This window comes from Modicisalibacter coralii (assembly GCF_004117855.1).
Taxonomy (GTDB): Bacteria; Pseudomonadota; Gammaproteobacteria; order Pseudomonadales; family Halomonadaceae; genus Modicisalibacter; species Modicisalibacter coralii.
In genome coordinates, this window is the sequence record NZ_QWBW01000024.1 from 1 (window position 1) to 87,099 (window position 87,099).

General features: G+C 66.2%; 78 protein-coding genes, 1 tRNA gene, 1 rRNA gene, 1 other RNA gene and 1 pseudogene. 51 read left to right on the forward strand and 31 right to left on the reverse strand.

Features of this window, described 5'->3' with window-relative positions; translation table 11 throughout:
* Positions 1 to 261 precede the first annotated feature (261 nt).
* The gene (locus tag D0901_RS13655) at positions 262 to 1,020 is read left to right on the forward strand and encodes an SDR family oxidoreductase (protein WP_129140859.1); all 759 of its coding nucleotides are present in this window, start codon (positions 262 to 264) and stop codon (positions 1,018 to 1,020) included.
* Positions 1,021 to 1,086: 66 nt separating this feature from the next.
* On the opposite strand, the gene fur is transcribed toward D0901_RS13655, so the two are convergent.
* A complete protein-coding gene (gene fur / locus D0901_RS13660; protein WP_129140860.1) occupies positions 1,087 to 1,536 on the reverse strand; it encodes a ferric iron uptake transcriptional regulator in 450 nt (149 codons plus the stop codon).
* A 72-nt stretch (positions 1,537 to 1,608) separates the two neighbouring features.
* Here fur and D0901_RS13665 point away from each other — a divergent pair, with 72 nt between their 5' ends.
* The gene (locus tag D0901_RS13665; RefSeq protein WP_129140861.1) at positions 1,609 to 2,082 is read left to right on the forward strand and encodes an outer membrane protein assembly factor BamE; all 474 of its coding nucleotides are present in this window, start codon (positions 1,609 to 1,611) and stop codon (positions 2,080 to 2,082) included.
* Positions 2,083 to 2,089: 7 nt separating this feature from the next.
* On the opposite strand, the gene D0901_RS13670 is transcribed toward D0901_RS13665, so the two are convergent.
* A complete protein-coding gene (locus tag D0901_RS13670) occupies positions 2,090 to 2,410 on the reverse strand; it encodes an RnfH family protein (RefSeq protein ID WP_129140862.1) in 321 nt (106 codons plus the stop codon).
* Positions 2,397 to 2,834, reverse strand: a complete 438-nt coding sequence (locus D0901_RS13675) for a type II toxin-antitoxin system RatA family toxin (RefSeq protein WP_129140863.1) — start codon at positions 2,832 to 2,834, stop codon at positions 2,397 to 2,399. Before D0901_RS13675 ends, D0901_RS13670 begins: the two co-directional genes overlap by 14 nt.
* A 130-nt stretch (positions 2,835 to 2,964) precedes the next feature.
* Between D0901_RS13675 and smpB the strand changes: the two genes are divergently transcribed.
* Positions 2,965 to 3,444 carry an SsrA-binding protein SmpB gene (smpB, locus tag D0901_RS13680; RefSeq protein ID WP_129140864.1) on the forward strand — a complete coding sequence of 160 codons (480 nt, stop codon included), beginning with the start codon at positions 2,965 to 2,967 and terminating at the stop codon, positions 3,442 to 3,444.
* 58 nt (positions 3,445 to 3,502) lie between these two features.
* Positions 3,503 to 3,883, forward strand: a transfer-messenger RNA (tmRNA) gene (gene ssrA / locus D0901_RS13685).
* A 258-nt stretch (positions 3,884 to 4,141) separates the two neighbouring features.
* On the opposite strand, the gene D0901_RS13690 is transcribed toward ssrA, so the two are convergent.
* Positions 4,142 to 4,609, reverse strand: coding sequence for a hypothetical protein (locus tag D0901_RS13690; RefSeq protein ID WP_129140865.1), 468 nt, complete (start codon positions 4,607 to 4,609; stop codon positions 4,142 to 4,144).
* Positions 4,610 to 4,925: 316 nt separating this feature from the next.
* On the reverse strand, positions 4,926 to 5,810 hold the full coding sequence (locus D0901_RS13695; protein ID WP_129140866.1) for an SMP-30/gluconolactonase/LRE family protein: 885 nt from the start codon (positions 5,808 to 5,810) through the stop codon (positions 4,926 to 4,928).
* A gap of 160 nt (positions 5,811 to 5,970) precedes the next feature.
* On the opposite strand from D0901_RS13695, the gene D0901_RS13700 reads away from it, so the two are divergent.
* Both D0901_RS13700 and D0901_RS13705 read left to right on the forward strand, forming a co-directional pair.
* Positions 5,971 to 6,843: a sugar nucleotide-binding protein gene (locus D0901_RS13700; protein ID WP_129140867.1), complete on the forward strand. Its 873-nt coding sequence runs from the start codon at positions 5,971 to 5,973 to the stop codon at positions 6,841 to 6,843.
* Positions 6,840 to 7,595: a lysophospholipid acyltransferase family protein gene (locus D0901_RS13705; RefSeq protein ID WP_129140868.1), complete on the forward strand. Its 756-nt coding sequence runs from the start codon at positions 6,840 to 6,842 to the stop codon at positions 7,593 to 7,595. Before D0901_RS13700 ends, D0901_RS13705 begins: the two co-directional genes overlap by 4 nt.
* Positions 7,596 to 7,701: 106 nt before the next feature.
* Here the strand turns inward: D0901_RS13705 and fabB are convergent, their stop codons facing one another.
* Positions 7,702 to 8,919 carry a beta-ketoacyl-ACP synthase I gene (gene fabB / locus D0901_RS13710; protein ID WP_129140869.1) on the reverse strand — a complete coding sequence of 406 codons (1,218 nt, stop codon included), beginning with the start codon at positions 8,917 to 8,919 and terminating at the stop codon, positions 7,702 to 7,704.
* 13 nt (positions 8,920 to 8,932) lie between these two features.
* Positions 8,933 to 9,448: a 3-hydroxyacyl-[acyl-carrier-protein] dehydratase FabA gene (fabA, locus tag D0901_RS13715; RefSeq protein WP_129140870.1), complete on the reverse strand. Its 516-nt coding sequence runs from the start codon at positions 9,446 to 9,448 to the stop codon at positions 8,933 to 8,935.
* A 223-nt stretch (positions 9,449 to 9,671) separates the two neighbouring features.
* Between fabA and D0901_RS13720 the strand changes: the two genes are divergently transcribed.
* Positions 9,672 to 11,501, forward strand: a complete 1,830-nt coding sequence (locus tag D0901_RS13720; protein ID WP_129140871.1) for a putative bifunctional diguanylate cyclase/phosphodiesterase — start codon at positions 9,672 to 9,674, stop codon at positions 11,499 to 11,501.
* Here the strand turns inward: D0901_RS13720 and D0901_RS13725 are convergent.
* The 9 genes from D0901_RS13725 to D0901_RS13765 form a co-directional block, all read right to left on the reverse strand.
* A complete protein-coding gene (locus D0901_RS13725) occupies positions 11,479 to 11,973 on the reverse strand; it encodes a DUF2878 domain-containing protein (protein ID WP_129140872.1) in 495 nt (164 codons plus the stop codon). The two genes, D0901_RS13720 and D0901_RS13725, sit on opposite strands and share 23 nt — an antisense overlap.
* Complete coding sequence (locus D0901_RS13730; protein WP_425256179.1) at positions 11,970 to 13,235, reverse strand: class I SAM-dependent methyltransferase; 1,266 nt, start codon at positions 13,233 to 13,235, stop codon at positions 11,970 to 11,972. The genes D0901_RS13725 and D0901_RS13730 overlap by 4 nt, the downstream gene beginning before the upstream one ends.
* Entirely contained in the window at positions 13,232 to 14,032 is an 801-nt protein-coding gene (locus tag D0901_RS13735) for a DUF1365 domain-containing protein (RefSeq protein WP_129140873.1), read from the reverse strand. Before D0901_RS13735 ends, D0901_RS13730 begins: the two co-directional genes overlap by 4 nt.
* Complete coding sequence (locus tag D0901_RS13740) at positions 14,029 to 15,339, reverse strand: NAD(P)/FAD-dependent oxidoreductase (RefSeq protein ID WP_129140874.1); 1,311 nt, start codon at positions 15,337 to 15,339, stop codon at positions 14,029 to 14,031. Before D0901_RS13740 ends, D0901_RS13735 begins: the two co-directional genes overlap by 4 nt.
* Entirely contained in the window at positions 15,336 to 16,136 is an 801-nt protein-coding gene (locus tag D0901_RS13745; RefSeq protein WP_129140875.1) for an SDR family NAD(P)-dependent oxidoreductase, read from the reverse strand. The genes D0901_RS13740 and D0901_RS13745 overlap by 4 nt, the downstream gene beginning before the upstream one ends.
* 34 nt (positions 16,137 to 16,170) lie before the next feature.
* The gene (locus tag D0901_RS13750; RefSeq protein ID WP_129140876.1) at positions 16,171 to 16,611 is read right to left on the reverse strand and encodes a nuclear transport factor 2 family protein; all 441 of its coding nucleotides are present in this window, start codon (positions 16,609 to 16,611) and stop codon (positions 16,171 to 16,173) included.
* Between the two features lie 26 nt (positions 16,612 to 16,637).
* Positions 16,638 to 18,053: a deoxyribodipyrimidine photo-lyase gene (gene phrB / locus D0901_RS13755; RefSeq protein ID WP_129140877.1), complete on the reverse strand. Its 1,416-nt coding sequence runs from the start codon at positions 18,051 to 18,053 to the stop codon at positions 16,638 to 16,640.
* Positions 18,054 to 18,085: 32 nt separating this feature from the next.
* The gene (locus tag D0901_RS13760; protein ID WP_129140878.1) at positions 18,086 to 18,994 is read right to left on the reverse strand and encodes a MerR family transcriptional regulator; all 909 of its coding nucleotides are present in this window, start codon (positions 18,992 to 18,994) and stop codon (positions 18,086 to 18,088) included.
* 145 nt (positions 18,995 to 19,139) lie between these two features.
* Entirely contained in the window at positions 19,140 to 19,670 is a 531-nt protein-coding gene (locus D0901_RS13765; protein ID WP_325051844.1) for a sirohydrochlorin chelatase, read from the reverse strand.
* On the opposite strand from D0901_RS13765, the gene D0901_RS13770 reads away from it, so the two are divergent.
* Complete coding sequence (locus tag D0901_RS13770; protein WP_129140880.1) at positions 19,663 to 20,574, forward strand: TIGR01777 family oxidoreductase; 912 nt, start codon at positions 19,663 to 19,665, stop codon at positions 20,572 to 20,574. The genes D0901_RS13765 and D0901_RS13770 overlap by 8 nt on opposite strands.
* Before the next feature lie 257 nt (positions 20,575 to 20,831).
* Here D0901_RS13770 and rapA read toward each other — a convergent pair whose 3' ends face one another.
* Complete coding sequence (gene rapA / locus D0901_RS13775; RefSeq protein WP_129140881.1) at positions 20,832 to 23,768, reverse strand: RNA polymerase-associated protein RapA; 2,937 nt, start codon at positions 23,766 to 23,768, stop codon at positions 20,832 to 20,834.
* A gap of 357 nt (positions 23,769 to 24,125) precedes the next feature.
* Complete coding sequence (locus tag D0901_RS13780; RefSeq protein WP_129140882.1) at positions 24,126 to 24,923, reverse strand: TlpA family protein disulfide reductase; 798 nt, start codon at positions 24,921 to 24,923, stop codon at positions 24,126 to 24,128.
* A 125-nt stretch (positions 24,924 to 25,048) separates the two neighbouring features.
* Here D0901_RS13780 and D0901_RS13785 point away from each other — a divergent pair, with 125 nt between their 5' ends.
* Entirely contained in the window at positions 25,049 to 25,276 is a 228-nt protein-coding gene (locus D0901_RS13785) for a hypothetical protein (RefSeq protein ID WP_129140883.1), read from the forward strand.
* Positions 25,277 to 25,337: 61 nt separating this feature from the next.
* Here D0901_RS13785 and D0901_RS13790 read toward each other — a convergent pair whose 3' ends face one another.
* Positions 25,338 to 26,195, reverse strand: coding sequence for a RibD family protein (locus tag D0901_RS13790; RefSeq protein WP_129140884.1), 858 nt, complete (start codon positions 26,193 to 26,195; stop codon positions 25,338 to 25,340).
* 251 nt (positions 26,196 to 26,446) lie between these two features.
* Between D0901_RS13790 and D0901_RS13795 the strand changes: the two genes are divergently transcribed.
* On the forward strand, positions 26,447 to 27,748 hold the full coding sequence (locus D0901_RS13795; protein WP_129140885.1) for an ATP-grasp domain-containing protein: 1,302 nt from the start codon (positions 26,447 to 26,449) through the stop codon (positions 27,746 to 27,748).
* A 47-nt stretch (positions 27,749 to 27,795) separates the two neighbouring features.
* Positions 27,796 to 29,838, forward strand: coding sequence for a CocE/NonD family hydrolase (locus D0901_RS13800; RefSeq protein ID WP_129140886.1), 2,043 nt, complete (start codon positions 27,796 to 27,798; stop codon positions 29,836 to 29,838).
* A 3-nt stretch (positions 29,839 to 29,841) separates the two neighbouring features.
* Here the strand turns inward: D0901_RS13800 and D0901_RS13805 are convergent, their stop codons facing one another.
* The 3 genes from D0901_RS13805 to D0901_RS13815 all read right to left on the reverse strand — a co-directional run bounded on the left by D0901_RS13805 (position 29,842) and on the right by D0901_RS13815 (position 32,003).
* Positions 29,842 to 31,200: a PepSY-associated TM helix domain-containing protein gene (locus tag D0901_RS13805; RefSeq protein WP_129140887.1), complete on the reverse strand. Its 1,359-nt coding sequence runs from the start codon at positions 31,198 to 31,200 to the stop codon at positions 29,842 to 29,844.
* Positions 31,201 to 31,308: 108 nt separating this feature from the next.
* On the reverse strand, positions 31,309 to 31,692 hold the full coding sequence (locus D0901_RS13810; protein WP_129140888.1) for a DUF2946 family protein: 384 nt from the start codon (positions 31,690 to 31,692) through the stop codon (positions 31,309 to 31,311).
* A gap of 131 nt (positions 31,693 to 31,823) precedes the next feature.
* A complete protein-coding gene (locus D0901_RS13815; protein ID WP_129140889.1) occupies positions 31,824 to 32,003 on the reverse strand; it encodes a hypothetical protein in 180 nt (59 codons plus the stop codon).
* 286 nt (positions 32,004 to 32,289) lie between these two features.
* On the opposite strand from D0901_RS13815, the gene D0901_RS13820 reads away from it, so the two are divergent.
* The 11 genes from D0901_RS13820 to D0901_RS13870 all read left to right on the forward strand — a co-directional run bounded on the left by D0901_RS13820 (position 32,290) and on the right by D0901_RS13870 (position 46,754).
* Positions 32,290 to 32,481 carry a hypothetical protein gene (locus tag D0901_RS13820; protein WP_129140890.1) on the forward strand — a complete coding sequence of 64 codons (192 nt, stop codon included), beginning with the start codon at positions 32,290 to 32,292 and terminating at the stop codon, positions 32,479 to 32,481.
* A complete protein-coding gene (locus D0901_RS13825) occupies positions 32,478 to 32,756 on the forward strand; it encodes a YqhA family protein (RefSeq protein ID WP_129140891.1) in 279 nt (92 codons plus the stop codon). Before D0901_RS13820 ends, D0901_RS13825 begins: the two co-directional genes overlap by 4 nt.
* 131 nt (positions 32,757 to 32,887) lie before the next feature.
* Complete coding sequence (locus D0901_RS13830; RefSeq protein WP_224424417.1) at positions 32,888 to 33,208, forward strand: hypothetical protein; 321 nt, start codon at positions 32,888 to 32,890, stop codon at positions 33,206 to 33,208.
* Positions 33,209 to 33,295: 87 nt separating this feature from the next.
* On the forward strand, positions 33,296 to 33,763 hold the full coding sequence (locus D0901_RS13835; protein WP_129140893.1) for a copper chaperone PCu(A)C: 468 nt from the start codon (positions 33,296 to 33,298) through the stop codon (positions 33,761 to 33,763).
* Between the two features lie 22 nt (positions 33,764 to 33,785).
* On the forward strand, positions 33,786 to 34,364 hold the full coding sequence (locus D0901_RS13840) for an SCO family protein (protein WP_129140894.1): 579 nt from the start codon (positions 33,786 to 33,788) through the stop codon (positions 34,362 to 34,364).
* Between the two features lie 83 nt (positions 34,365 to 34,447).
* Positions 34,448 to 35,140 carry a transporter substrate-binding domain-containing protein gene (locus tag D0901_RS13845; RefSeq protein WP_129140895.1) on the forward strand — a complete coding sequence of 231 codons (693 nt, stop codon included), beginning with the start codon at positions 34,448 to 34,450 and terminating at the stop codon, positions 35,138 to 35,140.
* 455 nt (positions 35,141 to 35,595) lie between these two features.
* On the forward strand, positions 35,596 to 39,540 hold the full coding sequence (locus D0901_RS13850) for a DUF4132 domain-containing protein (RefSeq protein ID WP_129140896.1): 3,945 nt from the start codon (positions 35,596 to 35,598) through the stop codon (positions 39,538 to 39,540).
* Positions 39,541 to 39,542: 2 nt separating this feature from the next.
* Positions 39,543 to 40,658: an AAA family ATPase gene (locus tag D0901_RS13855; RefSeq protein WP_129140897.1), complete on the forward strand. Its 1,116-nt coding sequence runs from the start codon at positions 39,543 to 39,545 to the stop codon at positions 40,656 to 40,658.
* Positions 40,655 to 43,234, forward strand: coding sequence for a DUF5682 family protein (locus tag D0901_RS13860; RefSeq protein WP_129140898.1), 2,580 nt, complete (start codon positions 40,655 to 40,657; stop codon positions 43,232 to 43,234). Before D0901_RS13855 ends, D0901_RS13860 begins: the two co-directional genes overlap by 4 nt.
* On the forward strand, positions 43,231 to 44,418 hold the full coding sequence (locus tag D0901_RS13865) for a VWA domain-containing protein (RefSeq protein WP_129140899.1): 1,188 nt from the start codon (positions 43,231 to 43,233) through the stop codon (positions 44,416 to 44,418). The genes D0901_RS13860 and D0901_RS13865 overlap by 4 nt, the downstream gene beginning before the upstream one ends.
* On the forward strand, positions 44,415 to 46,754 hold the full coding sequence (locus D0901_RS13870) for a hypothetical protein (RefSeq protein WP_129140900.1): 2,340 nt from the start codon (positions 44,415 to 44,417) through the stop codon (positions 46,752 to 46,754). Before D0901_RS13865 ends, D0901_RS13870 begins: the two co-directional genes overlap by 4 nt.
* A 34-nt stretch (positions 46,755 to 46,788) precedes the next feature.
* Here the strand turns inward: D0901_RS13870 and D0901_RS13875 are convergent, their stop codons facing one another.
* Positions 46,789 to 48,024 carry an MFS transporter gene (locus tag D0901_RS13875; protein WP_129140901.1) on the reverse strand — a complete coding sequence of 412 codons (1,236 nt, stop codon included), beginning with the start codon at positions 48,022 to 48,024 and terminating at the stop codon, positions 46,789 to 46,791.
* 102 nt (positions 48,025 to 48,126) lie between these two features.
* On the opposite strand from D0901_RS13875, the gene D0901_RS13880 reads away from it, so the two are divergent.
* The gene (locus D0901_RS13880) at positions 48,127 to 49,044 is read left to right on the forward strand and encodes a LysR substrate-binding domain-containing protein (protein ID WP_129140902.1); all 918 of its coding nucleotides are present in this window, start codon (positions 48,127 to 48,129) and stop codon (positions 49,042 to 49,044) included.
* 324 nt (positions 49,045 to 49,368) lie between these two features.
* On the forward strand, positions 49,369 to 49,845 hold the full coding sequence (locus D0901_RS13885; RefSeq protein ID WP_162500875.1) for a YegJ family protein: 477 nt from the start codon (positions 49,369 to 49,371) through the stop codon (positions 49,843 to 49,845).
* Between the two features lie 179 nt (positions 49,846 to 50,024).
* Here D0901_RS13885 and D0901_RS13890 read toward each other — a convergent pair.
* A tRNA-Pro gene (locus D0901_RS13890) sits at positions 50,025 to 50,101 on the reverse strand.
* 68 nt (positions 50,102 to 50,169) lie between these two features.
* Positions 50,170 to 51,162 carry an octaprenyl diphosphate synthase gene (gene ispB / locus D0901_RS13895; protein ID WP_203234876.1) on the reverse strand — a complete coding sequence of 331 codons (993 nt, stop codon included), beginning with the start codon at positions 51,160 to 51,162 and terminating at the stop codon, positions 50,170 to 50,172.
* A 424-nt stretch (positions 51,163 to 51,586) separates the two neighbouring features.
* Between ispB and rplU the strand changes: the two genes are divergently transcribed.
* The 17 genes from rplU (at position 51,587) to D0901_RS21290 (ending at position 69,236) form a co-directional block, all read left to right on the forward strand.
* On the forward strand, positions 51,587 to 51,898 hold the full coding sequence (rplU, locus tag D0901_RS13900; RefSeq protein ID WP_092849665.1) for a 50S ribosomal protein L21: 312 nt from the start codon (positions 51,587 to 51,589) through the stop codon (positions 51,896 to 51,898).
* Positions 51,899 to 51,932: 34 nt separating this feature from the next.
* A complete protein-coding gene (gene rpmA, locus D0901_RS13905; RefSeq protein ID WP_129140904.1) occupies positions 51,933 to 52,190 on the forward strand; it encodes a 50S ribosomal protein L27 in 258 nt (85 codons plus the stop codon).
* A gap of 84 nt (positions 52,191 to 52,274) precedes the next feature.
* Positions 52,275 to 53,468 carry an Obg family GTPase CgtA gene (gene cgtA / locus D0901_RS13910; RefSeq protein ID WP_129140905.1) on the forward strand — a complete coding sequence of 398 codons (1,194 nt, stop codon included), beginning with the start codon at positions 52,275 to 52,277 and terminating at the stop codon, positions 53,466 to 53,468.
* A gap of 32 nt (positions 53,469 to 53,500) precedes the next feature.
* Entirely contained in the window at positions 53,501 to 54,640 is a 1,140-nt protein-coding gene (gene proB, locus D0901_RS13915; protein WP_129140906.1) for a glutamate 5-kinase, read from the forward strand.
* A gap of 175 nt (positions 54,641 to 54,815) precedes the next feature.
* Complete coding sequence (gene rpsT, locus D0901_RS13920) at positions 54,816 to 55,082, forward strand: 30S ribosomal protein S20 (RefSeq protein ID WP_129140907.1); 267 nt, start codon at positions 54,816 to 54,818, stop codon at positions 55,080 to 55,082.
* Positions 55,083 to 55,384: 302 nt separating this feature from the next.
* Positions 55,385 to 56,896: a murein biosynthesis integral membrane protein MurJ gene (gene murJ / locus D0901_RS13925; protein ID WP_129140933.1), complete on the forward strand. Its 1,512-nt coding sequence runs from the start codon at positions 55,385 to 55,387 to the stop codon at positions 56,894 to 56,896.
* A 72-nt stretch (positions 56,897 to 56,968) separates the two neighbouring features.
* Entirely contained in the window at positions 56,969 to 58,012 is a 1,044-nt protein-coding gene (gene ribF / locus D0901_RS13930) for a bifunctional riboflavin kinase/FAD synthetase (RefSeq protein ID WP_129140908.1), read from the forward strand.
* A 10-nt stretch (positions 58,013 to 58,022) separates the two neighbouring features.
* Positions 58,023 to 60,857: an isoleucine--tRNA ligase gene (ileS, locus tag D0901_RS13935; protein ID WP_203234877.1), complete on the forward strand. Its 2,835-nt coding sequence runs from the start codon at positions 58,023 to 58,025 to the stop codon at positions 60,855 to 60,857.
* 34 nt (positions 60,858 to 60,891) lie between these two features.
* Positions 60,892 to 61,413: a signal peptidase II gene (gene lspA, locus D0901_RS13940; protein WP_224419850.1), complete on the forward strand. Its 522-nt coding sequence runs from the start codon at positions 60,892 to 60,894 to the stop codon at positions 61,411 to 61,413.
* A gap of 26 nt (positions 61,414 to 61,439) precedes the next feature.
* A complete protein-coding gene (fkpB, locus tag D0901_RS13945) occupies positions 61,440 to 61,889 on the forward strand; it encodes an FKBP-type peptidyl-prolyl cis-trans isomerase (protein ID WP_129140911.1) in 450 nt (149 codons plus the stop codon).
* Between the two features lie 56 nt (positions 61,890 to 61,945).
* A complete protein-coding gene (ispH, locus tag D0901_RS13950) occupies positions 61,946 to 62,899 on the forward strand; it encodes a 4-hydroxy-3-methylbut-2-enyl diphosphate reductase (RefSeq protein WP_129140912.1) in 954 nt (317 codons plus the stop codon).
* Between the two features lie 98 nt (positions 62,900 to 62,997).
* A complete protein-coding gene (locus D0901_RS13955; protein WP_129140913.1) occupies positions 62,998 to 63,492 on the forward strand; it encodes a GspH/FimT family pseudopilin in 495 nt (164 codons plus the stop codon).
* Positions 63,489 to 63,905: a type IV pilus modification protein PilV gene (pilV, locus tag D0901_RS13960; RefSeq protein ID WP_129140914.1), complete on the forward strand. Its 417-nt coding sequence runs from the start codon at positions 63,489 to 63,491 to the stop codon at positions 63,903 to 63,905. Before D0901_RS13955 ends, pilV begins: the two co-directional genes overlap by 4 nt.
* The gene (locus D0901_RS13965) at positions 63,902 to 64,894 is read left to right on the forward strand and encodes a PilW family protein (RefSeq protein ID WP_129140934.1); all 993 of its coding nucleotides are present in this window, start codon (positions 63,902 to 63,904) and stop codon (positions 64,892 to 64,894) included. Before pilV ends, D0901_RS13965 begins: the two co-directional genes overlap by 4 nt.
* Positions 64,894 to 65,358, forward strand: a complete 465-nt coding sequence (locus D0901_RS13970) for a pilus assembly PilX family protein (protein ID WP_129140915.1) — start codon at positions 64,894 to 64,896, stop codon at positions 65,356 to 65,358. Before D0901_RS13965 ends, D0901_RS13970 begins: the two co-directional genes overlap by 1 nt.
* Positions 65,359 to 65,389: 31 nt before the next feature.
* Complete coding sequence (locus tag D0901_RS13975; RefSeq protein ID WP_129140916.1) at positions 65,390 to 68,776, forward strand: pilus assembly protein; 3,387 nt, start codon at positions 65,390 to 65,392, stop codon at positions 68,774 to 68,776.
* A gap of 22 nt (positions 68,777 to 68,798) precedes the next feature.
* Entirely contained in the window at positions 68,799 to 69,236 is a 438-nt protein-coding gene (locus D0901_RS21290) for a type IV pilin protein (protein ID WP_129140935.1), read from the forward strand.
* On the opposite strand, the gene D0901_RS13985 is transcribed toward D0901_RS21290, so the two are convergent.
* Positions 69,233 to 69,742 (reverse strand): GspH/FimT family pseudopilin, encoded by a 510-nt coding sequence (locus D0901_RS13985; protein WP_129140917.1) that lies wholly within the window; start codon positions 69,740 to 69,742, stop codon positions 69,233 to 69,235. The genes D0901_RS21290 and D0901_RS13985 overlap by 4 nt on opposite strands.
* 90 nt (positions 69,743 to 69,832) lie before the next feature.
* Here D0901_RS13985 and thiO point away from each other — a divergent pair, with 90 nt between their 5' ends.
* Positions 69,833 to 70,933 (forward strand): glycine oxidase ThiO, encoded by a 1,101-nt coding sequence (gene thiO / locus D0901_RS13990; RefSeq protein WP_129140918.1) that lies wholly within the window; start codon positions 69,833 to 69,835, stop codon positions 70,931 to 70,933.
* 38 nt (positions 70,934 to 70,971) lie between these two features.
* Here thiO and D0901_RS13995 read toward each other — a convergent pair whose 3' ends face one another.
* The gene (locus D0901_RS13995) at positions 70,972 to 71,232 is read right to left on the reverse strand and encodes a PP0621 family protein (protein ID WP_129140919.1); all 261 of its coding nucleotides are present in this window, start codon (positions 71,230 to 71,232) and stop codon (positions 70,972 to 70,974) included.
* 196 nt (positions 71,233 to 71,428) lie between these two features.
* Here D0901_RS13995 and D0901_RS14000 point away from each other — a divergent pair, with 196 nt between their 5' ends.
* Positions 71,429 to 73,060, forward strand: coding sequence for an NAD+ synthase (locus tag D0901_RS14000; RefSeq protein WP_129140920.1), 1,632 nt, complete (start codon positions 71,429 to 71,431; stop codon positions 73,058 to 73,060).
* A 141-nt stretch (positions 73,061 to 73,201) separates the two neighbouring features.
* Here the strand turns inward: D0901_RS14000 and D0901_RS14005 are convergent, their stop codons facing one another.
* The gene (locus D0901_RS14005) at positions 73,202 to 73,993 is read right to left on the reverse strand and encodes an outer membrane protein assembly factor BamD (RefSeq protein ID WP_129140921.1); all 792 of its coding nucleotides are present in this window, start codon (positions 73,991 to 73,993) and stop codon (positions 73,202 to 73,204) included.
* Between the two features lie 155 nt (positions 73,994 to 74,148).
* Between D0901_RS14005 and rluD the strand changes: the two genes are divergently transcribed.
* Entirely contained in the window at positions 74,149 to 75,108 is a 960-nt protein-coding gene (gene rluD / locus D0901_RS14010) for a 23S rRNA pseudouridine(1911/1915/1917) synthase RluD (RefSeq protein ID WP_129140922.1), read from the forward strand.
* Positions 75,105 to 75,860, forward strand: coding sequence for a peptidoglycan editing factor PgeF (pgeF, locus tag D0901_RS14015; protein ID WP_129140923.1), 756 nt, complete (start codon positions 75,105 to 75,107; stop codon positions 75,858 to 75,860). Before rluD ends, pgeF begins: the two co-directional genes overlap by 4 nt.
* A 33-nt stretch (positions 75,861 to 75,893) precedes the next feature.
* On the opposite strand, the gene D0901_RS14020 is transcribed toward pgeF, so the two are convergent.
* The gene (locus D0901_RS14020; protein WP_129140924.1) at positions 75,894 to 76,253 is read right to left on the reverse strand and encodes a hypothetical protein; all 360 of its coding nucleotides are present in this window, start codon (positions 76,251 to 76,253) and stop codon (positions 75,894 to 75,896) included.
* Positions 76,254 to 76,483: 230 nt separating this feature from the next.
* Between D0901_RS14020 and D0901_RS14025 the strand changes: the two are divergent.
* A pseudogene (locus D0901_RS14025) lies at positions 76,484 to 78,929 on the forward strand (AAA family ATPase).
* An 87-nt stretch (positions 78,930 to 79,016) separates the two neighbouring features.
* On the opposite strand, the gene D0901_RS14030 reads toward D0901_RS14025, so the two are convergent.
* Positions 79,017 to 80,396, reverse strand: coding sequence for a sugar porter family MFS transporter (locus D0901_RS14030; protein WP_129140925.1), 1,380 nt, complete (start codon positions 80,394 to 80,396; stop codon positions 79,017 to 79,019).
* Between the two features lie 600 nt (positions 80,397 to 80,996).
* Between D0901_RS14030 and D0901_RS14035 the strand changes: the two genes are divergently transcribed.
* Both D0901_RS14035 and ilvN read left to right on the forward strand, forming a co-directional pair.
* Entirely contained in the window at positions 80,997 to 82,721 is a 1,725-nt protein-coding gene (locus D0901_RS14035; protein ID WP_129140926.1) for an acetolactate synthase 3 large subunit, read from the forward strand.
* On the forward strand, positions 82,721 to 83,212 hold the full coding sequence (gene ilvN, locus D0901_RS14040; protein ID WP_129140927.1) for an acetolactate synthase small subunit: 492 nt from the start codon (positions 82,721 to 82,723) through the stop codon (positions 83,210 to 83,212). The genes D0901_RS14035 and ilvN overlap by 1 nt, the downstream gene beginning before the upstream one ends.
* Before the next feature lie 3 nt (positions 83,213 to 83,215).
* On the opposite strand, the gene ilvY is transcribed toward ilvN, so the two are convergent.
* Positions 83,216 to 84,151 (reverse strand): HTH-type transcriptional activator IlvY, encoded by a 936-nt coding sequence (gene ilvY / locus D0901_RS14045; RefSeq protein WP_129140928.1) that lies wholly within the window; start codon positions 84,149 to 84,151, stop codon positions 83,216 to 83,218.
* Between the two features lie 213 nt (positions 84,152 to 84,364).
* On the opposite strand from ilvY, the gene ilvC reads away from it, so the two are divergent.
* The 3 genes from ilvC to D0901_RS14060 all read left to right on the forward strand — a co-directional run.
* The gene (gene ilvC, locus D0901_RS14050) at positions 84,365 to 85,381 is read left to right on the forward strand and encodes a ketol-acid reductoisomerase (RefSeq protein WP_129140929.1); all 1,017 of its coding nucleotides are present in this window, start codon (positions 84,365 to 84,367) and stop codon (positions 85,379 to 85,381) included.
* Between the two features lie 156 nt (positions 85,382 to 85,537).
* Complete coding sequence (pssA, locus tag D0901_RS14055) at positions 85,538 to 86,410, forward strand: CDP-diacylglycerol--serine O-phosphatidyltransferase (RefSeq protein WP_129140930.1); 873 nt, start codon at positions 85,538 to 85,540, stop codon at positions 86,408 to 86,410.
* A 619-nt stretch (positions 86,411 to 87,029) separates the two neighbouring features.
* A 16S ribosomal RNA gene (locus tag D0901_RS14060) occupies positions 87,030 to 87,099 on the forward strand; the annotation flags it as partial.

The following is an 87,099-nucleotide window of genomic DNA, read 5'->3' on the forward strand; positions in this document are numbered from 1 at the left end:
CGAGGCCGTTACCTCGCCGCCGTGTCCGCGTTGCCACTCCATCGATTTCGAGGGCGTCGTGGTGCCGCCGTTGATGCCCAGCCCCCTGGCCCTGGGGCAGATGCTGGCGCAGGGCTTGCCACGTTGAAACCGGCTTTGGCTTTGTACGAAAATTGCCTGCGCTCGCCGACTTTTCGTAGAAAACCTAGTATGTTGAATCCTGAATGAAACCGGGCTCGCCGCCCCGGCGGGCCTTTTGTGTCCTTCGCTCAGGAGCCCTTCATGACCGCTCGTCCGGCCGCTCTGGTCACCGGCGGCGCCACTCGCGTCGGTCGCTTCTTCGCCAGTCATCTCGCCGCTCGCGGCTACGCTATCGCCCTGCACTACAACCGTTCCCGTGACGAGGCGGAGCGCGCCGCCGAGGCCATCCGCCAGGCCGGGGGCGCGTGCGAGTGCTTTACCTGCGACTTTCACGGCGATGATGTCGAGGCGCTGATTCCGCGTGTCGTCGAACGCTTCCCGGGCCTGGCATTGCTGGTCAACAGTGCCTCGGCCTATGCGCCCGGCGAGCTGCGCGAAACGAGCCGCGAAACGCTCGAGGAACAGTTCTCGGTCAACCTGTTCGCGCCGTTTCTGCTCGGCAAGCGCTTTTCACTCGCCGTGGAGGCGGGGGCGATCGTCAACATCGTCGACAACAAGATCGCCTTCGCTCAGTACCCCTACGCCGCCTATCTGCTGGCCAAGAAGTCGCTCGACGAATTGACGCGGATGATGGCGCTCGAGCTGGCGCCGGCCATCCGCGTCAATGCGATCGCCCCCGGAGTGATTCTGCCGGCCCAAACGCGGACCGACGATTACCTGGCGTGGCGCCATGCCGGCATCCCGCTGGCCCGGCAGGGGGCGGTGGAAGAGCTGGGCCAGGCGCTCGATTATCTGCTCGACAACCGCTTCGTGACCGGGCAGACGCTGTTCGTCGATGGTGGCGAATCGGTCAATCAGGTGGGCCGCCATTCGGAGAACTACCCCGGCGAAAAGCGCTGAGCCCGCCAACGAAACGGCCCGGCAGGCGTGGTGCCTGCCGGGCCGAAGCGCTGTCGGGAAAGACGCTCAGGGGCGTTTGACGCCTTCCTGTCGGGTCGCCTTGGAGCCCTTGGGGCGCACGTAGAGAACCAGGGCGTGATCGACGAGTTCGTAGCCGTGTTCCTCGGCGATCTCCTGTTGGCGCTGCTCGATGGCGTCGTCGAAGAATTCGACGATCTTGCCGCTTTCCAGGCAGACCATGTGGTCGTGGTGCTCGTCCTGAGAGACCTCGAACAGGGCATGCCCGCCGTCGAAGTGATGGCGGATCACCAAGCCGGCGGCCTCGAACTGGGTCAGTACGCGATAGACGGTAGCCAGACCAACGTCTTCTCCGGCGTCGAGCAGTGCCTTGTAGACGTCTTCGGCACTGAGGTGGGTCTCCATGTCCTTCGATTTTTCGAGAATCTGCAGGATCTTGACACGTGGCAAGGTGACCTTGAGCCCCGCCCGGCGCAATTCATGGTTCTGGTCGGCCATGGTTACTCTTCGCAGTATCGTGGTGGGTCGGTTATGATCGACCAAAGCAACGATAGTGAAGAACGGGCCCAAATGCAAAACCTGATCAAAACAGTCATCTTTTCACTCGCTCTCGGCCTGGTCGGCGGTTGCAGCTACTTCGGTGTCTACAAGCGCGACCTGCCCCAGGGCAACCTGATCACCCAGGACATGCTGGCCCAGCTTGAGCCGGGAATGACCCGCAAGCAGGTACAATATGTCATGGGGAGCCCGCTGCTCGAGGCCCCCTTCGAGGCCGACCAGTGGGACTACGTCTTCATGCTCGACAAGGCCTATGGCGGGACGGTCTACAAGCGCCTGACCCTGACCTTCGCCAATGATCGGCTGGTCGACATGGAAACCGCCGGCGACATCGACAAGGATGTCGACCTGAAAGCCGAGAGCGGCCCGGGCCCGGCCGTCGAGAGCAACACCATGACCGGCAACCTGCTCGATACCACGCCGAACCGGGGGCCCCAGGGCGGTGAGCCGGCGACCCGCACCATCGAAGGCGATACCGCTCCGTAAGGCAGGGTCAGCGGTGTTCGTCGCCCCTGGCGGCCCGCTGACGGCGGGCCTGCTTGGGGTCGATGAGCAGTGGGCGGTAGACCTCGACGCGATCCCCGGCATGCAGCACGTGCCGCTCCGGATCGCGCAACATCTTGCCGAAGATGCCCAGGTCGGCTTCCAGGAAGGTCGTGGGCGGCAGATCGGGGAAGTGACGTTCCAGGCGTGCCTGACGCACCGCGTCGCGCGCCGTGGTGCCGGGCGGCACCGATAGCGACACGACGGCCTGCTGCTGGGGAAGGGCGAAGGCGACCTCGACGCTCAGCGCCGAGGTGTCAGTGGCGTCCATAGATATCGTCGGCGCGTCGGGTGAAGGCATCCACCAACTGGCCGGCGACTTGGCTGAACAGCTTGCCGAAGGCGACGCCCAGCAGGCGGTTGGAAAACTCGAAGTTCATCTCCAGCGACACCTTGCAGGCATCCTCGCCCATGGGGGTGAACAGCCACTGGCCCTGCAGACGCTTGAAAGGCCCGCTGACCAGCGACAGTTCGATGCGTTCCGGCGCGTAGAGGTCATTGCGTGTGGTGAAGCTCTGCTCCACGCCGGCCTTGGCCAGGGTCAGTTCGCCGATCAAGTGGTCGCTGTCGCTTTCCAGCAGACGAGCGCGCCGACAACCCGGCAGGAACTCGGGGTAGCTCTCGAAATCGTTGACCAGATCGAACATGGTCTGGGCGGAATGCCGCACCAGTGCGGACCGATTGACCGTGGGCATGCACCTCTCCGCTGACTTGACTGGGGCTTGGGCGTATCATGGTCGTTCTTTGCGCCAAGCCCTTGAATGGTAACACGCCTGTCCCCATCTTGGAGGGGTCAGCGACACCCGACATCGATACAGAGGTTCCATGGCCAAGAAGAAAGCCAACAAGGCGGGCAGCAATGTCATCGCCCTCAACAAGAAGGCACGCTTCGAGTATCACATCGAAGAGACCTTCGAGGCTGGCCTGTCGCTGGCGGGCTGGGAGGTCAAGAGCATGCGTGCCGGCAAGGCTCAGCTGACCGACACCTACATCCTGATCAAGGATGGCGAGGCGTGGCTGCTGGGTAGCCACATCACGCCGCTCAACACGGCCAGTACCCACGTGCTCGCCGACCCCACGCGGACTCGCAAGCTGTTGCTGCATCGCAAGGAGATCGCCAGGATCTTCTCGCGGACTCAGGACAAGGGCCATACCTGTGTGCCGCTCAAGCTGTACTGGAAGAAGAACCTGATCAAGTGCGAGCTGGCCCTGGTGCAGGGCAAGAAGATGCACGACAAGCGTGCCACCGAGAAGCAGCGCGACTGGGACCGCCAGAAGGCGCGGATCATGCGCGAAAATAATTGATTTCGCTCCTTGATCTGGCCTCGCGGGATCCCCACCTGTTAGAATGAAAGCGTTCCACGGGGGCGACATGGCTTCGACGCCGGTGACAACCCCTAAGGTGCATGCCGAGAGCGTAGCGTATCTCGTAAATCCAACGCTGCGAAAAAATAGTCGCAAACGACGACAACTACGCTCAGGGCGCTCTGGCAGCTTAAAACCTGCCGGTAGTTAGCCTGGCCCCAACGCGATGTGCCTGTTCATCGCCGAGGGGATACGAGCTAAAGCTAACAGGATCGCGGTTGGTGGCGTCTTCACGCCAACCGTTAAACTCTCTGAGGAATCGCGGTGATGGATCCTGTTCGTCGGAGCCATCATCGTTAAATCAAACGACGAAACTAAGCATGTAGAGCCGAAGGGCGAGTGCCGGCGGACGCGGGTTCGATTCCCGCCGCCTCCACCAACACCCATGAAAAAAGCGCCTCAGGGCGCTTTTTTCGTGTCTGACGCATTCCCGGCCACCACGCCTTGTTCGCCGACGAGACCCTGCAGCCCTGTGGTGAAGACGTCAGGTAGTGACGTTTTCCGGAGCGGGCGAGAATTCCGGTCCGGATTCACTCACGGTGGGGACCCCGGCGCGTGCCGGGGCAAGAGGCGTTGACGGGCAAGGCGCCCGCCCTGGCGGCGGGCGTTCGAGTGCTGACTTGCCGGATGCGATTCGTCAGGCGCTGGGATGGTGGCAGGCGGCCTGCGGCTCTTCGGCGGTGTCATCATCGGTCGTGGAGGACTGGCTGGCACCTTCGAGGCTTTCCACCGGATCTTCCCAGTCGTCCGGGGTGGGCTGGGAAACCATGGTGGATGCCAGCGTCTCGCCGAGTTCGTTGTCGCCGCACAGGGTGAAGCGCGACAGGTGCTTGCGCGCCGCCTTCTGCACCTGGTGTTCGACGCGACCGTACAGCGGGGCGCTCTCGTCGACGTCGATGTGGCACACGCCACTGTCGGAATCGAACAGCACCTGCTTGAGGTGGGCGGCTGCACCCTGGGTGGCGACGTCCTGCACGAAGCGCAGCATCTCGCAGAGCTCATTGGCGCGGGCATGACGGCTGCAGATCGGCACGCCGAAAGCCCGCATTTCGCCGGGTTCAACCTGGTGCGCCTGGGGTTCGAAATAGCCGTTTTCTTCGCTCATCCTGATCTCCTTATCACTGGCGGAAAGCTCCTCGGCGCGCCATCCCCGGCCCGCCATTCCGGGAGCATCGCGGGCAGAATACGCCTCCCCGGTCAGCGGGTTCCTGAACCTGTGTTATGTGAGCCCGTCGGAAAATGCCTGTTTTCGGTAAGTGAATGCTGACACCGGGTGAGTCCGAGTGTCGGCTTGGTATCATCGGCGTTTCAGTAGCCGCCCCCGCGCCGAGGGCATCATGCCCGATATCCCGTTCGATGTGTCGATAGAGACACTTGTCGCGCACGGTGAGGTGCACGGTGTCGCCTCGTGCCCTGTCGGCTCAGGGCCGATAGGCGCACGGCGCCAGCCCCTGTACCCCGGGGCGGACGGCGAACAGCGCGCCGGCGAGTTGCTGATCGTCGCAGCCCACGGCGGCGGTGGTAATATACAGCGTGGCGAGGTCGTCGCCGCCAAAGGTACAGCAAGTGACCCGGGAGACGGGCAGGACGATCTCCCGGTCGCGGCGGCCGTCGGGCAGAAAGCGCGTGACGCGGCCGCCGTCCCAGTGCGCGACCCACAGTCCGCCTTCGGCATCGAGCGTCATGCCGTCGGGAAAGCCGTCCGCCTCGCCGAAGCGCAGGTGAACGCGCTTGTCGACGAGACCGCCTTCGGCATCGATGTCGAAGGCGTAGAGCGTGCGGGCCGGGCTGTCGGTGTGATAGAGCGTGGTGCCGTCGGCGCTGATCGCCGGGCCGTTGGTCACGGTGTAGGGCGTGTCGACACTGGCCAGGCCGCGTGCGTCGTAGCGCAGCAGGCAGCCGCTGGCCTCCTGCTCGCGCACGTCCATGATGCCGAACCACAGTCGCCCCCGTGGGTCGGCCTTGCCGTCGTTGAGCCGGTGACCCGGTGTCGCGGCGACCGGGGTGGCGAGCGTTTCCAGGATCCGCGGGCCCTGCGGCTCGAGTGTCAGGTGAACCAGTCGCGAGCGCAGGCCGGCGACGAAGCCGCCGTCGGCGTGGGGCACGAGCCAGCAGCAGGCCTCGTCGAGGTCCCAGGCCCGGGTCTCGCCCGTGTCCGGATCGTGGCTCATCAGGCGGCTGCCGAGGATGTCGACGAACAGCAGGCGACGGAGCTCGGTGGACCACAGTGGGCCTTCGCCGAGCCGGGCGCGATCTTGCCAGAGACATTGAGCGGGCTGTTGCGGGGAGCGATCCGGGGCAGACATGGCATCTCCTGGGAATGTCGAGAGGGTGGCGGTTGTGCGTAGCCTGCCGCAATGCGCCGTCGATGAAAACGCCGCCAAATATGGCAGCATGAGGCCAACATCACGCACGAGCCCGCCGTCCATGAACGGTGGAAGCCGAGTTAAACGAAAAGGAAGCGCCGTGAAGTTGTTGATTCTGGATGCCGGCCATTGCCTGAGTCTGGCGCTGGCCCGCGAGGCCAACCGGCGCGGGGATACCGAGCTGGTCATCGAGGAGGGGGTCGCGCTGGACCCCGAGCGGCTGGCCGACGTGGCGCCGGACGCCGTGTTGATTCCGCCGCTGGTGCGGCCGAGTCAGGTCGCGCCGGCCTCGGTGACGTCACATGCCGAGGCCGTCGAGGCGTGTCTGGAGTTCTGCCAGCAGGCCCGGGTGCCGCTGGTCTGGTGTGTCGCCGACGAGCTCTACGAGGATGGCGCCGACGCGCCCATCGACGAGCCTGTGATCCCCGAGCCCCGCGATGAAAGCCTGCGTCGGCTGGTCAAGACCGGCGACCGGATTCGTGCCGGCCTGCCCCATTATCTGATCGTGCGTCTGGGGCCGTTGTTCGCCCTCGACGGGCGTGGCGCCTGGCTGACGGAGCTGATCGACACCCTGATGGCCGGCCAGGAGGTGCGGGCCGCCGAGGACGTCATCTTCTGTCCCACCTCGGCGGACGCCGCCGCGCTGGCGCTGATCGGCATGCTCCAGCAGCTCGACTGCGGCGCCGATGCCTGGGGCGCCTACCACCTGGCGGGGACCGAGCCGGTGAGCGCCTACACTTTCACCTCGGTGGTGCGCACCCAACTGGCGACGCGACTCGAGGGGCTGGGCCGCCCCGCCGAGCTCGGCACGCTCAAGGCGCTCAACCATCACCACGACCAGCCGCTGCGCCGGGTGCTCAACTGTCGGCGGGTGCTGGACGCCTTCGGCGTGCATCAGAAGCCCTGGCGGCTGGAGCTGGGACGCATGCTGGATTCCTGGTGTCAGGCCTACCAGGCCCAGGAGGCGTCATGAACGCCCTGCGCAGTGTCGTCTTCTATATCGGTTACTTCCTGGCGATTCTGGTCTTCGGCGTGATCGCGCTGCCCATCGCCCCGCTGCTGCCACTGGCGGGGCGCTATCGCTTTCTCAATCTCTACAATCATTTCATCGTCGTCTGGTTCGCCTGGACCTGCGGGGTGCGCTACACGGTGGAAGGGCGCGAGAACGTCCCGGAGGGGCCGGTGGTGGTCCTCGCCAACCATCAGTGCGAATGGGAGACCCTGTTCCTGCAGATTCTCAAGCCGCCGGTATGCACCGTGCTCAAGCAGGAGCTGCTGCGCCTGCCGCTGTTCGGCTGGGCGCTGCGCCTGCTGCATCCCATCGCCCTGGACCGTTCGCGGCCGGCACGCGCCATGAAGCAGGTGCTGACGCAGGGGACGCAGCGCCTGCGCGACGGCTTGTCGGTGCTGATCTTCCCCGAGGGCACACGGGTCGACCCCGGCCAGCGGCGGCGCTACAACAAGAGCGGGGCAGTGATCGCCTGCCGTGCCGGAGTGCCGGTGCTGCCGGTGGCGCACAATGCCGGCGAGCGCTGGCCGGGGCGCCACTGGGTCAAGAACCCGGGGCGGCTGTCGGTGATCGTGGGGCCGCCGATCGCCACCGAGGGCCGCACGCCCGAGGCGGTGCTCGTCGACGTCGAGCAGTGGATCGAGGCGCGGCTGGCCGAGATCTCCGAGGTGCCGCGACCGGCCTCCGCCGCCGAGCAGAAGGCGGTGTCGGTGTGATCGACCGATGAGATTTTGGCGGATGCGTCGCTAATGACGCCGTCATCACAATGCAAAACACCCGGCCCTGCGGCCGGGTGTTTCAGTCTGGCGGGTGTGTCGTCGCTCAGTCGCGATACTTCTGCAGCACCAGGCAGGCGTTGGTGCCGCCGAAGCCGAAGCTGTTGGACAGCACCCGCTCCAGGTTCACGCCGTCGCGACGCTGGGTGACGATGTCGAAGCCTTCCGCCTGATCGTCCAGCGCCTCGATATTGGCGGAGGCGGTGACGAAGCCGTTCTCCATCATCAGCAGCGAGTAGATCGCCTCCTGCACGCCGGTGGCGCCCAGCGAGTGGCCGGTGAGCGACTTGGTCGAGCTCATCGCCGGCGTGGCATCGCCGAACACCTCACGGATCGCCTTGAGCTCGGCGACGTCGCCGACCGGCGTCGAGGTGCCGTGGGTGTTGATGTAGTCGATGTCGCCATCGACGGTGGCCATGGCCTGACGCATGCAGCGCGCCGCGCCCTCGCCGGACGGGGCGACCATGTCGTATCCGTCCGAGGTCGCCCCGTAACCGACCACCTCGGCATAGATCCTCGCGCCACGCGCCTTGGCGTGCTCGAGTTCCTCGAGCACCACCATGCCGCCGCCGCCGGCGATGACGAAGCCGTCGCGGCCCTTGTCGTAGGGGCGCGAGGCCTTGTCGGGGGCCTCGTTGTAGCCGGTGGACAGCGCGCCCATGGCATCGAACAGGCACGACAGGGTCCAGTGCTCCTCTTCGCCGCCACCGGCGAACACCACGTCCTGCTTGCCGAGCTGGATCTGCTCGACGGCGTTGCCGATGCAGTGCGCCGAGGTCGCGCAGGCCGAGGAGATCGAGTAGTTGACGCCCTTGATCTTGAACGGCGTGGCCAAGCAGGCGGAGACGGTGCTGCCCATGGTGCGGGTGACGCGGTAGGGGCCGACGCGGCGCAGGCCCTTCTCGCGCAGGATGTCGGCGGCTTCCACCTGGTTGGCGCTGGAGGCGCCGCCGGAACCGGCGATCAGCCCGGTCCGTTCGTTGGAGACCTGGGCCGCTTCCAGGCCGGCATCGGCGATCGCCTGATCCATGGCCACGTAGGCGTAGGCCGCGGCGTCACCCATGAAACGGCGTTGCTTGCGATCGACCAGGGCGTCGAGGTCGATGTCGACCACGCCGGCCACGTGGCTGCGGAAACCGCGTTCGGCGTAGTCGTCCTTGAAGCGAATGCCGGAGCGTCCGGCCTTGAGCGCGTCCAGAACCTGGTGCTGGTCATTGCCCAGGCAGGAAACGATGCCCAGGCCGGTGACTACCACTCGTCTCATGGAAGCCTCCTGATCAGAAATTCGCGGTGGAGGTGAACAGACCGACACGCAGGTCGTTGGCCTGATAGATGTCGCGGCCATCGACCGACACGGTTCCGTCAGCGATACCCAGAATCAGCCGCCGGGTGATCACCCGCTTGATGTTGATGCGGTAGGTGACCTGGCCGGCGTCCGGCAGGATCTGGCCGGAGAACTTGACCTCGCCGCAGCCCAGTGCGCGTCCCCGCCCGGGATGGCCCAGCCAGCCCAGGTAGAAGCCGACCAGCTGCCACATGGCGTCGAGTCCCAGACAGCCGGGCATGACCGGGTCGCCGGGGAAGTGGCAGGCGAAGAACCACAGGTCCGGATGGATGTCGAGCTCGGCGATCAGCTCGCCCTTGCCGTGTTCGCCGCCGGTCTCCTGGATGTTGGCGATGCGATCGAGCATCAGCATGTTGGGAGCCGGTAGCTGGGCGTTGCCCGGACCGAAGAGTTCACCGCGGCTGCACGCCAGCAGTTCTTCGTAGCTAAAGGAGTGTTGCTTGGTCACTGAGTCGTTCCGAGAGTCAGAATTGTTGTGTCCCGCAGCCTGCGCGACGCGCCTAGTCTACTGGCAGCGTGAAGTGAATGCACGCCGGGCCCCTAGGCTAGTGGGCGCGAAACCACGGCGCAACGCGCCTTTGGACGCGTCCGGCTTGCGCAGCGCTTCCCGGGCGGGGCATGATGCCTTTGGTTTTTCGCACGCGACTGTGAATCGAACATGACGAGACGACATGTGGCCCCCCTTTTCGCTTAACCGGCCGACGACGTGGATGGGACTGGCGGCGCTGGCGGCCATGCTCTGGCTGCCGCTGGCGTCGTTGCGCCTGGCGGCGCTGGCCGTCATCGTGGTCGCGCTGGTCGACGGCTGGCGCCAGATCAAGCGCGAGCATCGTCGCCGCCTGCTCAGCGAGGAGGCGCTCAAGCTCTCCGGCGACGGCGTGGTGATCTCCGATCGTCGCAACCGCATCGTCAGCGTCAACCCCGCCTTCACCCAGATCACCGGCTACACCCGCGAGGAGGTCCTCGGCCTCGATGCCTCGACGCTGTCCTCCGGGCGTCACGACAAGGCCTTCTACGAGCGTTACTGGCAGACCCTGCAGGCCACCGGGCGCTGGGAAGGCGAGATCTGGAACCAGCGCAAGCACGGCGATCAATATCCCGAATGGCTGCGCGTCCAGGCCTGCCCCGACAGGAAGGGGCGCGTGGGTCACTACGTCGGTCTGTTCACCGACATCTCGCGCCACAAGGCCCGCGAGCAGGATCTGCGCCGGGTCGGTTTCGAGGACCCGCTGACCGGGCTGCCCAACCGCCGCCGGCTGCACGACCTGTTGACCTCGCGATTGAACCGCCTGCGTGCCGGCGAGGGGCTCGATCTGGCACTGGTCGACATCGACGGCTTCAAGTCGATCAACGATGCCCTCGGGGTCGACTGCGGCGATCGGCTGCTGGCGCGTTTCGGCCAGCGGCTGGCGGCGTTCGTCGCCGGTGGCGTGGTCGGCCGGCTGGGCGGCGACGAGTTCATGGTCATCCGCACCACCACCTTCGACGATCACGAGGCGTGGATCGCCGGGTTGCGCGACCATCTCAGCGAGCCCTTCGAGATCAGCGACAATTCGCTGCGCCTGGGGCTGACCATCGGCAGTTGCCGGGCCCCCGACGACGGCAACGACTCGGGCGTGCTGTTCCAGCGCCTCGAGTCGGCGCTGTACTCCGCCAAGCGTCACGGCCGCAACCACGACCGGCGCTTTCGGCCGTCGCTGGAAGTCGAGGGCGACCGACAACTGGCGCTGGTCAACGAACTGCGCCGCGCGCTGGCCCAGGGCGATCAACTCGAGTTGCACTACCAGACCCAGCACCGCTTGAACGACGGCACGCTGGTCGGCATGGAAGCGCTGCTGCGCTGGCGCCACCCCGAACAGGGCATGATCTCGCCCGGCGATTTCATCCCGCTCGCCGAGCGTCACGGGCTGATGTCGGCGCTGGGCAACTGGGTCATCGAGCGCGCCGTGGCCCAGCTCGCCAGTTGGCGGGCCAACGGCATGCCCAGGGTCCCGGTGTGGGTCAACATCTCGGCACTGCAGTTGATCCAGGGGGATCTCGAATCGCGCCTGGCCGCGTCGCTGGCGCGCCATCGGGTGCCGGCACAGCAACTGGGCCTCGAGCTCACCGAATCGGTGCTGCTCGACGAACGCGCCGGCGACGTCTCGCCGCGTCTCGAGGCGCTGCGCCGCCAGGGCCACGAGATCGCCATCGACGACTTCGGTACCGGCTATTCGTCGCTGGCCTATCTCAAGCGGCTGCCGGTGGACAAGCTCAAGCTCGACCGCGCCTTCATCCGCGCGCTGCCCGACGACGTCGCCGATGCGGCTATCGTCTCGGCGGTGCTGGCGATGGCGCGCGGCCTCAACCTCGATGTCGTCGCCGAGGGCGTCGAGACCATCGCACAGCGTGACTTCCTGCTCGAATACGGCTGCCCCTACACGCAAGGCTTCCTGTTCGCCCGACCCGAGCCGGTGGAGGCGATCGAAGCCCGTTACCTCAACGCTTCGCAGACCGTCTGACCCCCCGCTTGCCGGCGCAACCCCGGCAGATCAGCCCCCAGACGATCGCCTCCGCGGGCAGCAGCCACGGCGCCAGCTCGACCCCCGCCAGGCGTGCGCCGCCCCAGTACGACAGGGCGCCGCCGCTCGCCCCGCAGGCCGTCGCCAGCCAGGGGTGCCGCCACAGCCAGGCCAGCGAATGGTTCACCAGGGTCGCGAACAGCGGCCACAGCAGCCATAGCCACAGCGGAATCGGCCACGCGGGGCCGGCGAAGACGAACCCGCCGGCCAGCGTCAGGCCGCCGTCGACGACCAGCCCCACAAGGGCGAAGCCGGCCAGCAGCCGCCACTCGCCGGGGCGTGCCAGCCAGCGCAGATGCCCGGCCAGCACGGCCGCCGTCACCGCCGCTCCCGCCAGGCTGCCGCCGAGCACACAGGTCAACCAGCCGAGCTGGAAGGCGGCGACGTTGCAGAGCGTTGCGGCGGGGGTCACGGGGCGCCGGTCAGTGGCGCGCGGCGCGCCCCAGGCTTGGCGAGCAGCATCTGGCAGGTACCGATGGTGCGCTCGCGAAAGCCGCCCTCGCAGTAGCTCAGGTAGTAGCGCCACATGCGGATGAAGCGCTCGTCGTAGCCGAGCCGGCGGACGGTGTCGAGATTCGCCTCGAAGCGGTCGCGCCATTCGCGCAGGGTCCGGGCGTAGTGCGGCCCGATCTCCTCGAAGGCGAGCACGTTGAGCGAGGTGCGCCGGGTCAGGCCGGCGAGAATCGCCGTCGGCGATGGCAGGAAACCGCCGGGAAAGATATAGCGCTTGATGAAGTCGCGCTCGCGCTTGGCGGCCTCGAAGCGCTGGTCGCGGATGGTGATCGCCTGCAGCGCCGCCAGGCCGTCGTCGGTGAGCAGGCGGTCGAGGGTCGTCAGGTAGGCATCCAGGTACTGGTGTCCCACCGCCTCGATCATCTCCACCGAGACCAGGCGATCGAAGCGCCCGGCGAGTTCGCGATAGTCCTGCTTGAGCAGGGTGACGCGGTCCTCGAGACCGGCCTCGGCGATACGCGCGGCGACGAAGGTGTACTGTTCGGCGGAGATCGTCGTGGTGGTCACCCGGCAGCCGCGGGTGCGGGCGGCGTGCAACGCCAGCCCGCCCCAGCCGGTGCCGATCTCCAGCAGGTGATTGTCGGGCCCCACGTCGAGCAGGTCGAGCAGACGCTCGATCTTGTGGGTCGAGGCGGTCTCCAGGCTGGCTTCGGGGTCGGGGAAGAGCGCGCTGGAATACATGCGATGCTCGCGATCGAGAAAGGTCGCGAACAGCGCGTTGCCGATGTCGTAGTGGGCGCTGACGTTGCGCCGCGCCCCGCCCAGGGTATTGCGCTGCAGGGCGTAGACGGCGCTCGCCAGCCAGAGGGCGAAACGCGCGCTGCCGCGCTCCACCTCGCCGTTGACCCGTTCGAGGTTGAGCGCGAACAGCCGGGTCAGCGTCACCAGGTCGTCGCTGTCCCAGTCGCCGTCCATGTAGGCCTCGGCGGCGCCCACGGTGCCGCCCAGGGCCAGCCGCCGCCAGGCCCGTTCGCGGTGCAGCGTCACGCTGACCTCGAGGGTCCCGCCACTGCCCAGTCGGCGATACTCGCCGTTGTCGACGAGATGGATGAAGCCGCCCTCGAGGCGGTCGAGCTGGGCGATCAGGCGCGGCTTGAGCCAGCGCATCAGCCGGCCGCCGGTACACGGGCACCGCTGGGGTGCAAAACGAAGCGATGTCACGACGAGCTCTCCTCGGGGCGTTTCCCGGGCGGTTGGCGGCCCCCGGGATGGTCATGGATCGGCACGCGCTTGAGCCACAGGCGCAGCGCCTGCCAGTGGATGGCGGCGAGCGTGGCCAGGCTCTGCCAGGGCTGGCGGGCCAGGGCGGCGAGCAGCGCGCCGCGGGTCGCCGGCCGGGCGTCCAGCGTCAAGGTGGCGTCGAAGTGACGCCGCTCGTCGCGCCAGGCCTCCATGTGCATCATCAGCCGCGCGTCCGGGGTGTTGAAGCGCCAGCGGTAGCGCATGTCCATGGGATTGAACGGCGAGACGTGCAGCGTCTTGTCGAAGCACGCCGCGTGCAGGTGGCGTTCGGGGGTCACGTCGCAGGCGTAGCTCTCGCGCTCGCCCCAGGGCGTGTTGGTGACCTCGCCGAGCAGGGCGCGCAGCCGGCCGGCGCGGTCGTAGGCGTAGTAGAGGGTGATCGGGTTGAAGCTCACGCCGCCGATCCTCAACTGGGTGAGCATGCAGATCCGGCCGTCGGCGCGGCTGGCCACCGTCTCGCCGAGCCGTTCGGCCAGTCGCCGGCGCACGGCCGTGGCCAGCGGCAGGTCGTGGGGCGCCAGGTAGTCCGCGCGGCGAAAGCGCGCCAGGGCGGGGCGTCGGGCGCTGTAACCGGGCACGCCGTCGAACAGCTCGGGCAGCTCGTCGAGGTCGAGCCAGGCCATCCACAGCCGGTAGCGGAAGGCGTGTGCCCGCGGCAGGAAACGGCGATGGCGCAGTTCGCCCCGGTAGATGCGGCTGTGCGGGGCGGCGATCATGCCGGTATCTCCGTGCGACCCGGCGCAGCATGGACGCGGTCGTCCTCGTCGCAGCCCAGGGCCCGGGCGACGCGCAGCGCGCTCCACACGCCATCCTCGTGGAAGCCGTAACGCCAGTAGGCGCCGCAGTAGTGGGTGCGCAGCGCCGGTGCCGAGATCATCGCGTGGCGCGCCTGGGCGGTCAGCCCGGCGAGGGTGAACTGCGGGTGGGCGTACCGATAGCGGCCGAGGACGCGCGCCGGGTCGATGGCGTCGTCGGCGTTGAGGGTCACGCACAAGGTCTCGGGCGCGTCGAGGCGCTGCAGCCGGTTCATGTCGTAGGTGACGGCGGCGCGGGCCTGGTCACCACGACCGTCGAGGCGATAGTTCCAGCTCGCCCAGGCGCGCCGCCGACGCGGCAGCAGCCGGGTGTCGGTGTGCAGGACGACGTCGTTGTCGCGGTAGGGCAGCGCGCCGAGGATCTCGCGCTCGGCGGGGCTCGAATCGGCGAGCAGCGCCAGCGCCTGATCAGCGTGGCAGGCCAGCACCACCTGATCGAAACGCGAGGCGCCCAGCGGCGTGGCGAGCGTCACGCCTTCCGGGTCGCGGCGCACGGCGGTGACCGGGCAGTCGAGGTGAATGCGCTCGCGGTAGGGCCGGGTCAGTGCCGGGATGTAGCGCCGCGAGCCGCCGCGCAGGGTATACCACTGCGGTCGGCGGCCGAGCGACAGCAGGCCGTGGTTGCGGAAGAAGCGCACGAAGAAGGTCAGCGGGAAGGCCGCCAGATCGGCGCTGCTCGCCGACCAGATCGCCGCGCCCATGGCCAGCAGGTACCGGTCGCGGAAGTCGTCGCCGTAGCCACCGCGGGCGAGATAGTCGCCGAGCGTGGTGGCGGCGTCGAGGCGGCCTTCTGCCAGGTCGCGCTGGGCCTGACGGTTGAAGCGCAGGATGTCGGCGAGCAGGCGGTAGAAGCGCGGGCTCACCAGGTTGCGGCGCTGGGCGAACAGCGAGGCCAGGGTATGCCCGTTGTATTCGAAGTCACGGTCCGTCTCGTGGACCGAGAAGCTCATCTCGGTGGGTTGCGCCTCGACGTCGAGCGCGCCGAGCAGGCGCTGGAAATGGGGATAGGTCCAGTCGTTGAAGACGATGAAGCCGGTATCCACGGCGAACGACCGGCCGCCGAGCTCGACGTCCACGGTCGCGGTATGCCCGCCGAGACGCGGGCCGGCCTCGAACAGCGAGACCCGGTGACGCTGCGACAGGTAGTGGGCGGCGGCCATGCCGCTGATGCCGCTGCCGATGACCGCGATGCGCTGCGCCGCACTCATCGAGACGCCTCCTGGCGGGAGTCGCCGGCGCGCGTCAGGCGCCGCCCCAGGCGAAAGCGCAGCGCCGGCGGCAGGATGCCGGCGAGCTTCACCAGGGCCGTGAAGCGCTTGGGAAAGTGGATGTCCCGGGAGCGGCGCTCGAGGCCGTCGAGAATCGCCCGGGCGGCGCTGACGGCGTCGATGCGCATCGGCATGGGAAAGTCGTTGCGCTCGGTCAGCGGTGTCGCGACGAAGCCGGGGTGGATGACGCTGACGTCGATCCCCTCGTCGGCGAGGTCGAGGCGCAGCGATTCCAGGAAGTGGCTGAGGGCCGCCTTGGAGGCACCGTAGGCCTCGGCGCGGGGCAGCGGCAGGTAGGCCGCGGCGCTGGAGACCGCCGCCAGCAACGGCGGCCCGGCGTCCTTGTCGCGGCCCCGGCGCAGCAGCGGCAAGGCGGCATCGATGGTGCGCAGGGCGCCGTTCAGGTTGACGTCGATGACCCGCTCGACCAGGTCCAGGTCGAAACGACGGGCGTCGAGGTATTCACAGGTGCCGGCGACGTGCAGCAGCACGTCGAGGCCCCCGAAGGCCTCGTCGATGCCCTGTGCCGCCTGGCGCAGCGAATCGCGGTCGCTGATGTCGCAGGGCAGCACCAGGGCCCGGGCCTGGCCATCGGCCAGCGCCGCCAGCGGTTCGCGCCGGCGCGCACTCAGGGCCACCCGGTGCCCCTGCTCGAGCAGGCGTCGGGCCAGCGCTTCGCCGATTCCCGAGCTGGCGCCGGTCAGCCAGATGCGTCGTTGGCCGGAAAGTCCCTGCATGGTGTTTTTCCTCGTCGCCGTGAGTATCGCGGTGTCAGGCCAGGCGGCGCTTGATCTGGCGAATCGCGCCGCCGAGCAGCGGGACGTGTTCGTAGAGCAGTGCGCCGGCATCGAAGTAGTCACGGTGCTCGCAGACCCGCTCGCCATCGGCGGTCGCCCGGAAGCGCAATCGCGAACAGCCCTCCACCGTCACGGTACGGCCGCGATCCAGGGCCGGATGCACGAGATGCAGCGTCCAGGCGACGAAGGCCAGATCGCCATCGCGCAGCCGGTCACCGAACGTGAAGCGGCATTCCTCGACCCGTTCGTAGAGGGCGGCGAAGTAGCGCTCCAGTGCATCGCGACCCCGGATGTGGTGTAGCGGATCGCAAAAGTCCACATCCTCAGTGTAGGCCCTGTACAAATATTTTGTATAGGATTTGTCGAGTTTTTCGAAAAAGGCGCAGAACGCCTCCAGCGCCGGGTCGTCGCGCATGATGGTCCTCCGGGGCGGGGCTGGGGTCAGTCGCGGCTGAGCGCCTTGAAGGCGTCCAGCGCGCGCGCTCGGGCGGCCTTGTGGTCGACGATGGGTGCCGGGTAGTCATGCCCGTTCAAGGCGTCCCGTGGCGGGGCATGGCGCGCCTTGGCCGGCAGGTCGGCGAGCTCGGGCAGGTAATCGGCGATGAATCGGCCGTCCGGATCGAAGCGCCTGGCCTGGGTGGTGGGATTGAAGATCCGGAAGTAGGGCGCGGCGTCGGTGCCGGTCGAGGCGGCCCACTGCCAGCCGCCGTTGTTGGCGGCGAACTCGCCGTCGACCAGATGGCGCAGGAAGAAGGTCTCGCCCTGGCGCCAGTCGATCAGCAGGTGCTTGGTCAGGAACATCGCCACCAGCATGCGCAGGCGGTTGTGCATCCAGCCGGTCTGCACCAGCTGGCGCATCGCGGCGTCGACCAGCGGGTAGCCGGTGCGCCCCTCGCACCAGGCGGCGAAGGCCGTCTCGTCATCGCGCCAGGCGAGCTGCTCGGTGTGCTGCTGGAAGGGGCGGTGGCGGCACACGTCCGGGTAGCCGACGACGATGTGCTGGTAGAACTCGCGCCAGACGAGTTCGTTGACCCAGCTGGTCAGGCCGCGGTCGCCGTCGGCGAGGTGCCCGCCGTTCTCGGCCATCGCCGCCTGCAGGCACTGGCGATGCGAGATCATGCCCAGGGCCAGATAGGGCGAGAGTTCGCTGGTGCCGCGGGTTTCCGGAAAGTTGCGCTGTTCGTCGTAGTGGCGGACGCGGTAGCGCAGGAAGCGTTCGAGACGATCGGCGGCGGCCTCCTGGCCGGCCGGCCACAGCGTGGCGTCGACCGCGGTGTCGTCGCAGGCGGGGGCCTCGGGGAGCGGCTCGCGCTCGAGCGACAGGCGCGTCTGGGCATCGGGGGTGTCGCGCAGCGCCAGGCGCTGGGCATCGATCTGGCGATGCCAGGCCTTGGCGAACGGGGTGAACACGCTGTAGTAGTGGCCCTGGCCGGTGAGCAGCTCGCCGGGCTCGAAGGCCACGGCGTCGGTATAGCCGTGCACCGCGATATCGGCCTCGCCCAGGGTGCGCGCGACCGCCTCGTCGCGGTGGCGCTCGTCGAGCGGATACTCGCGATTGAAGTGGAGGGCGTCGATGTGGTGTTCGCGGGCCAGGGCGAGCAGGGTCTCGGGCGCGGCATCGAACCGCCCGATGTCACGCTGCAGCAGGGGAATGTCGAACCCGGCCAGCGCCTCGGCCAGCGCTTCGACGCCGCGGCGCAGGAAGTCGATCTTGTTGGCGCCGTGGCCATGTTCCCGCCACTGATCGCCGCAGTGCAGGAACACCGCGATCACCGGTCCGCGTCGGGCGGCGGCGGCCAGGGCGGTGTTGTCCAGGGTGCGCAGGTCGCTGCGGAACCACATCAGTTGCCGGGCCATGGCGGCGCTCCTTGCCGGCGAGAGGGACGGTGTCAGGTAACCAGGGGGCGCAACCGTTCGATCGCCACGGTCGGCAGCTCGCCGAGCGCCTCCAGGGCGCTCGATTCGACCTCGCTGGCGCGGATCCGCGTCACCGGCCCGACCAGACACACCGGCACCGAGAGCTGCTCGGCGAGGCGCGGCAACTGGCGCCGGATCAACTCGTTGCGCTCGGCCTGCCCACTGACCAGCACCAGCGCGCCGGCCTTGAGGCGTTCCACCGCCAGCGGCCACTCGCCGAGCGGCAGCGGCGTGTCGAAGAGCTGAACGCGAAAGCCGGCATCGGCGGCGAGCAGCGCGAACAGCAATGACCACAGGGCGCCGGGGTCGTCGGGCAGGCGCGAGACGAGCAGCACCGGCCCGGCGCTGGCGAGGTTGGCGTGATAGAGCCGGGTGCCGATCCGTGTACGCAGGAAGCTTTCCAGGGTGCGGCGCTGCAGGGTGGCGCCGAGCTGGTCGCTCCAGTGTTCCTCGAGTTCGCCGATCGCCGGCTCCCAGAGCTCGGCCAGGCAGGTGGCGACGGGATAGAGCGCCAGGCTCTGGTTGTACAGGGCCTCGAGGCGTACCAGATCCAGGGCCTCGATACTCGCCATCAGTTGCCGACGCTGGGCTGCCCAGTCGCCACTGTCGTCGATGGGGGCCTCGGGCGCTTCGGGCTGTTCGAGCAGGTCCCGCACCTGGCTGACCGGCACGCCGCGATTGAGCCACTGCAGAATGCGTTCGACGCGCTGGATGTCGTTGCGCGCATAGAGGCGATGCCCCTTGGGAGTGCGCTGAGGGCGGATCAGACCGTAGCGTCGCTCCCAGGCCCGCAGGGTCACGGAATTGACGCCGGTCAGGCGTGACACCTCCCGGATCGGGTACAGCGGAGCGCCGCTCGGGTCCATCGGCTTGTCGGTCATGCGCACTCGGCCTCTTCAATAGCGTGACGCCGTCGCTCGCTCGGGGCGTCGGCAGCGGGAAAGCGTGCAGCACCCCGCTGGTTTCGATGATCAGGATGGGTCAGATGCCTGTACAAGGCAACCTCAATGTACAATTTTTGTCCAGTCAAGAGACACCCGTCTCCGTTACGGCGCGTCCTTCGATGATCCCCGCCAGGGCATCGACGAAGGCCGGATGCTCGCCCACCGGCGCCAGCAGCTCCAGGGCCAGCGAGGGGTGCTGGCCGTGCAGTGCCGCGATCTGCCCGGGCACGTCCTCGCGCAGGTGGCGACCGGCGGCGAAGAACAGCGGCAGCACCTCGGCGCGTCGGCAGCCCGCCGCGTCCAGCTCGGCGGCGACGCTTTCCAGCGAGGGCTCGCAGAGCTCCATGTAGGCCAGTCGCAGCGGGCGCTCGAGGCGTTCGGCCAGCGCCGCGGCCAGGTTGTCGAAGGGGGCCCGCCAGCGCGGGTCGCGGGACCCGTGGGCGAGCAGGATCAGGGCATCGTTCATGAGAGTCTCCTTGACGGCGTCTCGGGCCTTGTCGGTAGTAGGGCATCGGGACGCTGGGCAGGGCCGCATCGCTGCATCTAGACTATCAAAGACGTATAACGTCTGTATAACCCGGTAACGCAGCGAGCAGGGAGGTGGCATGCGCATTCTGATCACGGGCGGCAGCGGTTTCGTGGGGCGCCGGCTGTGCGCGAGGCTCGCTCGCCAGGGCCACGAGTTGCGGGTGGTATCGCGCCAGCCCGAGGCGGCGCGTCGCGTGCTGCCGGATACGGCCGAGGTGCGTCGCAACGTGCTCGACTTCGTCGACGCCGCTCCCGAGGCGATCGTCAACCTGGCCGGCGAGCCGATCGCCGCGCGGCGCTGGAGCGAGGCCCAGAAACGCCGGCTGGTCGACTCGCGGGTGGCCATTACCCGCGAGCTGGTCGACCTGTGCGGGCGCCTCGAGACACCGCCGCGGGTCATGGTCTCGGGCTCGGCGATGGGCTACTACGGCGACCAGGGCCAGCGGACGGTGGACGAGCAGACCTCGCCCAACGAAGAGTTCGCTCATCGCTTGTGTGCCGAGTGGGAGCGCCAGGCCCTCGAGGCCGAACCGCTGGGCGTGCGGGTGGCGTTGCTGCGTACCGGACTGGTGCTGGACGCCGAGGGTGGCACCCTGGCCAAGATGCTGCCGGCGTTCAAGCTGGGGCTGGGCGGGCGCCTCGGCAACGGCCGTCAGTTCATGCCCTGGATCCACCGCGAGGATCACGTACGCAGTATCGAGTTCCTGCTCGAACACGACACCCTGAGCGGGCCGTTCAACGCCTCGGCCCCGCAGCCGGTGACCAACGCCGAATTCACGCGCAGCCTGGCCCGGCATCTGCACCGGCCGGCGCTGATGACGGTGCCGGCGCCGCTGCTCGAGCTGGCGCTGGGCGAGATGTCGCGGCTGCTGCTCACCGGCGCCGACATGCGCCCGCGCCGGCTGCTCGACGCCGGCTTCCGCTTCGAGTACGAGACCCTCGATGCCGCGCTCGACGCGATCCTGTCGCGCGGCAAACGTCGCGAATAACTTCGCTCCCCCAGCAAGGCTCCCGAAAGCCTGAGCAGAATGACCGTGGGAGGGAACTTGTTCCCGACGTCGCCGGCACCGAGCCGTCAGCATCGCAAATGAATTCGCTCCCACAGGAAGGTGCCCTCGAAGCCGCACAGGAGCGCCGTAGGAGGGAACTCGTTCCCGACGATGGCATCAGCGCGGCACCGAGCCGGCCGCATCGCGAATCAATTCGCTCCCCCGAGGCGATCGCTGCGTCGACTCGGGCCCGGTGTTCAGCGCCGGGTCTCCTTGTCGACGGTGACGATCACCCGCACCGCATCGAGCCGCAGGCGAGTGCCTTCGATCGCCGCATCCAGCGCCTGACGCTCGTCGCGCAGGGCCTGGAGCTCGTCGTCGCGCACCGAGGGGTTGTGCCGGGCGAGCGCCTGCAGCCGGGTGAATTCGCCGTCGAGGGTGTCGCGCATGCGCCGCTGGGCGGCCTCGACGATGCTCGGCAGTTCGCGCTCGGCCTCGCCCTCGCCGCTGGTGAGCAGTTCGCGGAGCTGATCGTGGCGTGACTTGATCAGGTCGCGGGCCACCGCCTTCTTGACCTTCTGCAGGTTCTTGGCCAGCCCGGTGAACGAGACCTTGGCGGCGAGGTTGGCGCCCGACTCGTCGAGCAGCACGCGGACCGCGGTGGGCGGCAGGAAGCGATCGACATGCAGCCGCGCCGGCGCCGGACAGTGGGTGCAGAACACCAGTTCGGCCATCAGCCGTCCGGCGGGGATCGCCGGGTGATCGAGCAGCGCCAGCGCGGTGTTGCCCAGGGTGCCGGTGAGGATGCGCTCCATGATCTCGCGGGTCAGCGGGTGCTCCCAGGAGAGGTGCTGGACGTCGTCGCGGGCCAGGGCGCGCTCCCGCGAGCGGGTGGCGGTGAAGCCCTCCTCGCCCTTCACCAGCCCGGGCAGGCCGTCGAGCATCTGCGGGCCGGCGCGCAGGTGGACGAGTTCGCCGCCCAGGTCCTGGTTGTCGACGCCGAAGATGTCGAGTGCCTGATCGAGATAGCGGGGCAGGGCGCGATCCTCGTCGAGCTCGCGGATCGCCGTGGCCACCGTCTCGGCGCGCTCGCTCCGGCAGGCATTGAGCTCGAGCAGGCGGTTGCGCCCGGCGTTGCGCTCGGCCAGCTTGGCGTCGAACAGCGCGCGGGTCTCGGTGACGACCTCGTCGAGGGCCTCGTCGTCGAGCAGCGCCTCGGCCAGCTCGTCGCCGAAGGCCGCGAAGAGTTCGCTGCCCACGCCGTGAGGGGCGCTGAAGGCGTCCATGCCGTCCCGGTACCAGCGCAGCAGGCGCTCGGCGGGGCTGTCGGCGAATACCGGCACGTGGATTTCGATGGCATGGCGCTGGCCGATGCGATCGAGCCGGCCGATGCGCTGTTCGAGCTGGTCGGGGTGCTGAGGCAGGTCGAACATCACCAGGTGACGGCAGAACTGGAAGTTGCGCCCCTCGGAACCGATTTCCGAGCAGATCATCACCTGGCTGCCGTCCTCCTCGTCGGCGAAGGCCGCCGCCGCGCGGTCGCGCTCGACCAGCGTCAGCCCTTCGTGGAACACCGGCGCGTGCATGCCGCCGAGCACGCGCAGCGCCTCGGCGAGATCGGTGGCGGTCTGGCGGTCGTGGGCGATCACCAGCGCCTTGTCACGGCCCATCTCGGTGAGGCGTTCGAGCAGCCAGGTGACGCGCGGATCGATCTGCCACCAGGGCTCACTGTTGAGCGGGTCGTCCTCCAGGGCGCGATAGGTGGCGTCGAGATAGAGCATCACGTCGGGGTGGTCGAGCCCGGTCTCGATCAGCAGCTCGTCGAGATAGTCCTCGTCGCGGGCGAGCTTGCGCAGCACGCGGCGGTAGGCCGAGGGCGGATCGAGTCGGGCGACGTGGAGGTGGCGTTCGGGGAAGCCGCCGACATGACGGCGGCTGTTGCGGAACATCACCCGGCCGGTGCCATGGCGGTCGAGCAACTGATCGCGCAACTGGGTCCGTGCGGCGTCGCGCTGGGCGCTGTCGCTCTCGGCATCGGCCAGGGTATCGAGCAGCGCCTGGCTGTCGGCGTCGTCGATGACCGCGGCGGCGGTGGCCAGTGCCTCGGCGTCGCCGGGCAGCGCGTCGAGGGCGTCGATCGCCGCGGCGACGCGGACATAGCCGGCCTCCTCGGCGCGGAAGCGCTCGAGGTCGTGGTAGCGGTCGGGGTCGAGCAGGCGCAGCCGGGCGAAATGGCTCTCCAGGCCCATCTGCTCGGGGGTGGCGGTGAGCAATAACAAGCCCGGTGCCACGGCGGCCAGGCGTTCGACGCAGGCGTAGCCGGGGCCGCTTTCCTGCGGCGTCCAGTCGAGGTGGTGGGCCTCGTCGACGATCAGCAGATCCCAGTCGCAGGCCTCGGCCTGATGCTGGCGGTGCGGGTTGGCGAACAGCCACTGCTGGCTGGCGAGAACCAGCTGGCCGGCCTCGAAGGGGTTGGTATCGCCGTGGGCCTGGCTCTGGGTCTCGTCGAGCAGCGTGACCTCGATGGCGAAGCGGCGCAGCAGCTCGACCAGCCACTGGTGGGTGAGGCTGTCGGGAACCAGGATCAGCGCCCGCTCGGCGCGGCCGGTGAGCAGCAGGCGGTGCAGGATCAGGCCCGCCTCGATGGTCTTGCCCAGTCCCACCTCGTCCGCGAGCAGCACGCGCGGTGCGTGGCGGCGCGAGACCTCGTCGGCGATGTAGAGCTGATGGTCGATCAGGTCGATCTTGGGGCCGGCCAGGCCCAGCGCCGGGTTCTGGCTGATGCGGTGATAGTGGTGCAGGGTGCGGTAGCGCAGGTCGAACCAGTCGTTGCGGTCGACCTGGCCGGTGAGCAGGCGGTCGCGGGCCTGGTTGAACTGCATGCGGTCGGAGAGCTTGGTCTCGGAGAGTTCGTGCCACTCGCCGGCCGCGTCGACGCCGATATAGACCACCAGGCCGTCGAGCGTCTTGGTGTCGTCGACGGTCAGCACGTGCCCGTCGGCGGACTCGATGCGATCGCCGCTGCCGAACACCACGCGGGTCAGCGGTGCCTGGCGCACGCTGTAGGTGCGGGTTTCCTGGCTGGCAGGGAAGAGCACGGTGACGCTGCGAAAATCGACGTTGAGGATGGTGCCCAGGCCGAGTTCGGCCTCGCCGTCGCTGATCCAGCGCTGACCGGGAGAAAAGTCGCTCATGATGCCTCGAAAGCTCGTGGAAATCGGTGCCTGCCGCGGGGCGTTCCGGTACGGCGGCGTGCCGCATCGAACCGCCCCGAGAATCGGGGCGCCGTATATTACAGGAAAGCCGATGGCCGCTTAAGCCATTCCGATGAGGTTCAGGGCTATCGCAGTTGGGGTTATCGTTCGGAGCTGACCCGTCGACAGGTCTGCAAGGGGGCGCTGTAAACCCTTCCATGGGCGCTACCGACGCCATCCGTGGCGCCGGACCCCCTATCCGACCTGTCCCCGGCTCCCTCGTAGACCCCGCTGCGATTGCCCTGGACGAGATTGCCGGTACGCTCGCTCCGGTGGATGCGCCGCGCCGATATCGCCTCAGCGCGCCAGCCAGGCCTCGAGCTGGCTGCGGCCGAGTTCGCCGACGTGGCGCTCGACGAGCCGGCCCTCGGCGTCGAAGACCAGGGTGGTGGGCAGGCCAGGCGTAGCGCTCAGCGCCAGCAGCTGCTGGTGCGGGTCGAGCAGCGCATGCTCGAAGTCCAGGCCCTGCTGGTCCAGGTAACGCGCCACGGCGAGCAGGCTCTCGCCCTGGTTGATCGGTACCACGGTGACGCCCGGCGTCGCGGCGGCGTCGGCGAGCAGTGGCATCTCGCGACGGCAGGGGCCGCACCAGGTCGCCCACAGGTTGACGATCAGCGGCTCGCCGTGGAGCTCGGCCAGTGCGACTGGATTCCCGTCGAGGTCCTCCAGCGTCAGCTCGGGCTGGCGCGACAGGCCGGACGTACCGCCCAACGGATTCCAGACCATCAGCGCCAGCCACAGTGCGGCGGCGCCGGCGAGCAGCGCCTCGGCGGCGACCAGCCGGGGCCAGCGGTCGCGCAGTGACCAGGCGGTCCAGGCCGCCGCCGCGATGAGGCCGGCGACCGGCAGGTAGCCGGGCTGCCAGAGCTTGAAGGCATCCAGCGGAGCCTGGGCGTAGCTGTCGAGGTGGACGAGCACGTCGCCCAGGCGAGCGCCGAGCAGGGCCGCCAGGAGGGCGCCGTTGAACCAGCGGGCGCGGCGCGCCACGGGCAGGCGCAGGGCCAGCATCCCGGCGAGCAGCAGGGCCAGCGCGGCGATCGCGGCATACAGTCGGGGCAGGGCGATGAGCAAGGGGCCGAGGGCGAGAGCGTCCATGGTATTCGCAGTGGCGGGCGGGTGGCGCCGGGCGTCGTCAGGGGTGGGCCGGCGGGCTACAATGGCCAGCCTACTGGCCTCCCTCGTCACCCGCAATACGGCGCGCCGCGTCGCTGGAGTCTCCGATGGCAAAGCGAGTCGATACCCTGCGCGTCCTGGCGATCGCCAGCCAGGCCGTGGGCTTCATCCTGATCCTGACCCTCGAGACCGTGCTCGGCGATGCCGCGCGTCCCTGGCAGGGCGTCACCCTGGCGCTGATGCTGGCGGCGGCGCTGATCATCGCCGTGCTGCGCCAGTATCGCCGCAACCGGGCGCGCAAGGCCGCCGCCGAGCGCGAGATGGCCGACGACTGAAGGCGCTGCCGGGCTCCGCGTCCGACCCCTGTCACCCTCCCACGCCGCCGCAGGCTGTTACCTATCGTCCTGTCGACGTGCGGCGATCGAAGCGCGCGAAGAGCTGCCCCGCCTCGCCGGCCACCTCGTCCTGATAGTAGAGGCTGGCCAGCTCGAAGTCGGCGGGCTCGGGCAGCGCCTTGCCCTCCACCAGCCCCTGATAGCGTTCGCCGCCGATCAGGCGCAGGCGCAGGGTCAGAAACAGGCTGTCGACGATCGCCTCGCGCAGCATTACCCCGAACGACCAGGGGCCGGCCACCGAGTAGAGGCGCCGGTAGCCCAGCCGACCGAGGTGCCGCACCACCTCGCGACCGTCCAGCTCGCGCGGCGCGCTGTCGGCGTGGGGCTCCGCCTGCAGGGCGACGATCTCGCCGCCCTGGTCGGCGAGGCGCGCGCGGGCTTCGGGCGTGACCCGGCTCGCCGGGGCGAACAGCCATACACGCCGGCCCTGGGCACGCAGCGTTTCCGGCAGGGTGACATCGAGGGTGTTGCTGAGGATCGCCACGTCGGGCTGTGCGCGCATCCCCTGTTCGCGTCGCCAGGCGTGGAGATCGGCAAAGGCGGGGTCGTCGGCGAGCGGCAGTGGCGCCTGGGCGTGCCCCGCGGCGAGTTGACGGAAGTAGCGTCCGCCGATCAGCAGCACGTCGGCGCGGGCGGCGAGTTCCTGGTAGAGCCGCCAGTCGTCGGCATTGGCGACGGTCGCCGGCACCCGGTCCTGACCGGCGTCGTCTTCCACGGCCACCCGGCCGTCGAGGCTGGTGACGAAGTTGCTGTAGACGAAGGGCGTGTCGGACGCCGCGTCGCCCAGCGGGACGTCGAGATAGAGGCCCTGCAGGTCGTGGGCCGCGGCAGTCTGGGGGTAGAGCTGGAGCAGGGGCATGGTCGCGCCTCGATCGGCCTCGCGCCGGTCACGGTGGCAATGTCCGGCGTGTCACGGTTTTGCCCCCGCCTTCGGCGAGAGCGGCTATTCTGAGAGCAGCGTTTGTGAATAACGTGGCTTCAACGTTGTACGGCGGCAAGCGGCCGGTCGACGAGGCGAGCGTCGGCCGGCACCCGCTGCCGGCGATGGTCTGCCCCTTCCTCACCCGCTCGCCAGCGTGGCAGGCCCGATGGGCCGCCAGGGAGGCTGCCATGGGCCAGCGCAACATCTTCGTCGTCGGACTCAACGACTTCAACCGCCTGCGCCTGGAAAAGCTGCGCGGCGCGCAGGACTACCGCTTCCACGGGGTCATCGAGCCCGCCGAGGTCTACGATACCGAGGTCTTCCCCATCGAGGACATGCTGGCGCGTGCCGAGGCCGCGCTGCGCGACTTCGATGGCTCGGTCGATGCCATCGTCGGCTACATGGACTTCCCGGTGTCGACCATGCTGCCGCTGCTCTGCGGGCGATTCGGCACCCGCACGCCGAGCCTCGAGAGCCTGCTCAAGTGCGAGCACAAGTACTGGAGCCGGCTGGCCCAGCGCGAGGTGATCGGCAACTACATTCCACGCTTCACCGCCTTCGATCCCTTCGATGACGAGGCGCTGTCGAAGATCGGCCAGGCGGGGCTCTACTTCCCGTTCTTCGTCAAGCCGATCAAGTCGTCGGGGTCGCGGCTGGGCTTTCGCATCGACAGCCCCGAGGACTTCATCATGGCGACCGGACGCCTGCGCGACGAGATCGGGCTGATTTCCGAGCCCTTCAACTTCGTCCTCGATCAGGCCGATCTGCCCGAGGCGGTACGCGCCGTGGACGGCGGTCACTGCATGGCGGAGGAAATCATCGGCGGCTGGCAGTGCACCGTGGAGGGCTACGTCTTCGAGGGCGAGGTGGTGCCCTACGGCATCGTCGACTCGATCCGTTACCCGCAGGTGCTGAGCTTCTTCTACTACCGCTATCCCTCGCGGCTGCCGGCGCCCATCCAGGCCAGGATGGAGGCGCTGACGCGCACGGTCATGACCCACATCGGCTACGACAACGCCGCCTTCAACGTCGAGTTCTTCTGGGACGAGATCCAGAACCGGGTATGGTTGCTGGAGATCAATACGCGCATCTCGCAATCGCACTGCGACCTGTTCGAGAAGGTCGACGGTGTCAGCCACCAGCAGGTCACCGTCGATCTGGCGCTGGGCCAGCGTCCCGACATGCCCCACCGCCAGGGCGAGTACGCGGTGGCCGGCAAGTTCTTCTACCGGGTGTTCTTCGTCGACGCCACGGTGGTGCGCGTCCCCGATCCCGACGAGATCGCCGCCCTCGAGGCGCGCTTCCCCGGCACGCATATCGAGTTGCAGGTCACGCCGGGCATGCGCCTGTCGGACATGCCCGAGCAGGACAGCTACAGCTTCGCGCTGGCGCTGATCTGGATGGGCGCGGACAGCGACGAGGCGCTGGAAGCCAACTACACCCGGCTCGCCGAGGGGCTGACGTTCGAGTTCGCCGACATCATCGGCTGAGGCCCGAGACGGATGACAATGACACCACGCAGAGAAAGGGGTAGGCCATGCGCATCGTCGAGACGTTCCCGCGCCCGGTTCACGAGGAGGAGACCTGGATCACCCTGCAGGATGGTTGCCGGCTGGCGGTGCGTATCTGGCGACCGATGGACGCCGAGCGCCACCCGGTGCCGGCGATTCTCGAGTACCTGCCCTATCGCAAGCGCGACCTGACCGCGACTCGCGACGCCCAGACCCATCCTTACTGGGCGGGTCACGGCTACGCCGGGGTGCGGGTGGACATCCGCGGCAGCGGGGAGTCGGATGGCGTGCTCACCGACGAATACCTGCAGCAGGAGCTCGACGATGGCGTCGAGGTGCTGCGCTGGATCGGCGAGCAGCCGTGGTGCACGGGCGACATCGGCATGGTGGGCATCTCCTGGGGCGGCTTCAACGGCCTGCAGATCGCCGCCCTGCAGCCCCCCGAGCTCAAGGCGGTGATCACCCTGTGCTCGACCGACGACCGCTATGCCGACGATGTCCATCACATGGGCGGCTGTCTGCTCGGCGACAACCTGTCCTGGGCCTCGACGATGTTCGACGGCAACGCCTGTCCGCCGGATCCGGCGCTGGTCGGCGAGCGCTGGCGCGAAATGTGGCGGGAACGCCTCGAGGGCAGCGGGCTGTGGCTGGCCACCTGGCTGGCTCATCAGCGTCGCGACGACTACTGGAAGCATGGCTCGGTGTGCGAGGATTTCTCGCGCATCCAGTGCCCGGTCTACGCCATCAGCGGCTGGGCCGACGGTTACTGCAACGCGGTGTTCCGGCTGCTCGACGGCCTCTCGGTGCCGCGCAAGGGGCTGGTCGGGCCCTGGGCGCACAAGTACCCGCACCTCGGCGTGCCCGGGCCGGCGATCGGCTTCCTGCAGGAGGCGCTGCGCTGGTGGGATCACTGGCTGAAGGGCGAGGACACCGGGATCATGGACGAGCCGATGCTGCGCGTGTGGATGCAGGAGTCGGTACCGCCGTCGGCGCGCTACGACGTGCGCCCCGGGCGCTGGGTCAGCGAGCCCGTGTGGCCCTCGCCGCGCATCGTGCCGACGCCGTTTCGCCTGACCAGCGGCCACGACCTGGTGCCCGAGGTGGCGTGGATCGGCGCCGACAGCGCCCTCGGCGACGTGCCCTTGTCCATCCGCTCGCCGCTGTTCGTCGGCCTGTATGCCGGCAAGTGGTGCTCCTACAATGCGCCGCCCGACCTGCCCCACGACCAGCGCGACGAGGATGGCGGTGCCTTGATCTTCCAGACCGCGCCGCTCGAGAAACCGCTGGAGATCTGCGGCCAGCCGGTGGTGGAGCTCGACCTGGAGGCCGATCAGCCGGTGGCGATGGTCGCGCTGCGGCTGATCGACGTCGGCGAGGACGACAAGGCGACGCGGGTGTCCTACGGCCTGCTCAACCTGACGCACCGCGACAGCGACGAGTTCCCCGAGCCGCTGGAGCCGGGGCGGCGCTACCGGGTGCGCGTGCCGCTCAAGCACATCGCCCAGCAGTTCCCCGTGGGGCATGCGATCCGCCTGTCGCTGTCGACGAGTTACTGGCCGCTGGCCTGGCCGGCACCGACTCCGGCCAGGGTGACCCTGCATCCCGCCGAGTGTCGGCTGGTTCTGCCGTGTCGCGAGCCGCAACCCGCGGAGGAGGCGGCGCTGCCCGCCTTCGCCGAGCCCGAGGGGGCGCCGCCGCTACCCCGCACGCTGATCCAGCCCAGCCAGGAAGCCTGGCGGGTGATCCGCGACCTGGGCAACGACCGCACCACCCTGGAAGTGGTCAACGACGAGGGCGTCTACCGGCTCGACGACATCGACCTCGAACTCGCGGTGCGCGTCACCGAGCGTTACAGCTACGCCTACGGCAACTACGACAGCCTCAGCGGCTGGACCGAGTGGCAGCGCAGCTTCACGCGCGGCGATTGGCAGGTGCGCACCGTGGCCCGCACGCTGATGACCGCCGATCGCGACGGCTTTCGCCTGCGTGCCACCCTGGATGCCTACGAGGGCGAGAGCCGGGTGTTCGCCAAGACCTGGGACGAGACCATCCCGCGCGATCTGGTGTGAGCCTCAGGCGAGGGCGGTGCGTTGTGCGACACGGCGGCGCCACAGGGCGTCGACGAGGGCCATGATCACCAGCGAGGCGCCCACCAGCGGAAAGATCACGCCGCCGATCGCCAGCAGGACGAGCACGCCGCGCAGCCGGCGTGGGTCACGCGGTTCGGGGGGCACGCCGAGACGCCCGGTGGGGCGTCGCTTCCACCACATCACCGCCGACGACACGCAGAGCATGACGATGCCGGCGCAGGCCAGCGCCAGGATCAGCTTGTTGGCCAGGCCGTATTGCTGGCCCAGATGGACGTTGATGCCCCACTCCAGGCCGCGCCCCAGCGGGCCGTAGTCGGCATAGCCCATGTCGAGCAGCGGCCGGCCGCTGTACTGGTCGAGATGCACCACGCGCTGGCGGCTGAGGTCGTCGGGATACGCCGAGCCGGTATACACGCCGCCGGGCCCGTCGGGCAGGTTGACGGCGAAACCCGGTGCCAGGCCCCGCTCGCGGAAGATCGCCACGGCGGCGTCGAGGCCGATCGGCGCTGCGCCGCGGGCGTCCCCCGCGGATTCCGGCAGGCGCGCCTGCTCCAGTGACCAGTTGGTGGTCTCGCGGTCGGCGAGACGCGCATCGGACATCGGTACGTCGACGCGCACACCATCGGGATAGCCGTAGTTGTGCCCGTTGGCGAGTTCGTTGACCTTGGTCCCCCAGAGCGTCGACCAGGGCATGCCGGTGATCGCCAGGAACAGGATGAACCCGCCGACGAAGAGCCCGGTGACGGCGTGCAGGTCGCGCCAGAAGACGCGCTTGGCCGGGCGGGCGCGCACCGTCACCACGCCGTCGCGCCGGCCGCGTGGCCACCATAGGTAGAGGCCGGTGAGCACCAGCAGGATCGCCCAGCCGGCGGCCAGCTCGATGAGCAGGCTGGCGGCGCTGCCGAAATAGCTGAGGCTGTGCAGGTGGCGGATGGTCCACATCAGGCTGCCGCGGTAGGGCAGGCTGCCGGTGACCTCGCCGCTGTACGGATCGACGTACACCGCGTGGCGGGTGCCGTCGGCGGCTCGCACGTCCACCTCGCTGGCCAGGTCCGAGCGCGGCGCGGGCACGAAGCGCAGCGCCTCGCCGGGCCGGCTGGCCAGTGCCGCCGCCACCTGGCGGTGCGGTGCCAGGGTCGGGCCGGACTGCGCGGTGACCGTGAGCGTATCGGCGTGCCACCAGCGGTCGATGTCGTCGTGGAACAGATACAGCGCGCCGGTGATGGCCAGCGAGATCAGCCAGGGAATGACCAGCAGGCCGGCGTAGAAATGCCAGCGCCAGACGGCGCGGTACCAGTCATTGGCCGCGCGGCGGGCGCGGGTGTTTGCACTCTCGGTCATGGGTGTCCTGAAAGGTCGAGCGATGGGGCGTGTCACACGTCATCGGCGCCACCGGTCCGCGGGTAGGCGGGCCGGGCGGCGTCGAGCGTGCGGCGATGCGGACGAGGGTCAGGCGAGAGCGATCGGTGGGGCACGGGGTGGCGCGTGAGCGGCAAGCGCGGGTGTGGCGTGGGCAACACGCGGTGCCCCGGCCGGCTGGTCGAGCGGCGCCAAGGACGCCGTGGCGGCGGGTGGCAGGGCGACATCGAGCACCGGGCAGTGCTGGAACAGCGTGCAGTAGCCGCACGCATCGTGCCAAGCGAACACGCCGGCCGGGTGGTCGGCGATCCGCGCTTCGTGGGCCGTGGCGATGCCTCTCGGCGCGTCCCCATGCGTGGCGTGGGCCGCGCCACTGAGCTGGCCGATCAAGGGCCCGAACACGACCAGCAGCATCGCCAGCAGCGCGCAGCTGGCGGCCTGGCGCAGGGCATGGGGCGGGCGGGATACAGCCATGGCGGCGCGGCTCTACGGGTTCGTGACGCGCCAAGCATGCCTGAACCGGCCCCGCTGGCCAGTGACGTCTTGTCGCAGCGACCCCGTGCGAGGCGAGGGCGTCACCGCGGCGGGTGATGGCGCCGCGATCGTCAGTGCAGTCGGTCGCACAGGGCGCGATTGGCCTGCAGGGCCTCCGGGTAGGTCGGATAGCGGTCGAGTTCCCGGACCTTGCCGCCGGTGGTTTCCAGCAGCAGCCAGTAGTCGGGTTGCTTGAGCTGCTTGCCCGGGCCGAGGTTGGCCGGAGCGATCTTGAAGCTGCGAAGCGCCATGACTGCCTCCATCGGTTACATAAAAACACAAAACAAGCATGGAAGAGTGACATGCCGCGGGAAACGCGGTTTTCGTCGTGAATTCGACCGTCAACCGCCTGAGGCGGATGCGCGAAGGCGGGGTGGGAACGCCATGCCGTGGGGTATGACGAATGTTCCTGGCGAGCGTCTCCCGACAGGGCGTGACGGGTTCGTCGGGTACCTCCTGCGAATGACGGGCGGGATAGATTGCCGTGACCCCGGGAGGATGGCATACAGACAGGACGGATCCGGAAAGGGAAGCGTCATGATCGAACGCTGGTTATGCCGCAGTCGCCTGATGATCCATGTCACCGTGGTGCTGGCCATGCTGGCGGCACTGATTCTCTATGTACTGGCCTGCCTTAGCCTGCTGCAGACCCTCTGGGCGTTGATCGCGGGGGGGGCGCCTGGCAGGCCGAGGCGATCAAGGCCAGCGCGGTGGGATTGCTCAAGATGATGGATCTGCTGCTGATCGCGGCGAGCTTCCAGATCATGGCCCACGGCATGTACCGGCTGTTTCTGCGCACCGACTTCGAGAGCGAGGGCCCGCTGCAGGTGGCCAGTTTCAAGGAGCTCAAGCACTCGCTGGTCGCCGTCGCCGCCATCGTGCTGGTGATCCTGTTCGTCGAGAATGCCGTGAAACTGGGCCCGGGGCGGCCGATTCTGGAACTGGGCGCGGCCATCGCCCTGGTCATCGCCGCCGTGGGCTGGGCGTTTCGCGAGCGCCGTTAAGCCCGATGCGTGCTGATGGGAGAGGCGCCGGGTACTGCGGCGAAATACCGCGCCCCTGGCCGACGCCGGCCGCTTGTCCGGGCGCGCCGACCGACATAGGCTTTCGCCTCATGACGACCTCTCGTTCCTTCATGCTGATGCTCGGTATCCCGGTGGCCTTCCTGTCGGTCCTGGCCGCGGCAATTTTCGGTGGCCAGGTCATCGCCGACCACAACCGGGACAGCACGATCCAGCAGGCCATCGCCAGCCGGCTCGATACCGCGAGCCCGGTCGAGCTGCTGAAGCTACAGGAAGTGCAGTACGGCTATGGCGTCTGCGGCCTTTACCGCACGGCCGATGCGGACCAGGGTGTCGCGTCCTTCTTTTACAACACCGTCAACGACCGCCTCACGCTGGACGTCAAGTCGGACGACTTTCAGTCGTACTGCAATCTGGCCAATCTCTGCTCCTGATGACCGCCGCGGCGCGACTCGAGCCAATGGCCAGGCACCGAACGCCCGGGGCGTGAGTCCGTCGCATCTCGCGTGGAGAGTATCAGGATGCTGAATCGACATCATCGGGGGCGATCGCGACGCATCCCGCTTCGCCTGGCGTGGGGGCTGCTGGCCGTGTGGATCCTGGCGGGCATCGCCCAGGCCGACGACCAGACGGTCACCCAGGCCCGACTGAGCCTGCTGCCCGGCGACATGCCCGGGGCCGGTTACTTCGAGCTGCACAATGGCGGTGACGCGCCCGTGACGCTGGTGGGTGCCTCCAGCGATGCCTTCAAGAGTGTCGCGTTGCATCGCAGCATGAGCCGGGACGGCATGGCCAGCATGCACGCGGTGCCGCGTATCGAGATCGCGCCCGGCGAGACGCTCGAGTTCGCGCCCAAGGGCTACCATCTCATGTTCATGAAGCGTTCCCGGTCGCTCTCTGTGGGCGATAAAGTCGAGGTGACGCTCGAGTTTGCTGGAGAAAAGGCGCTTCCCGTCATGTTTGACGTGGTCTCACCCGTGTCGATGTAGCCAGACTTTCCGGAATCCTGTCATGTACAAGTGCTTTCTTCCACTGCTGGCCTCGCTGTGGCTGGCCGGATGCAGTGACACCAACTGGCGCACCACGGACGTTTCCGAGGTCATGCCGGAACTCGATTTCGACCTCGTCGACGAGAACGGCCACGAGGTGAGCGCCGAGGATTATCGCGGCAAGACCACGGTCCTCTACTTCGGCTACACCCACTGCCCCGATGTCTGCCCGATAACCCTGGCGGGACTCGCGGCGGCGCTCAGGAAATTCGATGAGCCACTGCGCGACGACATCCAGGTACTGTTCGTCTCGGTCGACCCGGCGCGCGACACCCCCGCCATCCTGAAGCGTTACACGGACGTCTTCGGTCCGCAGTTCATCGGCCTGACGGGCGACATCGCCCAGATCGATGCACTGACCAACCGCTACCGCATCGCCTACGAGTACGGCGACAAGGATTCGGCGGGCAACTACGACGTCAGCCATTCCAGCGCCGTCTTCGCCTTCGACCCGCGGGGCGAGGCGCGCCTGCTGATTCGCGACAGCGACCCCCAGGCCAATGTCGTCGCCGACCTACGCCGGCTGACCGAAAAGGGCTAAGCTCCAGGAACGTCCGGCGGCCATCGCGGCTCCGGACCCCGTTCTCGACGATCGCGTGATCGTCAGGCTTCAGGAGCGTTGGCATGTCCCACGACGAAAGCGCGGCCCGCGAGATTCTCGCCCCCGACGGCGTACTGCGCGCGGCGATCAATTACGGCAATCCCGTACTCGCCCAACGTGGCGACGACGGTCGTCCACAGGGGGTGTCGGCGGCATTGGCCGCCGCCCTGGCCGAACGGCTGGGCGTGCCGGTCGACTACGTCACCTTCGATGCCGCCGGCAAGGTGGTCGCCTCGGTCGACGACGCCCAGTGGTGCGTCGCCTTCCTGGCCCGCGACCCGCGGCGTGCCGAAGCGCTGCGTTTCACCGAGCCCTACGTGGTCATCGAGGGAACCTACCTGGTGCCCGAGGAATCGGCGTTCCACCATGTCGAGGAACTCGACCGCGACGGCGTGCGGATCGCCGTCGGCGAAGGCGCGGCCTACGATCTGTACCTGACGCGCACCCTGACGCATGCCGAATTGGTGCGCGCGCCGACCTCGGCCGACGCGATCGATGCCTTCGTCGAGCAGGGCCTGGCGGCCGCGGCGGGGGTACGGCAGCCCCTCGAGCGCTTCGCGGCGACGCACCCGGGATACCGCGTGCTGGCGGGGCGCTTCACGGCGATCGAGCAATGCATGGCGCTGCCCAAGCGCTGTGCCGGGGCCGGGCCTTACGTCGACGCCTTCATCCAGGAAATGATCGACGAGGGCTTCGTCGCGAGGCAACTGGATTGAGATAGATGCTTTGCCAGCCACCTCATGAGGATAAGGTGTGCAGCAATGATAAGGCCTGGGCTGCCGTGACGCGATGTTCCACGCGAGGCTGCCATCTTTTGGTATTGCGTTTGTCCCTCGCTTCTATGGGGGAATTCCTACATCTTTGCCAGTGATCTCTTACATTTCCCGACGTGTGTCTTGGATATAGTCTGGTGTACCGCAGCCTATGGGGCGAGCGCGGTCTCGCCACTGCATGGCAAGGGAAGCGGAATGTGTGCATCCGAACGGGATGCCAAACCACCCCGATCTTCTTTCAGTAGCGTTGTGTCCGGGACCCGAGAAAGTCGGCTCATCAAGCGGGAACTGGTCGTGCATGGTATCCGGCTTCAGGCGGGAGAGCAGGGCGTCGAGGCGTCAGATAGGACTGCCTTCGTCCAGATTTGACGATAACTCGAACGATATCGAGAGCGTTTATGTTCAAGACACTCCAGTCTCTATTCGGGCGATTTCAGAACCCGTTGAACGATATTTGCGATGCACCAAGCGGCCTTTCCGAAACCGACAGGGCGGCCCTCGTCGAGGACCTGGGTCATGCCAACTCGCTCGAGCCCGGGCTGGGCGATGATCTCGCGCGATATGTCGTCATCGGCGCTCCGGAAACGGCGCTTCTGCGCCTGACGGATCATGTGAAGGCCAACGCCAAAGCCGTCTCCGAGACGCTGCTGGTCAAGAACACACCAGCCATTCATTGGCAGGACACCGATGCCGCGAAACAAACGGCCCAGGAAGTCTGGAATCGGCGAGCCCCCTCTCGAGCCCATCTTCTCGTCCGCCTGGAAGGTTGGGATGCGCCTGCCGTGCAGCGCTTTGCGAGCGTGCTTGCTGTGATAGCACCTGTCTGCCGTTACCACTCCCATGGGGAGGACATCGAGAGCCTGCCAGGCTGGTTGAATGTCTACCTGCAGGAAGCCCGGCGTTTCATCCTCTCTAGACCGGTCCACGACATCCTGGGGTCGAGGCAGCGAGAGGTCTTTGCCCCTGCGGCCGAGGACTTTGCTGCGTCGACTCATTCCGTCGCGCGACTCCTGGCGCTCTTCGCGCTCGCCGACCTGCCGGAAGAGCTACTTTATCGGCTCATCTATCCGCATGGCGCGCGGCGAACCGAATGGCAATTCCTGACGGGGCTGGATGATTTCATGCGCGCCAAGCCGGAGCATTTCGCCGCGGCGATCGATTGCCTCGACGCCGATTCGCGCCAGGACATCCTCCGCTTGGCGCTCGAACGCGATCTCATGAGCGACGAGCGTGCCGGACCGGCCTATCAGGCGATTGCCTTGCGTGCCGCCGGCGACACCTCGGCCGGTGTGCGCAATGCCGCCATCGCTCTGTTCCGGGTAAGCGGTATCAAGCCGGCCCCCGATCTCATCGAAGCCACACTACGGAAGACGTCGGCGGGGGAGCGCAAGCCGGCGATCCTGGTTCTTGCCGCGCTGGGTGACCCGGCGTCGCTGCGCATGCTCGCCGAACATGCGCTACACGAGACGTCGCCGGCATTGAAGAGGGACATCGACGCGGCCTTGCTCGTTCGGGAGACACTCGACGCTACCGCGCCCGGCGCCTCCCGTGAAGGGCGCGCCGAGGACGGGCCGGATGGCTATCATACCCATGACGGACGCCTGATCGCTCCGCCGCCGCCACAGCCGCGGGATGCTACGCGGGTTGCCGACGATGTGCGTGACGAACTGACGGCCTTGATCGAGGCGGTGCGGGACCAGGCGAAAGCCGACCATGCGCAACGGGCCGAACTCAAAAAACGGCAGTCCAAGCCGTTCGACGAGCCTTTCGAGACTGATGCCGTCGATCTGATGATCGCCCTCCTCCGCGATGAGCTTCGCGAGAAAAGTGATCGGCAAAAGGCGGGGCATTATTTCTTCGCGCCCTTGAGATTCGAATACGGAAAGGCTCGCGAGCTTTACCGGTCCCGAATGAAACGTATTCTGGCCCGACAGGATATCTCGCTAGAAGCCTTGACACGCATCGGCCTTGCGGCACGCGAGAGCCGACGTTTCTTTTCCGAATTCCTCGACTTGGCCTTTAACGACAGATACCACTCGGGCACTGTCGCCGATGCGCTTCTCGAGCGTTTGCGCAAGGGCGATGATCTACGTCGGGTGATCGCCGAGATCGAGCGCGCGGATATCGATTTTCGCGAGTACCTGGCAAACGCCATCGACAACGCCCACATCTCCGGCCGGGAGACGCCGGAACCGGTGAACGAGACCGTCTGGGCGGCGCTGCTTCCCGATCTCGACCTCCTCGACCAGCAGTTCCTGCGCAGGCACAACCAGAGCGACGACGAGCGCGCCCTGGGGCTTATGAGGCTCTTTCCCGAGTTGCCGGGGCGTTTCCTCGAACCGGTTCTCTCGCGGGCCGGCGATTCTGACCCCGGTATCAAGACGAGTAGCCGGGCATTGCTTGCGTCAATCGGCGGTCTGACGCCGATCATCGCCCAGGGGCTGACGGACGGGAAGGCGAAGAGTCGCGCCGACGCTGCGCAATGGCTTGCCGAACGCGGCTACGAGGACGCGCTCCCGCCGCTCCTGGCAGCGGCGGAGAAGGAAAAGGACGTCGCCGCCAAGGCCGCGATACTGAAGGCACTGGTCCGGCTTGGCCACGATGTCTCGACCTTCTTCTCGCGCGAGGCGCTGCAGGAAGAAGCCGAGAAGGGGCTGGCCAAGGCCCGGGTCGACTATTCCGAACTCTTCGATCCCGACGATCTGCCGGTCCTCCACTGGGCGGGCGGCGAGAGGGTCGATGCGACCCTGGTCAAGTGGTGGTTTGCCCGGGCCCACAAGCTCAAGGCACCGGGCGGCGACCCGTTGCTCAGGATGGCGCTGGAGCGGCTTGAGCGAACCGACGCCCAACGGCTGGGCCAGACGGTCTTCAACGCCTGGATCGCATTTGACACCGTGCATCCGTCGAGCGAGGCGGCGGACGCCGAGGCCTCGGAGCAGGCGGCCGAGTACGCCGCCTGGCGGCAACGGTCAGATCCGACCTATACGGAGGCCATGGCCCATGCCGAGATCCGGCGGGAGGTCCTGGCGCGCATGCCCAACTCGGCGCATCCTCATCGCGGCCTCCTGGCGCTCTGCTGTCTCATGCCGGCGGCGGAGATGGCGCGGATCGGCCGCCGCTATCTCAAGAACCATGGCAAGCGCGCACCGCAGTGTCGGGCCATTCTCGAGGCCATGGCGGCCAATCCCGACCCGGTCGTCGTTCAGGCGCTCCTCGACGTCGCCAAACGCCACAAGCAACCGGGCGGGCGCAGGCTAGTGGGCGAGCTCGTCGACCGGATCGCCGAGGAGCAGGACTGGACGCGCGAGGAGATGGCCGATCGCGTCGTGCCGACGGCCGGGGTCGACGAATCCGGCGTTCTCGATCTGACGATCGGTGACAAGGCCTATGCCGCACGTCTCGTCGAGGATGACAAGCTGACACTGAAGCTCCAGATTCTCAACCCGCAGGGCAGGCCGGTCGGCTCACTCCCCGCCATCAAGCCGGATCCCGACGCGCCGGCTCCCGTGGGCGGCGGCGAGGACGAAGCGACCCAGGCCAAATCCGCCAAGAAGCTGCTCTCGGACGCCCGCAAGGAACTTAAGCAGACGGTGGAGAACCAGAAGGCACGCCTGTTCGAGTCCATGTGTACCGAGCGGCGCTGGACGAAGGCGGATTTCGAGGCCTTCATCCTAGAGCATCCGATCATGAGCCGTCTCGCACAGCGGCTGGTCTTCGAGGGTCGCGACGCGCAGGGCGACATCCTCTGCCTCTTCCGCCCGATGGACGATGGCACGCTGACCGATGCCGAGGACGAGCCGGTCGATCTCGATACGCTCAGCCATGTCTCCATCGCGCACCGCATGACCGCAGGCGACGCGATGGCGGCCGCCTGGGATGCGCATCTCGACGACTACGAGGTCACCCCGCTCTTCGAGCAGTTCACGCGCCAGGTCGAGATCGACGACCCGAATGCGACCGAGATTCGGGATCGCGAAGGCTGGCTGATTTCACTCTCTGCCATGCGCTCGAACGCGGACAAGCTTGGCTGGCGGCGGGGCCCGGTGGAGGATGGTGGTGTCTTCTCCACCTATGAGCGGCATTTTCCGGGCGTTGCCCTCGCCGCCGTCATCACGTTCAAGGGTGATCTGGTCGGTGACGCCGTGACCTTGTCGAGCCTCACGGCACTCGAGAGTCTGTGTTTCGTGCGGATGCGTGGCAACGATGCGCTCGCCTATGCCAGGCCCCTCGCGCTGAGTGGCGTACCGGCGGTCATGCTCGCGGAGGCCCTTGGCGACTATCATGCCTTGGCAGCGGCGGGTATCGGCCATGATCCCGACTGGCAGAACAAGACCTGGTGCTGACGATGCGTGACGAATCTTGCAAGACCTATCTCCGCCGTCCCGCTGAAAGTCGCTACGAGGACGAGCTGCAGCGTCTTGCCGAGACCGACGAGGGGCCGCGGCCGCCGGGCTGGCGGTTGTCGCCAAAAGCGGTGCGTCGCTTCGTCCTTGGGGATGAAAAACAGGGGCTATCCCGCAAGTTCTATGGCGACGACGCGTTGGTGGAGCGGGCGATCGTCTCCTTGATGGGCGAGCAGGGCCTGATGCTGGTCGGCGAGCCGGGAACGGCGAAGTCCATGCTCGGCGAACTCTTTTCCGCCGCGATCTCGGGCGCCTCCGATCTGCTGATTCAGGGATCGGCCTCGACCTCGGAGGATGCGATCCGTTACGGCTGGAACTACGCGATGCTGATTGCCGAGGGGCCGAGCCGCCGGGCACTCGTCCCGTCGCCGGTCATGCAGGCGATGGAGGCCGGTCAGATCGTGCGGATGGAGGAGATCACACGCTGCCCGCCGGAAATCCAGGACAGCCTCATCTCCATTCTTTCCGAGAAGACGATCACCATCCCGGAACTCGGCCGCGCAACGGCGGTCCGCGCCGCTCCCGGCTTCAACGTCATCGGCACGGCCAATCTTCGCGATCGCGGAGTCAACGAGATGTCGAGCGCGATCAAGCGCCGCTTCAATTTCGAGACCGTGTCGCCGATTGCCGACCGAACCTTCGAGCGTGAATTGATCGAAGCGCGCGTCGCCTCGCGGCTGGCCGGCCAGACCATCGAACCCACGCTGCCCGCCGACGTTCTCGATGTTCTGGTGTCCGCCTTCTCGGATCTGCGATCGGGCAGGACCGCCGAGGGCGTCGCGCTGGACAAGCCGACGGCCGTCATGTCCACGGCCGAGGCCGTCAATGTCGCTCATTCGGCGAGTCTGGAGGCGGCCTACCTGGCCGACGGGGTGGTCACCGGCGCCCATATGGCACGGCAGATGGCCGGTGTCGTATTGAAGGATGACGAGGCCGATATTCGCAAGTTCCAGGCCTATGTGGATCACGTCGCCAAGGATCGGGCCCGGTCCAGCAAGGCATGGCGCGACTTTTACGATGTCGCCCGCAGCGTCGGACGACAGGGCGAAGGCCGGTGAGCCCGGCGCGGCAGAAGACGGGCGAGGCCGGGCCGGAGAGCGGCGCCGCGCTGCGCGAGCGCTTGCGAGTCTATGGCGAACGGCTGGTCGGCGGTACCGACGGGGTATTCCACTTTCCCATTCGCCATCACAGCCCCGCCTGTGCATTGCATCTCAAGCGTGCACTGGCCGAGCTGAGGCCGGCGGCGATCGTCCTCGAGATGCCCGCCGACTTCGAGCCGCTGGTACCGCTACTCGCCCACCAAGAGACCGAGCCACCGATTGCGATCGTTTCGGTCATCGATCGTGACTCCCGGGACCGGTTTGCTCCAGCGGTCCTCGGCTATTGGCCGATCTCGGACAGCGCCCCGGAATGGGTGGCCCTGAAGGCGGCGGGCGCGATCGGCGCCTCGCTGCATTTCGCGGATCTGCCGAGCGGCGTGCGACTCTCCCTGCATGACGAGGGCGAGCAGGAGGCGTCGGCGGCGCGCCTGACGCCGCAGGTACTCACCGACGAGGACGCGATCACCTATTCGAACTATGCACAGGCGCTCATCCGTCGGGTCGGTGCGCGGGATTTCAACGAGGTCTGGGATCGGCTCTTCGAGTCACGGGTGGACGACAGTGATTGGCGTCAGTTCTTCGCCGATGTCGGGCGCGACTGCCTCCTCTGCCGCGAGACGACGAGCGAGCGCCAGATGACCGAGGATGGCATGCTTGCCCGTGAGGCCATGATGCGTGACGTACTGGCAGAGGCCAAGGCGGCCGCCGGCGGGCGCCCCGTCGCCGCGATCTTCGGCGGCATCCACACGCCCGCCTTGCTCGATCCGCCAAGCGACCCGCAAAGGCGGCCTGAGAACGGTCAGGTGGCCCCGTCCCACGCCGCCGACCGCGCCTATCTGGTGCGCTACACCGAAGCCGATCTCGACCTGCTGAACGGCTATGCCAGCGGCATGCCGAGCCCGCGTCACTATGCTCGGCTCCTGGCGATGGCCGAGACGGGAGATCACGCCGCCTCGCGCCTGGCGACCGAGACCTTCCTCGACCTGGCGGAGGCCTTGCGCCGGCGGGAGGGTAGCCTGCCGCCGGCCCTGCCCACGCTTACGGAGGCGGTGCGTCATGCCGACGCCTTGGCCCGGCTCCGTGAGTTGCCGGGGCCGGGGCGTTCGGAGATCCTCGATGCGGCCCGCTCCTGTCTCCTGAAGGACGAAGATCTGTTCTACGGTTCGGACATCCTCGAGACGTTGCACGAATTGATGACCGGCGCCGGAGTTGGGAAAGTGCCGAAGGAAGCCGGCACCCCGCCGCTTCTCGATGCCGCGCGCCGCCGGGCCGAGGCGCTGCGTTTCTCGATCGACGAGCCGTCGGTGAAGACGCGTCAACTCGATATTCATCGCAAGGCGCGGCATCGGGCGGCGAGCCGCTTCGCTCATGCGATGGCGCTGCTTGAGACGGACTTTGCCACGCTGAAGCGTGGGCCGAACCTGGCTACTGCCAAAGGGATGAAGCCCGTCCTTTTCGAGGTCTGGACCTATGCCTGGCTCCCCTCGGTAGAGGCGCGGCTGACAGCCCTGGCTGCGACCGGAGACACGCTGGAAGCGGCTTGTGTCTTCGTTCTGCGCGAAGCGATCGTCGCGCTGGAGAACGCCGGGCGCAGCGATGATTCCGAGGCCGCCGTCGCCCTGCTCGGCGACGCGGCCAAGGCCGGCGTGCTTGCTCATGCCCACGACATCTTCCCGCATCTTGACCAGGCGCTGGCGGCCGACGCGGATTTCTCCCGGCTGGTCCGGGCGCTGGCGCGTCTCGAGGGCCTCTGGCGCGGTCGCCGTGTGCTCGGGTTGTCGCGGACGGCGGCGCTCGCGCCGCTTGTCGAAACCGCTTATCGGCGCACGCTCGATCTCATTCCCACCTTGATTGACGCGCCCGCGGCGGCGATGCCCGCTGACGCACGCGCGCTCGCCGATCTCTATCATCTGACCCAGCGGCTCACGACGATGGGGGGAGCCGACGAGACGGTTCCAGTCCAGGGGCAAGAGGGGGCTGCGCCGGCTTCTGCCCCGCGCGTCGATCGGGCCGTCTTCGAGGACCGGCTGCGCGGTCTGATAGCCGCGATGCCGCAAGGCGCCCTGGCGGGCGTCCTGGCAACCATCGGCTTTCTCTCCGGTTGGCGGTCCGAGGGTGATGTCGCCCAGGTGGTGCGTAGTGGCCTGGAAGCGGCCAGCCTGTCTCCGCAGGAACGTTGCGGCCCGCTCGACGGTGCACTTGCCGTTTCCGCCGTACTGCTGCGAAGGTCCGAGGAGGTGCTGGGCGTGGTCGATGCCTTTCTCGCGCGTATCGACGAGGACAGCTTCATCTCCCTTCTCCCGGCCTTGCGCAAGACCTTGAGTGTCCTCGACCCGGACGAGGTGGACGCGCTCGCCGCACGGATCGGCTCGTTGCAGTCGCTCCCCGCGCCGCTCGATCTCGACATGCCCCATGTTGGCGAGAGCGAGGTACGCGACAATCTCGCGCGTTCGCATGCCCTCACCGGCCTCATCGAGGCCCGTGGTCTCGGCCACTGGCTACGTGACGAGCGGGAAGAGGAGGCGCAGCGATGAGCGAGACACCGGAAGCCGCGCAGGAAAGTGTACGTCGCTGGCGCCTCGCCCTCGGCCGCTTCGCGGAAAGTCAATTGAGTGCCAGCATGGGAGGCGGCCCCTGCCTGACGGGGCTCGACGCGCGCAGGGATCATGCCCTCGACCATGTCTATGGCCGCGCTTATCGCCGGCGTGGTCTGACGCTCGACCTCGAAGCGGGGCGTCGGCGTGGCCAGAAGCGCTCCGCCGGCCTCGATCCGACGCAGATGACCCTTCCCGACTGGCTCGGCGAGATGCGCGAGCTTTTTCCGAAATCCGTCCGCGAGGACGTCCAGGGGCACGCTCTCACCGATTTCGGCATGACCGATATCCTCTCCGACCCCACCGCCCTCGAGGAGATCGAGCCACGTCCCGACCTTCTGGCGGCAATGCTCTCCTTGAGGCACCGTGCCGATCCGGCGGTGGCGTCACTGCTGAGAGCGGTCGCCCAGCGCGTGGTCGAGGAGTTGCTCGAGCGCTTGAAGACGCAAACGCTTCCGGCGCTGACCGGCGCGCGAATGCGGGTAGCAACGACGGAGCGCAAGGGCTCGGCGCGCGATATCGCCTGGGATCGGACGATCCGGGCCAATCTCAGGAATTACGACCCCGAGCGGGGCAAGCTGATCGTCGACAAGGTGCGATTTTACGAGCGTCGGCGTCGGGGCATTCCCTGGGAGGTGGTCCTGTGTGTCGACCAGTCAGGGTCGATGGCACCCTCGCTGATCCATGCGGCCGTCATGGGGGCGATCTTTGCCCGTCTGCCCGGTCTCAGCGTGCGCTTCGTCGCCTTCGATACGTCGGTCGTCGATCTGTCTGACCATGTCGGCGATCCGGTCGAGCTACTCCTGTCCGTTCAACTGGGTGGCGGCACGAATATTGGCAAAGCGATCGCCTATTGCGAGAACCGGCTGATCAGGAATCCAGCACGCACCCTCTTCATTCTGGTCAGTGACTTCCACGAAGGCGCCTCGCCGGGCCCGCTCATCGCCGCGATTCGTCGGATGGCCAGCGCGCGGATACGCCTTCTCGGCGTTGCCGCACTCGATGAGACCGGGCGTGCCGATTTCGATCGGGCAATGGCCGGGCGGCTCGCCGATGCCGGCATGCCCGTCTCGGCACTGACCCCCGACCGGCTGGCCGAATGGGTGGCCGAGCAGATCCGATGACGCCGACTTCACCTTCCCTGCCGTCCCTGCGCGAACGGCTCCTGCTTTTCGACGACGCGGCTCTCGAGGCGGTCGGTTCGCGAGGACTCTTGCGCCGGGCCGAACGAGACGTCGGGAGAGGGAAAGCGGTGATCGACGAGGAAAACGGCGAAGAAATAGTACTGATCGTCGATGGCGAGCGCGTCCGCTTCGACGCTGCTCGCATCGCGGCCCAGGGGCTGGGCGGCACCGATTGCACGTGCAGTGCGACAGGTATCTGCCGGCACATCCTCGCGGGCATTCTTCGCCTCCGGGCCTCGAAATTGGCACCGTGCGACACGGCCAAGACCGATGAAGCCACGCCGGCACACGACGCGGGACCGGGCAGTGCGGCGGCGGGCGCCGAAGACGCCGGGTCGCCCAATGGCATCACCGCCGACGGCGCCGGGGCTTCGGCCATCGCGACCGAGGTCGGGACGCTCCAACCCTGCCGATTGGCCAGGATCTTCGGGCGTGCCGTACTGCGCGATGCCGAAGCCCTGCTAACCGGTCTCATCGAGACGGGCCGGCCACCCGCCATCCGCTTCGAGGGTCACAAGGCGTTAATCGATCTGCCGGGTGAGCCCACCGTGCATTACCTCGCAGGGGGCGGGCCGCAGGCGATGATCTCGAAGGGGGATCCGGCGGCGCGGCCCACGAAGATTCGGCATGCCGCGGCGCTTCTGGCGCTGCGACGCCAGACAGGCATCGAAGAGGCAACGGATCCGCCATCGGCCCGCAGCGAGATCGCTTCCGGCATTCGGAGCGACTTTCTGGATCCGGTTCTCGAGGCGTTGGAAGATGCCGCCCGTTACGGCCTGGCGACCCCATCCGAAGCATTGACAGACCGGCTCTTCGATCTGGCCCTCTCGTCGCGCGCCAATGCCATGCCGCGGCTTTCCCGTGCGCTGCTTCAGGTCGCCGGCACCATCCGTCGCAAGGCGGCGCGGGAGGCGTCCGATACGCAGCCATCGAGGACACTGGAGGAGACGGCCGAGGCCTATGCGATCGCTGCCGCCCTCAAGGCCCATCCCCACGACGCCCGGTTGCGCGGAGAGGTGCGTGCCACGGCCGAACCGCTGGGCGACCTGATCCTCGTCGGCCACGGGCTATCGGTCTGGCACACGCCAGCCGGCGCGCGTGGTGTGACCGCCTATTTTAGAACGCTGCCTGACGACCGCTCCACGCCGTCGGCTGTCTACCATGCGACGCTCGCCCGCGCCGGCGGCCAGGACCCCGGTTTCGAACCGGCTGAGGCGTCACGGAGCGAGCCGGTCTTCGGGCTTTCTCTGATGGAGCTTGCCACCTCGGTCTTTCGGCTCACCGGGGCACGATGCGGACCGGGAGGTCGGCTTTCCCTCGGCAAGCACGGCCGGGCTGAACGGCTCGACAAGAGCCTTGCGGATATACTCGTCGATCACCGTGATGGCGAGTCGGCGGACGAGAGCGAGGCCGTCACGGCCGCCAGATGCCTTCACGATGTCATGGGGCTTGCCACATGCATCCGCGCGGCGGCTCTCGCCGATGAACGTCGACCGGTTCCCGCCTATCTCGGTGTTCAGGTATTCGGCAGACCCTGGTTCGATCCTCTTGCGCAGGCATTGGCGATCCCCGTCCGTGATCGGCACGGACAATGGATCGAGCTGACTGTGTCGGGATCGGAGGATGCAATGCTGCGCGTTCTCGACCATGTGCAGCGACTGCGCGCGGAAGCGGGGCATTGTGTCATCGCGCTATCTGCGAGTCGCGTCGCGGGCAATGTACGACTGACACCGCTCGGCATCATGGCTCGGTCCCGGCACGCTGGGGCGGATGCGGGCCCTCGCGCTGGGGGCTACCGCCGCCTTCTCGACGGCACCGACCGGACGACGCAGACGGCCGAGCCGCTTGTCCTCGACGAACTCGTGCTTCTCGATGACTTGCCGCGCAAGCCCGGACTCGTCAAGAGTGAGGACCAACGCGGATCCGTTTGCCAACGGTTGCCGGAGGGGCTGACAAGGGAAGAGCGGTACTTGGACTTCTCCCGACGGAGCGGCGAGACGAGCATCACCGATCAGTGGATTGCGGCAGCGCGCGACGAGGCGTTGGCGCTCGCGGAACTCGGCGGACGCATGGCCGATGAGCGTCGTCTCGGCCGTCTTGCCGGGATCGCGACGCGGCTCGAAACGGCCGGGCTAGCCCCGCTTGCCTACGCCATTCACGGCCTCGCAGGGGCTCCCGAGGATCAACGTCCCGCCGCTCTTTTGCGTGTCGTCTACCTGATAGACACGCTGCAAAACCTCACTCCTCGGTTGCCACTGCTGGTGCCTCTCGCCTGACCACCCCATCGGGCGCCCCCGGGACTCGCACGGTCTATGCCGACACGGTGGCATCCCGGCCCTGCACCGGCTGGTCGCTGATCGGCCAGTGCAGGGCCATGGCCACCAGGCTCAGTGCCACGGCGGTCCACCACACGCCGTCATAGCTGCCCGTCGTCTCGTAGAGCCAGCCCCCCAGCCAGACACCGCTGAAACTGCCCAGCTGGTGCCCGAGGAAGACCACGCCATAGAGGGTCGCCATGTAGCGGGTGCCGAACATCGCCGCTACCAGCCCGGTGGTCGGCGGCACGGTGGCCAGCCACAGCAAGCCCATCACGGCACTGAACCCCAGCACCGAGGGTAGACTCAGCGGCAGCAGCAGGAACAGCGTGGTCGCCACCGCGCGAGCGCCGTAGATCGCGATCAGCACCCCGCGCATGGAAAAGCGCCCGGAACAGACTCCCGACAGCAGCGCCCCGGCCACGTTGCACAGGCCGATCAGGCTGATCGACCAGGCGGCGACGGCCGGATCGAAACCGGCATCGGCCAGGAAGGGCGGCAGATGCACGGTGATGAAGCCGATATGAAAGCCGCAGACGAAGAAGCCCAGTGTCAGCAACCAGTAGGAGGCATGGCCGCGCGCCAGGCTCAGGGTCGCGCGAAAATCGTGCGCGCTCTGGGGCGACGTCGGTTTGCCGTGTTCCGCTGGCGTGCCATGGCGAGCCGCCAGCGGCATGGCCAGCACGGCCATGCCCAGCGCCATCAGGGCCATCACGTGCAGGGCGCCGCTCCAGCCGAGGGCATCGATCAGCCGCTGGATGACCGGTACCAGCAGGCACTGGCCCATGGACCCCGCCGCCGTGCCCACACCGAGCACCCACTGCCGCTGTGACGGTGCCACGGCGCCTGCCATGGCCGGCAGCACGATGCCGAAGGCGGTGCCGGCCACGCCCGCGCCGACCAGGAAGCCCGTGCCCCCGTTCAGTACCCAGATCGCCGCCACGTCGGCGGTCATCCAGATGCCCAGGGCATACAGGGCGGCACCCGCGATCAGCACCTTGGCGTGGCCGAAACGGTCGGCCAGCCCGCCGGCCAGCACGGCGACCACCCCCCAGGCGAGATTCTGGATCGCCAGCGCCAGCCCGATGATGTCGCGTCCCCAGCCGGTGAATGCCTGAATCGGCTCAACGAACAGGCCGAAGCTCGAGCGCAGGCCGAACGACAGCATCAGCAGCAGGCAGCCGCTGACGATCAACCAGAGGCTGCCGGTGGGCAGGCGAGTGATGGACATGGCGACGCTCCGGATGATGGCGAACGAAGCGCTATCATCGGCGGTGCGTCACGCGCTTAACAAGCTAGAAATCTTGCGCACATGAGTGAGAATATCTAGGTCATGAGCCAGCCCCCGCTAAAGGCGATCCAGTGTTTCTGCCTGGCCGCCCGGCATCTCAGCTTCAAGCAGGCCGCGATGGAACTCAGCGTGACCGCCGCCGCCGTCAGCCAGCAGGTCAAGCTGCTGGAGCACTGGCTGGGCTTTGCCCTGTTCCGGCGACGCGCCCGCTCGATCGCCCTGACCGAGGCGGGCAACGCCTATTACCATCGGGTGGTGCCCTTGATGGAAGAGTTGGTCGGCGTCAGTCAGACCATCCAACGGGTGGATCGCGCCCGGGTGGTGGGGCTGGCGGTGCCGCCGGGGTTCGCGGCGCTGGTTCTGGGATCGGCGCTGCCCGCGTTCCGTGACCGCTTTCCCGATATCGAGCTGCATCTCCATGCCTCTTCCCTGCTGCACGAGCTGCAGGCGAGCGGCAGCGACCTGGCCCTGCGTTACCTGACCCGCCCCGACGACACCCTGGACTGCACCCGACTGGTGATGCTGGACGTCTTCCCCGTGTGCAGTCCTCGTTACCTCGAGACGTTCCCGGCGTTGGCGGCGGGCCGGCTCGATGGCACCACGCTGCTGCACGACAGTCTCCACGCGGACTGGCAGCGACTGATGCACGCGCACGGGTTACCGGCACGGTCGGTGAGCCACCTGCATTGCGACCTCGCGATGCTGGCCCTGCAGTCCGCCGAGCAGGGGCTGGGGGTGGCGCTGGCGGATAACCTGCTCGGCCGTGACGCCCTGGCGTCGGGGCGCCTCGTCGTGCCGTTCAGCGCCTCCCTGCCGGCGCGACGCCACCTCTACCTCGTGCATCGGCACGCACCGGAACCGACACCCGACGCCGAGCGGGTCAAGCAGTGGCTGATCGACAGATGGCGGGAAGCGCAGGGTGGGGGCGCCAGTCAGGGGCTGCCGGCGGGGGCGAGTTGAAAGTCTTTTTGGCCTGCGGAGTGAAGAGGCGGTTTCGAGCGCCTCCGCGGACCGTCGCCGCGCTCTAGCGAAAGCCAGATAGATCAGGCCGTTACCGGTCCATGCCAGCCACTGGGCGAAGTGGCTCATGTCGAGTCGCCCATGACCGAGAATCGCCAGGCCGATGAGCGGGCAGACCCGGTGGGCCAGGTGAGGGCGTGATCGTAACCTGGCCTCTCTCATGCGACAGCCTGCCTTTTATGGGCAGGCTTTCTTGTTTCATGGCGTTACAATAGAGGGCCGGGTGTTTGGTCCCGTGGAGTAATGGATGTCAGTGGAGGTGGCGTGATTCGTATCATATTGCTGTGTTGCCTGGTTCTTTTCTCTGCCACGGCATGGGCGGAGGAAAGGGGGCGTAGCGAGGTCATTGAAGTTCCCAGAAACGACGTCGAGATGAACAATGCCATACAGAAGGCCAGAGAGAGTCTTGATGTCTTCGTCGAGCGCTTGAAGTCGCCGCAGGATGGCGACTCCAATTTTACGCTCAAGGTGGCGGTGACCGATGAGCAGGGCACCGAGCACTTTTGGGTGTCCGATATCTCGCTGACGGCGTCAGGCTTTGAAGGGGTCATCGCCAATGAGGCAGAGGTCGTGAAGGCTGTCAGCCTCGGTCAGAAGGTGAGTTTTGACGCTGATGTGGTGAGCGACTGGTCCTTCGAGCACAACGGCGTCAAGCAGGGCGCCTTTACACTCCGGGTCCTGCTCGAAAGAATGCCGGAAGAGCAAGCAGAATATTACAAGCAGGTCGTTGGCTGGGATTGATGAATCACTGGTCGAGTCGTACAAGCGGGCCAGCATCCGAGACGATGTGCCGCCGACATTGGCCGTGATATGAAACGCTACGAAAGCCCGATTCCGGCCGAGAAGGGATCTGGCTGATGCCCGCGACGAAAAACGGCCACCGCTCCGAGGAGCTAAGTGGCCGTTTTTACGGGATTCCTTGGTCGGAGTAGCAGGATTCGAACCTACGACCTCTGCCTCCCGAAGGCAGCGCTCTACCAAGCTGAGCTATACTCCGACGCCGTTGGGGCTGTGCCTCAACGGGGCTGCATTATACGCACTGCGGCGTACTTGGCAAGCCCGATTTCATGCCTGGCGATCGACGGCCAGGCGGGCCAGCTCGGCCATGGTGTCGCGGTAGCGGCTGGGCGGCAGGAAATTCAACTGGGCCAGGGCGCGGTCGGCCATCTCCTCGGCGCGCCGCCGGGTGTAGTCCAGCGCGCCGGTCTCGTTGACGATCGCCAGTACCTCGTCGAGCGAGTCGAGCCCGCCCCGGCGAATCGCCTTGCGGATCAGGGCGGCCTGCTCGGGCGTGCCGTCGCGCATGGCCTGGATCAGCGGCAGGGTCGGCTTGCCCTCGGCGAGGTCGTCGCCGACATTCTTGCCCATGGTGCCGGCATCGCCCTGATAATCGAGCAGGTCGTCGATCAACTGGAATGCCAGCCCCAGATGGCGGCCGTAGAGGCGCAGGGCCTCCTGCTGTTCGGGCTCGCCTCCGGCGAGTATCGCGCCGCTGTGCGAGGCGGCCTCGAAGAGCATCGCCGTCTTGCCCATGATGGTCTCGAAGTAGGCGGCCTCGTCGACGTCGGGGTTGCCGACGTTGGTCAGTTGCAGCACTTCGCCCTCGGCGATGGTGCAGGTCGCCGCCGAGAGGATCTCCATCACCGGCATCGAGCCCACCTCGACCATCATCTGGAAGGCGCGGGAATAGAGGAAGTCGCCGACCAGCACCGAGGGGGCGTTGCCCCACTGCTCGTTGGCGGTGGTCCGGCCGCGGCGCAGGCTCGACTCGTCGACCACGTCGTCGTGGAGCAGCGTCGAGGTGTGCATGAATTCGATCAGGGTGGCGAGGGTGATGTGCTTGTCGCCGGCGTAGTCGAGCGCGCGCGCGGCGAGCAGGACCAGCAGCGGGCGCAGGCGCTTGCCGCCGCCCTCGATGATGTGGCGGCCGATGGTCTCGACGAGCGGGACCCGGGAGCTCAACTGGTCGATGACCGTGCGATCGACGGCGGCGAAATCCTCGGCCACCGCGGCATGTAAGGGCGATGCGTTGGGTTGCATGATATGGGCGTCTGTCATGGAGTTGAGGCATCCCGAGGCGCCGCCAGGCTTTAGGCTCTGTACGAACATTGCCTGCGCTCGGCAATACGGTGTCAGGAATCGGCCCGGTCGGCTTTTCGTCCGGTGTCGCCTTGGCGATGCCCATCGGGCGCGATATCGCTCGCCGGGGCGTCGTGAACGGCCCGACGCGCGTCGGCGAAGCGTGTGACAGTCGACTCCGAGGCCGGCCAAGGCGTGTGGCTATGCTATGAGGGGGGGTAGGGGGCGTCAAGGCGGCATGTCACGCGGGGTGACGCATCTCGAGCGCTCTTGTCGCGGGGCGTCTCGGCGGTTATAATCCGCGACCCTACTCATCACGCTCCCTGTCAGATGGCTGCCGGAAGGGGCGCCACTCGCCGCAGGTCGATGAAGAGCCCACCCCGATGAGTGTCTGGAGAGAAGCATGTACGCAGTTATCAAGAGTGGCGGTAAGCAATACCGCGTCCAGGAAGGCCAGACCCTGAAGCTCGAGAAGCTTGAGGTGGCCACCGGCGACAGCCTCGATTTCGACCAGGTGCTGCTGGTCGCCGACGGCGACGACGTCAAGGTCGGCGCGCCGCTGGTCGACGGTGCCAAGGTGAGCGCCGAAGTGGTGTCTCATGGCCGTGGCGAGAAGGTTCGCATCATCAAGTTCCGTCGCCGCAAGCACTCCATGCGTCGTCAGGGCCACCGTCAGTGGTACACCGAAGTCAAGATCACCGGGATCTCCGCGTAAGCGGCAACTCCCCCGAACGAGCGAGGTATTTGCAATGGCTCACAAGAAGGCAGCCGGTAGTACGCGCAACGGCCGCGATTCCGAATCCAAGCGCCTTGGCGTCAAGCTGTTCGGCGGCCAGGCAGCGGCCCCGGGCAACATCATCGTCCGCCAGCGCGGCACGCGGTTCCACGCCGGAACCGGTGTCGGCATCGGCAAGGACCACACCCTGTTCGCCCTGGACGAAGGCGTGGTCAAGTTCGAGACCAAGGGTCCGAAGAACCGCAAGTTCGTGAGCGTCGTCTCCGCCTGAGACCGCCGCGAACCCTGACGAGAAGGCCCCGCCATGGCGGGGCCTTCTTGTATCATGGCGGCATGTGCCGTCGGGAGAGTGACAATGCAATTCGTCGACGAAGCATCGATCGTTGCCGAGGCCGGTAATGGCGGCAAGGGTTGCCTGAGCTTTCGCCGCGAGAAGTTCGTGCCCAAGGGCGGTCCCGACGGCGGTGACGGCGGCCATGGCGGCAGCGTCTACCTGATCGGCGACGATGCGCTCAATACCCTGATCGACTTCAAGTACCAGCGCTTCTACAAGGCCCAGAACGGCCAGCCGGGCCAGGGCCGCCAGATGAGCGGCAAGGCCGGCGATGATCTGCACGTCAAGGTGCCGGTGGGCACCACGGTGATCGACGAGGATACCCTCGAGGTGATCGCCGACGTGACCGAGGCGGGCCAGGTGGTGATGGTCGCCCAGGGTGGGCGCCGGGGCCTTGGCAACATCCACTTCAAGTCGTCGACCAACCGCGCGCCGCGGCGCACCACGCCGGGTACGCCCGGCGAGCGTCGCAACCTGCGCCTGGAAATGAAGGTGATGGCCGATGTCGGCCTGCTGGGCATGCCCAACGCCGGCAAGTCGACGCTGATCCGTGCCGTCTCGGCCGCCAAGCCCAAGGTCGCCAATTACCCGTTCACCACGCTGGTGCCCAATCTCGGCGTGGTCAAGCTGGGCATGCACGAGCACTTTGTGATGGCCGACGTGCCGGGGCTGATCGAAGGTGCCTCGGAAGGCGCCGGGCTGGGCCTGCGCTTTCTCAAGCACCTGACCCGCACGCGGCTGCTGCTGCACGTGGTGGACGTGGCGCCCTTCGACGAGTCGGACCCGGTCGACTCCGCCCGGGCGATCGCCCGCGAGCTCGAGCAGTTCTCGCCGGCGCTGGCCGAGCGCCCGCGCTGGCTGGTGCTCAACAAGCTCGACCTGCTCCCCGAGGAAGAGCGCGAGGCGCGCGCCGAGGCGATCGTCGCCGCGCTCGACTGGCAGGGGCCGGTGTATCGCATCTCGGCGATCGCCAGTCAGGGCACTGATGCGCTGGTCCAGGCGGTGTACCGCTGGCTGACCGAGCAGCGCATTCTCGAGGTCGAGGACGAAGCGGTCGCCGAGCACGAGCGCGAGATGCGCGAGCGGATGGACGCCGAGGCGGTGGCGCGTGCCGAGTCGCGGCTGAGCCGCAAGCGCAAGCCGGCCGGCGACGACGAGCTGGACGATGATGACGACGACGAGGACCATGACGTCGAGGTCGAGTACGTTCCCTGAGCGTATCGGCGACGGGTGAGGTCGAGGGCGATATGCACGACGACGAGCAGGCGCCGGGCCGCGAAGCGCTGACCGGCGCGCGGCGGGTGGTGGTGAAGATCGGCAGTGCGCTGCTGACCAACGACGGGCGCGGCCTCGACGAGGCGGCGATCGGTGGCTGGGTCGACCAGATCGCCGCCCTGCATGCGCGGGGGATCGAGGTGGTGCTGGTGTCCTCCGGCGCCGTGGCCGCGGGCATGGCGCGGCTCGGCTGGAACGTGCGCCCGGCGGCGGTCCACGAGCTGCAGGCCGCCGCGGCAGTGGGGCAGACCAGCCTGGCGCAGTGCTACGAGGGCCATTTCGCCCGCCACGAACTGCGCAGTGCCCAGATCCTGCTCACCCACGACGACCTTTCCAATCGCAAGCGCTATCTCAATGCCCGCTCGGCGTTGCGCACCCTGGTCGATCTGCGCGTGGTGCCGGTGGTCAACGAGAACGACACCGTGGTCACCGACGAGATCCGCTTCGGCGACAACGATACCCTGGGGGCGCTGGTCGCCAACCTGCTCGAGGCCGAGGCGCTGGTGATCCTCACCGATCAGGAAGGGCTCTATGACGCCGACCCGCGCCACGATCCGGCGGCCCGGCTGATTCCCGAGGGGCGCGCCGACGACCCCCGGCTGGCGGCGGTGGCCGGCGGTGGCGGCGTTCTGGGGCGCGGCGGCATGACCACCAAGATTCGTGCCGCGCGGCTGGCGGCGCGCTCCGGGACGGTGACGGCGATCGCCAGCGGGCGCCAGGCGGATGTGCTGACCCGGCTGATCGACGGCGAGCGGCTGGGCACCCTGCTGCGCCCCGAGCACGCCCCGCTGGCGGCGCGCAAGCGCTGGCTGGCCGGTCAGTTGCAGGTGCGCGGCACCCTCACTCTCGATGCCGGCGCGGTCAGCGTGCTGCGCGCGCGGGGGTCGAGCCTGCTGCCGGTCGGGGTCAAGTCGCTCGTCGGTCGTTTCGTGCGCGGCGACATGGTGGTCTGCGTCGACGAGCAGGGCGAGCGGGTGGCCAAGGGCCTGGTCAACTACGGCAGCGACGAGGCGGCACGCATCCTCGGCCAGCCGAGTCATCAGATCGAGGCGATCCTCGGCTACATGGAAGCGCCGGAACTGATCCATCGCGACAACCTGGTGGTGCTGTAGCCGAGCGCAGGCACTGCGCGGGCTGTGGCAAGCCGCGGGGCAGCGTGCTAGAATGCCGCATCCTCTCAGACATGGCCCGTGGTTACTGAACGGCCAAACCGCTTCGGCGAATCCGAAGAGTCGAAGCTGGTCAAAGACTTACTACCGAATTTAGCGATTCTCCAAGGAGATTACGGTGGCGAATACCAAGCAAGCCAAGAAACGCGCACGCCAGGCGGAACAGCGTCGCAAGCACAACGCCAGTCAGCGCAGCATGGTGCGGACCTACGTCAAGCGCGTGCTCAAGGCGGTCCAGGCCGGCGATCACGCCCAGGCCATGGATGCCTTCAAGCAGGCACAGCCGGTCATCGACCGCATCGCCGACAAGGACGCGCTGTCCAAGAAGAAGGCGGCCCGCATCAAGAGTCGCCTCAACAAGCGGATCAAGGCGCTGGCTGCGTAAGCCGGAGCCACTGAGGCAGCGGGCGCCACTTCCATCGGCGCTCGTGATGCACTTGGGAAAAAACCGGCTGCGGCCGGTTTTTTTGTGCGTGCGGATTGGTGCGTGCTGACAGCGTGCCGAGCGAAAGAGGGGAGCGGCTGGTGGCATCCGATCGGGACACATCGCGCGAGGACCATCGCCTGATCAGCGAAGAGGACGTCTCGGTGGACGCTCCCGCCGCGGGCGATGCCGTGCCCAGCGAGGCGGACGCGGGACAGACCGCCGGAGGCGCTGCGGCCGGCGGCGGTCTGCTGCGCTCGGGGATGGTGGTCAGCGCCATGACCATGCTCTCGCGGGTGATGGGGCTGGTGCGCGACGTGACCATCGCGGCGCTGTTCGGTGCCGGCAGTGGCGCGGATGCGTTCTTCGTGGCCTTCAAGATCCCCAACTTCATGCGCCGCCTGTTCGCCGAGGGGGCCTTCAACCAGGCCTTCGTGCCGGTACTCTCCGAGTACGCCACCCGGCGTACCCGCGAGGAGGTCCGCGAACTGCTGGACGCCGTATCGGGGAGCCTGGCGGTGGTGCTGGCGCTGCTCACGGCGCTGGCGATGCTGACGGCGCCATGGCTGGCCTGGCTGTTCGCGCCGGGCTTCGGCCGCGACCCCGAGAAGCTCGCCCTGACCGCCGACATGCTGCGGCTGACGTTCCCCTATCTGCTGCTGATCTCGATGACGGCGTTCTCGGGCAGCGTACTCAATACCTGGAACCGTTTCGCGGTGCCGGCCTTCACCCCGGTGCTGCTCAACCTGGCGTTGATCGGTGCCGCGGTCTGGTTGACGCCCTGGATGACGGTGCCGTCGATGGCGCTGGCCTGGGGCGTGCTGATCGCCGGGGCCGTCCAGTTGGCCTTCCAGGTGCCGTTCCTGGCCCGGCTCGGGCTGTTGCCGACCCCGTGGCCGGCGTTCCGCCATCCGGGGGTGCGGCGCATCCTGTGGCTGATGACGCCGGCGCTGTTCGGCGTCTCGGTGTCGCAGATCAATCTGCTGCTGGACACCGTGCTGGCCTCGTTTCTGGCCTCGGGCAGCGTGTCCTGGCTGTACTATTCGGATCGCCTGGTCGAGCTGCCGCTGGGGGTGTTCGGCATCGCCATCGGCACGGTGATCCTGCCGGCGCTCTCCAAGCGCCATGCCGAGCAGTCGCGGGAGCACTTCGCCCGGATGCTCGACTGGTCGCTGCGCGCCGTGCTGCTGCTGGGCCTGCCCGCGGCGCTGGCGCTGGCGGTGCTCGCCGAGCCGCTGCTGGTCAGCTTGTTCCACTACGGGGCGATGACCGACCACGACATCGTCATGGCATCGATGAGCCTGCGCGCCTACGCCGTGGGGCTGGTGGCCTTCATGCTGATCAAGGTGCTGGCGCCGGGCTACTTCGCCCGCCAGGATACCGCCACGCCGGTCAAGATCGGCATCGTCGCCATGGTCGCCAACATGGGCTTCAATCTGGCGCTGATCCTGCCGCTGGCCCACGCCGGCCTGGCGCTGGCCACCTCGGCGTCGGCCTTCGTCAACGCCGGCCTGCTGGCCCGGGGACTGCGCCGCCGTGGGGTGCTGGTCTTCCAGCCCGGCTGGGGGCGCTACGCCCTGCAGTTGCTGGGCGGCTGCGGCCTGATGGCGACGGGATTGTGGTGGTTCTCGCCGGACTGGCACGTCTGGCTGGAGTGGGGCGTGACCCGGCGCGCGGCGACCCTCGGGGCGCTGGTCATCGGCGGTGCGCTGACCTATTTCGCCTGGCTGGCGGCCACCGGGATGCGCCTGCGCGACTTCCGGCTGCACGGATGAGGGCGGGCGGCGGCTGTCAAGCCCCACCCCCTTCGTTATAATTGCTCCCTTTATCGACGCGTGAGCGACGCCATGGAACTGATTCGCGGATTGCACAACCTGCAAGAACGACACCGGGGGTGCGTGGCGACCATCGGCAACTTCGACGGGGTGCATCGCGGTCACCAGGCGATTCTCGGCCAGTTGCGCCAGCGCGCGCAGGCGCTCGGCCTGCCGGTCACGGTGGTGATCTTCGAGCCCCAGCCGCGGGAATACTTCGCCGGCGATCAGGCGCCGCCGCGTCTCACCCGGCTGCGCGACAAGGCGCGTCTGCTCGCCGAGCACGGCGCCGAGCGCATCGTCTGCCTGCCGTTCAACGAGGCGCTGCGCAGCCTGACCGCCAACGAATTCATCGATCGCGTGCTGGTCGACGGCCTGGGCGTGCGTCATCTGGTGGTCGGCGACGACTTTCGCTTCGGCTGCGACCGCCGCGGCGACTTCGCTTTGCTGCGCGAGGCCGGCGAGCACAAGGGCTTCGCCGTGGAGCACACCCATACCTTCGTGCTCGACGACGAGCGGGTGTCGAGCTCCCGGGTGCGCACGCTGCTGGCCAGCGGCAACTTCTTCCAGGCGGCGCGCATGCTGGGGCGCCCCTACCGGATGGGCGGCCGGGTGGTCGCCGATCAGCGCCTGGGCCGCACCATCGGCACGCCCACCGCCAACGTACCGCTGCTGCCCGGGCCGATGCCGCTGCGCGGGGTCTATGCGGTGGTCACCCGGCTCGCCGACGGGCGCTGCCTGCCGGGGGTGGCGAACATCGGCTGGCGGCCCACGGTGGGCAGCCGACGGCCGGTTCTCGAGGTTCACCTGTTCGACGTCGAGGTGGATCTCTACGGTCAGTGCATCGACGTCCTGCCCTGCGCGCGACTGCGTGGCGAGGTGACCTTCGACGGGCTCGAGGCGCTCAAGCGCCAGATTCGTGCCGACCAGGCCTGCGCGCGCGACTATTTCCGGGCGCATCCCGTCGCCTCGTGCGACGACACCTGCGTCGCCGACCTGGCATCGGCACCGCTGGCACCGGCATCCACGACTTCCGACTTCTCGGCGGACGCTTCCGCCGACCATGACGACGGCTGACACCAAGGCTATGAGCGACTACAAGCACACCCTGAACCTGCCCGAAACCGACTTCCCGATGCGCGGTAACCTGCCCAAGCGGGAGCCGGCACGCATCGAGCGCTGGCAGGAACTCGATCTCTACCACCGCCTGCGCGAGGAGCGCCGGGGCAGGGAACTCTTCGTGCTTCACGACGGCCCTCCCTATGCCAACGGCAGCATTCACCTGGGGCATGCGCTCAACAAGATCCTCAAGGACATCATCGTCAAGGCCAAGGGCCTGGCCGGCTTCGACGCGCCCTACGTGCCGGGCTGGGACTGCCACGGCCTGCCCATCGAGCACAAGATCGAGACGCTCCACGGCAAGCATCTGCCGCCGCAGGAAGCGCGCGCCCTGTGCCGCGAGTACGCCAGCGAGCAGATCGACGGTCAGCGCGAGGACTTCGTGCGCCTGGGCGTGGTCGGCGACTGGGCGCATCCGTACCGCACCATGGACTTCGCCAACGAGGCGGGCGAGGTGCGGGCGCTGGCCGAGATGGTGCGTCACGGCTACGTGTTCAAGGGCCTGAAGCCGGTCAACTGGTGCTTCGACTGCGGCTCGGCACTGGCCGAGGCCGAGGTCGAGTACGCCGACAAGCAGTCCGACGCCATCGATGTGGCCTTCCTCGCCGAGGACCCCGCCGCGCTGGCCGAGGCCTTCGGCCTGGACGGCCTGGACAAGCCGGCGGCGGTGGCGATCTGGACCACCACGCCCTGGACCATCCCCGCCAACCAGGCGCTCAACGTCCATCCCGAGGTGGACTACGCGCTGGTGGATACCGGCGAGCGGCTGCTGGTGCTGGCCGAGGACCTGGTCGAGAGCAGCCTCGAGCGCTTCGGGCTGCGCGGCGAGACGCTGGCCACCACGACCGGCGCGCGCCTGGAGAACCTGCAGTTCCGTCACCCGTTCTACGACCGCCTGTCGCCGGTGTATCTGGGCGACTACGTGGCCACCGACGCGGGGACCGGCATCGTCCACTCGGCGCCGGCCTACGGCGAGGATGACTTCGTCACCTGCCGCGCCTATGGCATGGACTTCGACGAGATCAAGAACCCGGTCCAGAGCGACGGCGTCTATGTCGACGACCTGGCGTTCTTCGGCGGTCAGTTGATCTGGAAGGCCAACCCGCAGATCGTCGCCAAGCTCGAAGAGGTCGGCGCGCTGCTCGCCCACGAGACGATCACCCACAGCTACATGCACTGCTGGCGCCACAAGACGCCGGTGATCTACCGCGCCACCGCGCAGTGGTTCGTGGGCATGGACATCCGCGGCGAGGACGGCAAGACGCTGCGCGAGCGTGCCCTGGAAGGCGTCGAGGCCACTCAGTTCACGCCGGCCTGGGGCAAGGCGCGATTGCACAGCATGATCGCCAACCGGCCCGACTGGTGCATCTCGCGCCAGCGCAACTGGGGCGTACCGATCCCGTTCTTCCTGCACAAGGCCACCGGCGAGCTGCACCCGCGCACGCTGGAGCTGATGGAAGCCGTGGCGCAGCGTATCGAGGCCGAAGGCATCGATGCCTGGTTCCGGCTGGATGCCGCCGAATTGCTCGGCGACGAGGCGGCCGACTACGAGAAGACCACCGATACCCTCGACGTGTGGTTCGATTCCGGCACCACTCACTGGCATGTGCTGCGCGGCTCGCACGACCTCGGCCATGCCCGGGGGCCGCGTGCCGATCTCTACCTCGAGGGGTCCGATCAGCATCGTGGCTGGTTCCACTCCTCGCTGCTCACCGGCTGCGCCATCGACGGCCACGCCCCCTATCGGCAGCTGCTGACCCACGGCTTCACCGTGGACGAGAAGGGGCGCAAGCAGTCCAAGTCGCTGGGCAACGTGGTGTCGCCGCAGACGGTGATGGACAAGCTGGGCGCCGACATCCTGCGCCTGTGGGTGGCCTCCACCGACTACTCCGGCGAGATGGCGGTCTCCGACGAGATCCTCAAGCGCACCGCCGATGTCTACCGGCGTATCCGCAACACGGCGCGCTTCCTGCTTGCCAACCTCAACGGCTTCGATCCCGAGCGTGACGCGGTGGCCTTCGATGACATGCTGGCGCTGGATCAGTGGGTGGTCGATCGTGCCGCGCAACTGCAGGCACGCATCGAGACGGCCTACACCGAGTACCGCTTCCTCGAGGTCTACCAGCAGGTGCACACCTTCTGTTCGCGGGAGCTGGGCGGCTTCTACCTCGACGTGATCAAGGACCGCCAGTACACCACCCAGGCCGACTCGCTGGCGCGCCGCAGCTGCCAGACCGCGCTCTACCATGTGGTCGAGGCGCTGTCGCGCTGGGTGGCGCCGATCCTCAGCTTCACCGGCGAGGAGATCTACGAGCACATCCCCGGCAAGCGTCGCGAGAGCGTGCTGCTGGACACCTTCTACCCCGGCCTGGCGACCCTCGGCGACGACGCCACCTTCGGCCGCGAGTTCTGGGAGCGGGTGCTGCAGGTCAAGCAGGCGGTCAACAAGTGCCTGGAGGACGCGCGCAACGCCAAGCGCATCAAGAGCGGGCTCTCCGCCGAGGTCACCCTCTACGCCGACGACGCCCTGCGCGAGACCCTGGGCCGGTTGGGCGACGAACTGCGCTTCGTGCTGCTGACCAGCGAGGTACACCTGGTCTCGCGGGATAGCGCCGACGACGCGGCCGAGGCCACCGAACTCGAGGGCCTGGCGGTGGCGGTGGCGGTCAGCCCGCATGCCAAGTGCGAGCGCTGCTGGCATCATCGCCCCGACGTCGGCGAGCATGCCGACTATCCGGACCTGTGCGGGCGTTGCATCAGCAACCTGCCGGACGGGCCGGGCGAGACGCGCCATTATGCCTGAGGTCGACGGCCCCGAGGCCAACGAGGAAGCCGCCATGAAGGAGCGTGCCGTGGAGCGACAAGGCGAGGCGACGCCCATGCGCCGGCCTCTGCGCTGGCTGTGGCTGTCGGTGCTGGTGATCGCCCTCGATCTGGGCGCCAAGGCGCTGGCCAGCCAGCTGCTGGCCTATGGCGAGCCGCTGCGGCTGCTGCCGGTGTTCAACCTCACCCTGTTGCACAACCCCGGCGCGGCGTTCAGCTTCCTGGCGGGGCACGACGGCTGGCAGCGCTGGTTGTTCGCGCTGATCGCCGTCGGCGCCAGCGTCGGCCTGACGATCTGGCTGAGCCGCCTCAAGCGCGGCGAGACCTGGCTCGCCGCCTCGCTCGCGCTGATCATCGGCGGCGCGCTGGGCAATCTCTACGACCGGCTGATGCACGGCTATGTGGTGGACTTCCTGTCCTTCCACTGGGGCAGCTACTACTTCCCCGCCTTCAATCTGGCCGACACCGCGATTACGCTGGGGGCCCTGGGGCTGATCGTCGAATCCCTGCGCGACGCCCGGCGCGCCCGGTCGTGACCCAACAGCTATACGAGCCATCTATCATGAGCGAATACCGCATCGGCGAGGGGATGGAAGTCACCCTGCACTTCACCCTCAAACTCGAGGACGGCACGGTGGTCGATTCCACGCGCGACAAGCAGCCGGCGACCTTCCAGGTCGGCGACGGCAACCTGCCGCCCGGTTTCGAGCAGCCCATCGAGGGGCTGACGGCCGGCGACACGGGCAGCTACACCGTCACCCCCGAGCACGCCTTCGGTCAGCACAACCCGCAGAACGTGCAGTCGATCCCGCGTGACAGCTTCGAGAATATCGACGAGCTGGAGGAGGGGCTGGTGATGTCGTTCGCTGATGCGGCCGGCGGCGAGCTGCCGGGCGTGATCGCCGAGATCGGCGACAAGCGCGTCGAGGTCGACTTCAATCATCCGCTGGCGGGGCGTACCCTGACCTTCGAGGTGGAAGTGATCGACGTGCGTCCCGCGACCACGCACTGATTCATTCGCGCTGTTTCATTTCTTCACGATACACCGCGTATCAAGCGAGGCCTTTCATGCAGATCAAGCTGGCCAACCCCCGTGGCTTCTGCGCCGGCGTCGATCGCGCCATCGACATCGTCAACCGGGCGCTCGACGTGCTCGGGCCGCCCATCTACGTGCGTCACGAGGTGGTCCACAACCGTTACGTGGTCGAGACCCTGCGGGAGCGCGGCGCGATCTTCGTCGACGAGCTCCACGAGGTGCCCGACGATGCCACGGTGATCTTCTCCGCCCATGGCGTCTCGCGGGCCGTGCAGCAGGAGGCCGAGCGGCGCGGGCTCAAGGTGTTCGACGCCACCTGTCCGCTGGTCACCAAGGTGCACATGGAAGTGCTGCGTTATGCCAAGCGTGGCCAGGAGTGCATCCTGATCGGCCACGCCGGCCATCCCGAGGTGGAAGGCACCATGGGGCGTTACGACACCTCCCACGGCGGTGCCATCTATCTGGTCGAGGACGCCGACGACGTGGCCTCGCTGGAGGTCAAGGATCCCGAACGACTGGCCTTCGTCACCCAGACCACGCTGTCGATGGACGATACGGCACGGGTGATCGATGCCCTGCGCGCCAAGTTTCCCGCCATCGACGGGCCGCGCAAGGACGACATCTGCTACGCCACCCAGAACCGTCAGGACGCCGTGCGCGAACTGGCCGCCGCGTCCGATCTGGTGCTGGTGGTGGGCAGCGTCAACAGCTCCAACTCCAACCGCCTGCGCGAACTCGCCGAGCGCATGGGTACCCCGGCGCGGCTGATCGACGATGCCGGCCTGATCGACGAGGCCTGGCTCGACGGCATCGGGACCGTGGGTATCACCGCCGGCGCCAGCGCCCCCGAGGTACTGGTGGAAGGCGTGATCGCCCGGTTGCGCGAGCTGGGCGCCGAGGCGCCCGAGGAACTCGTCGGTCAGGAAGAGACGATCACCTTTTCCATGCCGCGGGAGCTGAGAGAACAGGTCATCGTCAGCGGGTAGGTTTCAACGCGGGATCGTTCTAGAGTCGGGCTTCGGCCCGACTTTTTTGTGAGACTTTCTCGCCGTTCTGTATCATAGTGTTTCAGGGGGACTGTTCCATGGTCGTGCCTATGCGCCGCTTCAAGCCCCGCCCTCTGAATATCGAGGGAGGCTTCACACTGATCGAGCTGCTCGTGACGATAGCTCTGATCGCTATCGTATCTGGCATCGCCGTGCCGAGTTTTTCGGGCTTGATACGTGAGAACCGCCTGTCGACCTCGACTGTCAATCTCAATACAGCCCTGCGCTTGGCCCGTAGCGAAGCGATCAAGAGAAACCAGCAGATAGTGCTGTGCGGAATCGATAAATGTGATGGTGATTTCAGTGCTGGCTGGCAGCTCACCACGGCAATCGCTAACGGCTCTACCCTGCATCAGTACCGTTTCGGCAGTGGCTCCGTCAGTGCCACGGGCGATGGCCCTATCATGTTCAATCCTCTTGGAGAGCTAGCGTCCGGTAGTGCGCAATGCATTGCAGTCAGTGGTAGTGGAATCAGTCAAGCGATTCAGGCCTTGCCCAGTGGCGGTATCCGATCAATAGGGGCCTGCCCATGAATGCTTCTCGCCAAGCGGGCGTATCGCTACTTGAGGTGCTGGTAGCGCTCCTTGTGTTGTCAATCGGTGTCCTGGGTGTCGTAGCCCTACAGACCAAGTCCATGGCCCTGGTACAAGAGGCATATTGGCGAGGGCAGGCTGTTGCCCTCGCCTACGACCTAGGGGACCGGCTACGTGCCAATCCGGATCAGATCGCAAGTTATGCGATCGGCATGGATGCAGGTGCTCCAGAAGGTGGAAGCTTGGCCAAGAGAGATCTTGCAGGTTGGCTTGATGACTTGGATACAGCGCTACCCAATGGGGATGGTAGTGTAGTCATTAAAAACGAGCAGGTGACAATTACGGTTCAATGGAACACTTCGCCACGGCTTAATGGCAATTTACAGTCTTTTGTGACGGAGGTGTATCCATGAGTTCGCTTCCATCAGCACCGCCAGAACGGCAACGGGGAGTGACCCTCGTCGAGCTGATGACTGCCTTGGTTTTGGGGCTTTTGATTACTGCGGGCATATATCAGTTGTTCAGTGCTTCACAAAGAACGCACCGTCTTGAGCAAGCAGTAGCCAGTGTGCAGGAAAATGGACGCTTTCTACTGAATGTGTTTCAGCGTGAACTTCGCCATGCCGGTTTTCCTCCTGCCTGCCAGGGCGAGGCTGGGGCAGAGGGGTCGTTGATTATCAATATGAGCTCTAGCCTAAAGAAAGATCTCTTCCCCAACGATCGCTTTGATTCCGTAATGGGCTGGCAAGACCGCTCTTCAAGCGGTGGTTATACTCAGCGTATCAGCCCCGGGGATTATCAGGCGGGAAATATCTTGTTGATCCACCATGCTGCGGATCCAGCCAATATCGCCTTGAGTGCTTCCATTGTGGCGGGGAAGCGTGATGTCGCGGTTGCGGGTGGAGAAAACTTAAGTAGTGGGGATCTTTTGGCTTTCGTCTTTCAAAATCGCTGCGAGGTGGCGGAAACGACGGAAGACGGCCGTTTCCGTGCGCCGCAAGGTTTTTCGTTTAGTTTTCCGCAGGATGCAACGTGGATCGGTGAACCAGTCGGCGACCTCTACTATGTCGGTTGGGATTCTCCCCGGCAGGAGTCTGCGTTACGCCGGTTGGATTTAGTCTCGGGAAAAAGCGAAACGCTGGTCAGTCCAGTCGTCGATATGCAGCTGCGCTATCTTGTGGATGGTCAGTATCAATCGACGCCCGGTGCGAGCCGCTGGGATGATGTCGCGGCGGTCAGGATCAGTCTGCTTGTGCGGTCGTCCGCTGGTCGTGTATTGGAAAGCCCGGCCCACGTCCAGGTAGGCGACATCGACTTTACGGCTCCACCTGGCGACCTGAGGCTTTATCGGGGTTTCACCTCGACGGTGGCTTTGCGCAACCGGTTGGTGGGGGAGCGATAATGCCAGTGCGTGTAATGGTGTTTTCAGCGAAGCGGTCTCAGCAAGGTATTGTGCTCATCGTCTCGCTAATTTTCTTGTTGATTTTGAGCCTTTTGGGGCTGTCGTCTATACAAAGTGCAACGTTGCAAGAAAATATGGTCGGCAACCAGCGTGATCACGACATGGCCTTCCAGGCGGCAGAAGCGACCTTGCGTTGGGCTGAAGGGCAGGCAAAAAAAGGTAACGGCATTCACGATGAAGCGTGGGCTCCAGGTAGCAAGGTCAATACCTATGCTTTAGGCGATAGCCGGTTGAGTAGCAATCCTCAGTACCATATTTGGCATCCGAGTGGCCTCGAAGGGCAAGCAGGGGAAGGCGATGATGATACTAATCCAAAGCCTATTTATCAGATTACTGCGATAGGCTATGGTGGCTCACCTAACAGTCAGGTTATTTTGCAAAGTTGGTATGTTCCTGATGAGTGAGATGTCGTTCATGAGTAAGGGGTAGCTAGTCATGCGCTTTCTGATAAGATTTTTTTTGTTATTGGGTTTTTCTTTAAATGCTGGCGCTACTGATTTGGCTACGACCCCGCTGTCTGTAGGCGTTCGTGTCGATCCTAACTTGATGTTCGTCATCGATGATTCAGGCTCAATGCGGTTTGAGGTGATGCCAGAGTCACATATAGTCGGTGATGCACGATTTATCTATCCGCGGTCGAGGGGTGTCTATGAATCAGGTCTTGGCGCGGGAGAATACTCGAATAACGTTCCCACCTTTGATGTGGACAATGTTTATAATTCATACAGTCGTTCTCCTCAGGCAAATGCCCTGTACTATAATCCGTCCGTTACTTACTTGCCCTGGGTCAAGGCAGATGGCAGCAGAATGGCGCCTGCGAATCCCAACAATGCCCCTCATAACCCTAGACGGGTCACTTTGGGGGGGCGAGACTTGACTGCGTGGACAACGCAGACGGCAGACCGTTGGCTAGCGTGCGACTCGGCAACCGCTGATGGCCCTTCTCAATGCTACTATCAGGTAGAGTGTGCTTTCTTGTTTTGTTCATATAGAACACATGAGTCCTTCTTTCCAGCGGTATACTATACTTACCTAGGGGGAGGGTACGGTGATACAAGAAATTATCGGCGCGTAGAAATTCGCCCGGCCAATGCACCTTTTAAAGGAGAGGGTCGTGCGAATCGTAGTGACTGTAGCAATGCTGGTGCCACTGAGCCAAGTTGCAGTTATTCAGAAGAGATCCAAAACTTTGCCAATTGGTATACGTACTACCGGTCACGGACATTAGCTGCTCGTGCAGGAATCGGTGAAGCCTTTTCGCAACTGGGTGAGTCAGTTCGAGTAGGTTTCGATACTCTCAATAGCAACGAGGATGTAAGCGAAGGAGAGGTGGTAGCCGGGGTCAGGGCGTTCAGTGGTGAAGGGCGGGAAAAATTCTTTGAACGACTCTATACACATGATGTGCCTGCGGATGGCACCCCTCTGCGCTTAGGCTTGCAGCGTAGTGGGAATTACTTTGCAAAGCAGAGTGAACCCTGGCGTGATGACCCCAGCTCCAAGCAGTCTACTGATTTCCAGTCATGTCGCGCCAATTATGCGCTACTAATGACCGATGGTTATTGGAGTGGTGGCAATCCTGACGAGATCGATAACTCAGATGGAGAGTCCGGCCCTGCAATAGAAGGACCCGGCGGGCAAGGCTATCGCTATCCAGCCAATGCACCCTATAGCGATGCTGTCAGTGCTACCCTGGCTGATGTTGCCATGTATTATTGGAAACACGATCTACGGGAAAAGCTGGCCAACAACGTGCCTGTCAATGGCCAGGATCCGGCCTTTTGGCAGCACATGAGTACATTCGGCATCGGCTTCGGCGTGGAGGGCAATATCAACCCCGAAAGCGCTTGGCAGGCGGTGGCCTCGGGGCAGGAAGTCAATTGGCCCAGCGCAGCCGATTTTAATAGTGGTGATACGAAAAGAGCTGATCGGGCACGCTTGGATGACCTCTTGCATGCCTCGGTTAACGGTCATGGTGGCTTTTTTAATGCTGGAGATCCCCAGTCCTTTGTTAAAGGACTGGATGATGTGCTCGGCACTATCGTTGCGCAAGATGAAGCTTCGGTGGTACCGGTTGCGGTCAATGGAGACTCCATTGATGAAAATAGTCGAATGTTTACTGCTGGGTTTCGTAGTACTGATTGGTCAGGGCGGTTTCAAGGGTATCAATTACTCCCTGGTGGTAAAAAAAAGCTATTATGGGATGCGGAGGCAATGTTGCGTAAGCAGTCGCCAAAAGAACGATTGCTGCTTACCTCGCAAGCGGGAGCGGGGGCGAAGTTGACTACCCAGAGTAGCGATTTGGATATCAATCAGATACGTTGGTTGAAGGGTGTGAACGTAGAGGGTCTGCGTGACCGAACCCCCGAGGGTCAAAAAGTTCCTAATCTACTCGGGGATATCGTTAATAGTGCTCCCTTCTTGCTTTCTCCGCCCCAAAATGATAGCCGGCCCGGCATGGTGTTTGTAGGCGCCAATGACGGGATGCTACATGGCTTTTCTGCGGATACTGGTAAAGAGCTATTCGCTTATCTTCCGAGTGAACTTGTGACCGCTCCTCCCGGTCAAGCTCCACCCATCGCATCGTTGATGCGGCCCAGTTATGTTCATCGATACTTCGTCGATGGGTCGGCTGTGGCACGTAACGTGAAGATAGGTGGTGGGCCACAGGCCGTGGTGGTCGGGACCATGGGAGGCGGGGGGCGAAGTGTTTTTGCGATCGATGTCAGTAATCCGGGTGATATTGGGCCAGAGGCTGTGCTTTGGGAGTTCTCTAGCCCTCATCTAGGCGAGGGCGTCACTCGCCCTGCCATCTCCCGGATCACTTATCAGGGGGAGCCGCGCTGGGTTGCACTGTTTGGGAATGGCTACAATAGCGTTTCCGGGCGGGCAAGCCTTTTCGTGGTAGACCTGCTAAGCGGAGATCTCATCAAACGCTTCGATACCAAAGCCGACAGGCCTCAGGACCCTAATGGCTTGGCACCACCTAGCGCGACCCGCTGGCCTGATTACAAGGAAGTCAGCACCTTTGCCTATGCCGGAGACCAACAGGGGAACATGTGGCGTTTTGATCTGACTGATTTGCACAGTAATCCTGTAAAATTGCTCCAAGGAAATCCCTCTCAGCCTATTACCGCGCCTCCTCAGCTGGAATTCAAGCCCGGCAACCCCAGTATTCTCATGGTGCTTTTTGGAACCGGGAGTTTTCAGTTTGTCGGCGACCGTAGTGATCGGAGTATACAGCGTCTTTACGGATTAGAAGATCGAGTAAGTGCGGGCTCGGAGCCAGTGGATGCTGTCAGTCCTAATCTGGTCAAGCAGTCCGTTACGATTAATGCTACCTTGAATGACCAAGCGGTCCGTGGCGTTTCCAATTATCCTGTAGCTGCCACTCAACGGGGCTGGTATCTGGAATTGCCGGAGGGAGAGCGCATGGTCTCTATGCCGTCACTGCCTACGGGTATTTACCATCAGCGTGCTTTGTTTTCGACATTGGTGCCACTCTTTGGGCAATGTTCTGCGGGTGTCAATGGCTATGTCTACAGCCTGCGTATTGATACCGGTGGCAGTGGGACACGAGCCTTTTTCGATGTTAATGGCGATGAAGAGATTGATACTGGTGACAATATCACGGATCAGGCCGGTAATGTTCAGGTGGTTGCGGGGTTGCAGCTCGGCAGCGGAGAGTCGCAGGTGACGGTTAATGATCCACAAAACGGTGAGGACGTGTTGGCCGGTACTGTTGGTGGTAATGGTGGCGGTACGCATACCAAGGCTTCGCCGGGTGCAACCGGGCGCCAGTCTTGGCGACAGATATTCAACTAATAGAAGAGGCCGCGTGAACAGGATGAGCCAGTCTTACAGTGCTAGGCAACAAGGTTTTTCTTTAATAGAGTTGATGATCGTGGTTGCAATAGTCGCGATTCTGGCGGCGATCGCTTATCCTAGCTATCAAAGGCACGTCACAGATACGTGGCGGGGGCGTGCCGTGGCCTGCCTGGCGGAATTGGCCCAGGGGATGGAGCGTCGTTATACCTCGAACATGTCTTATTTGGTGTCAGGTAACAAGCAGCCTCTGCCGTCCAATCAGTGTGTTTCCGAGCTGTCCAATGAAAACCGCTATGATGTGAAGTTTTCTGATAAGCAGCCGCAGTCTCAGACGTTTATTATTGAAGCAATACCCAAGGGGGCTCAGGCACCAGATAAGGAGTGTGGCAAGTTGTCGATCGACCAAACTGGGCAGCGGTACATCGCGGGTACCGGCAATGTCGATGACTGTTTCTAGTTGTCACATTGCGCGCTGCCGCCCAAGCGAAGCCTACCGGTGTTGCTCATGACCAAGGCGGCTGATTCGCCGCTTTTATCGCAAAGATTGAATGTGCCATTGTATCCTCTTGGCCACCCCGAGGCGGCTATGCGGAGCCAGCGGTAATTGTTTCTGAATTTCACATTCGATACGGCTCCTTCCGGCATGACCTTTAAAATCTTGGTGCTTGCGGAAATATGGTCGCCATCGAACGGGCCTTGTATGACGAGTAACGGAGCAGACCAGTTCCCGGTGCATCTCTTCTGGTCTGGACTTGGGCACAAGGAAATGGTGGTTTCTCGGGTGACGGCTGTATTCCGGGCCAAGGCCACTGCTGTTCTGAGCCGAGCAATATCCGAGGCAATCGCATTTCGGGCAACTAGCCTTTCAAAGGCAGGAACTGCCCAGCTCAGTGTTATAAGCAATACCGCCAATGTAACAATGAGTTCTATCAGTGTGAAGCCAGGTTGTTGGTTGACTCTCATGTCGCCCTGCCTTCGTGTGCGTTGGGGCTAAGTCAACTATGACAATATCTATTGTTTTCTAAATTTCTGTAAGAAAAAGCGGATATTCACGTGAGAGATTTCCTCATCATCGGCGGCGGCGTCATCGGCATGATGACGGCGCTGCAACTGGCCGATGCCGGCCATGACGTGACCGTGCTCGAACGTGGCCAGTGCGGCGGCGAGGCTTCCTGGGCCGGCGGCGGTATCGTCTCGCCGCTCTACCCGTGGCGCTACAGCCGGCCGATCTCGGCGCTGTCGCGCTACTCGGAGGGCTTCTATCCCGAACTGGCCCTGCGACTGCTGGAGGAGACCGGCATCGATCCGGAGTATCGCCAGAAGGGGCTGCTCTACCTGCGCGTCGACGACGAGGCGCGGGCGATCGCCTGGGCGCGCGAGATGGGCAAGCCGCTCGAGCGAGTGAACGGCGAGTTCATCTATCGCAAGGAGCCGCAGGCGGCGCCGGGCTTCGAACAGGCATTGTGGATGCCGACCCTGGGCAGTATCCGCAATCCGCGCCTGGTCAAGGCGCTGCGTGCCCGATTGGCGGCGATGCCGCGGGTCTCGCTGGAAGAGGGCGCGGGGGTCGAGCGGCTGTTGATCGAGCGGGAGCGTGTCGTGGGCGCGCAGACCGCGCGTGGGCGTTTTCACGCCGAGCGGGTGATCGTCTGCGGGGGGGCCTGGAGTGCCGGTCTGCTGAGGTCGGTGGGCGTCGCGCTGCCGGTACGCCCGGTGAAGGGGCAGATGATTCTGTTCAAGGCGCCGGCGGGGCTGGTCGAACGGGTGGTGCTGCTCGACGGGCGCTACGTGATTCCGCGCGGCGACGGCCGGGTCCTGGCCGGCTCGACACTGGAAGAGGTCGAGTTCGACAAGACCCCGACCCGTGAGGCGCGCGAGTCGCTGTGGCAGAGCGCCACGCGGATCGTGCCGGGGCTCGCCGACTGCCCGGTGGAGCACCACTGGGCGGGGCTGCGTCCCGGCTCACCGGACGGTGTGCCGCGGATCGGTGCGGTGCCGGGCATCGAGGGGCTCCACGTCAACGCCGGTCATTACCGCAACGGCCTGGTGCTGGCGCCGGCGTCGACCCGTCTGCTGGTGGACGAGCTGTTGGGCAGGGAGCCGATCGTCGACCCGGCTCCCTACGCCTTGCCGGGCGTCGACGGCGAAGGGTGATCGCCCGTCCGGGGAGGGTCGCTCGGGCCGGAGGCGGCTCAGCCCTTGGGCTGCTGCTCCTCGAGGAAGCGCGAGTGATGGCCCTCGCAGCAGAACCACAGGGCGTCGCGGCGTACGGCGTCCTGTTCGGGCAGGTGCACCCGGCAGTAGGCGCAGCGCACCATGCGGCCATCGTCGATGGCCTCGGGGCGCGAGTCGTTGTCCTGGGCGAGCTTCCATTCCCGGTACATCCGGTAGAGCTTGAGGCCGGCCCAGAACAGTACCGCGAAGATGATCAGGCGTATGAGCAAGAGGTTCATCCCGAGTGGTCTCCCCTACTGGATGGGCCGGCGCTTTGCAGGCGGCGATCCATGCGGGACAATGAGGTGATGGGGGTAGTGTAAAGGCAGCGCGTTGCCTCGCCAATCGAGCCCCGTGATTTCCGGACCCAGGCCGCGCCGGGAAGGCAGTCAGGCTGCCGGGGCGGCCGCAGACAATTCGAGGAACGACCCAGCCATGCAAGACCTGACCCTGGTAATGGCCCAACTCGACCCGCTGGTGGGCGACATTCCCGGCAACGCGGATCGCGCCATCGAGGCGGTGCGCGAGGCACGCATCGAGCACAAGGCGGATGTCGTCGTCTTTCCCGAGCTGTTCCTGACCGGCTACCCGCCCGAGGATCTGCTGTTCCGCGAGTCGATGGAGCTGCGCCTCGAGGCGGCCCGCACGCGCATGGCCGAGAAGGTGGCCCGCGACGTGATGGTGATCATCGGTTACCCGGGGCATCGCGAGGGCGGTCACTTCAACCTTGCCGGGGTGCTCTACAACGGCGAATGGCTGGGTGAATACGCCAAGCAGGCGCTGCCCAACTACCTGGTCTTCGACGAACGCCGCTACTTCACCCCCGGCGATGCCCCGCTGGTGATCGAGCATCGTGGCCTCAAGCTGGGTGTGCTGGTCTGCGAGGACCTGTGGGACGGCGCGCCGGTCATCCAGGCCCGCGATGCCGGCGCCGACATGCTGGTCACCCTCAACGCCTCGCCCTACCACCAGAACAAGCCCGCCGAGCGGCTCGAGCTGTTCGCCCGGCGGGCCCGCGAGGCCCGGCGTCCGGTGGTCTACGTCAACCAGATCGGCGGTCAGGACGAGCTGGTCTTCGACGGCGGCTCGCTGGTGGTGGATGGCGACGGCGAGCTGCAGGTCCGTGCCCCGCACTGGCAGGCCGGGCTGATGCCGGTGCGCTTTCTGGCCGACGGGGCGCACTGGGTGCCCGAGCGCGGCGAGATCGAACCGCTCCCCGAGGTCGAGGACAGCCTCTACTGTGCTCTGGTCAGCGGGCTGCGCGATTACGTCAACAAGAGTGGCTTCCAGGGCGTGGTGCTGGGGCTCTCGGGTGGGATCGACTCGGCGCTGTCGCTGGCGATCGCCGTCGATGCCCTGGGCCCCGACCGCGTCCAGGCGGTGATGATGCCCTATCACTATACCGCCGAGATCTCCCGCGAGGATGCCGCCGAACAGGCGCGCCTGCTCGGCGTGCATTACGAGGTGCTGCCCATCGTGTCGATGGTCGAGGCGGCCAACGAGACCCTGGCGCAGAGTTTTGCCGGCGCCCCGCAGGACACTACCGAGGAGAACCTGCAGTCGCGCTGTCGCGGCGTGCTGCTGATGGCGATCTCCAACAAGAAGGGGCTGATGGTGCTGACCACCGGCAACAAGAGCGAGATGGCGGTGGGCTACGCCACGCTCTACGGCGACATGGTCGGTGGCTACAACGCCCTCAAGGACGTCTACAAGACCTGGGTCTATCGCCTCGCCCGGTGGCGTAACGCCCAGGGGCCGGTGATCCCCGAGCGGGTGATCACTCGGCCGCCGTCCGCCGAGCTGGCGCCGGACCAGCAGGACAGCGATTCGCTGCCCGGCTACGACGTGCTGGATGCGATCCTCGAGCGCTATATCGAGGGCGACATGAGCGCCGAGTCGATCATCGACGCCGGCTTCTCCCGCGAGGACGTCTACAAGGTGGTCAAGCTGGTCGACCGCAACGAATACAAGCGCCGCCAGGCCCCGGTCGGGGTGCGCGTGACCACGCGGGGCTTCGGTCGCGACCGGCGTTACCCGATCGTCAACGGCTGGCAGCCCGGGGAATGACCCCGGCTTCGCCGGGGCCATAAGCTGTAAGAGCGGCGCTACGCGCCTGGAAGCTGGAAGAATCGCCATCTGCCAAGACAGCGCGGTGGTTGGTGTTTCTTCCAGCTCATCGCTTATCGCTTACGGCTACCCGAAGGGGCGTTACAGCGTCAGCGGCTTGGCGTCGACGTACCGGGGCTCGAAGGTCTTGCCGTCGAGACGGGCGTTGTCGGGATCGTTCTCGACCAGCGTCTCGAGCACCTCATGGGCCCGGTCGCGCATGTTCAGGCCCAGGTACCCCTCGACCATCACCGCCAGGGCATCGCGGGTCGCCTGGGCGCGCGGGTAGTGCTCCAGGACCCACTTGCCGCGATCGACGGCGGCGACGTAGGCCCCCTTGCGCAGGTAGAAGTCGGCGACCTGCAGTTCGTGGCGGGCCAGCACGTTGCGCAGATAGATGACCCGCTGGCGGGCGTCCGCGGCGTAGGGGCTCCCGGGGAAGCGGCGGGCGAGTTCGCTGAAATCGACGTAGGCGTCGCGCGAGGCGCCCAGGTCGCGCTTGGAGATGTCGATCAGCTCGAGTCCCTCGAGACTGAAACGACCGGCCTCGTAGGCGGCCAGGCCGCGCAGGTAGTAGGCATAGTCGACCTGCGGATGATCGGGATGCAGGCGGATGAAGCGGCTCGCGGCGGCGCGCGCGGCTTCCCAGTTCTCGGTCTTGTAGTAAGCGTAGATCAGCTCGAGCTGGGCCTGCTCGGCGTAGCGGCCGAACGGGTAGCGAGTGTCCAGCGCCTCGAGCTGCTTGATGGCGGCGTTGTAGCGTCCGGCATCGAGCGATGATTGGGCCTGCTGGTAGAGTTGCTGCTCCTGAAGGTCGGGTGCCACCTCGTTGCTGGCACAGCCGGCCAGCAGGGTGGCGGCCAGGGCCAGGGCGGCAAGGGTGGAAACGCGCATCATCGTCCTCGTGTCGGGCAATCGTCTAAGGCCGTGGTAGAATCGGCCCAAATCGGGGCGCAAGTAAAGGGCTCCACTATAAAGCACACCCGACCGGCGGGGACAGGCCCCGGGGTCAAAACCCCCCTCCGTATCCAACAGGCACTTCGCACGCTATGTCAGAGACGCTGCACCGTGACGCGCGTATTCCCGAGACGATGGCCGGGTTGCGCCTCGATCAGGCCGCCGCCGAGTTGCTGGCGGATTACTCCCGGGAACGACTCAAGACCTGGATCAAGGACGGCGCGCTGACCGTCGACGGGGCCCGGGCCAAGCCCAAGGACAAGGTGTTCGGCGGCGAACGCCTGGTACTCGACGCGGTGCTGGAAGACGAGGTGCGCTGGACGCCGCAGGCCATCGAACTCGACATCGTCCACGAGGACGACGCCGTGCTGGTCCTCGACAAGCCGGCCGGGCTGGTGGTGCACCCTGCCGCCGGCAATCCCGACGGCACGCTGCTCAATGCCCTGCTGCATCACTGCCCCGGACTGGCGGCGATTCCCCGGGCGGGGATCGTTCACCGTCTCGACAAGGACACCACCGGGCTGATGGTGGTGGCCAAGACCTTGGCGGCGCAGACCGCGCTGGTCGAGCAGTTGCAGGCGCGCACGGTGTCGCGGGAGTACGACGCGGTGGTGACCGGCGTGCCGATCGCCGGTGGCACCGTCGACGAGCCCATCGGCCGTCACCCACGGGATCGCAAGCGCCAGGCGGTGAACGCCTCGGGCAAGCCCGCCGTCACCCATTATCGGGTGGTCGAGCGTTTCCGGGGGCATGCCCATGTCCGTTGCCGCCTGGAAACCGGGCGCACCCACCAGATCCGCGTCCACATGGCCTATCGGCGCTACCCGCTGATCGGCGACGCGCTCTATGGCGGGCGGCTCAAGCTGCCGGCCGGTGCCGGCGATGACCTCAAGGATCTGCTGCGCCACTTCCCGCGCCAGGCGCTGCACGCCCGCAAGCTGGCCTTCGTCCATCCCGCCAGCGGCGAGACGCTGACCCTGCGCGCGCCGTTGCCGGATGACATGATGGTGCTGCTGGACGGCCTGCGCGCCGACAACGAGGAGCGCACATGAGCGAACAGCCCACGCTGCTGCTGCCGGACTGGCCGGCGCCGCCCACCGTCGGCGCCTTCGTCACCACCCGCGAGACCGGCCCCAGCCAGGGGGCCTACGCCGCCTTCAACCCGGCGTTGCACGTCGGTGACGATCCCGCGACGGTGCGTCGCTGCCGGGCGCTGCTCGCCGAGCAGGTCGGCGATGCCCGGCCGCTGCTGTGGCTCGAACAGATCCATGGAGCCACGGTGATCCAGGCGTTTCGGGAGACCTACCTCGACACGCCGCCGCAGGCGGACGCCGCCATTGCCACGGACATGGGCCACGCCTGCGTGATCCTGACCGCCGACTGCCTGCCGGTGTTCTTCTGTGATCGTCGTGGAACGCGGGTGGGGCTGGCGCATGCCGGCTGGCGCAGTCTCGCCGGCGGCGTGCTCGAAGCCAGCGTGGCGGCACTCAATACCCCGCCCTCGGAACTCATGGCCTGGCTGGGGCCGGCGATCTCCAATGCCCAGTTCGAGGTCGGTCGCGAGGTCTACGATGCCTTCGTCGCCTTCCAGTCCGAGGCCGACAGTGCCTTCGAGCCCAGCCCTTATCGCCTCGGCCACTACATGGCCGATCTCTACAAGCTCGCCCGGCTGCGTCTCGAGCGCCTGGGTGTCTCGCATGTCAGTGGTGGCCATTTCTGCACCGCCTGCGAAGGGCGCTTCTATTCGCACCGCCGCGACGACGGCGTGACCGGCCGCATGGCCAGCATGATCTGGCTGCGCTGAGTGCTTGTCCTGGCCGCGTCGCGAGACGGGGCGTCACGTGCCGAACTTGAGAAACAGCATGAGTCCCAGCGTCAGCGCGGCGCCAACGAGTTGTGTCACCATCAGTGGTTTGTCCAGCGGCTTGATCACTGGCGCGAGCAATGCCGGATCAAACAGGTATTCCCGGCGCTTGAGTCGCTCGAACCAGTGCGGCGTTAATACCGCGTGCATGTAAAGCCATATGCGCCCGCCCAAGAGGTCGAAAGCCGCGGGCGGTACTCCAGCCCTCGTCAGTTGCCGGTCATAACGGCGCACGGTGTAAATTCGATAGATCAGATGAAGCACGGCGATCAGTAGCCAGTTGCCGCCTATCACCAGAGCCAGTATCACTTGTTGTCGAGTCATCAGTGCCATCCGGGGTCTTGGTGCCCTTGGCGGCATTGATACCGCAGCACCGCCGCGGTATCAGCATGCTCTCCGGGTCAGCCCTTTTCATGAATGGAATTTGTCTGCGGCAGTCTGTCGCAGCGAATTTTTCATGCGAAACGCTTGAAAAGAGCAAGCATACCTCCATTGATAGTGTCAACGTGAATCACGGGAAACATGGCGCGTCCGATCGCGTCAGACCCCAATGGAGGATTTCGATGCGTATCGATCGCATGACCAGCAAGCTGCAGAATGCCCTGGCCGAGGCGCAATCCCTGGCCGTGGGCCGCAGTCACAATCAACTCGACCCCGGCCATGTGCTGACCGCGCTGCTCGATGCCCGCGACAGCGGCCTCAAGGGCCTGGTGCAGAAGGCTGGCGGCGACGTCGCCAAGCTGCGCGACGGATTGAGCCAGTACCTCGACGGCCTGCCCAGCGTCGGCCAGTTCGACGGCAACGTGAGCATGAGCCAGGATCTGGCACGGCTGTTCAACCTCGCCGATCGCGAGGCCCAGGCGCGTGGCGATCAGTACATCGCCAGCGAGCTGGTGCTGCTCGCCGCGCTGGAGATGAACCAGTCGATCACCAAGGTGTTGACCCAGGCCGGGCTCAGCCGCAAGTCGCTGGTCGCGGCCATCGACAGTCTGCGCGGCGGTCAGGCGGTGGACGACGCCGGCGCCGAGGAGAACCGCGAGGCGCTCGACAAGTACACGCTCGATCTCACCGCGCGCGCCACCGAGGGCAAGCTCGACCCGGTGATCGGACGCGACGACGAGATCCGCCGCACCATCCAGGTGCTGCAGCGGCGCACCAAGAACAACCCGGTGCTGATCGGCGAACCCGGGGTGGGCAAGACGGCGATCGTCGAGGGCCTGGCCCAGCGGATCATCAACGGCGAGGTGCCGGAAGGGCTCAAGGACAAGCGCGTGCTGTCGCTCGACATGGGCGCGCTGCTTGCCGGCGCCAAGTTCCGCGGTGAGTTCGAGGAGCGCTTGAAGGCGGTGCTCAACGAACTGGCCAAGGAAGAGGGCCGGGTGATTCTGTTCATCGACGAGCTGCACACCATGGTCGGCGCCGGCAAGGCCGAGGGCTCCATGGACGCCGGCAACATGCTCAAGCCCGCCCTGGCGCGCGGCGAGCTGCACTGCGTGGGGGCGACGACCCTCGACGAGTACCGCAAGTACATCGAGAAGGACGCCGCGCTCGAGCGGCGCTTCCAGAAGGTGCTGGTCGACGAGCCCAGCGAGGAGGACACCGTCGCCATCCTGCGCGGGCTCAAGGAGCGCTACGAGGTCCACCACGGCGTCGACATCACCGATGGCGCGATCATCGCCGCGGCCAAGCTCTCGCAGCGTTACATCACCGACCGTCAGCTGCCCGACAAGGCGATCGACCTGATCGACGAGGCGGCGTCGCGGATCCGCATGGAGCTCGACTCCAAGCCCGAGGAGATGGACCGTCTCGATCGCCGCCTGATCCAGCTCAAGATGGAGCCAGTTCAAGGCCGAGCTCGAGCAGGCGCGTATCGACCTCGAGGCGGCACGCCGCCAGGGCGACCTGGGACGCATGTCCGAGCTGCAGTACGGGGTCATCCCGTCGCTGGAGAAGAAGATCGCCGAATCCAGCGAGGCCGAGGGCGATACCTCGACCCATCAGTTGCTGCGCTCCAACGTCACCGAGGAGGAGATCGCCGAGGTGGTGTCACGCTGGACCGGCATCCCGGTCTCCAAGATGCTCGAGGGGGAGCGCGACAAGCTGCTGCGCATGGAAGAGGCGCTCCACGAGCGGGTGATCGGCCAGGACGAAGCGGTCAAGGCGGTCGCCGATGCCGTGCGCCGTTCGCGGGCCGGGCTTGCCGATCCCAACCGGCCCAACGGCTCCTTCCTGTTCCTCGGCCCGACCGGGGTGGGCAAGACCGAGCTGTGCAAGTCGCTGGCCAATTTCCTCTTCGACACCGAGGAGGCGATGGTGCGCATCGACATGTCCGAGTTCATGGAGAAGCACTCCGTGGCCCGGCTGATCGGCGCGCCTCCCGGCTATGTCGGCTACGAGGAGGGCGGCTACCTGACCGAAGCGGTGCGTCGCCGGCCCTATTCGGTGCTGCTGCTCGACGAGGTGGAGAAGGCCCATCCGGATGTCTTCAACATCCTGCTGCAGGTGCTCGAGGACGGGCGGCTGACCGATGGTCAGGGGCGCACCGTGGACTTCCGCAACACGGTCATCGTGATGACCTCCAACATGGGCTCCGACCTGATCCAGCGTCTGGCCGGCGAGGGCGAGGAGGCCTATGCGCGGATGAAGGACGCGGTCATGGAGGTCGTCGGCCAGCAGTTCCGGCCGGAACTGATCAACCGCATCGACGAGGTGGTGGTCTTCCATCCGCTCGATCAGGAGCAGATCCAGCAGATTGCCGCCATTCAGCTCCAGCGGTTGCGTCAGCGGCTGGCCGAGCGCGACATGGCCCTGGAGGTCTCCGACGATGCCATGGCCCAACTGGCGGTGGTCGGCTTCGACCCGGTGTTCGGCGCTCGCCCCCTCAAACGGGCGATCCAGAGCCGGCTCGAGAACCCGCTGGCCCAGGAGCTGCTGTCGGGACGCTTCGCCCCCGGCGACACCATCCGGGTCACCGCCGAAGACGGCCACCTGGCGTTCGCCAAGCAGTAAGCCGATTCGTCGGCCTCCGGGACCGATGCTGTAAAAGACGAGCCCGCCTCCAGGGAGGCGGGCTCTTTGCATGCCGAAAGCCGCGGGTCAGGATCTCGCGGCCCCGACCGGGCGGGCGCTGTCGCCGTGTGACGCCGCCGTGGTACGAGTCAGGCGACGTTGCAGCGCTTCCAGCGAGACGCCCTTGGTCTCGGGCATCAGGAACACCACGAACAGCACCTGCAGGACCATCATCACCGCGAAGAAGGCGAACACCGGCCCACCGCTGAAGTGGCCCAGCACCGTGGGCATCAGCAGGGTGATGGTCGCCGCGCAGATCCAGTGCACCGAGCTGCCGAAGGACTGGCCGCGGGCGCGCACGTGGTTGGGGAAGATCTCCGAGATGAAGACCCAGATGATCGCGCCCTGGCTGATGGCGTGGGCGGCGATGAACAGGCACAGCAGCAACGGCACGTCGAGCCCGCCCAGGTCATTGACGAAGAAGGCGCGCGAGATCAGCACCAGCGAGACGATGTAGCCCACCGAGCCGATGTAGAGCAGGGTGCGCCGACCCAGGCGGTCGATCAGCGCCATGCCGAGCATGGTGAACAGCAGATTGATCACGCCGATGCCCACGGTCGACAGCAGGGCGACGCTGCTGCCCAGTTGGGCTTCCTCGAGCACGCGAGGGGCGTAGTAGATGATGAAGTTGATCCCCGAGAGCTGATTGAAGAAGGCGATCAAGAAGGCCAGCAGGATCGGCAGGCGGTAGCGCGCGGAGAAGAAAGGCGCATGGGCCTGCTGCTCGCTGTCCTCGGCGGCGCGGATCTCGGCGATCTGGGCGTCGACGTCGGCGCGCGGGTCGAGCTGGCGCAGGACCGCGGCGGCGCCCTGCACGTCGCCGCGCTTGAGGATCAGCCAGCGCGGGCTCTTCGGCACGCGGAACACCATCAGGGTATAGAGCAGGGCGGGGACCGCCTCGACACCGAGCATCCAGCGCCAGGCCTGGGCGTCGACCAGCACGCCGATCGCGTAGTTGGAGACGAACGCCATCAGGATGCCGAACACCACGTTGAACTGATACAGGCCCACCAGCAGACCGCGACGTTCGCTCGGCGCGATCTCGGCGATGTAGGTGGGGGCCGCCACCGAGGAGACGCCGACGCCGATGCCGCCGATCAGGCGGAAGAACGAGAACCAGTAAGGGTCGGTGGCGAGCGCCGATCCCACCGCCGAGACCAGATAGAGGGCCCCGATCAGCAACAGGGTGGCACGCCGGCCCAGCCGGTCGGTGGGCCAGTTGCCGCTGATGGCGCCGATCACCGTGCCCCACAGGGCCATCGACATGATCAGCAGGCCGTGCTGCAGGTCGCTCAGCCCCCACAGGGTCTGAATGGGCTTGTCGGCGCCGGAAATGACCGCGGTGTCGAAGCCGAACAGAAAGCCGGCCAGCGCCACCGTGACCGACCACTGGACGATACGGGACATTGTTGTATTCCTCCTTCGGGCCAGTGCCAAGGGACGGGCTCCGCGAAAGTGAATCGATTCAGCCTGGAGAGAAAATGCCCACCGGCATCTTCGCTGGCTGTCGGAGTTGAACGGGCTGGGTGAATCGTGTCAGCCGGCCTATTACAGCAAGCAACGGCGGGATACGCGAATTTTCGTCGTTAGACTTTGGTCTCCCAGGGGCCGGTACGACACGGTCTCCCGCCCGATCGTGGGGCGGGCCGATACGCTTCATGACGGTCGGCGCGGTTGACACACTTACCCGGCTATTGGAATCTTGACCGTTCCTGATTGTGGGCGTGGCTCCCGCGGGCAATCCCCCATCGCCGCGCGAAGGGTAGGCGTCATCGCCTCTACCCGCCCGTAAGGACTTCCGGGCACAGGCTAACCGCCTGGCCTGGCCCAACCCCCGACGCGGCGATCCGTCGCGATGTAGAGTGCAGGCCCCATCCGGGCCGAAGAACGCCAGGGTTTGGCATCAGGTGCCGGCAGCGGCCGGCAGCGGCATACCGCCGCACTCGATTTTCGCGACCCTTGCCAGGGTGGCGAGATGGCACTCGAGACCTCTAGGGGAGAAACACAGTGGAATTGCTTTCCGGCGCCGATATGATCGCCCGCTTCCTGCAGGATGAGGGCGTCGAATACATCTATGGCTACCCGGGTGGCGCAGCGCTGCACATCTACGATGCGCTGTTCCGCCAGGATGCCGTCAAACACATCCTCGTTCGCCACGAACAGGCCGCGACCCACGCCGCCGACGGTTATGCGCGAGCTTCCGGCAAGCCCGGCACGGTATTGGTGACCTCGGGCCCCGGCGCCACCAACACCGTCACCGGCATCGCCACCGCCTACATGGATTCGATTCCCATGGTAGTGCTGTGCGGTCAGGTCGCCAGTCACCTGATCGGCGAGGATGCCTTCCAGGAAACCGACATCGTCGGCGTGACCCGGCCGGTCGTGAAGCACAGCTTCTCGATCCGTCACCCGTCGGAGATTCCGACGGTCCTCAAGAAGGCCTACTACCTGGCGTCCACCGGACGACCGGGCCCGGTGGTGGTGGACATTCCCAAGGACATGACCTCGCCCACCGAACGCTACGAGTACGTCTATCCGAAGAAGGTCAAGCTGCGCTCCTACAATCCGGTGACGCGCGGCCATACCGGGCAGATCAAGAAGGCCGTGGAGCTGATGCTGAAAGCGCGGCGCCCGGTGTTCTACACCGGTGGCGGGGTGGTCACCGGCGATGCCAGCGAGGCGCTGACCGACCTGGTGCGGCGCTTGGGTTATCCGATCACCACCACCTTGATGGGGATCGGCGCCTACCCGCAGAGCGACCGCCAGTCGCTGGGCTGGCTGGGCATGCACGGCAGCTACGAGTCGAACATGGCCATGCACCATGCCGACCTGATCATCGCCATCGGTGCGCGTTTCGACGACCGGGTGACCAACAACACCTCGAAGTTCTGCCCCACGGCGAAGATCGTCCACGTCGACATCGATCCCAGCTCGATCTCCAAGACCGTGCGTGCCGACATCCCCATCGTCGGCCCCGCGGCGAGCGTGATCAGCGAGATGATCAGCCTGGTGCAGGGCCGCGAGCCGGCCAACCCCGAGGCGCTCGACGAGTGGTGGCAGCGCATCGACGGCTGGCGCGGGGAGCGCCACGGCAAGCTCTACGAGCGAGCCGCGCCGGGCGAGCTGCTCAAGCCCCAGCAGGTGATCGAGTCGATCTGCGAGTTCACCCGCGGCGAGGCGTTCATCACCACCGACGTCGGCCAGCACCAGATGTTCGCCGCGCAGTACTACAAGTTCGACAAGCCCAACCGCTTCATCACCTCGGGCGGGCTCGGGACCATGGGCTTCGGCTTTCCGGCGGCGATGGGCATCAAGCAGAGCTACCCGGACGACGACGTGGTCTGCATCACCGGCGAGGGCAGCTTCCAGATGATGATGCAGGAACTGTCCACCTGTAAGCAGTACGGGATCGGCGTGAAGATCGTCAATCTCAACAACCAGTCGCTGGGCATGGTGCGCCAGTGGCAGGATCTCAACTACAAGTCGCGCCATGCGCACTCCTACATGGAGTCGCTACCCGACTTCCAGCAGCTGATCGGCGCCTACGGCTTCACCGCGATCCGCGTGGAACGCGAGGAAGACCTGGTACCGGCGCTCGAGCGGGCGTTCGCCGACAAGGATGAACTGGTGTTCCTGGACATCTACGTCGACCCGCGCGAGCACGTCTATCCGATGCATGTGCCCTTGGGCTCCATGCGTGACATGCTGCTTTCGAAGACGGAGCGGACCTGATGCGCCATATCATCTCGATCCTCATGGAAAACGAACCCGGCGCCCTGTCCCGCGTGGTGGGGTTGTTCTCGCAACGCAACTTCAACATCGAGTCGTTGAACGTGGCGCCGACCGAGGATGCCACCCTGTCGCGGTTGACCGTGACCACGGTGGGCGACGACCGGGTCATCGAGCAGATCACCAAGCACCTCAACAAGCTGGTCGACGTGGTCAAGCTGGTCGATCTGACCGAGGGCAACCACATCGAGCGCGAGCTGATGCTGGTCAAGGTCAAGGCCCTGGGCGCGCAGCGCGACGAGGTCAAGCGCACCGCGGACATCTTCCGCGCGCAGGTCGTCGACGTCACGCCGAGCGTCTACACCGTGCAGATCACCGGCGATGCCGGCAAGCTGGATGCCTTCCTGCAGGCGATGGCGCCGATCGGCATTCTCGAGGTCGCGCGAACCGGCGTCTCGGGGATCTCCCGCGGCGACAAGATTCTCAGCCTTTGAGCGTCAGTGTTCGCTGTTCTCGAGCCGCCCTTCGGGGCGGCTTTTTCGTGCCGGCTCGTCGGGAACCTGGGCCCAGAGTGCGCGAACCAGCGGGTTGCGCAGCTTCTTGTCGAGCACGCACAGGCCGACGTCGTAGGGGGCCAGTCGCGGCGTCACCTCGAGGATGCGCACGCGGTCGGCCAGCGGGCTGTTGTCGAGGACGATGCGGGGCACCACGCCGACGCCAAAGCCCAGCCCCACCATGCTGACGATCGCTTCGTTGCCGGCGACCTGGGCGTAGATGGTCGGCTTGAGCCCGAAGCGGCGAAACCAGGCGTCGGTGCGTTCGCGGGCCAGGCCCGATTCGGACAGGATCATCGGCGTGCGTGCCCACGTCTCGCGGTCCGGCGGGTCGCCGACCGCGGGCAGCCAGCCGGCGGCCTCGCTGGGGGCAATGAACACCAGCGGCGAGGTGGCGATCGGCTTGAAGGCCAACTGGGCGGGCAGCGCCTCGGGGCGGGCGGTGATCGCCATGTCCTCGTCGCCGCCCAGCACCCGGGCGATGGCGTCGGCCGGATCGCCGGTATGCAGCTTGATCTCGATGCGCGGGTGGCGAAGACGAAACTCGCTGAGCAGCTCGTAGAGGAAGCTGTAGCTGGCGGTCACCGAGCAGTAGATGCTTAGCTCGCCGGTCAACTCGCCGCTCTCCTCCATCAGGGTCTGGCGCAACAGCGCCCACTGCTCGAGCGTGTCGCGCGCGTAGCGCTGAAACAACCGGCCGGCATGCGTGAGTGCTACGCTGCGGTTGTCGCGTTCGAACAGCGCCACGCCCAGGCTCGCCTCCAGTTGCTGGATGGTTCGGCTGAGCGTCGACGGGCTGACATGACAGGCATCGCTGGCGCGGCCGAAATGCAGGGTCTCGGCGAGGGCCAGGAAATGGTGTAGCGGTCGCAGGTCCATGAGCGCATTGCAGTAAGTGAATTGAAACGTTGCAAATATAGCGTTTTACGCAATGCATTGCCTGTCGTATCGTGAGCGCCAGACACGACACAGGATGTCGCCGCGCTCCGGCCCCGTGGGGCTAGCCGCGGCGCTCCGACCACGCCGCGCTAGACGGCGGGCCATCAACGCTGACGCATTCATCCTCGAGACACGATCATCACGGAGTTCACCATGCGCGTTTATTACGACAAGGATTGCGACCTTTCGCTGATCCAGGCCAAGAAGGTTGCCATCGTCGGCTACGGCTCTCAGGGCCATGCCCATGCCAACAACCTCAAGGAATCCGGCGTCGAGGTCACCGTCGCGCTGCGTGCCGGTTCGTCGTCGGCCAAGAAGGCAGAAGAGGCCGGCCTCAAGGTCGCCAGCGTCGCCGATGCCAGCCGCGAAGCCGACGTCGTCATGGTCCTCGCCCCCGACGAGAACCAGAAGGCCATCTACGAAAGCGAGATCGCGCCCAACCTCAAGCAGGGAGCGACACTGGCCTTCGCGCACGGCTTCAACATCCACTACAACCAGATCGTGCCGCGCAGTGATCTCGACGTGATCATGATCGCGCCCAAGGCGCCGGGCCACACCGTGCGCTCCGAGTTCACGCGCGGTGGCGGCATCCCCGACCTGATCGCCGTCGAACAGAACGCCTCCGGTCAGGCCAAGGAGATCGCCCTGTCCTACGCGGCGGCGATCGGCGGTGGCCGTACCGGCATCATCGAGACCACCTTCCGCGACGAGACCGAAACCGACCTGTTCGGTGAGCAGACCGTGCTCTGCGGCGGTGCCGTCGAGCTGGTCAAGGCCGGTTTCGAGACGCTGACCGAAGCGGGTTACGCCCCGGAAATGGCCTACTTCGAGTGCCTGCACGAGCTCAAGCTGATCGTCGACCTGATGTATGAAGGCGGCATCGCCAACATGAACTACTCGATCTCCAACAACGCCGAGTATGGCGAGTACGTCACCGGCCCCGAGGTGATCAACGACGAATCCCGGGCGGCGATGCGCAATGCCCTCAAGCGCATCCAGACCGGCGAATACGCCAAGATGTTCATCCAGGAAGGCAACACCAACTACCCGTCGATGCATGCCAAGCGTCGCCTCAATGCCGAGCATCCCATCGAGCAGGTCGGCGAGAAGCTGCGCGCGATGATGCCGTGGATCGCCGCCAATCAGTTGGTCGACAAGAGCAAGAACTGACGCGTCGAGGATGTTTCAGCGACAGCCGAGGGCGCGGAGGGATCCGCGCCCTCGGTGTTTTTTGGGTGGCGTACCGGTGCGGTCGCCGCCTATCGTTACTGACAGCAGGGTGTAGAATGCGCTCTCATGCCTGAATCCGGCAATGGAACGAGATTTATGACCCAAGACCCTCATCGGGAACCCGCCGAGCATTCCACGACCTCCGAATTCAGCGAATTCGCCCGCGACACCGATGTCGTCGAGGAAACCGTCGAGAACGGCAAGAAGGTCCGTCGACGTGGCATCTACCTGTTGCCCAACCTGTTCACCACCTCGGCCCTGTTCTCGGGCTTCTTCGCCGTGGTCGCGGCGATCAACGGCGACTTTGCCGCGGCGGCCATCGCTGTCTTCGTGTCGATGGTGCTCGATGGCCTGGACGGTCGCGTGGCACGACTGACCAACACCCAGAGTGCCTTCGGTGCCGAGTACGATAGCCTCGCCGACATGCTCTCGTTCGGGGTGGCGCCGGCTGTGGTCGCCTTTACCTGGATCCTCCAGGATGTCGGCAAGATCGGCTGGATCGCCGCCTTCGTCTACGTCGCCTGCGCCGCGTTGCGGCTGGCGCGCTTCAACGTGCAGCTGGGCTCCACCGACAAGAATTGGTTCATCGGTCTGCCCAGCCCGTCGGCAGCGGCGCTGGTGGCCGGCTGTGTCTGGGTCTTCCACAACTTCAGCATCGAGGCCTACGCCTTCAAGTTGCTGATGACCTTCGTCGTGGCCGCCGCCGGGGTGCTGATGGTCAGCAACATCCGCTATTACAGCTTCAAGGAGATCGATCTCAAGGGACCCGTGCCTTTCGTCGCCCTGCTGGCGATCGTGCTGGGCTTCGTGGTGATCTCGCTGGAACCCTCGGTGATGCTGCTCACGCTGTTCGGCTGCTACGTGGCGTCCGGGCCGATCATGGGGGCCAAGCGCAAGCTCAAGGGGCAGCCGGCGCCCGACAAGGCCTCGGAGCAGGATGCTGCTGCGAGCGACGAGGATCCCGCCTGATCCGTCGCGGCAATGACTTCAAGTGATTCATCCCACGCCCGCCTCGCGCGGGCGTCTTGTTATCCACAAGGGGTTGGCGGGCGGCGGTCGTGACCGGGTGTGGATAAGCCGTCTCGGGCGGTCGTGAAATTTTTCTCGGGCGAGGGCTTGTCAGGGCCGAATGTGAGGCGTAAAGTACGCATCCGCTGCCGACGACGGGACACGTCACCGGCGGTGACGGGAGAAGCAAGTAGCTGTTTCTTCGAGGGTTTTAGAGAGCGGCGGTGAACAAATCGCTTGCCGGATCGCCTCGAAGGCTGTAGACTTCGCTCCCACGATTCGCCGGCCTTTCGGGGTCAGCGGTCAAGCGCGGCCGAGATCGATTGCGGATCTCGCCCGGTGTTCGGCACCGGCCGCCGAGGCTTGACAGCGCAGCGCGAATCGGTAGAATACGCCTCTCTCGCGGCGAGGCGCCTTCGGGCAAACGACGCGATGCTCTTTAACAAGTCGATCAGGTAATTCATGTGGGCGCTTGGCCACGATACGGTGACACTGTCACATGATATCAAGGCAAGCGACTCGTCAAGAGACGTTTGAACCTTGAGCCAGGTTTGGTCCGCCTAACGGACCATCAGACTTTCAACTGAAGAGTTTGATCATGGCTCAGATTGAACGCTGGCGGCAGGCTTAACACATGCAAGTCGAGCGGT

Coding starts and splice junctions, on each gene's coding strand:
- D0901_RS13655 (WP_129140859.1), top strand. CDS start 262: ATGACCGCTCGTCCGGCCGCTCTGGTCACCGGCGGCGCCACTCGCGTC.
- fur (WP_129140860.1), bottom strand. CDS start 1,536: ATGGCCGACCAGAACCATGAATTGCGCCGGGCGGGGCTCAAGGTCACC.
- D0901_RS13665 (WP_129140861.1), top strand. CDS start 1,609: ATGCAAAACCTGATCAAAACAGTCATCTTTTCACTCGCTCTCGGCCTG.
- D0901_RS13670 (WP_129140862.1), bottom strand. CDS start 2,410: ATGGACGCCACTGACACCTCGGCGCTGAGCGTCGAGGTCGCCTTCGCC.
- D0901_RS13675 (WP_129140863.1), bottom strand. CDS start 2,834: ATGCCCACGGTCAATCGGTCCGCACTGGTGCGGCATTCCGCCCAGACC.
- smpB (WP_129140864.1), top strand. CDS start 2,965: ATGGCCAAGAAGAAAGCCAACAAGGCGGGCAGCAATGTCATCGCCCTC.
- D0901_RS13690 (WP_129140865.1), bottom strand. CDS start 4,609: ATGAGCGAAGAAAACGGCTATTTCGAACCCCAGGCGCACCAGGTTGAA.
- D0901_RS13695 (WP_129140866.1), bottom strand. CDS start 5,810: ATGTCTGCCCCGGATCGCTCCCCGCAACAGCCCGCTCAATGTCTCTGG.
- D0901_RS13705 (WP_129140868.1), top strand. CDS start 6,840: ATGAACGCCCTGCGCAGTGTCGTCTTCTATATCGGTTACTTCCTGGCG.
- fabB (WP_129140869.1), bottom strand. CDS start 8,919: ATGAGACGAGTGGTAGTCACCGGCCTGGGCATCGTTTCCTGCCTGGGC.
- D0901_RS13720 (WP_129140871.1), top strand. CDS start 9,672: ATGTGGCCCCCCTTTTCGCTTAACCGGCCGACGACGTGGATGGGACTG.
- D0901_RS13735 (WP_129140873.1), bottom strand. CDS start 14,032: ATGATCGCCGCCCCGCACAGCCGCATCTACCGGGGCGAACTGCGCCAT.
- D0901_RS13740 (WP_129140874.1), bottom strand. CDS start 15,339: ATGAGTGCGGCGCAGCGCATCGCGGTCATCGGCAGCGGCATCAGCGGC.
- D0901_RS13745 (WP_129140875.1), bottom strand. CDS start 16,136: ATGCAGGGACTTTCCGGCCAACGACGCATCTGGCTGACCGGCGCCAGC.
- D0901_RS13750 (WP_129140876.1), bottom strand. CDS start 16,611: ATGCGCGACGACCCGGCGCTGGAGGCGTTCTGCGCCTTTTTCGAAAAA.
- phrB (WP_129140877.1), bottom strand. CDS start 18,053: ATGGCCCGGCAACTGATGTGGTTCCGCAGCGACCTGCGCACCCTGGAC.
- D0901_RS13760 (WP_129140878.1), bottom strand. CDS start 18,994: ATGACCGACAAGCCGATGGACCCGAGCGGCGCTCCGCTGTACCCGATC.
- D0901_RS13770 (WP_129140880.1), top strand. CDS start 19,663: ATGCGCATTCTGATCACGGGCGGCAGCGGTTTCGTGGGGCGCCGGCTG.
- D0901_RS13765 (WP_325051844.1), bottom strand. CDS start 19,670: ATGCGCATGCCACCTCCCTGCTCGCTGCGTTACCGGGTTATACAGACG.
- rapA (WP_129140881.1), bottom strand. CDS start 23,768: ATGAGCGACTTTTCTCCCGGTCAGCGCTGGATCAGCGACGGCGAGGCC.
- D0901_RS13780 (WP_129140882.1), bottom strand. CDS start 24,923: ATGGACGCTCTCGCCCTCGGCCCCTTGCTCATCGCCCTGCCCCGACTG.
- D0901_RS13785 (WP_129140883.1), top strand. CDS start 25,049: ATGGCAAAGCGAGTCGATACCCTGCGCGTCCTGGCGATCGCCAGCCAG.
- D0901_RS13790 (WP_129140884.1), bottom strand. CDS start 26,195: ATGCCCCTGCTCCAGCTCTACCCCCAGACTGCCGCGGCCCACGACCTG.
- D0901_RS13795 (WP_129140885.1), top strand. CDS start 26,447: ATGGGCCAGCGCAACATCTTCGTCGTCGGACTCAACGACTTCAACCGC.
- D0901_RS13800 (WP_129140886.1), top strand. CDS start 27,796: ATGCGCATCGTCGAGACGTTCCCGCGCCCGGTTCACGAGGAGGAGACC.
- D0901_RS13805 (WP_129140887.1), bottom strand. CDS start 31,200: ATGACCGAGAGTGCAAACACCCGCGCCCGCCGCGCGGCCAATGACTGG.
- D0901_RS13810 (WP_129140888.1), bottom strand. CDS start 31,692: ATGGCTGTATCCCGCCCGCCCCATGCCCTGCGCCAGGCCGCCAGCTGC.
- D0901_RS13815 (WP_129140889.1), bottom strand. CDS start 32,003: ATGGCGCTTCGCAGCTTCAAGATCGCTCCGGCCAACCTCGGCCCGGGC.
- D0901_RS13820 (WP_129140890.1), top strand. CDS start 32,290: ATGATCGAACGCTGGTTATGCCGCAGTCGCCTGATGATCCATGTCACC.
- D0901_RS13825 (WP_129140891.1), top strand. CDS start 32,478: ATGATGGATCTGCTGCTGATCGCGGCGAGCTTCCAGATCATGGCCCAC.
- D0901_RS13830 (WP_224424417.1), top strand. CDS start 32,888: ATGCTGATGCTCGGTATCCCGGTGGCCTTCCTGTCGGTCCTGGCCGCG.
- D0901_RS13835 (WP_129140893.1), top strand. CDS start 33,296: ATGCTGAATCGACATCATCGGGGGCGATCGCGACGCATCCCGCTTCGC.
- D0901_RS13840 (WP_129140894.1), top strand. CDS start 33,786: ATGTACAAGTGCTTTCTTCCACTGCTGGCCTCGCTGTGGCTGGCCGGA.
- D0901_RS13845 (WP_129140895.1), top strand. CDS start 34,448: ATGTCCCACGACGAAAGCGCGGCCCGCGAGATTCTCGCCCCCGACGGC.
- D0901_RS13850 (WP_129140896.1), top strand. CDS start 35,596: ATGTTCAAGACACTCCAGTCTCTATTCGGGCGATTTCAGAACCCGTTG.
- D0901_RS13855 (WP_129140897.1), top strand. CDS start 39,543: ATGCGTGACGAATCTTGCAAGACCTATCTCCGCCGTCCCGCTGAAAGT.
- D0901_RS13865 (WP_129140899.1), top strand. CDS start 43,231: ATGAGCGAGACACCGGAAGCCGCGCAGGAAAGTGTACGTCGCTGGCGC.
- D0901_RS13870 (WP_129140900.1), top strand. CDS start 44,415: ATGACGCCGACTTCACCTTCCCTGCCGTCCCTGCGCGAACGGCTCCTG.
- D0901_RS13875 (WP_129140901.1), bottom strand. CDS start 48,024: ATGTCCATCACTCGCCTGCCCACCGGCAGCCTCTGGTTGATCGTCAGC.
- D0901_RS13880 (WP_129140902.1), top strand. CDS start 48,127: ATGAGCCAGCCCCCGCTAAAGGCGATCCAGTGTTTCTGCCTGGCCGCC.
- ispB (WP_203234876.1), bottom strand. CDS start 51,162: ATGACAGACGCCCATATCATGCAACCCAACGCATCGCCCTTACATGCC.
- rplU (WP_092849665.1), top strand. CDS start 51,587: ATGTACGCAGTTATCAAGAGTGGCGGTAAGCAATACCGCGTCCAGGAA.
- rpmA (WP_129140904.1), top strand. CDS start 51,933: ATGGCTCACAAGAAGGCAGCCGGTAGTACGCGCAACGGCCGCGATTCC.
- cgtA (WP_129140905.1), top strand. CDS start 52,275: ATGCAATTCGTCGACGAAGCATCGATCGTTGCCGAGGCCGGTAATGGC.
- proB (WP_129140906.1), top strand. CDS start 53,501: ATGCACGACGACGAGCAGGCGCCGGGCCGCGAAGCGCTGACCGGCGCG.
- murJ (WP_129140933.1), top strand. CDS start 55,385: ATGGTGGTCAGCGCCATGACCATGCTCTCGCGGGTGATGGGGCTGGTG.
- ribF (WP_129140908.1), top strand. CDS start 56,969: ATGGAACTGATTCGCGGATTGCACAACCTGCAAGAACGACACCGGGGG.
- ileS (WP_203234877.1), top strand. CDS start 58,023: ATGAGCGACTACAAGCACACCCTGAACCTGCCCGAAACCGACTTCCCG.
- lspA (WP_224419850.1), top strand. CDS start 60,892: ATGAAGGAGCGTGCCGTGGAGCGACAAGGCGAGGCGACGCCCATGCGC.
- fkpB (WP_129140911.1), top strand. CDS start 61,440: ATGAGCGAATACCGCATCGGCGAGGGGATGGAAGTCACCCTGCACTTC.
- ispH (WP_129140912.1), top strand. CDS start 61,946: ATGCAGATCAAGCTGGCCAACCCCCGTGGCTTCTGCGCCGGCGTCGAT.
- D0901_RS13955 (WP_129140913.1), top strand. CDS start 62,998: ATGGTCGTGCCTATGCGCCGCTTCAAGCCCCGCCCTCTGAATATCGAG.
- pilV (WP_129140914.1), top strand. CDS start 63,489: ATGAATGCTTCTCGCCAAGCGGGCGTATCGCTACTTGAGGTGCTGGTA.
- D0901_RS13965 (WP_129140934.1), top strand. CDS start 63,902: ATGAGTTCGCTTCCATCAGCACCGCCAGAACGGCAACGGGGAGTGACC.
- D0901_RS13970 (WP_129140915.1), top strand. CDS start 64,894: ATGCCAGTGCGTGTAATGGTGTTTTCAGCGAAGCGGTCTCAGCAAGGT.
- D0901_RS13975 (WP_129140916.1), top strand. CDS start 65,390: ATGCGCTTTCTGATAAGATTTTTTTTGTTATTGGGTTTTTCTTTAAAT.
- D0901_RS21290 (WP_129140935.1), top strand. CDS start 68,799: ATGAGCCAGTCTTACAGTGCTAGGCAACAAGGTTTTTCTTTAATAGAG.
- D0901_RS13985 (WP_129140917.1), bottom strand. CDS start 69,742: ATGAGAGTCAACCAACAACCTGGCTTCACACTGATAGAACTCATTGTT.
- D0901_RS13995 (WP_129140919.1), bottom strand. CDS start 71,232: ATGAACCTCTTGCTCATACGCCTGATCATCTTCGCGGTACTGTTCTGG.
- D0901_RS14000 (WP_129140920.1), top strand. CDS start 71,429: ATGCAAGACCTGACCCTGGTAATGGCCCAACTCGACCCGCTGGTGGGC.
- D0901_RS14005 (WP_129140921.1), bottom strand. CDS start 73,993: ATGCGCGTTTCCACCCTTGCCGCCCTGGCCCTGGCCGCCACCCTGCTG.
- rluD (WP_129140922.1), top strand. CDS start 74,149: ATGTCAGAGACGCTGCACCGTGACGCGCGTATTCCCGAGACGATGGCC.
- pgeF (WP_129140923.1), top strand. CDS start 75,105: ATGAGCGAACAGCCCACGCTGCTGCTGCCGGACTGGCCGGCGCCGCCC.
- D0901_RS14020 (WP_129140924.1), bottom strand. CDS start 76,253: ATGGCACTGATGACTCGACAACAAGTGATACTGGCTCTGGTGATAGGC.
- D0901_RS14030 (WP_129140925.1), bottom strand. CDS start 80,396: ATGTCCCGTATCGTCCAGTGGTCGGTCACGGTGGCGCTGGCCGGCTTT.
- ilvN (WP_129140927.1), top strand. CDS start 82,721: ATGCGCCATATCATCTCGATCCTCATGGAAAACGAACCCGGCGCCCTG.
- ilvY (WP_129140928.1), bottom strand. CDS start 84,151: ATGGACCTGCGACCGCTACACCATTTCCTGGCCCTCGCCGAGACCCTG.
- ilvC (WP_129140929.1), top strand. CDS start 84,365: ATGCGCGTTTATTACGACAAGGATTGCGACCTTTCGCTGATCCAGGCC.
- pssA (WP_129140930.1), top strand. CDS start 85,538: ATGACCCAAGACCCTCATCGGGAACCCGCCGAGCATTCCACGACCTCC.